96 protein-coding genes, 1 tRNA gene, 1 pseudogene and 1 riboswitch (1 of these 99 cut by a window edge) are annotated in these 115,343 nt (G+C 69.5%); of the genes and pseudogenes, 62 read left to right on the top strand and 36 right to left on the bottom strand.

The features are described 5' to 3' along the window. The first annotated feature begins 43 nt into the window (after nt 1-43). The 3 genes from P0Y31_RS09680 to selB all read left to right on the top strand — a co-directional run bounded on the left by P0Y31_RS09680 (nt 44) and on the right by selB (nt 3,251). Nucleotides 44-139, top strand: a tRNA-Sec gene (locus P0Y31_RS09680). A gap of 34 nt (nt 140-173) precedes the next feature. Continuing rightward, entirely contained in the window at nt 174-1,475 is a 1,302-nt protein-coding gene (selA, locus tag P0Y31_RS09675; RefSeq protein ID WP_275868682.1) for an L-seryl-tRNA(Sec) selenium transferase, read from the top strand. Between the two features lie 3 nt (nt 1,476-1,478). Beyond that, nucleotides 1,479-3,251, top strand: a complete 1,773-nt coding sequence (gene selB, locus P0Y31_RS09670) for a selenocysteine-specific translation elongation factor (protein WP_275868680.1) — start codon at nt 1,479-1,481, stop codon at nt 3,249-3,251. A gap of 89 nt (nt 3,252-3,340) precedes the next feature. Here selB and P0Y31_RS09665 read toward each other — a convergent pair whose 3' ends face one another. Both P0Y31_RS09665 and P0Y31_RS09660 read right to left on the bottom strand, forming a co-directional pair. Beyond that, complete coding sequence (locus P0Y31_RS09665; RefSeq protein ID WP_275868678.1) at nt 3,341-4,096, bottom strand: GntR family transcriptional regulator; 756 nt, start codon at nt 4,094-4,096, stop codon at nt 3,341-3,343. A 35-nt stretch (nt 4,097-4,131) separates the two neighbouring features. Beyond that, entirely contained in the window at nt 4,132-5,025 is an 894-nt protein-coding gene (locus tag P0Y31_RS09660) for a sulfite exporter TauE/SafE family protein (protein ID WP_275868676.1), read from the bottom strand. A gap of 225 nt (nt 5,026-5,250) precedes the next feature. Here P0Y31_RS09660 and P0Y31_RS09655 point away from each other — a divergent pair, with 225 nt between their 5' ends. Continuing rightward, nucleotides 5,251-6,195 (top strand): MEDS domain-containing protein, encoded by a 945-nt coding sequence (locus P0Y31_RS09655; protein WP_275868674.1) that lies wholly within the window; start codon nt 5,251-5,253, stop codon nt 6,193-6,195. Between the two features lie 16 nt (nt 6,196-6,211). On the opposite strand, the gene P0Y31_RS09650 is transcribed toward P0Y31_RS09655, so the two are convergent. Then, nucleotides 6,212-7,357 (bottom strand): crosslink repair DNA glycosylase YcaQ family protein, encoded by a 1,146-nt coding sequence (locus P0Y31_RS09650; RefSeq protein WP_275868672.1) that lies wholly within the window; start codon nt 7,355-7,357, stop codon nt 6,212-6,214. Nucleotides 7,358-7,604: 247 nt separating this feature from the next. On the opposite strand from P0Y31_RS09650, the gene P0Y31_RS09645 reads away from it, so the two are divergent. Next, entirely contained in the window at nt 7,605-8,573 is a 969-nt protein-coding gene (locus P0Y31_RS09645) for an LLM class flavin-dependent oxidoreductase (RefSeq protein WP_345803626.1), read from the top strand. Further along, on the top strand, nt 8,570-8,716 hold the full coding sequence (locus tag P0Y31_RS09640) for a hypothetical protein (RefSeq protein WP_275868670.1): 147 nt from the start codon (nt 8,570-8,572) through the stop codon (nt 8,714-8,716). Before P0Y31_RS09645 ends, P0Y31_RS09640 begins: the two co-directional genes overlap by 4 nt. A gap of 80 nt (nt 8,717-8,796) precedes the next feature. On the opposite strand, the gene P0Y31_RS09635 is transcribed toward P0Y31_RS09640, so the two are convergent. Both P0Y31_RS09635 and P0Y31_RS09630 read right to left on the bottom strand, forming a co-directional pair. After that, nucleotides 8,797-9,255 (bottom strand): hypothetical protein, encoded by a 459-nt coding sequence (locus P0Y31_RS09635; protein ID WP_275868668.1) that lies wholly within the window; start codon nt 9,253-9,255, stop codon nt 8,797-8,799. Nucleotides 9,256-9,308: 53 nt separating this feature from the next. Then, nucleotides 9,309-9,767: a hypothetical protein gene (locus P0Y31_RS09630; RefSeq protein ID WP_275868666.1), complete on the bottom strand. Its 459-nt coding sequence runs from the start codon at nt 9,765-9,767 to the stop codon at nt 9,309-9,311. Nucleotides 9,768-9,954: 187 nt separating this feature from the next. On the opposite strand from P0Y31_RS09630, the gene P0Y31_RS09625 reads away from it, so the two are divergent. Further along, a complete protein-coding gene (locus tag P0Y31_RS09625; RefSeq protein WP_275868665.1) occupies nt 9,955-10,569 on the top strand; it encodes a TetR/AcrR family transcriptional regulator in 615 nt (204 codons plus the stop codon). A 63-nt stretch (nt 10,570-10,632) separates the two neighbouring features. Further along, complete coding sequence (locus P0Y31_RS09620) at nt 10,633-12,996, top strand: MMPL family transporter (RefSeq protein ID WP_275868663.1); 2,364 nt, start codon at nt 10,633-10,635, stop codon at nt 12,994-12,996. A 100-nt stretch (nt 12,997-13,096) separates the two neighbouring features. On the opposite strand, the gene P0Y31_RS09615 is transcribed toward P0Y31_RS09620, so the two are convergent. Continuing rightward, nucleotides 13,097-13,702: a GNAT family N-acetyltransferase gene (locus P0Y31_RS09615; RefSeq protein WP_275868662.1), complete on the bottom strand. Its 606-nt coding sequence runs from the start codon at nt 13,700-13,702 to the stop codon at nt 13,097-13,099. 162 nt (nt 13,703-13,864) lie between these two features. Here P0Y31_RS09615 and P0Y31_RS09610 point away from each other — a divergent pair, with 162 nt between their 5' ends. From P0Y31_RS09610 to P0Y31_RS09595, 4 genes are all read left to right on the top strand, one after another. Next, complete coding sequence (locus tag P0Y31_RS09610; RefSeq protein ID WP_275868660.1) at nt 13,865-15,031, top strand: hypothetical protein; 1,167 nt, start codon at nt 13,865-13,867, stop codon at nt 15,029-15,031. 492 nt (nt 15,032-15,523) lie between these two features. Then, nucleotides 15,524-16,021, top strand: coding sequence for a transcriptional regulator NrdR (gene nrdR, locus P0Y31_RS09605; RefSeq protein WP_275868659.1), 498 nt, complete (start codon nt 15,524-15,526; stop codon nt 16,019-16,021). A gap of 188 nt (nt 16,022-16,209) precedes the next feature. Next, entirely contained in the window at nt 16,210-19,119 is a 2,910-nt protein-coding gene (locus P0Y31_RS09600) for a vitamin B12-dependent ribonucleotide reductase (RefSeq protein ID WP_275868657.1), read from the top strand. 147 nt (nt 19,120-19,266) lie between these two features. Beyond that, nucleotides 19,267-20,772, top strand: a complete 1,506-nt coding sequence (locus P0Y31_RS09595) for a DNA cytosine methyltransferase (protein WP_275868656.1) — start codon at nt 19,267-19,269, stop codon at nt 20,770-20,772. 16 nt (nt 20,773-20,788) lie between these two features. Here P0Y31_RS09595 and P0Y31_RS09590 read toward each other — a convergent pair whose 3' ends face one another. The 3 genes from P0Y31_RS09590 to P0Y31_RS09580 are packed head-to-tail and all read right to left on the bottom strand — an operon-like array spanning nt 20,789 to nt 24,319. Beyond that, nucleotides 20,789-21,466: a DUF6339 family protein gene (locus P0Y31_RS09590; RefSeq protein WP_275868654.1), complete on the bottom strand. Its 678-nt coding sequence runs from the start codon at nt 21,464-21,466 to the stop codon at nt 20,789-20,791. Beyond that, nucleotides 21,463-22,452, bottom strand: coding sequence for a hypothetical protein (locus tag P0Y31_RS09585; protein ID WP_275868653.1), 990 nt, complete (start codon nt 22,450-22,452; stop codon nt 21,463-21,465). The genes P0Y31_RS09590 and P0Y31_RS09585 overlap by 4 nt, the downstream gene beginning before the upstream one ends. 1 nt (nt 22,453) lies before the next feature. Continuing rightward, a complete protein-coding gene (locus P0Y31_RS09580; RefSeq protein ID WP_275868651.1) occupies nt 22,454-24,319 on the bottom strand; it encodes a hypothetical protein in 1,866 nt (621 codons plus the stop codon). 191 nt (nt 24,320-24,510) lie between these two features. On the opposite strand from P0Y31_RS09580, the gene P0Y31_RS09575 reads away from it, so the two are divergent. Beyond that, on the top strand, nt 24,511-25,017 hold the full coding sequence (locus P0Y31_RS09575; RefSeq protein WP_275868650.1) for a hypothetical protein: 507 nt from the start codon (nt 24,511-24,513) through the stop codon (nt 25,015-25,017). An 84-nt stretch (nt 25,018-25,101) separates the two neighbouring features. On the opposite strand, the gene P0Y31_RS09570 is transcribed toward P0Y31_RS09575, so the two are convergent. Then, entirely contained in the window at nt 25,102-26,373 is a 1,272-nt protein-coding gene (locus P0Y31_RS09570; RefSeq protein WP_275868648.1) for a DNA sulfur modification protein DndB, read from the bottom strand. 204 nt (nt 26,374-26,577) lie between these two features. Here P0Y31_RS09570 and P0Y31_RS09565 point away from each other — a divergent pair, with 204 nt between their 5' ends. The 9 genes from P0Y31_RS09565 to P0Y31_RS09525 all read left to right on the top strand — a co-directional run bounded on the left by P0Y31_RS09565 (nt 26,578) and on the right by P0Y31_RS09525 (nt 45,304). Beyond that, complete coding sequence (locus tag P0Y31_RS09565; protein ID WP_275868647.1) at nt 26,578-30,129, top strand: helicase-related protein; 3,552 nt, start codon at nt 26,578-26,580, stop codon at nt 30,127-30,129. 25 nt (nt 30,130-30,154) lie between these two features. Then, on the top strand, nt 30,155-30,343 hold the full coding sequence (locus tag P0Y31_RS09560; protein ID WP_275868645.1) for a DUF3117 domain-containing protein: 189 nt from the start codon (nt 30,155-30,157) through the stop codon (nt 30,341-30,343). A gap of 20 nt (nt 30,344-30,363) precedes the next feature. After that, on the top strand, nt 30,364-33,126 hold the full coding sequence (locus tag P0Y31_RS09555; protein ID WP_275868643.1) for a DUF1156 domain-containing protein: 2,763 nt from the start codon (nt 30,364-30,366) through the stop codon (nt 33,124-33,126). Then, the gene (locus tag P0Y31_RS09550; protein ID WP_275868642.1) at nt 33,126-34,964 is read left to right on the top strand and encodes a hypothetical protein; all 1,839 of its coding nucleotides are present in this window, start codon (nt 33,126-33,128) and stop codon (nt 34,962-34,964) included. Before P0Y31_RS09555 ends, P0Y31_RS09550 begins: the two co-directional genes overlap by 1 nt. A 13-nt stretch (nt 34,965-34,977) precedes the next feature. After that, nucleotides 34,978-38,307, top strand: coding sequence for a Swt1 family HEPN domain-containing protein (locus P0Y31_RS09545; RefSeq protein ID WP_275868640.1), 3,330 nt, complete (start codon nt 34,978-34,980; stop codon nt 38,305-38,307). Nucleotides 38,308-38,311: 4 nt separating this feature from the next. Further along, nucleotides 38,312-41,065, top strand: coding sequence for a DEAD/DEAH box helicase (locus tag P0Y31_RS09540; protein WP_275868638.1), 2,754 nt, complete (start codon nt 38,312-38,314; stop codon nt 41,063-41,065). A gap of 531 nt (nt 41,066-41,596) precedes the next feature. After that, nucleotides 41,597-42,163 (top strand): hypothetical protein, encoded by a 567-nt coding sequence (locus P0Y31_RS09535; protein WP_275868636.1) that lies wholly within the window; start codon nt 41,597-41,599, stop codon nt 42,161-42,163. 394 nt (nt 42,164-42,557) lie between these two features. Next, on the top strand, nt 42,558-42,878 hold the full coding sequence (locus P0Y31_RS09530; protein WP_275868634.1) for a hypothetical protein: 321 nt from the start codon (nt 42,558-42,560) through the stop codon (nt 42,876-42,878). 437 nt (nt 42,879-43,315) lie between these two features. Then, nucleotides 43,316-45,304: a sigma factor-like helix-turn-helix DNA-binding protein gene (locus P0Y31_RS09525; RefSeq protein ID WP_275868632.1), complete on the top strand. Its 1,989-nt coding sequence runs from the start codon at nt 43,316-43,318 to the stop codon at nt 45,302-45,304. A gap of 88 nt (nt 45,305-45,392) precedes the next feature. Here the strand turns inward: P0Y31_RS09525 and P0Y31_RS09520 are convergent, their stop codons facing one another. From P0Y31_RS09520 to P0Y31_RS09510, 3 genes and pseudogenes are all read right to left on the bottom strand, one after another. Beyond that, a complete protein-coding gene (locus P0Y31_RS09520; RefSeq protein WP_275868630.1) occupies nt 45,393-45,800 on the bottom strand; it encodes a very short patch repair endonuclease in 408 nt (135 codons plus the stop codon). 1,196 nt (nt 45,801-46,996) lie between these two features. Beyond that, nucleotides 46,997-49,234: pseudogene (locus P0Y31_RS09515) on the bottom strand (DNA topoisomerase IV subunit A); the annotation flags it as partial. 92 nt (nt 49,235-49,326) lie between these two features. Beyond that, nucleotides 49,327-49,746 carry a hypothetical protein gene (locus P0Y31_RS09510; RefSeq protein WP_275868628.1) on the bottom strand — a complete coding sequence of 140 codons (420 nt, stop codon included), beginning with the start codon at nt 49,744-49,746 and terminating at the stop codon, nt 49,327-49,329. Nucleotides 49,747-50,019: 273 nt separating this feature from the next. Between P0Y31_RS09510 and P0Y31_RS09505 the strand changes: the two genes are divergently transcribed. The 3 genes from P0Y31_RS09505 (at nt 50,020) to P0Y31_RS09495 (ending at nt 53,520) form a co-directional block, all read left to right on the top strand. Next, nucleotides 50,020-50,598: a hypothetical protein gene (locus P0Y31_RS09505; protein ID WP_275868626.1), complete on the top strand. Its 579-nt coding sequence runs from the start codon at nt 50,020-50,022 to the stop codon at nt 50,596-50,598. A gap of 5 nt (nt 50,599-50,603) precedes the next feature. Then, entirely contained in the window at nt 50,604-51,620 is a 1,017-nt protein-coding gene (locus tag P0Y31_RS09500; RefSeq protein ID WP_275868624.1) for a hypothetical protein, read from the top strand. A 1,486-nt stretch (nt 51,621-53,106) separates the two neighbouring features. Further along, the gene (locus P0Y31_RS09495; RefSeq protein WP_275868622.1) at nt 53,107-53,520 is read left to right on the top strand and encodes a hypothetical protein; all 414 of its coding nucleotides are present in this window, start codon (nt 53,107-53,109) and stop codon (nt 53,518-53,520) included. 54 nt (nt 53,521-53,574) lie between these two features. On the opposite strand, the gene P0Y31_RS09490 is transcribed toward P0Y31_RS09495, so the two are convergent. From P0Y31_RS09490 to P0Y31_RS09480, 3 genes are read right to left on the bottom strand one after another with little or no spacing between them, the layout of a single operon-like run. Next, the gene (locus P0Y31_RS09490; protein WP_275868621.1) at nt 53,575-54,639 is read right to left on the bottom strand and encodes an ADP-ribosylglycohydrolase family protein; all 1,065 of its coding nucleotides are present in this window, start codon (nt 54,637-54,639) and stop codon (nt 53,575-53,577) included. Next, nucleotides 54,636-55,475 carry a hypothetical protein gene (locus tag P0Y31_RS09485; RefSeq protein WP_275868619.1) on the bottom strand — a complete coding sequence of 280 codons (840 nt, stop codon included), beginning with the start codon at nt 55,473-55,475 and terminating at the stop codon, nt 54,636-54,638. Before P0Y31_RS09485 ends, P0Y31_RS09490 begins: the two co-directional genes overlap by 4 nt. A 1-nt stretch (nt 55,476) precedes the next feature. Then, complete coding sequence (locus P0Y31_RS09480) at nt 55,477-56,949, bottom strand: ADP-ribosylglycohydrolase family protein (RefSeq protein ID WP_275868617.1); 1,473 nt, start codon at nt 56,947-56,949, stop codon at nt 55,477-55,479. A 77-nt stretch (nt 56,950-57,026) separates the two neighbouring features. On the opposite strand from P0Y31_RS09480, the gene P0Y31_RS09475 reads away from it, so the two are divergent. Continuing rightward, nucleotides 57,027-57,737, top strand: coding sequence for an NUDIX domain-containing protein (locus tag P0Y31_RS09475; RefSeq protein ID WP_275868615.1), 711 nt, complete (start codon nt 57,027-57,029; stop codon nt 57,735-57,737). 238 nt (nt 57,738-57,975) lie between these two features. Here P0Y31_RS09475 and P0Y31_RS09470 read toward each other — a convergent pair whose 3' ends face one another. Together P0Y31_RS09470 and P0Y31_RS09465 are read right to left on the bottom strand one after the other, a co-directional pair. Next, the gene (locus tag P0Y31_RS09470; RefSeq protein WP_275868613.1) at nt 57,976-59,385 is read right to left on the bottom strand and encodes a DUF4407 domain-containing protein; all 1,410 of its coding nucleotides are present in this window, start codon (nt 59,383-59,385) and stop codon (nt 57,976-57,978) included. Further along, the gene (locus P0Y31_RS09465; protein WP_275868611.1) at nt 59,382-59,846 is read right to left on the bottom strand and encodes a hypothetical protein; all 465 of its coding nucleotides are present in this window, start codon (nt 59,844-59,846) and stop codon (nt 59,382-59,384) included. Before P0Y31_RS09465 ends, P0Y31_RS09470 begins: the two co-directional genes overlap by 4 nt. 981 nt (nt 59,847-60,827) lie before the next feature. Between P0Y31_RS09465 and P0Y31_RS09460 the strand changes: the two genes are divergently transcribed. Together P0Y31_RS09460 and P0Y31_RS09455 are read left to right on the top strand one after the other, a co-directional pair. Next, nucleotides 60,828-61,841 (top strand): thermonuclease family protein, encoded by a 1,014-nt coding sequence (locus P0Y31_RS09460; RefSeq protein ID WP_275868609.1) that lies wholly within the window; start codon nt 60,828-60,830, stop codon nt 61,839-61,841. Further along, entirely contained in the window at nt 61,817-62,629 is an 813-nt protein-coding gene (locus tag P0Y31_RS09455; RefSeq protein WP_275868607.1) for a DUF429 domain-containing protein, read from the top strand. The genes P0Y31_RS09460 and P0Y31_RS09455 overlap by 25 nt, the downstream gene beginning before the upstream one ends. Before the next feature lie 3 nt (nt 62,630-62,632). On the opposite strand, the gene P0Y31_RS09450 is transcribed toward P0Y31_RS09455, so the two are convergent. Next, nucleotides 62,633-63,538: a phosphorothioated DNA-binding restriction endonuclease gene (locus P0Y31_RS09450; RefSeq protein ID WP_275868605.1), complete on the bottom strand. Its 906-nt coding sequence runs from the start codon at nt 63,536-63,538 to the stop codon at nt 62,633-62,635. A gap of 126 nt (nt 63,539-63,664) precedes the next feature. On the opposite strand from P0Y31_RS09450, the gene P0Y31_RS09445 reads away from it, so the two are divergent. The 3 genes from P0Y31_RS09445 (at nt 63,665) to P0Y31_RS09435 (ending at nt 67,796) form a co-directional block, all read left to right on the top strand. Next, nucleotides 63,665-65,047 (top strand): NERD domain-containing protein, encoded by a 1,383-nt coding sequence (locus tag P0Y31_RS09445; RefSeq protein ID WP_275868603.1) that lies wholly within the window; start codon nt 63,665-63,667, stop codon nt 65,045-65,047. Between the two features lie 209 nt (nt 65,048-65,256). Further along, nucleotides 65,257-66,675, top strand: a complete 1,419-nt coding sequence (locus P0Y31_RS09440) for an alpha/beta hydrolase (protein ID WP_275868601.1) — start codon at nt 65,257-65,259, stop codon at nt 66,673-66,675. A gap of 170 nt (nt 66,676-66,845) precedes the next feature. Next, the gene (locus tag P0Y31_RS09435) at nt 66,846-67,796 is read left to right on the top strand and encodes a GNAT family N-acetyltransferase (protein WP_275868598.1); all 951 of its coding nucleotides are present in this window, start codon (nt 66,846-66,848) and stop codon (nt 67,794-67,796) included. A 133-nt stretch (nt 67,797-67,929) separates the two neighbouring features. Here P0Y31_RS09435 and P0Y31_RS09430 read toward each other — a convergent pair whose 3' ends face one another. Further along, nucleotides 67,930-68,856 (bottom strand): RNA polymerase sigma-70 factor, encoded by a 927-nt coding sequence (locus P0Y31_RS09430; RefSeq protein ID WP_275868596.1) that lies wholly within the window; start codon nt 68,854-68,856, stop codon nt 67,930-67,932. Next, nucleotides 68,853-69,845: an NAD(P)-dependent oxidoreductase gene (locus P0Y31_RS09425; RefSeq protein ID WP_275868594.1), complete on the bottom strand. Its 993-nt coding sequence runs from the start codon at nt 69,843-69,845 to the stop codon at nt 68,853-68,855. The genes P0Y31_RS09430 and P0Y31_RS09425 overlap by 4 nt, the downstream gene beginning before the upstream one ends. 266 nt (nt 69,846-70,111) lie before the next feature. On the opposite strand from P0Y31_RS09425, the gene P0Y31_RS09420 reads away from it, so the two are divergent. The 3 genes from P0Y31_RS09420 to P0Y31_RS09410 all read left to right on the top strand — a co-directional run bounded on the left by P0Y31_RS09420 (nt 70,112) and on the right by P0Y31_RS09410 (nt 71,119). Continuing rightward, a complete protein-coding gene (locus P0Y31_RS09420) occupies nt 70,112-70,393 on the top strand; it encodes a hypothetical protein (protein ID WP_275868592.1) in 282 nt (93 codons plus the stop codon). A 73-nt stretch (nt 70,394-70,466) separates the two neighbouring features. Beyond that, nucleotides 70,467-70,883 (top strand): VOC family protein, encoded by a 417-nt coding sequence (locus P0Y31_RS09415; protein WP_345803625.1) that lies wholly within the window; start codon nt 70,467-70,469, stop codon nt 70,881-70,883. A 53-nt stretch (nt 70,884-70,936) separates the two neighbouring features. Next, on the top strand, nt 70,937-71,119 hold the full coding sequence (locus tag P0Y31_RS09410) for a LysR family transcriptional regulator (protein ID WP_275868590.1): 183 nt from the start codon (nt 70,937-70,939) through the stop codon (nt 71,117-71,119). Nucleotides 71,120-71,268: 149 nt separating this feature from the next. Here the strand turns inward: P0Y31_RS09410 and P0Y31_RS09405 are convergent, their stop codons facing one another. After that, on the bottom strand, nt 71,269-72,099 hold the full coding sequence (locus tag P0Y31_RS09405) for an IclR family transcriptional regulator C-terminal domain-containing protein (RefSeq protein ID WP_275868588.1): 831 nt from the start codon (nt 72,097-72,099) through the stop codon (nt 71,269-71,271). 130 nt (nt 72,100-72,229) lie between these two features. On the opposite strand from P0Y31_RS09405, the gene P0Y31_RS09400 reads away from it, so the two are divergent. The 3 genes from P0Y31_RS09400 (at nt 72,230) to P0Y31_RS09390 (ending at nt 74,257) form a co-directional block, all read left to right on the top strand. Next, complete coding sequence (locus tag P0Y31_RS09400) at nt 72,230-72,634, top strand: iron-sulfur cluster assembly protein (RefSeq protein WP_275868586.1); 405 nt, start codon at nt 72,230-72,232, stop codon at nt 72,632-72,634. A gap of 3 nt (nt 72,635-72,637) precedes the next feature. After that, nucleotides 72,638-73,660, top strand: a complete 1,023-nt coding sequence (locus P0Y31_RS09395) for an amidohydrolase family protein (RefSeq protein WP_275868584.1) — start codon at nt 72,638-72,640, stop codon at nt 73,658-73,660. A gap of 177 nt (nt 73,661-73,837) precedes the next feature. Further along, nucleotides 73,838-74,257 (top strand): SRPBCC domain-containing protein, encoded by a 420-nt coding sequence (locus P0Y31_RS09390; protein WP_275868582.1) that lies wholly within the window; start codon nt 73,838-73,840, stop codon nt 74,255-74,257. 9 nt (nt 74,258-74,266) lie between these two features. Here the strand turns inward: P0Y31_RS09390 and P0Y31_RS09385 are convergent, their stop codons facing one another. From P0Y31_RS09385 to P0Y31_RS09375, 3 genes are all read right to left on the bottom strand, one after another. After that, nucleotides 74,267-76,504 carry an FG-GAP-like repeat-containing protein gene (locus tag P0Y31_RS09385; protein WP_275868580.1) on the bottom strand — a complete coding sequence of 746 codons (2,238 nt, stop codon included), beginning with the start codon at nt 76,502-76,504 and terminating at the stop codon, nt 74,267-74,269. A gap of 137 nt (nt 76,505-76,641) precedes the next feature. After that, complete coding sequence (locus P0Y31_RS09380; RefSeq protein ID WP_275868578.1) at nt 76,642-77,211, bottom strand: hypothetical protein; 570 nt, start codon at nt 77,209-77,211, stop codon at nt 76,642-76,644. A 277-nt stretch (nt 77,212-77,488) separates the two neighbouring features. After that, on the bottom strand, nt 77,489-77,917 hold the full coding sequence (locus tag P0Y31_RS09375) for a hypothetical protein (protein WP_275868576.1): 429 nt from the start codon (nt 77,915-77,917) through the stop codon (nt 77,489-77,491). Nucleotides 77,918-78,167: 250 nt separating this feature from the next. Between P0Y31_RS09375 and P0Y31_RS09370 the strand changes: the two genes are divergently transcribed. Together P0Y31_RS09370 and P0Y31_RS09365 are read left to right on the top strand one after the other, a co-directional pair. Beyond that, a complete protein-coding gene (locus P0Y31_RS09370) occupies nt 78,168-79,829 on the top strand; it encodes an NERD domain-containing protein/DEAD/DEAH box helicase (protein ID WP_275868574.1) in 1,662 nt (553 codons plus the stop codon). Between the two features lie 10 nt (nt 79,830-79,839). Then, entirely contained in the window at nt 79,840-80,484 is a 645-nt protein-coding gene (locus tag P0Y31_RS09365; protein ID WP_275868572.1) for an SDR family oxidoreductase, read from the top strand. Nucleotides 80,485-80,499: 15 nt separating this feature from the next. On the opposite strand, the gene P0Y31_RS09360 is transcribed toward P0Y31_RS09365, so the two are convergent. Next, nucleotides 80,500-81,426: a peptidase gene (locus P0Y31_RS09360; protein ID WP_275868570.1), complete on the bottom strand. Its 927-nt coding sequence runs from the start codon at nt 81,424-81,426 to the stop codon at nt 80,500-80,502. A gap of 146 nt (nt 81,427-81,572) precedes the next feature. Between P0Y31_RS09360 and P0Y31_RS09355 the strand changes: the two genes are divergently transcribed. Further along, complete coding sequence (locus P0Y31_RS09355) at nt 81,573-81,953, top strand: VOC family protein (RefSeq protein ID WP_275868568.1); 381 nt, start codon at nt 81,573-81,575, stop codon at nt 81,951-81,953. 24 nt (nt 81,954-81,977) lie between these two features. Here P0Y31_RS09355 and P0Y31_RS09350 read toward each other — a convergent pair whose 3' ends face one another. Beyond that, nucleotides 81,978-82,199, bottom strand: coding sequence for a hypothetical protein (locus P0Y31_RS09350; RefSeq protein WP_275803754.1), 222 nt, complete (start codon nt 82,197-82,199; stop codon nt 81,978-81,980). Nucleotides 82,200-82,386: 187 nt separating this feature from the next. Next, nucleotides 82,387-82,869, bottom strand: a complete 483-nt coding sequence (locus P0Y31_RS09345; RefSeq protein WP_275868567.1) for a hypothetical protein — start codon at nt 82,867-82,869, stop codon at nt 82,387-82,389. 274 nt (nt 82,870-83,143) lie between these two features. Between P0Y31_RS09345 and P0Y31_RS09340 the strand changes: the two genes are divergently transcribed. From P0Y31_RS09340 to P0Y31_RS09330, 3 genes are all read left to right on the top strand, one after another. After that, on the top strand, nt 83,144-86,461 hold the full coding sequence (locus P0Y31_RS09340) for a TM0106 family RecB-like putative nuclease (RefSeq protein ID WP_275868565.1): 3,318 nt from the start codon (nt 83,144-83,146) through the stop codon (nt 86,459-86,461). Nucleotides 86,462-86,500: 39 nt separating this feature from the next. After that, nucleotides 86,501-86,929: a hypothetical protein gene (locus P0Y31_RS09335; RefSeq protein WP_275868563.1), complete on the top strand. Its 429-nt coding sequence runs from the start codon at nt 86,501-86,503 to the stop codon at nt 86,927-86,929. Nucleotides 86,930-87,100: 171 nt separating this feature from the next. Then, nucleotides 87,101-87,778: a hypothetical protein gene (locus tag P0Y31_RS09330; RefSeq protein WP_275868561.1), complete on the top strand. Its 678-nt coding sequence runs from the start codon at nt 87,101-87,103 to the stop codon at nt 87,776-87,778. Nucleotides 87,779-87,818: 40 nt separating this feature from the next. Here the strand turns inward: P0Y31_RS09330 and glpK (P0Y31_RS09325) are convergent, their stop codons facing one another. Together glpK (P0Y31_RS09325) and P0Y31_RS09320 are read right to left on the bottom strand one after the other, a co-directional pair. After that, nucleotides 87,819-89,336: a glycerol kinase GlpK gene (gene glpK / locus P0Y31_RS09325; protein ID WP_275868559.1), complete on the bottom strand. Its 1,518-nt coding sequence runs from the start codon at nt 89,334-89,336 to the stop codon at nt 87,819-87,821. Then, entirely contained in the window at nt 89,333-90,100 is a 768-nt protein-coding gene (locus tag P0Y31_RS09320) for an IclR family transcriptional regulator (protein WP_275868557.1), read from the bottom strand. Before P0Y31_RS09320 ends, glpK (P0Y31_RS09325) begins: the two co-directional genes overlap by 4 nt. 267 nt (nt 90,101-90,367) lie before the next feature. On the opposite strand from P0Y31_RS09320, the gene P0Y31_RS09315 reads away from it, so the two are divergent. The 6 genes from P0Y31_RS09315 to P0Y31_RS09290 all read left to right on the top strand — a co-directional run bounded on the left by P0Y31_RS09315 (nt 90,368) and on the right by P0Y31_RS09290 (nt 96,356). Next, the gene (locus P0Y31_RS09315; protein WP_275868555.1) at nt 90,368-91,219 is read left to right on the top strand and encodes an MIP/aquaporin family protein; all 852 of its coding nucleotides are present in this window, start codon (nt 90,368-90,370) and stop codon (nt 91,217-91,219) included. Nucleotides 91,220-91,268: 49 nt separating this feature from the next. Next, complete coding sequence (gene glpK, locus P0Y31_RS09310) at nt 91,269-92,783, top strand: glycerol kinase GlpK (protein ID WP_275868553.1); 1,515 nt, start codon at nt 91,269-91,271, stop codon at nt 92,781-92,783. Nucleotides 92,784-92,842: 59 nt separating this feature from the next. After that, entirely contained in the window at nt 92,843-94,504 is a 1,662-nt protein-coding gene (gene glpD / locus P0Y31_RS09305; RefSeq protein ID WP_275868945.1) for a glycerol-3-phosphate dehydrogenase, read from the top strand. Between the two features lie 172 nt (nt 94,505-94,676). Beyond that, complete coding sequence (locus P0Y31_RS09300; protein ID WP_275868550.1) at nt 94,677-95,009, top strand: putative quinol monooxygenase; 333 nt, start codon at nt 94,677-94,679, stop codon at nt 95,007-95,009. 76 nt (nt 95,010-95,085) lie between these two features. Next, nucleotides 95,086-95,607 carry a hypothetical protein gene (locus tag P0Y31_RS09295; protein ID WP_275868548.1) on the top strand — a complete coding sequence of 174 codons (522 nt, stop codon included), beginning with the start codon at nt 95,086-95,088 and terminating at the stop codon, nt 95,605-95,607. Continuing rightward, nucleotides 95,604-96,356, top strand: coding sequence for a dienelactone hydrolase family protein (locus P0Y31_RS09290; protein WP_275868546.1), 753 nt, complete (start codon nt 95,604-95,606; stop codon nt 96,354-96,356). Before P0Y31_RS09295 ends, P0Y31_RS09290 begins: the two co-directional genes overlap by 4 nt. Before the next feature lie 27 nt (nt 96,357-96,383). Here P0Y31_RS09290 and P0Y31_RS09285 read toward each other — a convergent pair whose 3' ends face one another. Then, nucleotides 96,384-97,469, bottom strand: coding sequence for a DNA topoisomerase IB (locus P0Y31_RS09285; RefSeq protein WP_275868544.1), 1,086 nt, complete (start codon nt 97,467-97,469; stop codon nt 96,384-96,386). A 68-nt stretch (nt 97,470-97,537) separates the two neighbouring features. After that, complete coding sequence (locus P0Y31_RS09280) at nt 97,538-98,950, bottom strand: amidase (RefSeq protein WP_275868542.1); 1,413 nt, start codon at nt 98,948-98,950, stop codon at nt 97,538-97,540. A 793-nt stretch (nt 98,951-99,743) separates the two neighbouring features. Between P0Y31_RS09280 and P0Y31_RS09275 the strand changes: the two genes are divergently transcribed. The 6 genes from P0Y31_RS09275 to P0Y31_RS09250 all read left to right on the top strand — a co-directional run bounded on the left by P0Y31_RS09275 (nt 99,744) and on the right by P0Y31_RS09250 (nt 102,862). After that, nucleotides 99,744-100,241 carry a DUF222 domain-containing protein gene (locus tag P0Y31_RS09275; protein ID WP_275868943.1) on the top strand — a complete coding sequence of 166 codons (498 nt, stop codon included), beginning with the start codon at nt 99,744-99,746 and terminating at the stop codon, nt 100,239-100,241. Beyond that, nucleotides 100,242-100,442 carry an HNH endonuclease signature motif containing protein gene (locus tag P0Y31_RS09270; protein WP_275868539.1) on the top strand — a complete coding sequence of 67 codons (201 nt, stop codon included), beginning with the start codon at nt 100,242-100,244 and terminating at the stop codon, nt 100,440-100,442. It abuts the gene before it with no gap. A gap of 145 nt (nt 100,443-100,587) precedes the next feature. Continuing rightward, the gene (locus tag P0Y31_RS09265; protein WP_275868536.1) at nt 100,588-100,791 is read left to right on the top strand and encodes a DUF4177 domain-containing protein; all 204 of its coding nucleotides are present in this window, start codon (nt 100,588-100,590) and stop codon (nt 100,789-100,791) included. 3 nt (nt 100,792-100,794) lie between these two features. Beyond that, nucleotides 100,795-102,015 (top strand): ornithine--oxo-acid transaminase, encoded by a 1,221-nt coding sequence (gene rocD, locus P0Y31_RS09260; RefSeq protein WP_275868533.1) that lies wholly within the window; start codon nt 100,795-100,797, stop codon nt 102,013-102,015. Between the two features lie 81 nt (nt 102,016-102,096). Continuing rightward, entirely contained in the window at nt 102,097-102,462 is a 366-nt protein-coding gene (locus P0Y31_RS09255; protein ID WP_275868531.1) for a hypothetical protein, read from the top strand. Beyond that, nucleotides 102,455-102,862, top strand: coding sequence for a hypothetical protein (locus tag P0Y31_RS09250; RefSeq protein WP_275868529.1), 408 nt, complete (start codon nt 102,455-102,457; stop codon nt 102,860-102,862). Before P0Y31_RS09255 ends, P0Y31_RS09250 begins: the two co-directional genes overlap by 8 nt. 58 nt (nt 102,863-102,920) lie before the next feature. Here the strand turns inward: P0Y31_RS09250 and P0Y31_RS09245 are convergent, their stop codons facing one another. After that, on the bottom strand, nt 102,921-103,388 hold the full coding sequence (locus tag P0Y31_RS09245; RefSeq protein ID WP_275868526.1) for a nitroreductase family deazaflavin-dependent oxidoreductase: 468 nt from the start codon (nt 103,386-103,388) through the stop codon (nt 102,921-102,923). A 162-nt stretch (nt 103,389-103,550) separates the two neighbouring features. Here P0Y31_RS09245 and P0Y31_RS09240 point away from each other — a divergent pair, with 162 nt between their 5' ends. From P0Y31_RS09240 to P0Y31_RS09230, 3 genes are all read left to right on the top strand, one after another. Continuing rightward, on the top strand, nt 103,551-105,947 hold the full coding sequence (locus P0Y31_RS09240) for a phosphoketolase family protein (RefSeq protein WP_275868523.1): 2,397 nt from the start codon (nt 103,551-103,553) through the stop codon (nt 105,945-105,947). Next, the gene (locus P0Y31_RS09235; protein WP_275868521.1) at nt 105,932-107,041 is read left to right on the top strand and encodes an acetate/propionate family kinase; all 1,110 of its coding nucleotides are present in this window, start codon (nt 105,932-105,934) and stop codon (nt 107,039-107,041) included. The genes P0Y31_RS09240 and P0Y31_RS09235 overlap by 16 nt, the downstream gene beginning before the upstream one ends. A 290-nt stretch (nt 107,042-107,331) precedes the next feature. Continuing rightward, on the top strand, nt 107,332-107,478 hold the full coding sequence (locus P0Y31_RS09230; protein WP_275868519.1) for a hypothetical protein: 147 nt from the start codon (nt 107,332-107,334) through the stop codon (nt 107,476-107,478). Between the two features lie 49 nt (nt 107,479-107,527). Here the strand turns inward: P0Y31_RS09230 and P0Y31_RS09225 are convergent, their stop codons facing one another. Then, nucleotides 107,528-107,989, bottom strand: a complete 462-nt coding sequence (locus P0Y31_RS09225) for a hypothetical protein (protein ID WP_275868518.1) — start codon at nt 107,987-107,989, stop codon at nt 107,528-107,530. 226 nt (nt 107,990-108,215) lie between these two features. On the opposite strand from P0Y31_RS09225, the gene P0Y31_RS09220 reads away from it, so the two are divergent. The 3 genes from P0Y31_RS09220 (at nt 108,216) to P0Y31_RS09210 (ending at nt 111,563) form a co-directional block, all read left to right on the top strand. Further along, nucleotides 108,216-108,611, top strand: coding sequence for a tautomerase family protein (locus tag P0Y31_RS09220; RefSeq protein ID WP_275868517.1), 396 nt, complete (start codon nt 108,216-108,218; stop codon nt 108,609-108,611). Between the two features lie 801 nt (nt 108,612-109,412). Next, the gene (locus tag P0Y31_RS09215) at nt 109,413-109,970 is read left to right on the top strand and encodes a dihydrofolate reductase family protein (protein WP_275868516.1); all 558 of its coding nucleotides are present in this window, start codon (nt 109,413-109,415) and stop codon (nt 109,968-109,970) included. Between the two features lie 309 nt (nt 109,971-110,279). Beyond that, nucleotides 110,280-111,563 carry an alpha/beta hydrolase gene (locus P0Y31_RS09210; protein ID WP_275868515.1) on the top strand — a complete coding sequence of 428 codons (1,284 nt, stop codon included), beginning with the start codon at nt 110,280-110,282 and terminating at the stop codon, nt 111,561-111,563. A 4-nt stretch (nt 111,564-111,567) separates the two neighbouring features. Here the strand turns inward: P0Y31_RS09210 and P0Y31_RS09205 are convergent, their stop codons facing one another. Continuing rightward, the gene (locus tag P0Y31_RS09205; RefSeq protein ID WP_275868514.1) at nt 111,568-112,086 is read right to left on the bottom strand and encodes a hypothetical protein; all 519 of its coding nucleotides are present in this window, start codon (nt 112,084-112,086) and stop codon (nt 111,568-111,570) included. A 1,342-nt stretch (nt 112,087-113,428) separates the two neighbouring features. Continuing rightward, nucleotides 113,429-113,543: riboswitch (SAM riboswitch) on the top strand. A gap of 168 nt (nt 113,544-113,711) precedes the next feature. Here P0Y31_RS09205 and P0Y31_RS09200 point away from each other — a divergent pair. After that, a complete protein-coding gene (locus tag P0Y31_RS09200) occupies nt 113,712-115,034 on the top strand; it encodes a bifunctional o-acetylhomoserine/o-acetylserine sulfhydrylase (protein ID WP_275868513.1) in 1,323 nt (440 codons plus the stop codon). Nucleotides 115,035-115,167: 133 nt separating this feature from the next. On the opposite strand, the gene P0Y31_RS09195 is transcribed toward P0Y31_RS09200, so the two are convergent. Next, nucleotides 115,168-115,343, bottom strand: the 3' portion of a protein-coding gene (locus P0Y31_RS09195) for a histidine phosphatase family protein (protein WP_275868512.1). It continues 436 nt past the right edge of the window; the window shows 176 of its 612 coding nt (coding positions 437-612); its start codon lies off the right edge, out of view; the stop codon is at nt 115,168-115,170.

The raw sequence follows: 115,343 nt of genomic DNA, 5'->3' as shown, positions 1-115,343 counted from the left end.
CGATGAAGGTGCGGGCACGGGGGAGTCGGTTACGGTGTGCCGCGGAGGTGTCTGGGTTCCTGGTGGTCCCCCCGGTCTTCAAAACCGGTGAGGCCGAGCATCTCGGCCTGGCGGGTTCGATTCCCGTCCACCTCCGCCAACCGTCCATGCCGGTGCCCGGAGGTGAGTGGCCGATGTCGCAGTCCGACCCACGCCGGCGCATCCCGCGCACCGACGCGCTGCTGGCCCTGCCGGCCTTCGTGGAGGCGGCCCACCGCCACGGTGAGGCCGCGGTGAAGGGCGCGATCACGGCTGCCCAGGAGCAGGCCCGAGCCGGGGCGATCGCGCCGGAGGACGTCGCTGCGGCCGCCGAGGCGGCCCTGCCGGCCCGGGCCACCACCCTGCGCCCCCTGCTCAACGCCACCGGGGTCGTGGTCCACACCAACATCGGCCGGGCGCCGTTGTCCCAGGCGGCGATCGACGCCATGGCCGCGGCCGCGGGCTACGTCGACGTCGAGTTCGACGTGGCGACGGGAGCCCGGGCCCGGCGGGGCCGGGGGACGCTGGCCGCCCTCCTCGAGGCCGTCCCCGACGCGGGTGGCGCCCTCGTGGTCAACAACGGGGCAGCGGCGCTCGTGCTGGCGACCACGGCGCTCGCGGCCGGCCGTGAGGTCGTCGTCAGCCGCGGCGAGATGGTCGAGATCGGCGACGGGTTCCGGCTGCCCGACCTCATCGCCTCCACCGGGGCCCGCCTGCGCGAGGTGGGCACCACCAACCGCACGACCGTGCGCGACTACGCCGAGGCGCTCGGGCCCGACACCGGCTGCATCCTCAAGGTGCACCCCAGCAACTTCCGGGTCGAGGGGTTCACGTCCGAGGCATCGCTCGAGGAGCTGTCCGGACTCGGCGTCCCCGTCGTCATGGACATCGGCAGCGGCCTGCTCCAGCCCGACCCGCTGCTGCCCGCCGAGCCCGACGCCACGACGTCGCTGCGCCGCGGGGCCACGGTGGTCACCGCGAGCGGTGACAAGCTGCTCGGCGGTCCGCAGGCCGGGTTGGTCCTCGGGCACGCCGAGGCCGTGGAGCGGCTGCGGCGTCACCCGCTGGCTCGGGCGCTGCGGGTCGACAAGCTCACGCTCGCCGCGCTGGAGGCGACGGTGCGCGGGCCGCGGCCGCCGGTCACGGCATACCTGCATGCCGACGCGAGCGAGGTGCGCCGGCGCACCGAGGCGCTCGCCCGCGAGCTCGGCCGTGACGTCGTCGAGGCGGCCGGGGCCGTTGGGGGCGGGGGAGCGCCCGGGCTGGAGCTGCCCGGCTGCGCCGTCGAGCTGCCCGACTGGTGTGCCGAGCTGCTGCGTCGAGGCGAGCCCGGTGTGGTGGCTCGGGTCGAGCGTGGCCGCTGCCTCCTCGACCTGCGGTGCGTCCCGAGTGAGTCCGACGTGGACGTGCTCCGGGCGGTCCGTGCTGCCCTTGCTGCCGGTGGCACGAGGGGCTGAGGCGTGCACGTCCTCGCCACGGCCGGGCACGTCGACCACGGCAAGTCGGCGCTGGTGCGCGCGCTCACCGGCATCGAGCCCGACCGGTGGGAGGAGGAGCACCGGCGCGGCCTGACCATTGACCTGGGCTACGCCTGGACCACGCTGCCGTCCGGCGAGCAGGTCGCCTTCGTCGACGTGCCGGGCCACCAGCGGTTCATCGGCAACATGCTCGCCGGGCTCGGCCCGGCCCCCGCCGTCGTCTTCGTCGTCGCCGCCGACGAGGGGTGGCGGCAGCAGTCGGGCGAGCACCTGGCTGCGGTCGACGCCCTCGGCCTGCGCCACGGGCTGCTGGTGGTGACGCGCAGCGACCTCGCCGACCCTGCCGCGACGCTGGCCGACGCGCGTGAGCGGCTCGCGGCCTCCAGCCTGGGGCACTGTGAGGCGGTCGCCGTCTCCGCGCGCACCGGCGAGGGTATGCCGCAGCTGCGCGCAGCCCTCGACCGCCTCGTCGCCTCCCTGCCCGCTCCCGACCCGACCGCGCGGGTGCGGCTGTGGGTCGACCGTGCCTTCACCATCAAGGGCAGCGGCACCGTCGTCACGGGCACCCTGGGTGAGGGCACCATCCGGGTGGGCAACGAGCTCGAGGTCGACGGCCGGAATGTGCGGGTCCGCGGCCTGCAGTCCCTCGAGCGGCCGCGCGAGTCCGTCGCCCCGGTGGCGCGCGTGGCGGTGAACCTGCGCGGCGTCGGCACCGAAGAGGTCGCCCGCGGTTCGGTGCTCGTCGCGTCCGGCGCCTGGCCGACCACGGCGGTCGTCGACGTCAGGCTGGGCACCGACCCGCGTGACCTGCCGGCCAGGGCGATGCTCCACGTCGGCACGGCCGCCCACGAGGTGCGCGTGCGACCGCTGGCAGGGGATGCCGCCCGGCTGACGCTGCCGGTGGCACTGCCGCTGCGGGCCGGTGACCGCGCCATCCTGCGAGACCCCGGCGCCCAGCGGGTGGTGGCAGGGGTTCTGGTGGTCGACGCCGACCCGCCACCGCTGGCCCGGCGCGGAGCCGGCGCACGCCGGGGTGAGGAGCTGGCCGCGGCGACCGGAGAGCTCGATCTCGCCCGCGAGGTGGCCCGGCGAGGCGCGATGGCGGTGCCGGCGGCGGGGAGCCTGGGCCTGGCCGTGCCCGGAGACGGCGCCGAACTGCCGGAATCCGTTGTGCGAGAGGGTGACTGGCTCGTCGATCGGCGCACGTGGCAGGGCTGGGCGCGGGCCCTGCGGACGGCGGTGGAGGCACAGGTGCGGCGGGACCCCCTCGAGCCGACCCTGACCGTCGAGGCTGCCCGCGAGGTCGTGCAGGTCCCGGACCGCGCCCTGGTCGGACCCCTCGCGGTGGAGGCCGGCCTGCAGGTCGAGGCGGGGCGGGTGGGGATCCCCGGGGTGTCGGCCTCGCTGGGTGGGGCGGAGGAGGGGCTTCGGCGCATCGAGGAGCGGCTCTCCGCCGACCCGTTCGCGGCCCCGGAGCGTCCGGACCTCGAGGCGGCGGGCCTCGGGCCGCGGCAGGTCGCGGCGGCGGTGCGCGCCGGTCGGCTGCTGCGCCTGCCGGACGACGTGCTGCTGCTGCCCTCCGGGCCGGCACGGGCGATGCGGGTGCTGGCCGGGCTGCCCCAGCCCTTCACCCTCAGCGAGGCGCGCCAGGCGCTCGGCACGACGAGGCGGGTGGCCGTGCCGCTGCTCGAGCACCTCGACGGCCGTGGCTGGACGAGACGGGTCGACGCCTCCCACCGGGAGGTCGTGCGCTGACGCGCGACTGCGTCACTGATCCGCCGGACGGATCAGTGACGCAGTCGCCGGCAGAGATGGTTGCCGGCCCGCTGGTAGGTGGGGCCCGCCTAGAGGTCGCGCGCGCCGAGCCGGTAGCCCCGCGGCGTCCAGGAGGTCAGCAGGGCGTAGCGGTCCCCGCGGACGAGGGAGCGGCGGTACTCCAGCGGGGGCTCGTCCTCGACCTGGCCCACTCGCTCGATGGCGAAGCAGGGCGCCCCCTCGTCGACGCCGAGGAGCGCGCCGAGGCGTCCGGCCGCGACGGCGGTGATGCGCTCCCACCCGCCGGTCGGCCGGGTGCCGGCGACCCGGGCCAGCTCGTCGTACAGGCCGGCCCGGGTGAAGTCGACCTCGAGGAGCCCGCCGGCCACGGATGCGGGGAGCCACACCTCGTCGTGGGCGAGCGGCTCCCCGTCGGCGAGCCGGACCCGCTCGAGGTGGACGAGCTGCTCGTCGGCGGAGCGCTCGAGGCGCGCTGCGACCTCCGGGTCGGTGGTGAGCTCGAGGGTCAGCACCTCGCTGCGCTGCTCGAGGCCCTGGGCCTCGACCTGCCGGAAGAGCGAGTAGAGGCCGCCGAGCGGCTGCTCGATGGCCGTGGTGCGCACCCTCGGGCTGCGGCCGCGCCCGGACTCCACCAGTCCTGCCTCCCGGATCCGGCGCAGCGCCTCCCGGACGGTGTGGCGTGAGACGGAGTACTCCCGCTGCAGCTCGACCTCGCCGGGGAAGCCGAGCTCGAAGTCCCCGGCGGCCAGCCGGCGCAGGAGGTCCTGGTGCAGCTGGCGCCAGAGGGGGACGCCGCTCGCGCGGTCGAGCTGTGCAGTGTGCATCCTGCCCATCGTCCCTCCTCTGGCGCCTGTGGTCGTCAGCGGCCGGCGGGGAGCTCGGCCGGCTCCTCTGCCTCGACGCGCCGGCCGAGCCGCTGTCCGGCGAGGCCGAGACCGAGGACGAGGGCCGCAGCGCCGGCGGCGATACCGACCTTGCCGATGACGGGCAGCGGCTCCCAGAAGCTCTCGGGGAGCTCCTGGACGAGGATGAACGCCGCCATCGCGAGGACGAACCAGCCGAAGGCCTTGCGCAGCTGCTCGGGCTTGATCATGCTCGTCATCCGGCCGCCGATGAGGCTGCCCACCACCGCAGCGGCGGTGACCATGGCGGCCAGGCCCCAGTCGAGCTCGACCGAGGACAGGTAGCCGGCGAGCCCGGCGGCGGACTTCATGGCGATCACGAGCAGCGAGGTGCCCACGGCCACCGGCATGCTGAGGCCGCCGAGCAGGGTCAGGGCGGGCACGACGAGGAAGCCGCCGCCAGCGCCCACGATGCCGGTGACGAGGCCGACGACCACGCCCTCGAGGAGGACCTTGCCGACGGGCATGGTGTCTTGGACGCCGAGCTTCTCGCCGCCGCGGCGACCGCGCAGCATGGCGACGGCCGTGGCGATCATCATGAGTGCGAAGCCGCCGAGCAGGACGCCGCCGGGGATGAACTCGGCGAGCCGCCCGCCGGCATACGCGCCGGCCATGCCGGCCGCGCCGAAGAGCAGGCCCGTGCGCCACTGGACCCGGCCGGCGCGTGCGTGCGAGACGGCTGCGACGGCGCTGGTGACACCGACGACGAGCAGGGAGGTGGCGATGGCCTCCTTGGTCTCCATGCCGGCGATGTAGACGAGGATCGGGAGGGTGAGGATCGAGCCACCGCCGCCGAGGAGGCCGAGCGAGATGCCGACGAGGACGGCGAGGAGGACGACGAGGACGGTCATGGTGCTCTTCCGTGTCGGGGATACCCCAGGGGGTGTGTCGCTCCGACGGTAGCACAAAGGTCCGGACAATTGCCGAGCCCGACTCGGTGCAGGTCGCCAACGACACATTTCGCGCACATCGGACGAGGACATCTGTCGCAGTACCACCTAGACTCCGTCGAAGGCGCTGCCCGGGGGGCGCTCACAGCACGGGGAGCAGGTAGGCACGAAGGGGGCGGGTGCGCGATGACGGCGGCCACGAGCGCCTCTGCCTGGCCCGGCGACCGGCTTGCCCACGCGCTGCTGCCGTATGCCGGCGACGACGAGCTGCGCGACCGGCTCCTGCCCTTCGTGGAGGCCGGGCTCCAGGCGGGCCACCCGGTGCTCGTGGTCGCCGGGACCCGGACGAGGTCGGTGCTGCTGGACCACTTCGGTGCGGGCGTCAAGGACTTCGCGCTCTTCGTCAACGCCGACGACGTGTGGGTCGGCGGGTCGCAGACCATGGGGTGGTACCGCGACGTCCTGCGGCCCCTCCTCGAGGCCGGCCGGCCGTGCCGCGTGGTGGCCGAGCCCACCTGGATGGCCCACCCGTGGGGCGCGGTCTGGAGCCGCTACGACGCGGTGGTCAACGAGGTGTTCGCCGACCAGCCCTGCCAGATCCTGTGCCTGCACGACCGCCGCAGCGTCCCCCCGTCGCTGCTGGAGGAGGGGCTGTGCGTGCACCCGCTGGTGTGGGACGGCACGCAGGCCGTGGCCTCCCCGTCCTACGTCCCGACCGAGGAGTTCCTGCGCAAGGTCGAGCCGTCGTGGGGCCCGGCGCCCCAGCGCCGGGAGCGCCACACGGTCACGGCAGCCGCGCAGGCCCGCGCGTTGGTCTCGTCGGCCCTGTCCGGCTGGGCTCCAGAGGGGCTGCAGGACGACGTGCTACTGGCGGTCAACGAGCTGGTGTCCAACTCCGTGCGCGCCGCCGGTGCCGCCGAGATAAGCCACTGGCGCGACGGGGTGGCCATGGTGTGGGAGGTCAGCGACGACGGCCCCGGCATGCACCAGACGACCGCCGGCTACGTGCCACCGCCGGCCGAGGAGCTGGGCGGTCGCGGCCTCTGGATCGCCCGCACGCTGGCCGACGACGCCGTGGTGCGACCGCACGGCCCTGGCACGGCCATCCGGCTCTTCTTCTCCCACCGGTGAGTCCCCGGGGCCGGGCTCACCGCGCGGCGCGCAGGCCGCGGCCCTCCCGCCACAGCTTCGGGCGCCCCTCGGCCTCGGTGTAGACCAGCTCGCGTTCGAGGAAGGCTGCCAGCCGCTCGGCCGCCGACCGCACCAGGGCGCGCTGCTCGGCGGTGGTCGCCGGCGCCAGCCGGGTCTCGACGGCGACCGTGCCGTTGCCGACGGTGCCGTTGCCGACCGTGCGCTTCCACAGCCCGACGTCCGTGCCGTCGACGACCACCGGCGCCCAGAACGGGTCGACCCCGCCGGCGCTCGGGTGTCCGTCCAGGGCCGGGAAGCCGGTGGCCGGGTAGGTGAGCACCACCTCGTCGTAGACGGGCAGGAGGTATGCCGCGCGCCCGCCCGTGGTGCGGCGCGGCACCGCGGGGTCGAACCAGTGCGGGACGCCGTCGACGTCGACCTGCTCCAGGGTGTCGCCGGCCGCCGCGATGGCGGTGGTCGCGTCGGCGATGGTCAGCGTGGCCCACCGGGTGAAGTCCTTGACGGCGGCCGGGCCGTGGCCGGCGAAGAAGCGCTGGGCCAGCCGGGCCAGCGCCTCCTCGCGGTCCACCTCGGCCTGCGGGGGCACGACCTCGTCGACGAGCGCGTAGGTGTGGTGCACCCCGCGGATCGGGCCGGAGCAGACCAGTCCCCTCAGCTCGGCGAGCAGGAGCAGGTGCCCGAGCTGCTCGCCCTTGGCGGGCAGGCCGCCCCGGCGCTCGAACTCGGTCGTGACCTCCGGGCGGGTGGCGAAGTGGCGGCCGCTCAGGAGGTCGGTGAGCGCGTCGAGCGACCGCGCCACGTGGCGCGGGTCGTCGAGCCCCACCTGGGCGTGCCGGCCGGCCATGCTCCTGATGACCCGCTCCGAGGTCGCCGTCAGCACCCAGCGCAGGTCCTCGGGCAGCACGAAGTGCCAGGTCGGCCGCAGGAGGTGGGTGCGCAGGAAGGCGCCGCTGTCGTACTCCGCCCGCACCGCGGCATACGTCCCAGCCCTCGACCTCAGGGCGAGGGAGAAGAACGCGTGGTCGCGCTCCTGCGACTGCACGCAGGTGAGCAGCCGCACGACGTCGGCGGCCCGGGGCAGCGGCGCCGAGCTGAGGCGCTGGGTGGCCAGCCGCTGGCGGAGCGCCCTCGTGCGGTCCATGCCACCCATCATGTCGAAGGGCACCGACACCACGGGTGGCACGCGGAGCTGCTAACGGGCCAGGTAGCCGCCGTCGATGGGGTAGTAGGCGCCGGCAGCGAAGGACGAGCCGTCGCTGGCGAGCCAGGCCACCCTTTAGGGCGGTGTCCCTCACCGCGCCTGCTCAGGCCATGGAGGGAATGCTGTGGAGGCGAGGGGTGGTTGGACCCCAAGCGTCCCGGATGGACGACGACAGGGAGGTGAGCACGTGGGCGACTACGGACACGACCTGCTGTTCGGCAGCTTCATCACGCCGACCGCCGAGCAGCCGCAGCAGGCGGTGCTGCTCGCGCAGGCCAGCGAGCAGGCGGGGCTCGACCTCGCGACGTTCCAGGACCACCCCTACCAGCCGGCGTTCCTCGACACCTGGACCTTGATGTCGTATGCCGCGGCCCGCACCTCGCGAATCCGGCTGTCCGCCAACGTCATCAACCTTCCGCTGCGCCCGCCGGCGGTGCTCGCCCGCGCAGCCGCGAGCCTCGACCTGCTCAGTGGTGGCCGGGTCGACCTCGCCCTGGGTGCCGGTGCGTTCTGGGACGCCATCGAGGCCATGGGCGGAACGCGGCACACCCCGGGCGAGGCGGTGGAGGCGCTGGCGGAGGCGATCGAGGTCATCCGCGCAGTGTGGGACACGGGGACGCGTGGGGGAGTGCGGGTCGAGGGGCGCCACCACCGCGTGGTGGGCGCCAAGCGGGGCCCCGCGCCGGCCCACGACATCCCCATCTGGGTCGGGGCGCTCAAGCCTCGCATGCTCCGGCTGGTGGGCCGGCGCGCGGACGGCTGGCTGCCCAGCCTGTCGCGCCTCGACGGGGTGGAGGCGATCGGCACGGGCAACGCCGTGCTCGACGAGGCCGCCACCGCCGCGGGCCGCGACCCGGCGGCGGTGCGACGACTCCTCAACATCGGACCCCGAGAGGCGGACCCAGGCTTCCTGTCCGAGCTCGCCCTGGCCTACGGCGTCTCGGGGTTCATCCTGGCCGGCGACGACCCGCGGCTGGTGCGCCGGTTCGGCGAGGAGGTGGCGCCGGAGGTGCGCGAGCTGGTCGAGGCGGAGCGTCACGGCCTGCAGCCACCACCCACCGCCGACCCGGTGGCGTCGGGGTCGTGGGACGAGTCCGCGCGCCCGTCCGCGCCCGAGGTGCCGGGCACGGCATACACCGAGCGGGGCGACAGGTGAGCCGGCACCTGGTGGACGTGCTCGACGCGCGCGACATCGGTGACGCGCGGTCGGCCATCAACCGGATGTCGTTGCGGCAGAACGACTGGACGCTCGGCGGCTGCTGCCAGGCTGCTCTCGCACTTCGCCTACGAGGAGCGTGAGCTGCTCGGACCGCTGGCCCGGTACGGGATGTACGCAGGCCAGCTCCAGTCCTCAGCCAGAGGGGTTCCCGTAACCGTCGTCAGGCGTCCAGCGGCTCGGCCTCGAAGGTGCCCTTGACCGTGTCGGTCTCGTTGCCGTCGGAGTCGTAGACGGTGACCTCGAACCGGCCCGAGACCTTGTCGTCCTTCAGCTTGCCCCAGACCTCGAGCTTGGCCGAGGTGTCCTCAGCGGCATAGCCGATCCACGAGGTGGCCTTGAACTTGTCGTCTCCCTTGTCCTCCCAAGAGCCGGTGCCGACGCCGCCCGCTGGGCGGATGTCGTTGGTGATGAAAACGCCTCCGTCGATGATGCTGGCGACGCTGATGCCCTTGTCGCCGTTCTCGTCCTCGTAGTGGACCAGCCAGCTGCCGACCAGGCCGTTGCTGCTGCTGTTGGCCGACGCGGCGCTGACGCCCGCCCCGGTGACGAGAAGGCCACCGGCGGCGACGCCTGCCGCGGCGCGTACGGCCTGCCGCCGGTTGATGGTGATCTCACTCATGCGAATCTCCTTGCGCGTTCAGGTGGTTGGATCGACTGTGTGGTGCTCGACGCTCAGGCGTCGAGGGGTTCGCCGGTGAAGGTGCCCTTGCCCGAGGCGACCTCCTCGCCGTCGGAGTCGTAGGCCGTGAACTCGAAGTGGCCGGAGATCTCGTCGTCCTTCAGCTTGCCCCAGACCTCCACCTTGACCGAGGTGTCGTCGGCGGGGTTTCCGGCCCAGAAGGTGCCCTTGAACTTGTCGTCGCCCTTGTCCTCCCAGGACCCGGTGCCGACGCCGCCGGCCGGACGGATGTCGTTGCTGATCATGACGCCGCCGTCGATGAAGCTCGCGACGACGAGGCCCTCGTCGCCGTTCTCGTCCTTGACGGTGACGAGCCAGCTGCCGACCAGGCCGTTGCTGCTGCCGGTGGCCGATGCGGACCCGACGCCGGCCCCGGTGACGAGCAGCCCTCCGGCGGCCATTCCTGCTGCTGCTCGTACGGCCTGGCGCCGGTTGATCGTGAGTTCGCCCATGAGAACCTCCTGCTTCAGGTCTGGTTCCCCTGCTCCTTCCGCATGTTTCGCCCGCTGCGTGCGGGCGCACACCCCCATCCGTCCTATGCCCTCCGGGAGGGCCCATACGTCGGGTTGACGGTCCACCAGAGTCGCTGCCTGAAGGGCAAACTTGCCCAATGGGCAATCAGTGGCGCATGCTGGCCGGGTGACCGACCGCGTGACCGAGCCCAGCCTTCGCGACGCCAAGCGGGCCGCCACCGCACGGGCCCTCTCCGAGGCAGCCTTCGCGCTGGCGACCGAGCGCGGCGTCGACGGGTTCACCATCGACGACGTCGCCGCCCGGGCGGGTTACTCCCGCCGCACCTTCGCCAACCACTACTCCTGCAAGGAGGAAGCCGTCGCGGCGGTCGTCCTCGAGGCGGTGCGTGAGGGCGTCGGGCGCATGCCCGAGGTGCCCGACGACGCGCCGCTGCTCGACTGGCTGTCGGGGGTTGCTCGGCAGCAGCTCTCCGGTCCGATGCTCGAGACGATCCGCAGCGTCCAGGCGCTGGCCGAGGCCCACCCGAGCCTCGACCCGTGGTTCCTCGAGGTCCAGCGCACCATCCGCCAGGTCGCCCTCGACGTGGTGTCGCAGCGGGCGGGCGAGCGCTACGACGCGCTGTACGTGCACCTGCTCGTCGGCGCCCTCTACGGAGCGCTGTCGGCGGTGCTCGACGGTCCGTTCACCCTCCGCCTGCCGGGGGAGCGCAAGCAGGCGGGGTCGCTCGACGTCGACGCGTTCCTCGCCACCACCTTCGCGCACCTGCGCGACGGCTTCTGAGACCTCACCCCCACACCTCCACCCCCACAGCTCCACCCCCACGAGAAGAGCGGCGCACCAACGATGTCCACGTTCCTCCACCGGCTCGGCCGGCTCGGCTTCAGCAAGCCCTGGGCCTTCATCGGCGCCTGGGCCGTCATCCTCGGCGTCGTCTTCGGCACCCTTGCGGTGAACGGCGGCAAGATCTCCGACAGCGTCACCATCGAGGGCACGCCGTCCCAGCGGGTGCTCGACACCCTCGCCGAGCGGCTCCCCGCCGCGTCGGGGTCGCAGGGCAGCATTGTCTTCACGGTGCCCGAGGGGGAGCGGCTCGACACCCCGGAGCGCCAGACGGCGCTGGCCCGGGCGGCCGGTGCGGTCCACGGCGACGACCTCGTGGTCAACCCGGCGCAGCAGGCTGAGGAGGCCGCAAAGCAGGCGGTCCAGGCCGGCCCCGAGGCACAGGCCGCGCTGAAGGCGCAGCAGGAGGCGGCGCAGCAGGCCGCCCGTCAGGCTGCCGAGCAGGCGGCCGCCGGTGGTGACCAGCCGCGGCCGCTGGTCGTGGGCGGGCAGCCCGTGCCCGGCATACTCGTCTCTGCCCAGGGTGACGTCGCGCTGTTCTCGTTCCAGCTGAAGGAGCAGGTGCAGGACCTGCCCGAGGACGCCACCGCGGGGGTCGTCGAGGCGGCCGACTCCGCCGTCGAGCGGGCCGGCATCACCGCCACCCCGAGCGAGTCGCTGCAGAAGATGGAGCCGCCGGTCGGGGCCACCGAGGGCTTCGGCCTGATCATCGCCGCCCTCGTGCTGGTGCTGACGCTCGGGTCGCTGCGAGCCGCAGGGCTGCCGCTCCTCACCGCGCTGGTTGGTGTCGCCGCAGGCGTCGGGGGTGCGTTCGCGCTCTCGCACAGCTTCACGATGTCGGCCACCACGCCGGCGCTCGCGCTCATGGTCGGCCTGGCCGTGGGCATCGACTACGCGCTGTTCATCGTCAACCGGCAGCGACGGCTCATCCTCTTCCAGGGCCTCGACGCCAAGGAGGCGGCGGCCCGTGCGGTCGGCACCGCCGGCAGCGCCGTCTTCTTCGCCGGCCTGACGGTGGTCATCGCGCTCGCGTCACTCAGCATCATCGGCATCTCGATGCTCACGACGATGGCGTTCGTCGCGGCGGCCACGGTGCTCTTCGCGGTGCTCATCGCCCTGACCCTGCTGCCGGCGCTGCTCGGCCTGGTGGGGGAGAAGATCGCCTCGGCGAAGGCCCGTGCCAAGCGCGCCGAGATGATCGCCAACGAGGACCACGGCCTCGCCAACCGCGTCGTCAGGGGCATCGTGCGCCGCCCGATCGTGGTCATGCTGGCGGCCGTCGCGGTCATGGGCGTCGCCGCCGTCCCGATGGCGTCGATGACGCTCGGTATGCCGTCGGGGGCCTCCGCCAACCTCGACACCACCGCGCGCCAGAGCTACGACGCGATCACCCGCGGCTTCGGTGAGGGCTACAACGCGCCGCTGCTGGTGACGGCCGAGCCGACCACGCCGGGTGCCGCGATGAAACCGCAGGACCTCGCCGCCATGGCGGGGGCGATCGGCACCGTCGACGACGTCAAGACCGTGACGCCGATGGGCATGCTGCCGGCCGGCGACCTCGCGATCTTCAGCGTCATCCCCGAGAGCGGGCCCGACGACGAGGCGACCGTCGACCTGGTGCAGGGCCTGCGCGCCTCCGACTCGGCCGTGGCGCAGGAGTTCGGCGTCGACCTCGGCGTCACCGGCCTCACCGCGATCAACATCGACATCTCGAAGAAGCTCGGCGACGTGCTGCCGGTCTACCTCGCGATCATCGTGGGCCTGTCGCTCATCATCCTCACGCTGGTGTTCCGCTCGCTGGTCATCCCGGTCGTGGCCACGCTCGGCTTCCTGCTGAGCATCGTGGCCACCTTCGGGCTGACGACCGCGGTGTTCCAATGGGGTTGGGCCGGAAGCGTTTTCGGCATCGACAGCCCGGGGCCGGTGATCAGCATGCTGCCGATCATGGTGACGGGCATCCTCTACGGCCTGGCCATGGACTACCAGGTGTTCCTGGTGACCTCGATGCGCGAGGCGCACGTCCACGGCTGCAAGGGCGTCGACGCCGTCGTGCATGGCTTCGACCAGGCCAGCCGGGTGGTCGTCGCCGCGGCGATCATCATGACCGCGGTGTTCGCCGGCTTCATCTTCAGCCACGACGCGATGATCAAGCAGTTCGGCCTCGCGCTCGCGGCGGGCATCGTCATCGACGCGTTCCTCGTGCGGATGCTCGTCATCCCGGCCTCGATGGCGCTGCTGGGGGAGCGGGCCTGGTGGATGCCGCGCTGGATGGAGCGGGTGCTGCCCGACCTCGACGTCGAGGGCGACAGGCTCATCGCGCGCCTCGAGCAGGACGCATCGGCGCAGGAGCCGGTCGCGACCCACTGACCTGCTCTTCTCGCGGTCGACACGCTGGAAAACTGCCCTTGGAGCTCTCTCCGGGGGCCGTTTCCCAGCGTGTCGTCGCATTGCTCGGCTGGTGCGGCGGTCAGGTGAGGTCGCGGCGCATGGTGAGCCGCGGCATACCGCTCGCCACCGCGTCGGTGGTGCCGACCACGCGGAACCCGGCCTTCTCGAACATCGCCTTCGTGCCCACGAACGCCATGGTCAGGTCCATCCGGCCCTGCGGGTCGACGGGGTGGGCCTCGACGGCGGGTGCGCCGTGGGCCGCGGCATACGCCACCGCACCCTCGATGAGCGGACGGGTGACGCCCTTCTTGCGGAAGCCCGACCGCACCACGACGCAGACGATGCTCCAGACGGGCAGGTCGTCGGTGGGCGGCATGAGCTTCGACCTGTTGAGTCGGGTGATCTCGGAGCGGGGGCCGATGTTGCACCAGCCGACCGGCTCGCCCTCGAGGTAGGTGACCACGCCGGGCGGGTGCTCGCGCTCGCAGAGCCGGCGCATGGCCTGCTCGCGGGCGTCGGCGCCGGTGCCGCCCAGCTCGGCGATCTCCTTGGCCGCCAGCCGGTGCGAGAGGCACCAGCAGTGGTTGGCCCGGCGGTTGGCGTTGATGACGTCGGCGAAGTCCTCGAACCGGTCGGGCGTCACCGGGTGCGTCTGCCAGGTCGGCGTCGCTGCGGAGGATGTCATGGCACCAGCGAACCACCACGCGCCGACACCGTCAGCGCCCGACGCGCGCGGGCTCTGGATGCGTACCATGACCTCGAGGGGCCAGCTCCGCTGATGCGGGAGGACACAGTGGTCTCGATATCGCAGGCGACGGCGCCGGCACGGACCCGGCCAGCGACGAGCGTGGCTCCCTTCGTCGTGGTCGGGGGTCTGGCCGGCCTGGTGTGGGCGGCAGGGTTCCGCTCGTGGATGGTCCAGCTCGTCGGGGACGACTCGACCTTCAGCTGGATGACGTTCACCCTCCTCCTGCTTCCGGGGACGGCCGTGGGGGCACTCCTCGGCTGGGCTGCCCACGGACGCCCCGGCCGCACGACGACGGCCCGCTGGCTGGCGCTCTCACCGCTGCTGCTGTCGGCGGCCCTGCTCGACCCCAGGATCTTCGAGCAGCTCATCACCAGCGGCATCGGCGGCGGGTCGCTGATGGTGGTCGCGACCGCGCTCGCCGGCGGGTTCGTGCTCGGCCGCCGTCGCTGGTCGGTGCTGCGCGTCGTGGCTGGGGTCGTCGCCGTTCTCGGGCTGGTTCTTCTCACCCTCATCGGCACCATGGACGCGCCGATGAGCACGGCCCGAGGGGCGTGGGTGGCCCTCTTCGGCCTGACGCACGTCCTGGTGCTGTGCGTCGCTGCCACGCTGCCCTACCCGGCGCGCGAGCCCTCCTCCGCCCACCCGCGGTCGGTGGTGCTGAGCCATGTCGCGGTCGGTGCGCTCGTCGGCCTCGCCTGGGCCTGTGCCCTCCGGGGCTTCATGGCCGAGGTGGCGGGGGACGAGTCGGGAGTCGACTGGGTCGGCACCTTCGGGTTCGTGCTGCTGCCGGGGCTGGTGGCCGGCGGGCTGCTCGGGTGGGCCGCGCACCTGCGCCGCACGGGTGACCCTCGATTCCGCCGCCGGCTGGCCCTCTCGCCCTTCCTCTTCGCGGCGGTGCTGCTCTCCGACCTGTCGGACCCGCTCGCCATCCTCGAGGACGGCGTGGGCGCCGGGGCGTTCGCCGTGCCCCTCATCGGCCTGCTCGGTGGGTATGCCGTGTGCGGCCGTGGGCGGGCGGTGCCGCGAGCGCTCGCGGGTCTGGTCACCCTTGGCGCCATGTCGGTGTGGGTCTTCACGGCCACGGCCGTCGGCGGGCCGGGCTTCGCCCTCGACACCCCGCACGGCCTGTGGGCGAGCGTGCTCTACCTCGGCCTGCTCGCCGTGCTGTGCCTCGGCGTCGCGGTGCCGCTGCACGCCGCGGTGGGGGAGGCGGCGCAGGTGGAGCGACCGGCCCGCCGGAGGCACCCGGCCCTGGCCCCGGGCTGAGGACGGGCCGACGACACGCTGGGCGACGACACGCTGGGAAACGGCCGTTCGAGGGGCGCTGAGGGGCCGTTTCCCAGCGTGTCGACGCGGTGAAGGTGAGGGAGCACGGCGGCGAGGTATGCCGCGGGGGCGAGCACGCGGCATACCCACCCCTGTGCCACCCCAATGCCCCCACATGTTGGGGTGGGGGCGGGCGCCCGCACCCCAGATGTGGGGTCGCCGGCGACGTCACACGGGCCCCATCCGTCACGGCGCGGCGCGCCTCCCACGCCTCTGACCTGCGGCGATACATCGTTCGGCTGATGTTTGAGCGAGCCGCTTGCATCGGGGGTCGGGGTGGGACAAGATATCCCTACATCTAGTGGTTACACCGTTGTCATTCGTCCACATGTAGTTCACAGGCGCAGGCCGGTTACCCACAGATTGTCCCCAGACGGTCCACATGGTCGTCCCCAGGAAGCACGTCAAGAAGCGCAGCGGAAGGAGCCCCACATGCACTGCCCCTTCTGCCGCCACACGGACTCCCGGGTGATGGACTCGCGCACCACCGACGACGGCAGCTCGATCCGCCGTCGCCGCCAGTGCCCGGAGTGCGGCCGCCGCTTCACCACGATCGAGAGCGCGAGCCTCACCGTGGTCAAGCGCTCGGGTGCGTCCGAGCCGTTCAGCCGCTCCAAGGTCCTCGCCGGGGTCCGCAAGGCCTGCCAGGGCCGGCCGGTCACCGAGGACGACCTCGCCCTCCTGGCCCAGCGGGTCGAGGAGTGCATCCGCCAGCAGGGGCACGCCGAGATCGACGCCCACGAGGTGGGCCTGGCGATCCTCGGCCCGCTCCGCGAGCTCGACGAGGTGGCGTACCTGCGCTTCGCCTCCGTCTACCAGGCCTTCGACTCCCTCGAGGACTTCGAGGCCGCCATCACGCTGCTGCGTGCCGAGCGCGACGCCACCGGCGTCGAGCCCGGCGACGCGCCTGCCGCAGGCAAGCAGCCCTAGAGCTCCGGTATGCCGCCCGGCCCAGAGCAAGCGGCATACCGGGACCAACGCACGGACCAGTTCCAACAGCACGGCACCACCAGCAGGACCGCACGGGGGAGGACCACGGACAGCGTCGACTGTCAGTGGTCGGACCGATGATTGACGAAGAGCACACACCACCACGAGGGGTCAGGGAGGCCTACCAAATGACAGAAACCGCCGGAGCACGTGCAGGTGCCCGCAAGAACGGTCGTGGCAAGGGCATTGCCATCGAGCGGATCTACACGACCCCTGGTGTGCACCCCTATGACGAGGTGACCTGGGAGAAGCGCGACGTCGTCCAGCAGAACTGGAAGACCGGCGCGACGATCTTCGAGCAGCGCGGCGTCGAGTTCCCCGACTTCTGGTCGATCAACGCCTCCACCATCGTCACCACCAAGTACTTCCGTGGCGCGCTCGGCACCGAGAAGCGCGAGCAGAGCCTCAAGCAGCTCATCGACCGCGTCGTGCTGACCTACGTCAAGGCCGGCAAGGACCACGGCTACTTCGCCACGCCCGAGGACGCCGAGATCTTCGAGCACGAGCTGACCTACGCCCTGCTGCACCAGGTGTTCAGCTTCAACAGCCCGGTCTGGTTCAACGTCGGCACCTCGAGCCCGCAGCAGGTCTCCGCCTGCTTCATCCTCGCGGTCGACGACTCGATGGACTCGATCCTCAACTGGTACAAGGAGGAGGGGAAGATCTTCCAGGGCGGCTCCGGTGCCGGCCTGAACCTCTCCCGCATCCGCTCCTCCAAGGAGCTGCTGTCCTCCGGCGGCACGGCTAGCGGCCCGGTCTCCTTCATGCGCGGTGCCGACGCCTCCGCGGGCACCATCAAGTCCGGTGGCGCCACCCGCCGCGCGGCGAAGATGGTCGTCCTCGACGTCGACCACCCCGACATCGAGGAGTTCGTCGAGACCAAGGCGCGCGAGGAGGACAAGATCCGCGCGCTGCGTGACGCCGGCTTCGACATGGACCTCGGTGGCAAGGACATCACCTCGGTCCAGTACCAGAACGCCAACAACTCGGTGCGCGTCTCCGACGAGTTCATGCGCGCGGTCGAGGAGGGCACCGACTTCGGCCTGCGCTCCCGCACCACCGGTGAGGTCATCGAGGAGGTCGACGCCCGCAAGCTCTTCCGCGACATCGCGAAGGCCGCGTGGGAGTGCGCCGACCCGGGCCTGCAGTACGACGACACCATCAACGACTGGCACACCAACCCCGAGACCGGACGCATCACCGCGTCGAACCCCTGCTCGGAGTACATGTCGCTCGACAACTCCTCGTGCAACCTGGCGTCACTGAACCTGCTGAAGTTCCTCAAGGACGACGACACCTTCGACGTGGCGACGTTCCAGAAGGTCGCCGAGCTCGTCATCACGGCGATGGACATCTCCATCTGCTTCGCCGACTTCCCGACCGAGGGCATCGGCGAGACCACCCGTGACTACCGCCAGCTCGGCATCGGCTACGCCAACCTCGGCGCGCTGCTCATGGCCACCGGCCACGGCTACGACTCCGAGGGCGGCCGCAGCCTCGCCGCCGCGATCACCTCGCTGCTCACCGGCGCCGCCTACAAGCGCTCCGCCGAGCTCGCCGGCGTCGTCGGCCCGTATGCCGGTTACGCCCGGAACGCGGACGCGCACAAGCGCGTGATGCGCAAGCACCAGGCCGCCAACGATGCGATCCGCACCCTCGACGCGATGGACTCCGACATCCACCGCGCCGCCACCAAGGCGTGGGACGCCGTGGTGAAGGTGGGGGAGAAGAACGGCTACCGCAACGCCCAGGCGTCGGTGCTCGCCCCGACCGGCACCATCGGCTTCATGATGGACTGCGACACCACCGGCATCGAGCCCGACTTCTCGCTGGTGAAGTTCAAGAAGCTCGTCGGTGGCGGCTCGATGCAGATCGTCAACCTGACCATCCCGCGCGCGCTGAAGAAGCTCGGGTACCAGGAGGAGTCGATCGAGGCGATCGTCGAGTACATCGCCGACAAGGGCCACGTCATCGACGCCCCGGGCCTGAAGCCGGAGCACTACGAGGTGTTCGACACCGCGATGGGTGCGCGCGCCATCTCCCCGATGGGTCACGTGCGCATGATGGCCGCGGTGCAGCCGTTCCTGTCCGGCGCGATCAGCAAGACCGTGAACCTGCCGGAGGACGCCACGATCGAGCAGATCGAGGACGTCCACATGCAGGGCTGGAAGCTCGGCCTGAAGGCGATCGCGGTCTACCGCGACAACTGCAAGGTCGGCCAGCCGCTGTCCGACGGTGGCTCCGCCGCCAAGGACAAGGCTGCCGCGGCCTCGGCCGAGGTTGCTCCCGCCGTGGAGAAGGTCGTCGAGTACCGCCCGGTGCGCAAGCGCCTGCCGAAGCGCCGGACCTCGCAGACCACCTCGTTCGCGGTCGGCGGCGCCGAGGGCTACCTCACCGCCGGCACCTACGAGAACGGCGAGCTCGGCGAGATCTTCCTCAAGTTCGGCAAGCAGGGCTCGACCCTGGCCGGCGTGATGGACGCCTTCTCGATCGCCGTCTCGATCGGCCTGCAGTACGGCGTGCCGCTGGAGACCTTCGTCGAGAAGTTCACCAACCTGCGCTTCGAGCCGGCCGGCCTCACGGACGACCCGGACGTGCGCATGGCGCAGTCGATCATGGACTACGTCTTCCGCCGCCTGGCGCTGGACCACATGGACTTCGAGACCCGCTCGTTCATGGGGATCCACACCGCCGACGAGCGCGCCCGCCAGCTCGAGACCGGTTCGTACGCGCCGACCTCCGAGGAGTCGGACGAGGAGATCGAGGACGAGCTCGAGAGCCTGCAGCAGTCGGCTCCGGTCGCCAAGGCCGCCAAGCCGGCCGAGGCCAAGGACGACAAGTCGTCTGAGGTGAAGTTCGGCGCCGGTGCCGCGTCTGCTCGTGAGGTGTCTGGTGTGGCGAGCTCGGCCGAGCTGCTGGAGAAGTTCCAGGGCAAGGCTGCTGACGCGCCGATCTGCATGACCTGCGGCACGAAGATGCGCCCGGCTGGGTCCTGCTACGTCTGCGAGGGCTGCGGAAGCACCAGCGGCTGCAGCTGATCATCCGGCACGGTGAAGGGGAGGGCACGCTTCAGGCCCTCCCCTTCGCCGTGGACGAGTCTCAGGTCCTGTGGATTGTGGGGCAGCCCGTGTAGCGCAGTTGGCTAACCTGGCACCAGCCAACTCGGAGAAGAAGGTTGATGGACGATGCCGATCCCGGTGATTGACGTGTTCGCGGGGCCAGGAGGCCTGAACGAGGGGTTCTCTCATGTGCTTGACGGTGAAGGCAATCAGGTCTTCAAGACGGTCACGTCGATAGAGATGGATCCCAAGGCCTGCGACACGCTTAAATTGCGGGCTGCTGTCCGGACGCTGCGTGGGGGATCTCCAGAGTTGCCAAGTGCCTACGCGGCCCTGCTGCGCAACTTGGGTCCCAATGGGCACGTCACGGACTTTGAGGAGGCCTCTAGCTACTTCTCCCGCCCCGAAGAGCGTGCCGCGCTGGCCGACGTCGAGAGGGAGGTCCGGGACTTCACGCTTGGAAAGAACGCGCGGAAGGGGGCGGAGGAGATCATCGCGGCCGCCTTACCGGCGGCCGCGCGGAGTGGTGACGAGCCTTGGGTGCTCATCGGTGGGCCGCCGTGTCAGGCGTATTCACTCGCTGGTCGTTCTCGCCGCAGGAACGATGCGACCTTCGCGGATGATCACAAGCACGTGCTCTACCAGGAGTACCTGCACATCATTCGCGAGTTCAGACCCACGGTCTTTGTCATGGAGAACGTGAAGGGCATGCTGTCCTCATCGCATGCGGGCTCTCTGATCTTCGATCAGATCATGCGGGACCTGCAGACTCCTCTTCGCGGCCTCGAGTACGAAGTCCGCTCGCTGGTCGTGCCACGAGCTTTTCCCGACGCCAAGCCATCCGACTTTGTCATTCGTGCTGAACACTACGGTGTGCCTCAGAAGAGGCACAGGGTCATACTGCTGGGAGTCCTGCGTTCCGCCGGCCTTCCCCCCGCCGGAACCTTGACAGCCAGCATTCACCCAGTGACGGTATGGGATGCCATTGGTGGCCTCCCCAAAGTCACATCGTCCCTCAGCGCCAGGTCCCTCGGGCCGAACGAGCAGCGATGGACCGATGCACGTGACCGTGGACATTCCGCCGTCGAGCCACGTGAGGACGCCGAGAAGGCCTTGGCGTCGGTGGACGAACTCTTGAACCATGGCGAAGCGTCACCAGCGGCCGAGCGTCTGCAGCAGTGGCTGCTGGACAGCAAGGGTGCTGTGACGCTTCACGATCCCCGTAGCCACATGATGCTGGACATCGAGCGCTACGCATTCCTGTCGCTCAGCGCACTGATGGGCAGAGGTTCTCTCAAGGTGGGCGACCTTCGCGGAAAGCTCAAGCCGGCGCACCGAAACGTCGACCTGCCCAATACGCCCTTCACTGACCGTTTCCGAGTGCAGCTGCCGGATGACTCCAGCACGACTGTCGTCTCCCACATCGCGAAGGACGGCCACTACTACATCCACCCCGATCCGATGCAGGCTCGCAGCCTCACCGTTCGCGAAGCTGCGAGGCTGCAGACCTTCCCGGACAGTTACCTGTTCATCGGCGGACGGACTCAGCAGTATCACCAGGTTGGAAACGCGGTGCCACCACTACTGGCTGCGCAGATCGGGGAAGTGGTTGCCGACCTCCTGGAGCCATGACTGGCCGCGCTCATGATCAACCGGTCAGAAGCGCCGCAACCTCGTCCTCCGAAACAGTTTCCAAGCTGAGCGCTGATCCGCGAAGAAGTAGTCGTCGCAATGCGATCCGGCGCTCGTCCTCACTGAGATCCGGCAGCGTCCGTGCGCAAGCCCGAGCTACAGCGGGGATGAGCCCGATCTCACGCTCGAACACTCCCACGAACAAGTCTTGACGACCCAGCATGCGCTGGGTCAACTCGTAGTTGGACGATGCATCGTCAAGAGTTTCCACGCACCAGAACAGGCGCGAAAGGGCGTTGCGAGCGACCCCAACGAGATTCGGTCGGCCCAGAAAGCGCTCGGCAGTGCCGCTGCTCAACTCGCTGTGTGTTGTCACAACCAGTCCATGCGCCCACCGGCGTTGCGTGTACTCCCGGAATTCCACAACCGTCAACCACTGCCAGAACTGCATGTCCAGCAGGACTCTGCGGGGCAGGTGACCCAGAGCTTGGTGGACGACGGGTGCAAGGATCGAGTCCGTGGCGCTGGAGAGTGGACTGTCCAGCTCCTCGGTCAGAGCCTCGATCGCAGCACGGACCCTGTCGAGGTCTGCCGTCGCCTCCAAGGGGACGCTTGTCGGTGTTCTCTCGCCGGCCAAGGCCTGACAAAGGCCGTGGCGGCTGAGAGCGGGCGACAGCCGCTGCAGCTGATTCATTCCGTGTTCCCCAATCCGAACAAGTGAGCGTCCTTCACCAGACCGTTGAAGGGCTTCAATGCATCGATGCGAGCTTGGATCACGTCAGTCATCCGCTCGAGGGCGAGAAGCCCGTCGTTTTCCGTGATCTGCTCCATCAATCTCCTGGTGGCCGTCGTCGTGCTCTGCTCCCCGGGATGGAAGTACAGTGCCCAGTCGGTCAGCACCTGCCGCTCCCAATCCGCCAGGCCCGCCAAGCGCTCTTCGGGATCGTCTGCGATCACCGCAGCCGCCTCCAGGAAGCAGTGCGCCAAGATTCCAGACCACACCTGATGCACGATCTGGGCGAACACCGCATCCCGGATGCGCGCCTTCGCACCATGGGTGCCTCTGGAGGTGAGGACCGAGTGGGCATGCGGAATCGCAGTGTTCAAGAAGATCGCAGGTGCTTCCTCCATGCGGACGGCGAAGAGGTGGTCATCCGGCAGGCGATCCTGCTCCCGGAAGTCCACCCATTGGATGTCGATGGCGTTGCCGGACTCCACAGGCGGCTCGTCAAACCAGAGTGTCGCCAGGGACGCCTCGGCAACGACTGCCCCCGCTCGGTGCGCCAGCCCGGCAGTCGCCTGCCCCACGGACTCGGCGGCTCGAACAATCAGGGCGCTCAGTTCAACCTTGCCCCTGTAGGCAGAGGAATCCATCGAGAGCGTCGTTGTGACTGATTGGGCCGGCGCCGTGAGGAGCACCGACCGGGTCCGGGAGGAGACGCTGCGAGTGACGACGACGAATTGAAGCTCGTCAGCAGCCTCGGTGCCCTCGGGGATGGTCGGCAGCAGACCCGCCTCGTCAATCTTGGCTTCAAGGGTGAAACGAGCTGTCCCGCTGAACTCCGTGTACAGATCCAAGCTCTCGTCAGACCGCTCGACGATCGACGTGTCCTCTGTGCGCAACGAAACTTGGAGGGCATCGTCGGCCGTGCGGTAGGGGAGTGCCCTCAAGGTGCTCATGTCAGGCTGTCCTCTCGTGCGGTCTCGCATCGACCCTGAACCGACTCTCGCTCACCAGCGCGTGATCTGACGCATCGGGACGGGCCGTGATCTCGAAGTGGAGCTCGTCGGTTTCGGCTGGGACGACGTAACGAATGAGTTCTCCGTCCTTGACCGACTGTGGAGCGACACCGGCGCCGGAGTGAAACACCGATCGGACTGGGAGGCTGGCCTTGAACGAGCCCACCCCCTCCAAGCTGGCATCCACATCGACTGCCCAAGGCATTGCGCCCTTGGTCCGATTGACCTTTCCTTCTACTGACCATTGCTCGCCGTCGAAGCGCGCCTTGCTGAATCGGACCTCGAACTTGTGCTTAGCGCCTGTGGAGCCTGATGTCCCACCCACGCGGAACAACTTGGCGAGCAGAGGGGGGCCGGCTTCCCCTGTGGGAGGCGCCGCGTCACACATCTGCACGATGGTGGAGTCAATCTTGGCGAACAGCTCCTGCAGCCGGGCCCCGGCTCCAGGGCGGTACCTGGAAGCCAGCTTGTTGGTGCTGTGAACCCACTGGTCGTGTGCCGGCGGTTCCGCCGCACGAAGGAACTCCTCGATCGCAGCGTCTTCGTCGGTGGTCCCGTGCGCGGTACCGGCGAGCAGGACTGCACGGAAGCCGCCGTTGAGCAGTGCCGTCTGCCGCGGGCGTCGGTACTGCACAACCATCCCGGCGCCCCTCGTCAAGGCGACAGTGTTGGTTCTCTCGTCCTTGAGGGACGAGTCCTCATCGGAGGTGCGGAACAACCGCAGGCTCACGTGGCCCTCGACCTCGGCTGGCTGCTCGTTGCGGAGGCCCGGCACACGTACCGCGATCTCTCGTTGAGCGACCTCACCCTCTTTGGCGGCCACCTCACCGCCCGCGGTTGCGCTCGCCGCAATGACGAATGGGTCTGCATCGTCGGCGAAGGCCTGCTCATCAAAGGTGGGCACACCGTCCACGACACTCCTGGCCCTTACGGTGAGGGAGCGGTCCAGCAGCCGCGGCCAGAACCACTTGGACGCGGCAATCAGAACCTCCTGCGCGATCTCCGCGCTGGGTCTTGCACGCTCTGCCCCGGGCTCGGAGAAGCCCAGAATGAGGGCAGTCGTTCCCGTTCGCACAGGCTCCTCACGGCCAAGCACCAGTCTGTCGGACAGGTCGCCGACCAGGTTGCCTCGGACCGAGACCGCACGGCGCCCGGAGTGGCTGGCCTGTGGCTGACCGAACCAACCACTACCCGCCCACTGCTGACCTTCGGCGTCGTGGAAGGGCAGCTCGGCCCGGCCGAACACACGTCCGTCCCGGAGCCCGTCTTCGTCGAAGGCCGATCCAAACAGCACGGTCGACAACGAGGAGAACCTCCACAGAACGGCCTTTCCCAGTCCGTACGAACCTCCGCCGGCGGCCTTCTTGGGCGTGGTGACGAGCACGTGCTTGCACAGCGCAGTGAAGTTGCCCTCCGTGCCCTCTTCGGGGCCAGTGAGGCCGTACGTCCCCGTGTCTTCGATGGTCATCATCGTCAGATGACCAGCCTCGATGCGATCAATGGCGTCGCGCACGCGTCCATTGATCAGAGACTGGCTGCTTGCAACCCCTTCGAGGTGCTCACGCAGACGCGGCCAGTCGAGGGCGGTCAGGAAGTCATCGCGCGCCGATGCGGACAGCTCGTGGAGCGTGAAGGTGACCTCGACGGGGTCCTCGCCCTTCTGCTGGTCCGTGGCGTTCTGCACGACCTCCCGAACCAACGAGTCCAGATCCGGGTTGAAGACGTAGGAGGCCGGGTCTCCGCCGCTCAAAGCGCCAGAGGGCGGTGTGGGGTCGAAGACCCACTCAGGTTGTGGTGTGCCAGTCATGTGACTCCTCGCGGGCACCCGTGTGACGACATGTCTCGGGGGTGGTTGTTCGCGCCACGTTAGTGAACGCTTGGCCAATGTGTCCTGATATCTGCATGTTTTGTCTTCGGGGTGGCTAGAGTGCCCGAGCTTGGGTCTTGGTGGACTGCCGTCCACCCGCTTGTGGCTCGGCCCGACGATTGGAGAAGCCGATGAGGGTCCCTCCGCGTCCGCAGCTCGACGACGTCCTCCTGAGCAACAATCCGAAGCCCACGTCCAAGACCGGGTGGGCGAAGCTCTCGCAGCGCGAGTACGACTTCGTCACGTGGGACTTTGGCGTTGCCTCTTGGAGCATCGCGTGCAACCGCGACCGAGTGGGCCCGGGCAGCGTCGGCTGGATACACCGCGCGGACGGCAGCTTCGGGCACCTCGCTGGTCTCATCGTCTTCGACGACACTCCCAGCAGCGTCAGAGAACCCGGTGGCACGGTCGATCACTGCACCGGGATTCTCTGGCGCCTTCCACGCGAGTGGTGGATCGACGGAGCCCGCGTGGCACTGCATCCCGCATGGTCGGGGCGGGCGCCCTTCGGGGCCACCCGACGCTTCCGGAACGGAGAGCAGCTGAAGATCCAGGATCGCGACGTCCTGTGGGAGATGTTGCATCCCGTTGCGCGCGATTGGGTGGAGGCGGAGGTGGCTTCGCTCCAGGGTCCCTGAACCAGGTGGACGGTCGCCAGGCGCGCAGGCATTCCTGATGATGGCCGCCCCGGGCATTGGCCCGGGGCGGCCAAAGCGAACCGGCTACTTCTTCTTCGTCTTCTCGAAGATCTTGCCGGTCTTGCCCCACTCCGCGATGAGGTTCGTGAGGCCGGTCAGGTCCTGGGCCCGCGAGCTCGGTGCCTTGCTGTCCGGGTCGGGGAAGAATCCGGTGGCGAACCAGCCGTCCCCAATGGGCAGACCCATGTTCGGCGCGAGAGCCTCGAAGAGGAGGCGGGCCTTCTTGTCCCCGGCGTCGGTCACGTGGGGACTGTCCTCGTCGGAGATGTCCACGGCGAGCTGGTGGTACGCCCCGGCCAGAACACGGAGGACCGTCGTGCTGCCCAGGAGACTCTTGGCCCGAAGGTCGACGGGGTGCAGCTCGTCGTTGGCGACCTTCTCGAGCACGGGGAAGGACTCGCGGACCGCGCTGAAGAAGCGATCCGCCATCGCCTCGACGTTGGACTCCTTGAAGGTCTTCTCCCGGCGGTTCGTCATACGGCCGTCGATGCCGATGGAGACCGCCTTGATGATGTCGACCAGGTTCTTGCCGGAGATGAGGTTCTCGTTGTTGCCCGCGACGCGGTCCTTCTCCATCTCCACCCGGCCGTCGATGAGCGGATCGGACTCGGCGAGGGTCATCGCCACGCGGTTCATGAGGTTGCGGCGGTCGAAGCCCACGGTGACCGACTTGGTGATGCCCTTCGCGTTCACCGCGATGTCGTGGAAGTACTGCTTGTGCTCCGCGATGGTGACACCCTCGAGGATCTCGAGAGTGATGTACTCGTTGCGCATGCGGCGCACCTGGGCCTCGAGCGTGTCGACCTTCTCCTGGTAGACCTGAATGCCCACGGGGTCCTCAGCCTGCTTGGACTTCACCAGCTCCTCGCGTGCACGCTTCAGCTCCTCGATGATTCGGCCAGTGATCAGCTTCCAACCGAGGATGCGGTGCTGCCCGTCGAGGATCTCGAGCTCGTCAGCCGAGTTGTGGGGGAGATACAGGACGCCGAACTCGACCCCGCCGGCCTTGAACTTGGGCTCGAACTCCCTGGTGAGCGGGAAGGTCGTGTCCAGCAGGAGGGGCGGGGTCGCCCACTTGGTGTTCTCGCGCCAGTACTCGCCGAACTTGGCCGCGTGGGTCTCATTGACCCGACGGTTGCCCTCGAACGGCTGGGCCGGGTCCGGGATGGGGAGGTGCGTAGCCACCAGGTGGATGGGAAGCGAGACGATGAAGAGCGACTTCCCGTCCCGGGTGTAGCGCTGCGCGAGCAGCTGCTTGCGGTCGTCGTACCCGCTGAGGTCGAGCTGTTCAGCCATGAGGGCCCCCTGCTTGATCGTTGTTCTCGGACAAGAGGACAATCTAGATGAATAAGCGGACTGCTGTCAACTAAGGTGGCTATTTCCAGATAGGCGTCTTAGTTGAGGTTCCCCTGTAGCCGGAATCGGCCCAAGACGGCAACCGATCCAGAGTCGCTCAGCTAGGGTGCCGAACGTGGGCGAATGGGTTGAAAAGATGAAGCTGTGAGCACCTCCGAGTCGGAGTCCAATCTCGAGCGCGCGTACGCGAAGCTGGAGGACTTGGTCCCCGGAGTCGGCGTCCTTGGCATCACGGGCGACGGGCCCGTGCAGGTCGTCACCACCCGCTGGCACGGCAGCAACTTCATCACCCTGACCTACCAGCACGCCGACGGCCGCACCGACCAGACCGTGCTCGGCCGCGACCACGAGCCGCGCCTCACACTCCAGAGGACCGGACGGACCCGGGCGTTCGACGGCGAGGCTGAGGCGTGGCGCCTGGCCGCAGAGGCCTTGCGCATTCGGTATGCCGCCTTGTTCGATCCGATGCTCGCCATCACCACGAGCGACCTCCAGCCGCTGCCGCACCAGATCAAGGCTGTCTACGGCGAGCTGCTGCCGCGGACCCCCCTTCGCTTCCTCCTCGCGGACGACCCCGGCGCCGGCAAGACCATCATGTGCGGGCTCTACGTCAAGGAGCTCATCCTCCGCGGCGACCTCGCACGCTGCATGATCGTGGCCCCGGGCAGTCTCGTGGACCAGTGGGTGGACGAGCTCTACGACAAGTTCGGTCTCCGCTTCGAGATCCTCACGAAGTCGTTGGTCGACGCCAGTCTCGACGGCAACCCGTTCGACGAGCACCCGCTCCTGATCGCACGCATGGATCAGCTCTCCCGCAACGAGGAGCTCCAGGCAAGGCTCGAGCGCTCTGACTGGGACCTCGTTGTCGTCGACGAGGCGCACCGAATGTCCGCCCACTACTTCGGCACTGAGCTCAAGAAGACTCGACGCTACGAGCTCGGCGAGCTCCTCGGGCGGGTCAGTCGCCACCTGCTGCTCATGACGGCCACGCCCCATGCCGGCAAGCAGGAGGACTTCCAGCTCTTCCTGGCCCTGCTCGACGGCGACCGGTTCGAGGGCAAGTTCCGCGACGGGGTCCACTCCGTGCAGCCTCAAGATCTGATGCGCCGCATGGTCAAGGAGGAGCTCCTCACCATGGAGGGCAAACCGCTCTTCCCCGAGCGGCGCGCCTACACCGTGCCCTACGACCTCTCCGACGACGAGCAGAGCCTCTACGAGGCCGTGACGCAGTATGTGCGCGAGGAGATGAACCGCGCCGACCGCCTCAAGCAGGAGGGCGAAGGCCGCCGGGGCAACACCGTCGGCTTCGCGCTCACGGTCCTCCAGCGGCGACTGGCCTCGAGCCCCGAGGCCATCCTCAGGAGCTTGGAGCGCCGCAAGGCCAGGCTGGAGAAGCGTCGTCGCGAGATGGTCGGCGGGGGCAGCGGCGACCGCTCCTTCCGCCAGCGCGTCGACGAGCTCCTCAATCGGGACGAGCAGGACATCGACGAGGACCTCGAGGACCTCAGCAGCGAGGAGGTCGAGGCGCTCGAGGAGGACGTCGTGGATGCGGCCACTGCCGCCCGCACGGTTGCCGAGCTCGAGCACGAGATCGGGGACCTCGCGGACCTGGCCGAGATCGCACGTCAGGTCCGGCACTCCGGCACCGACCGCAAGTGGTCCGAGCTGCGCGACATCCTCACCGACAACGACCTCACGAGAGAGGCCGACGGCAGCCTGCGCAAAGTCATCATCTTCACCGAGCACCGTGACACCCTCAACTACCTTCTCGACCGCATCCGCACGCTGGTCGGTCGGGACGAGGCCGTCGTGGCCATTCACGGTGGCGTCGGCCGCGAGGAGCGCCGCGCCACTCAGGAGCGGTTCACGCAGGACCCCGATGTCCGGGTCCTGGTCGCCACCGACGCTGCGGGGGAGGGCCTCAACCTCCAGCGCGCCCACCTCATGGTCAACTACGACCTGCCCTGGAACCCGAACAAGATCGAGCAGCGCTTCGGCCGCATCCACCGCATCGGGCAGACCGAGGTGTGCCACCTGTGGAACCTCGTCGCCAACAACACACGCGAGGGCGAGGTGTTCATCCGCCTTCTGGAGAAGATCGAGGAGCAGCGCAAGGCATACGCCGGCAAGGTCTTCGATGTCCTCGGCGACGCCTTCGAGAACCAGCCGCTGCGGACCCTGCTGATCAAGGCGATCCAGTACGGCGACCGGCCGGAGGTGCGGGCCGAGCTCGACCGGGTGATCGACGAGCGGGTCGGTGAGGGCCTCGACGAGCTGCTCGCCGAGCGCGCCCTGCACCGTGAGGTGATCGCCGAGGGCGATGTCGAGCAGATGCGGCTGCGTCTCGAGGAGGCACAGGCGCGACGGCTGCAGCCGCACTTCATCGAGTCCTTCTTCCTCGAGGCGTTCGGCCGCCTCGGGGGCCGGGTCAGCCGCCGAGAGGCCGGCCGCTACGAGGTCACCCACGTCCCCCAGGCGGTCCGCGACCGCGACCGCGTCATCGGCGTCGGCGGGCCGGTGCTCGCCCGCTACGAGCGGGTCACCTTCCAGCGCGAGCGGGTCCGCGGGCAGGGTATGCCGCTGGCGCACCTCGTTGCCCCCGGGCACCCGCTTCTCGACGCCGTCGTCGACCTGACCATCGAGCGTCATCACGCCAACCTCAAGCACGGGGTGGTCCTCGTGGACGCGGCAGACCCGGGGGAGACGCCTAGGCTCCTGGTCGCGCTGACCGAGGAGATCACCAACGGCCGCCAGCCGGCTCTGACCGTGTCCAAGCGCTTCGACTTCGTCGAGCTCCAGCCCGACGAGCGGATGCGCCACGCAGGGCCGGCGCCCTACCTCGACTACGACCCCCTCGCGGACGACGCTGAGTCGCTCATCGAGCCGGTGCTCGACCAGCCCTGGCTGGAGCGCGGCGCCGAGGACGTGGCCATCGGGTGGGCCATCGAGCACTCCCTGCAGGACCACGAGGCTGCGGTCCGCGCCCGGGTGATCCCGGCAGTGCAGCGCACACGCGAGGAGGTCGTCCGTCGCCTCAGCGCGGAGATCAACTACTGGGATACCCGCCACGCCGAGCTGCTCGACCAGGAGGCGGCCGGCCGGACTCTGAAGATCAGGCCGGAGACGGCCTTCAGGCGCGCCCGCGCCCTGGAAGGCCGCCTCGAGCGGCGCCGCAACGAGCTCGACGCCGACGAGCGACTTTCGGTCCGCCCGCCCGTCGTGGCCGGCGCTGCGCTGGTCATCCCCCAAGGGCTGCTGGAACGGCTGCGCGGCCAGCGGGACCAGCCGGCGTCCTCGTACGCGCGCGAGACCCGCTTCGTCGAGCGTCGAGCTGTGGAGGCCGTCATGGCCGCCGAGCGGTCCCTCGGCCGCGTCCCGCACGAGATGGAGCACAACCATCCCGGTTACGACATCCGCTCGGTTGCCAGCGACGGGTCCGTGGTGCGCATCGAGGTGAAGGGCCGTGTCGAGGGGGCGGACGACTTCACCATCACTCACAACGAGGTCCTCACCGCCAAGAACCTCGGCGACGAGTACCGTCTCGCTCTGGTGCGGGTCAGTGACACGGGACCGGCTGACGACGAGGTCCGCTACCTCGCCAGGCCGTTCGACGACACAGGTACAAATGACTTCCGCATCACGAAGCTCGTGCTGAATTGGAGCCGCACCTGGGCCCAGGGGCGCGAGCCTCACTGATCAGGTCACGACTCAAGGAGCGGGAATGGCGACTCTTCACCCCCGGGAGGATGACGGCCCCATGGCCGTCGTCGACGACAACACGGCTGTGACCGTATTGGTCCCCTTGGCAGGCGGTGGACGGCTGAGGTTTCAGCTCGACCCCGATGAAGCATCAGAACTCATGATGCGACTTGCAGCGGCTGCCCGTTTCGGCGGCCGCAGGTACATCTGAACTAGAGAGAGCAGAGCAGAGTGGAGCAACGGCGCAAGCTGATCGAGGTGGCGCTGCCGCTGGAGGCCATCAACAGGGAGTCCGCGCGGGAGAAGTCGATCCGGCACGGTCACCCGTCTACCCTCCACCTCTGGTGGGCGCGTCGCCCGCTGGCTGCAGCCCGGGCGGTGCTCTTCGCCCAGCTCGTCGACGACCCGTCCTCGCGTCCCGAGGAGTTCCCGACGCCGGAGGCGCAGGACGCCGAGCGCCGGCGCCTCTTCGACCTCATCGAGCGACTCGTGGTCTGGGAGAACGCGGGCGACGAGAGGCTCCTCGCGGAGGCGCACGCGGAGATCCTCAAGTCCACCGACGGCAACCCGCCACCGATCCTCGACCCGTTCGCCGGCGGCGGCTCGATCCCCCTCGAGGCACAGCGGCTCGGGCTGGAGGCGCACGCCTCCGACCTCAACCCTGTTGCGGTGCTGATCAACAAGGCGCTCATCGAGATCCCGCCGAGGTATGCCGGGCAGGCACCCGTGTTCCCCGGCGCGGCCGAGGGCACCGCCCAGCACTGGCCGCGGGCCACAGGACTCGCCGAAGACGTCAGACGTTACGGGAAGTGGATGCGCGACGAGGCGGAGCGGCGGATTGGGAACCTGTACCCCATGGCAAAACTCCCGGACGGCTCGACGGCGAATGTCATCGCCTGGATCTGGGCGCGGACGGTTACCTGTCCCAACCCCGCCTGCGGAGCCGAGATCCCCCTCGCGAGCACTTGGTGGCTGTCAAAGAATAGACACCGGCCCACGTGGGTCCAGCCGGTCGTTACCGGCAAGCGCGTCGACTTCGACATCAGGGTCGACAAGGCCGGTCCTCCTGACCCGCCGAAGCAGGGCCGCGGAGCCAAGTTCACATGTCTGGTCTGTCACGACACCACCACCGACGCGTACATCAAGTCGGAGGCAATGGCAGGTCAGATGGGCGAGCGGCTGCTCGCGGTTGTCGCAGAGGGGAATCGCCAACGCGTCTACCTCCCCGCAACCGAAGAGCACATCAAGGCTGCCGATGTGGCTCGTCCTCTCGATGTGCCGGATGCTCCAATGCCAACAAACCCGCGCTGGTTCTCACCGCCCAGCTACGGTCTGCCCCACTTCGCCGACATATTCACGAGTCGGCAGCTGACGGCGCTGACCACGTTCAGCGACCTTGTCAGTGAGGCTCGCGACCGAGTCGCCGCCGACGCCAAGGAAGCCGGACGTGCATCCGCGGCCGCTGACTCCTACGCCAACGCTGTCGCCCTCTATCTGGCCTTCGCACTTTCGAAAATGGCGGACCGAGGTTCATCCATCTGCAGTTGGGTGCTCCAGCGAGAGTCCGTGCGAAACACCTTTGCTCGTCAAGCGATTCCCATGACGTGGGACTTCGCTGAAATGAACATGATGCTCCTGGGGGCTGGTTCGTATTCAGGCGCTGTTGACTGGACGGTGGAGAGCATTGAAGGGCTTGCTGACCTGTCAAAGTCACCGAAGGCGGAGGTGAGGCAGGGAAACGCGGAACGGATCACCTACCCGGGCAAGGTCGCCGTAAGCACCGATCCGCCCTACTACGACAACATTGGCTACGCCGACTTAGCTGACTTCTTCTATGTCTGGCTACGGCGATCCCTCGGGTCAGCCTTCAGCGACGTAACCGGCACGATGCTGACACCGAAGAGCGAAGAGTTGGTTGCCACCCCGTACCGCTTCGAAGGCAGCAAGAAGAGCGCTGAGGAGCATTTCGAGCGTGGATTTGTGCGTACGTTCACACGCATCCGCGAGAACCAGGCAGACGACGTACCCGTAGCGGTGTTCTACGCTTTCAAGCAAGCTGAGTCCGATGACACTGGAGTGGCCTCTACCGGCTGGGAGACCATGCTCAACGGCCTCATCGAGGCCGGCCTGATGATCACAGCCACGTGGCCCATGCGCACGGAGCGTCCAGATCGAGCGGTTGGCTTGGGAGCTAACGCGCTCGCGTCGTCGATCGTCCTCGCCTGCCGCCCACGGCCAGCGGCGGCAGAGGCGACGAATCGGCGCGGCTTCATCGCGGCGCTCAAGGGGGAGCTGCCGGAGGCGCTGCGTCACCTGCAGCAGGGGAGTGTCGCGCCGGTCGACCTCGCACAGGCGGCGATCGGCCCCGGCATGGCGGTCTTCACGCGGTACGGACAGGTGCTCGAGGCCGACGGGTCGATCATGACGGTGCGCACCGCGCTTGCATTGATCAACCAGGTGCTCGACGAGACGCTGTCAGAGCAGGAGGGCGACTTCGACGCCGATACGCGCTTCTGCGTGGCGTGGTTCAGCGAGTTCGGCTGGAACGAGGGGCAGTTCGGCCGCGCCGACGATCTCGCCCGCGCCAAGAACACCTCGGTGGCGGGGCTGCAGCGTGGTGGCGTGTTCCATGCTGCAGCCGGCAAGGCCCGCCTCGTCGCGCCGGAGGACCTTCGGGAGGGTTGGGACCCGCTGACGGACGACCGCACCAGCGTGTGGGAGGTTGCGCTCCACATCGCGAAGGCGCTGAGCGAGCAGGGCACCGGCGCCGCAGCCGCTCTGATGGCGGCGGCTGGCCAGCGGGTCGACCTCGACACCGTCAAGGAACTGGCCTACCTGCTCTACAGCGTCTGCGAGCGTCGCGGCTGGACGCAGTCCGCCATCCTGTTCAACGCGCTCGGCACCACGTGGTCGGACCTCGACGGCGCGGCGCGTCAGCAGGCCGCGAGCCGTCCGGCGACCCAGTCCGCCTTCACCTTCGACGAGGCTGAGTGATGACTGCCACCACTGCAGAGGTGCAGCAGCCAACGGTCCACCTCGACTACCGGGCGTTCATGACGTGTGCTGCCGGCGATGGTTGGCTTAGTGACGCCGAGGCGCAGCTCACAAGCTGGCTGCGAGAGAAGCGGATCGATGTCGACCTGTCCGCTGGCGCGCGATACGAGGACGACTCGCGTCACTTCTCCATCATCCGTCGCCAGAGCGGTGACTCCAACAGTCTGAAAGCGCGGCTCATCGAGTCGGATACCCCCAGGGGAACGTGGACGACTGAGCTGATCGCTCACGACAGGAGGGGCCAGGGCGACTGGCTGACGCTGTCCGTCACCAACGACAGCGGGAATTTCGTCGACGTCCCCCGCCTCGGGCGGTACCTCATGCAGACGCTGCCCCTCGCGGACGGGTCGATCGAGTTCATGGACGGCCCGCGGATCATCACCGAGTCGCGGGTCGACGACCTCATTGACGTCCTCTGTGATGAGGAGCGCCACGGGCTGGTGTTTGCGGCCGGGACCACGTCCACGGACGGCATCGCGTTCGATCCCTTTCTCGCCCAGATCGAGAGGTGGACGCGCCAGGTGTACGGCTTGGCTCAGGTCGTCGTCCTCGACCCGGCCGCGACCGCTCGCCTCAGGGTCGAGTTCGGTGCGGATCACTCAGTCCCGCCGTGGGCCATCCGGACGTTCCTTCCCGGCGTCGACCCGGCATCGGCGATCGACGCCCGGCGCCACCGCATCCTCGGCACGGGGCGACTGGCTCGGGACCCCGATGGCCGCGTGCGAACGATGCTCGGCGGAATCGCACGCGCGCACGCCACCACTCGGCTGCTGCCCCACGAAGTCGTCTCGGTCAGGCGCGCCTTTGACCGGCTCGAGAACCAAGCCATCGTCAACGCGATCGGATCAGAGGCAGAGCAGTTGTTGGTTGGCCGCGAGGTCGAACCATCCGTCGACACGTTCGAGCCGGCACCTGCCGTGGACTCCACGACCGAGTCCGTTGAGCGGTACCTCGAGCAGATCGAGCTGGTCAAGGCGGTGCTCGGCATCCGGTCCGTCGATGCGGATTCCTTACACCGCATCGCTGATCTGGCCCTGTCGCCCAAGACCGATCTCGTCGCGGTGCAGCGGGCGGCTCAGCAGATCGAGGCTCTCCAGGCTCGTGCCGAACGGTTGGAAGACGAGCTCCGCTTCGCTGAGAGTGCGCTCGAGGACGACCTGCTCGAGCGGGCAGAAATCTACGAGGACCTCCAGGATGCCAGGGCCGAGGTCCGCTGGCTGCGCAGCCGCCTCGCTGAGCAGGGGGACCACGACGCTGCCTATGGTCTGGTGCCCGATGGGCTTGGGACCGACTACCCGGACTCGATGGAGCACCTGCTCGACCGTCTCGCCGAGGGCGGCGGCGCACTGGTTTTCACGGGCGACCGAGGTGTGGCCTGCTCCGTCGATGCGTCCGACACGCTGCAACTCGCTGTCCGAACGGCTTGGGACGTCTGCCTTGCGCTCACCGACTACGTCAGGGCTCGCAACGACGATCAGTGTCAGCAGGGCGTGGACCACTACCTGCGGCACACTCCGAGCGGCTACCGGGGACTCACTCCTGGGAAGCACGCCACCACAGAGAGCGCCATGACGATGCAGCGGTACGGGCGAGAGCGCATCTTCCCGGTTCCCCTCGATGTGGACCCAAGCGGCTGCGTGACGATGACCGCCCACTTCAAGCTGGCCCAGATCGGCATGGTCAGCCCTCGCCTGTACTACTTCGACGACTACACCAACACGGGTCGGGTCTACATCGGGTACATCGGTCCCCACCTGACCAATACCCAGACGAACTGAGGAACCGCGGCAAATGGCACTGAGCAACAGGGACAGGGTCGGCAAGGCGTTCGAACTCCTGCGGGACGGTCTGCGCCCGTTCATCGACCAGACCATCGGTCGGCTGGCCCCAGGGGCGGACTGGGCGGCCATGTTGGGCGAGGTCAAGGGCAAGAAGGTCGACGCCGAGGACGTGCAGGCGCACCTGATGCTGCTGACTGAGCGCTTCCCGCAGCTGTTCAAGGACCAGCTGCCCTACGCCGCGCGCAACTACGCCAACGAGCTGCGCGACCAGCGCAACGCGTGGGCCCACCTGAAGGCGTTCTCCAACGACGACACGCACCGCATGCTCGACAACGCCGAGCGCCTGCTCACGCTCGTGGGCGCTGTGGAGCAGAGCGAGGAGGTCCGGCGCTCCAAGTCCGACCACCAGCGCAGCGTATTCGAGGCTGAGACCAAGAAGCTCGTCAAGCAGCAGGACGCCGGCGTCTCCGTCGCCGGGCAGGGCCTCAAGCCGTGGCGCGAGGTCCTGGCGCCGCACGACGACGTGGCCACCGGCAACTTCTCCGCCAGCGAGTTCGCAGCGGACCTCCACATGGTGGCCTTCGCGGGCGATGACGAGACGCTGGGCCGCGAGTACGTCGATCCGGTCGAGTTCTTCCGGCGGACCTACCTCACCGAGGGTCTGCGTGAGCTCCTCGACCGGGCGGTTCGCAGGGTCGGCGGCGACGCCAACGCCAGCCCCATCATCAACCTCCAAACCAACTTCGGTGGCGGCAAGACGCACTCGATGCTGGCGCTCTACCACCTGCTGTCCGGAACCCCGGTCAGCAGCCTGCCGCAGGACATCCAGGAGCTCGTCGCCGGCCGCGCCCTGCCGGACCACGTCAGCCGGGTGGTGCTGGTCGGCACGCATCTGTCGCCGGGCTCAGCCACGATCAAGGACGACGGCACGGAGGTTCACACGCTCTGGGGCGAGCTGGCCTGGCAGCTGGGCGGGAGGGCGGCATACGACCTCATCGCCGACGCGGACCGCTCCAAGACCAACCCCGGCGACGTGCTCCGCAAACTGATCTCGGCGCACGCGCCCTGCCTCATCCTCATCGACGAGTGGGTCGCCTACGCGCGCCAGCTCTGGGGTCGGGAAGACCTTGTCGGCGGCACCTTTGACACCCAGTTCACCTTCGCCCAGTCGCTCACCGAGGTTGTGAAGACCGTCCCGGGCGCCCTGCTGGTCATCTCCATCCCGGCCTCCCACGACCCCGAGAAGGAGCCGGGCGCCGGCGGCAGCGCCATCGAGGTCGGCGGACCCAACGGGCAAGAAGCCCTGCAGCGGCTGCAGAACGTCGTGCGCCGCGTCGCCGACCAATGGCGGCCCGCATCGTCCCAGGAGTCCTTCGAGATCGTGCGGCGGCGGCTCTTCACCGAGCCGAGCGCCGCGGCCTCCGCCGACATCGCTGCGGTGGCCCGTCAGTTCACCCAGTTCTACGCCCGCCACATCGGCGAGTTCCCCCGCGAGGTGAGCGAGCCGGCATACGAGGCCCGCATCAAGGCGGCGTACCCGCTGCACCCGGAGCTCTTCGATCGGCTCTACGAGGACTGGTCGACACTCGAACGGTTCCAGCGCACCCGCGGCGTGCTGCGCCTGATGAGCGCTGTGGTTCATGCCCTGTGGACGGCCCAGGACGCTGCACCCATGATCCTGCCCGGCACGGTGCCCCTCGACGTCGCCACGGTGGCCAGCGAGATGACGCAGTACTTGCCGGACTCGTGGAAGCCGATCATTGACACCGACATCGACGGTCAGAGCTCGACGCCGATCCGGATCGACACCGAGCGGCCGCTCCTCGGCTCGCGAGCCGTGACCCGCCGGCTCGCACGCTCCATCTTCATAGCCTCCGCCCCGACACTTCGCTCGGGCCACAAGGGCGTCGAGAGGCAGCGCATCTGGCTCGGCACAGCGGTGCCCGGAGACACCGTCGGCAACTTCGGCTCCGGCCTTGACCTCCTCTCGCAGCGGGCGACGTACCTGTATGCCGAGGGTGCGAGGTACTGGTACGACACTCAGGCATCGGTGACGCGCACCGCTGCTGACTACGCAGATGGCCTCCGGGAGAAGCCCGAGGAGGCGTGGGCGGAGATCGTGCACCGCCTGCGACCGGAGGCGAGCCACCGTGGCGGGTTCGCGGCGGTGGTGACCGCGCCCGAGACCTCCGCCGACATCCAGGACCGGGAGGAGGTCTCACTCGTCATCCTCCACCCGTCGCAGACGCACTCGCGGGGCAGCCAGGACTCCGACGCCATGCGCTTTGCCGGAGAGGCATTCGAGCGGCGTGGCAGCGCACAGCGGAGCAACCGCAACATGGTCGTTTTCCTGGCCCCGGACTCCAAGCGGATGGAGGAGCTTGCGGATTCGGTCCGGCACTACCTGGCGTGGAGCCATGTCGGCTCCCGCAGGGTGGAGCTGGACCTGTCGCCTCAGCAGGTGAGCCAGGTCGAGGGCAACATCACGCGTTTCAACGACGATGTCGCCTCGCGGGTCGCCCAGACATACCACTGGGCGCTCGTGCCCGAGCAGCCGCATCCCGCGCGCCCGGCCGTCATCACCCCGGAGAAGGCCGAGGGCGCGAACGCGCGACTAGCCGAGCGGGTCACCGAGAAGCTCACCCGCTCGGGCCTGCTGGCCGGGTCGGTGGCGGCCCGATCGGTCCGGCTCGACCTCGACCAGCGGCTGCGCGCAGTGTGGGACCGCGGACACATCTCGGTGGGCGAGCTGTGGGGCTACTACTGCAAGTACCCCTACCTGACCCGGCTGCGCGACCGTTCGGTGCTCGTCGACGGCGTGCTGTCCACATTGTCCACGCTGGCCTGGCAGCTGGAGGGCTTCGCACTGGCCGATTCCTACGACGAGGCCAACGGCCGGTATGCCGGTCTCGTCCTGCCCGGCGGCGACGCCCACTTCGGGACCGTGACCGACGCGACTCTCCTGGTGGCGCATGGTCCGGCCGAGGAGCAGACGGCGCGGGAGAAGACGGAGCCGGCGCCCGGCCCCGACCAGCCTGACAATCCCGTGCCTCCCGGCCCAGCTGTCCTGCCCGCACCGGGTCCCGGGGTGCCGCCTGCGGCTGAGAACACTCGCTTCTTCGGCGTGTTCACGCTCGACCCCGAGCGCTACGCGCGGGACCTGACGCGTGTCAGCCAGGAAGTCCTGCAACAGCTTGCCGCCGTCGATGGCTCGACGTTGGAGGTGACGCTGGAGATCCACGCATCCGCCCCTCAGGGATATGCACCGGAGAAGGTGAGGGTCGTTCTCGAGAACGCCCGGACCCTGAAGTTCCAGCAGTACTCCTTCGACGACGAGTAGAGGGGTGGACTCGCGTTACGGCGCCCAGGCGAAAGAGCTGGTCGCATGGGCATCGCAGTTCCGGGCAGAGGCAGACGCGGCGCTGCAGGCCGTTGCTGCCCTCGACGACGAGCTGACCGAGGTGGTGCAACGGCTCGGCGCTGAAACCCTGGCGCGAGACGGAGCTGAAACCCACCCGGGGCGGGTGGCGCGCTTCGACCTGGCGCCGACGAGCCCGGCAAGCGCCGAGCTTGTGGCTGCTCTCCGCCGACGTGAGCGTGTTGCCACCGCGCATCGGACAGCGATCGACCTCGCCCAGCGCGTGTCCGCGGACCTCACGGCCTTGGAGAAGCAGGGGAGCAGTGGGCGTGGACGCCTGCGGATGCGCTTAGCTGGATCCGAGAAGCGCCGTGAGGTCACGGAGTCGCTGGCGCGGCTCGATGCCTACCGCACCTGGGCGGACGACCACCGCGTCGGCGCGCAGTTCGCCGCGGTCTGTCAGGCTGCCGATCGCTACGTCGCGTCTGACCGGGAGGACTTCTGGTCGGACATCACCCGTCGGTCGCAGTGGTGCGCCGACCGGATCGCCGCCACCCGCGGGTTCGTGGGCCGAGTCCTTGCCAGTGACGACCTGCGACGTGCCAGCACTCTCGCGGTGCATCTGCCGGCAGTCGCCGAGGCGACGGACAAGGCGCGCACACGGGTCCGAGTGCGCTTCGAGGCCGTGCGCAAGGGCATGATCCGCGCGGACCTCGAGCAGATGCCCATTGCGCGGGTCAAGGACGTCACGGGTGGACGCCTGCGCCTCGGCGTGTTGGAGAAGTCGGGATACCCGACGATTCAGTCGGTGCTGGACTCCACACCGTCACAGCTCATCCACGTCGAGGGCGTGGGCGAGCAGACGGCCAAGCAGGTGTATGCCGCGGCGCAGCAGCTCGCGAAGGCCGTCGAAGACGACTTCCGGTTCCGGATCAATCTGGACCCCGGCGACCGCATGATCACCGAACTCGTCATGGGGCTGTGCGAATGGGAACGGGTTCACCGTCTCACCCTTGGCCTGGACGACGACGAGCTGAACCGTATCGCCGCGAGCCTGCCTTCGCTGCGGGGCATTCGGCCTCCCCAGGGTGGGCTCTCAGTGGTCCTCGCCAACGCCGAGGGGTCCGCCCTCGCCGACTCGGTGCTTCGAGCCGTCGTGTGGGCGTCCCAGTCCGGCCGCTGGGAACGCATCGAGAGTGCGGCGGCCGTCCTTTCGGCTCCGGCCGTCACACCTGACGAGGCTTGGAGCGATTTCGCCAAGCGCTCGGCCGACTACTACACCCTGCTGGGGACCCTGGTCGACCTCAACCTCGACGAGGAAGCCGAAGTCGGATTCCTGCCGGCCGAAATCGTTGAGAAGGTGCACGCGCAACCGTTGGACGACGCCCATCGCCGGGTGTCGCTGCGCGGCTACCAGTCCTTCGGTGCGCGCTTCGCGCTGGTGCAGAAACGAGTGATCATCGGCGATGAGATGGGGCTCGGCAAGACCATCCAGGCGCTGGCCGTCCTCGCACACCTGAAGAGTATCGACGCCCCGGGCCGACTTCTGGTCGTATGCCCGGCGAGCGTGTTGGTGAACTGGACGCGGGAAATCACGGAGCGGAGCACCTTGCGTGTCCACAAAATCCATGGGCCCGAGCGGGCATGGGCGTTCAAGAGGTGGAAGCAGTACGGCGACGTGGGCGTCACGACCTTCGAGACGCTGCGCTCGCTCAGCACGGAGACTCTCGACTTCGCGATGGTGGTGGTGGACGAGGCCCACTTCCTGAAGAATCCGGCGACGCAGCGGTCGCGCAACGTGCTGCGGCTGCTCGCCCGCTCCGACCGTGCCCTGTTCCTGACGGGCACGCCGATGGAGAACCGCGTCGATGAGTTCCGAACACTCGTCACCTTCCTGCAGCCCTGGCTCGTGGACGGCCTGACGGAACGCTCATATGTCGCGCCAGAGCGGTTCCGCCAGCTCATCGCGCCCGCGTACCTGCGCCGCAATCAGGAGGACGTCTTGGCGGAGCTCCCCGAACTCGTCGTCACCGACGAGTGGGAGGAGTTCACCGCGGAGGACTCAGCCGCCTACCGGCAAGCGGTGGCTGAAGGGAACTTCATGGCGATGCGGCGCGCGGCGTTTGCGGATCCGAGAAAGTCCGCCAAGATGGCGCGCCTGAAGGAGATCGTGGCTGAAGCGGGGGAGAACGGACATAAGACGATCGTCTTCTCCTACTTCAGGGACGTGCTCGAGGGCATCCGGGCCGAACTTGACGGCCGGGCATTCGGACCGTTGACCGGCAGCTTGGCTGCGACGAAGCGGCAGGAACTTGTGGATGCGTTCTCGAGAGCCAACAGCAACGCCGTGCTGCTGAGCCAGATCCAAGCTGGAGGTGTCGGCCTCAACATGCAGGCCGGGTCCGTCGTCGTCATCTGCGAGCCGCAGGTGAAGCCCACGCTCGAGGCACAGGCCATCGCACGGGCACACAGGATGGGACAAGTGAGGAGTGTGCAGGTGCACCGCCTGCTGACCGCAGAAAGCATTGACCAGCGGATGGTCGAGATGTTGGACAGCAAACAAGCGCTGTTCGACGAGTATGCACGACGAAGTGACATCGCGAGCGCCAGCCCCGAAGCGCTGGACATCTCAGAGGCGGCCCTGGCCAAGACGATCGTTGAGCGGGAGCAGGAGCGCCTCGCGATGAAGGCGTTGGCAGAGTTCCAAGCTGACCACGGGGCCGAAGGCGCGGGCGCATGAGGGGCAGGGTTCGGCTGCACTCAGGAGGCATTGGCGCCGGCGAGATCCGACTCAGACGAAGTGGCGCGAGCGAGCGAAAGACAGCTCCTGGCAGGGATATTCGCGACATCGCGCCGGATCCCGGACCGAGGGTCTGCACCAACTGTGGGTCGAGCGACCGGCTGGTCCAAGGGGTGCGGAAGAGGCGCTGCGCGGCTTGCTGGAGGGACGAAGAAGTGGTGCGGTTGGCCAACATCAAGCTGCGCATGCTCGGCCAGCCCCCGGTCGGCGCGAGGGCGGCCAAGGGATCGCCCGGTCACAAGGTGCGCAGACGCGGCGAGGATGCCTTGGCCGCCCTTCGAGCGCGCAGCAAGGCGAAGACCGCCAAGCCGACCACGAGGGGCGGCCGATCCTCAGCGCCTTCTGTGGCGTCCCCTCAGCAGCGAGGACGCGGGAGGGTGCTTGTGTGCCACGCGTGCAACGTGGAACTGCCGGCAGTCGGGCGGTGCCCTGACTGTGATGGTTCGACCTCAACGACAAGGAGCACTTGATATGACTACGCTGGCGGTCGGTCGGCCGTACAACACGAGCCGAAGCCACTACCCCGAGGGTGAAGGGCTTCGGCTCACGCCGTCGTACTGTGAGCTGGTGCGCTTCTGGCCAGCCCCTTCGCCGTCGGAGGTTGCCGCGCACGACGGGCCTGCTTCGTTCGCAGCAGTCGTGGCTTCAGCGGATCTGTTCCTCTTCGGTTACAAGTTCGGCTCCCTGGCTTGGAGCGACACCCCGTTCCAGGTGGGGCGTCTCGAAACGCATCTGCAGGGAGTTCCTGCGGGTGAGCCGGAGGAGCCGCTCCATCTGCGGACCGTGTTGGTCGATGCGACCACGGGGCTGGTGCAAACCATGCGCACCGACATCTTCGAGGGTGAGTTCGCGGCGGTGGTGCGGACGGCGGTGTACATGCAGCTGGAGAAGGACTTCGACGACAGCGCCGCCGGTGCCCTGCTGCAGCAGATCTACCAGCACTATCGGACGCCAGAGGAACTTGTGGCGGAATGCGCGCATGCCGTCGTGCATGTCGACCGACCGGAAATTGGGCCCGTCACCGCGTTTCACTACTAGGCACGGGTTGATCGCGCTGGCTTGGGAAGCTTGCACCGTGGGGGCTCCTCACGACTCGGCCGGCATGAGCGCGGCTCTGTCCCCGAGGGTCTCGGGACATCCAGCTTGGGAGAGGGGCGGCCCGTGCTCCAGGACATGGTGGCCAGACGTGTCGTCACCCCCTGACGCTCAGCGTCAGGGGCGTGTCGACCGGATCGGACTGTCCATCGATCTATGGCGCCATCTATGAATACAGAGTATATTCACAGTTGTATCTACAGAACAGCGATCCGGAGGTGCTATGAACGTCCAGACTTCAATCCGAGAGGCAATCTCCAGCCTTCGCGCACAGGCCGACAAGTTGGAATCTGCTTTGGCCACCCTTGAGGACGATGGCCGTTGGCCGGAGCGCAAGATGCCGTCGTTCGACCCCGACATCGACGCACCGGCCGCCAAGCCACTCGTAGACGGTGATCGCGGCCAGCGGGACTGGTGCTGCCTCATGCTCTGGGCTCAGCTTCGTGCTTTCAACGTTCGTGAGGGGAGGGGGGCCACACCTGAGGAGAGTGTGGAGTTCGCGCAGCGAGCTGGGTACCGGGATGGCCGTGCGTGGAACCAGTGGACTGGCTGGGAGAAGGACGACCAGGGAAACCGCTGGATCACTGAGGACGGCATGGGACACCTCCGGCACTACTACGCGGCAGTCGGTCGTGAGATTCCTCGAGACCTTGCATGAGTGGGGTGTTCTCAAGGAAGCCGCCAGGACGATCCATCGCGCAGTGAAGGCGTTGGAGACGGCAGGGCGCAGGCGCGGATAAGCGAGGCTCCTGCAACCGCCGCAGCGGCTGCTGGAATCAGTTGTAGCAGCGTGCGCACTTGCGAGCGCGTGCTGCCTCCTCGCGCGCCGCGGGTCTCGCCTTGGCGCCCTCACCCGTTCTCGGGTTTCTGCGACGCTCAATGCATTCACGGGTCGCATGCACGACCACCGGTCGGCGGCCGCTGCTCCGGTCCTGGTAGCGCCCGGCGCCAACCCATCCATACGACTCGACATTGCTCACGTCCGAGATGCTCTCGCAAATCGGCTCTAGTTTCATCTGCAGCGGGCTCGAGATCTCAGGTCCTAGCGAAGCAGCAACGCGAGACACTGTCGGTGAGGTGGTCTACGGTGCAGCCGTGACTGCAGAGGTGGACGAAGTGGAGACGTGGGAAGACGAGAGTCCCACCCCTCCGTTTGGGGAGCGTTTCCCGAATCTCCGCTGGATCGGCGATCTGGAACTGGGAGGGAGCGAGCTCGCACCTCGATTCGCAGCTCATGAACGACAGCTTGTGCTCTCTTGGCTGAGTCGCGAGGGCGTGCGCAAGGTCAGGGATCTCTTGGAACTGAGCTTCGCGGACCTGCTCAGTTGGCGCGGCATCGGTGTGGGCAAAGCTGCGCGGATTTTCGATGCTGTGCGCGATGTGGACGATGCAGCACTGCCCATCCTTAGTTCCTTGGCCTTCCCGGCCGGCGCTCGAGAGGCCGATCCTTCGGTCGTGGACACCTCCCACGTCACAGCGGACCTCGAGCTGCTCGTTGAGTGGGGTTTCTTCGCCCAAAGCGCCACAACAGCGGGAGGAGTCATCGAGGCCCTGCGCGGCGACAAGCTGCCGGCGGATGTGGCTGCGAGCGTCGAAGCGCTGCGCGCGCTGCCCGTGAACGCCGCCGCGCAGTCAAGTCCGGTGGAGATTCTGGCGCAGTGGATTGCGGCATTGGAGCCGCGTGATGCGGCCATCCTGCGGCACCGGCTGGTCAAGTTCGAGCCGCTGACACTCGACGAGATCGGGTCGCAGTTTCGCATCACGCGCGAGCGTGTGCGGCAGCTTGAGGGCAAGCTCATCACGCGTATCAACCAACAGCTCGTCACAGCCGATTGGACGCCAGTTCGCTGGGCCGTTCATCAGCTGCGCGTGGGCCTCGGCGCGTTCGCCCCTGAAGAGGAGGTGCCCCTGGTCGATGAGCAAGGGCTGGCCTCCTACGAGTTCGGGATTCTGCTCTGGCTGGCGGAAGTCGGGCGCGATCACAACGCGAAGGTCCTTACGCGGAGAGGCTTCCAGCTGCCCAAGGCGGCGGACCTGCCACTCCAGCACGGCCCCGTCATCGACGAGGGAGCGCTGCGCGATCAATTGGTTGACGCAGGGGTCGTGCCCCCTCACCTTGACTTTGCCGTCGCCTCCATCAAGGGGGTGCGTCGCCTTGCAGACACTCTTGTGCTGTGGCCTGGCAACCTTGTCGACAAGGCCCACGCCGTCCTCGCAGTGCGCGGGACGCCAATGACCCCCGAGGAGCTGGCCGAGACCATCGGTGGAGACTTCAGCCGCGCTGGATTCAGGGACCGGCTGTTCAACGCCGAGCACATCGGACGAGTCACCAAGACCACGGTGGGTTTGCGGGAGTGGGGAAACGCCGAGTACACCCGCGTCGCCGATCTCATGGTCAGGCGGCTTGAGGAGCGCGGTCCAACACCGATTGCGCAGTTGGCGGCTGAGCTGGCGGCCGAGTACGACGTGTCAACGGCCTCGGTCCACCTCTACGCGCCCGCGCCCATCTTCGTGCTCGAAGCGGGGGTGCTGAGGCTCCGTGGCGATGAGGAACTATTCACGCCGCGCAACGATCCCGCGTCGGTCCGAGGGCTCTACCTTGTCGGGGAAGACGTGGCGATCTGGCACCTACCGGCGGACAGCGACATCTTGCGAGGCAGTGGCCGTGCGCTGCCCTCCGAGATTGCCATCCGCTTGGGAGTCGTGCCGGGAACTCGGGTCGTTCTGGAGAACCCGCTCCGCCCCATTCCGGTGAGCTGGCTGGAGACGAGTAACACTGGACCTGCGCTTGGCTCGATCAAGGCGCTCGCCGATGCCGTGGCCGCAGAGCGTGGGGATCTGCTGCGCCTTCGCTTTGATCGCCGTAAGAGGTCGATCAGTTGCGAGAGAGTCTTGCCACTTGGACAGGGACTACAGCCCCCCGAAGCCATCGCCGCGCTGACCGGACTACCGAACGAACTCTGTTGTTCCAGGTCTGAGATCGCCCACGCCATTCACGCGTCGGAGTCGAGGACTCTCAAAGCGCTGGGCGACCGTGGTGACAGTGATGTCGCACAGCTCGTGGAGTCTCTCGGTTACTCATGACATTGGGTCCATTTACCAAGTCTGACCGAGATGAGGGATCAGGGGGCGGTCGCGTGCACCCTCCCGGGCTCCTGCTCGTCGCGCCCAGTCAGGGCGCGTCACGAACAGCACGGGTTACGGCCGTGGCGACCTGCTCTGGACTCTCGTGCTCCCAGAACCGCATGACTCGCCATCCCGCTTCTGCGAGCACCCGGTTGGTGTCTTCGTCGCGGGAGGTGTTGGCTGACAACTTCCATTGCCACCACTCAGTGTTGGACTTGGGCATGGTGCCGTGCTGCGGACAGGCATGCCAGTAGCAACCGTCGACGAAGACGGCCACGCGCGCCTTGGGGAACGCAATGTCGATCTTCCGTCTTGGTCGACCGGGCACTGGATAGTGGATGCGATACCGCAGACCTGATGCGTGCAGAAGACGCCTGATATGCATCTCGGGAGCCGTCTCGCCACGCGGGTAGGTGGACATGTGGCGGCTGAAGCGTGCATCCGTCGGGGCCACGCGGTGAGGCTGTCGGTGATCCACTCCGAGAGTCTACGTTGGCGCGGCGCCAAGCCTCAGTGAACGGCTTGTTTCGCGGCCTTGCCATGAGCCGTCAGGCGGCCGAGCGACTACTCCCCACCGGCGCTTGCGGTCCAGACAAACGCCCTTGACGGGGGTCTGCTGGGTGGGCCGTTGCGTCCGGATGTCACGTTGATGACTCTCGGTCCGGATTCCTCCAGCTCCCGTCGACGCGCCCGGGCGATGTGCTCTTCCTCCGCTTCATCGAGGTCTGTGACAGTCCACACGTCGAAGCGCTTCTGCCCTTTGACAGGGATGAGCTCGATGTATCGGATGCCGTCGGGATACCCGCCCCACTCGCGGCCGGCCGTCTTCTCATGTTTGAAGGGACGCGCGCGGAGGTCCCGGCTCCTCCCCACGTAGACGCACGGCTCACCTGAGATGAGCAGGTGGATGCGGTAGATGCCCGCCACTCGAGGGACTCTCGCCCAGTCATCGGGCCCACCGACCTTCAGCGGCCGCCCCCGCTGAAGCGCGCTGCGGGGTGCTCGGAGGAGAGGGCTGGCGGTGCGTATGTCCTCTTCCGCTCCCGGGACCCAAAGGGCCCGTGCCCGCGACAGCCGGACCGCGTCTGGTGTGGCTTCCACGGCGAAAGCGGCTGTCTTGAGGTTCCTCGCAAGGGCAACGACGATCTGTCCTGCTGCGACGTCGAACGTGTACAGGGCGCCGACTTCAGCGAACACACCCGTGTCCGATAGTGCGCCTCGTTGGCCAAGCGAGTGCGCCAAGGGGTGCGCGAGGTGGATGGCTGCCCACATCGCGTCTGCATGGAGAGACGGGCCAGCTTCGGACCCAGTTGCGACGTCGGCGGGCTGGGGCCGCTCGCTGACGAGATACCTGGGCCGTACTTGTGCGCCCTGAATTCGCTTGGGTGCAGGTCCGCCGTTGCGCGATCCGAACACATCGAGGGGTGTGGGTCGATCCTGTGGGCCACGTGGCTCGCTGCGCACGGCATTGCTCGACTCGAGGATCGCGCCGCTCGCTCTGGGAGCAGAACCTTGAGCCTGCATTGCGTGGATGCGTTCCAAAGCCTCCACAGGTCTGGTGGTTGATGACCGGACCCCCGTGGCGCGTGCCTGCGCCCGCGCCACGTCAAGGGGCATGCCAAGTGCTGGATTCTCATGGGCATCCGCTGTACCGGCCCAAGCGAGCACCAGGGTGTCCTCGCCCTTGAGGAAGCGGTGGCAGCGCACGCCACCGGTGGCGCGCCCCTTGGCCGGGTACTCGGCATACGGGGTCACCTTGAGCGAGCCGGCCTCGGTGCCCGGGAGGGCACCCGAGGAGCCGGAGGAGGTGACGACCACGGCGTCGGAGCCGGGGTCGACCGCGCCGAAGAAGGCGACCTGCTGGCCGGCGGCGACCTTGATGCCGGCGATGCCGCCACCGCCACGGCCCTGTGGTCGGACCGCGCCGGCGGGGAAGCGCAGCAGCTGGGCGTCGGTGGTGATGAAGACCAGGTCCTCCTCGCCGGTGCGCAGCTGGACGGCGCCGACGACGCTGTCGCCGTCCCTGAGCCCGATGATGTCGAAGTCGGTCCTGCCCGGGTAGTCGGCGCTGACCCGCTTGACCACGCCGGAGGCGGTGCCGAGCGCGACGCCGCCGGCCTCGGGGTCGAGGGAGACGATGGTCAGCGGCTCCTCGCCGGCGGGCAGGTCGACGTACGCCGCGAGCGGCGCCCCGCCGGAGAGGCTGGGGGAGCCGTTGGTGGGCGGCAGCGTCGGCAGCTCGAGCGCCGACAGGCGCACCATGCGACCGCGGGAGGTGACCAGGCCGACCTCGCCGCGGGCGGTGGTGCGCACCGCGCCGACGATGACGTCGTGCTTGCTCCGGCCGCCCTCGGCCGGGATGGGGTCGGCGCTGGTCGTGCGCGCCATGAGTCCGGTGGAGGACAGCAGCACCCAGCAGGGGTCGTCGGCCACCTCGAGCGGGGTGGTGGCGCTGACCGGGCTGCCGGCCGACTCCAGCAGCACGGTGCGGCGCGGCGTGCCGTGGGCCCTGGCCACGTCGGCCAGCTCGGTCGAGACCGTCTTGAGCAGCAGCTTCTCGTCGCCGAGGATCGCCTCGAGCTCCTCGATCTGGCGCTCGAGCTCGCTCTTCTCGTGCTCGAGCTCGATCTTGGAGAACTTGGTCAGGCGGCGCAGCTGCAGGTCGAGGATGTAGGTCGCCTGCGGGTCGGAGAGGTCGAAGACGTCCATCAGGCGGGCCTTGGCCACGCCGGCGTCGTCGGAGGTGCGGATGACCTGGATGACCTCGTCGATGTCGAGGATGGCGATGAGCAGGCCCTCGACCAGGTGCAGGCGGTCCTTGCGCTTGCCGAGGCGGTACTCGCTGCGCCGGCGCACCACGTCGGTGCGGAAGTCGACGTAGACGCGCAGCAGCTCCTTGAGGCCCAGGGTGCGGGGCTGGCCGTCGACGAGCGTGACGTTGTTGATGGCGAAGTTGTCCTCCATCGGCGTCAGCTTGTAGAGCTGCTCGAGGACCGCCTCGGGGTTGAAGCCGTTCTTGACCTCGATGACCAGGCGCAGGCCGTGCTTGCGGTCGGTGAGGTCCTTGACGTCCGAGATGCCCTGCAGCTTCTTGGACTGGACGTTGTCCTTGATCTTCTCGATGACCTTCTCGGGGCCGACGAGGTAGGGCAGCTCGGTGACGACGATGCCCATCTTGCGCGGGGTGATCTTCTCGATCCGGGTGGTCGCGCGGGTGCGGAACGAGCCGCGGCCGGTGAGGTAGGCGTCGCGGATGCCGTCGAGCCCCACGATCTTGCCGCCCGCGGGCAGGTCCGGGCCGGGCACGAACTTCATCAGGTCGTCGAGCGAGCAGCTCGGGTGGGCGATGAGGTGGCGGGCGGCGCCGATGACCTCGACGAGGTTGTGCGGGGCCATGTTGGTGGCCATGCCGACGGCGATGCCGCTGGCGCCGTTGACGAGCAGGTTCGGGAACGCGGCCGGCAGCACCTCGGGCTGGAGCAGCTGGTCGTCGTAGTTGGGGATGAAGTCGACGGTGTCCTCGTCGAGGCCGGTCGTCATGAGCAGGGCCGCGGGCGCGAGGCGGGCCTCGGTGTAGCGGCTGGCCGCGGGGCCGTCGTCGAGGGAGCCGAAGTTGCCGTGGCCGTCGACGAGCGGGAGCCGCATGGTGAACGGCTGCGCCATGCGCACGAGGGCGTCGTAGATCGCCGAGTCGCCGTGCGGGTGGTACTTGCCCATCACGTCGCCGACGACGCGGGAGGACTTCACGTGGCCGCGCTCGGGTCGCAGGCCCATCTCGGCCATCGAGTAGAGGATGCGCCGCTGCACCGGCTTGAGGCCGTCGCGGGCGTCGGGCAGCGCGCGGGAGTAGATGACCGAGTAGGCGTACTCCAGGAACGCCCCCTGCATCTCCTCCTCGACGGCGATGTCGATCACGCGTTCGCTCACTTCAGCACCAGCACTGCCGAAAGAGGTCACTCGATCCGATGCGGTGGGCGCCACTAGTCGCCGGCGCCCGAGCCGTAGCGGTCTCGCCAGTGGGCCAGCATCTGGTCGATCCTTGCTGCGACGCTGGCCTTGTCGGCTTCCAGGTCGATGTCGGCGAGTCGCTCGTCCTTCGGGTCGATCTCTCGCGACTCCATGTAGGGCAGCGGAACGTCGCAGACTTCGCAGAGGTCGTCGCCGTGAGGATCGATGTCGTACCCACATGCGTGCACGGGCACTGGTGGCTCCTGCCATCGGATGCCCCACCGCTCAGGCCGAGGTGCGAGCATGCAGTGCTCCACCATGGTGACGTCACAGCTGTGGAAGCCGGTGTACTGGGCCTGAGCGTCGATGTGCGACTCGGCGTCGACGAGCAGAATCCCGTGGAACCCGAACACGAGGTGGAGCTCGCCGCAGTACTCAGGCAGGTCATTCATCGCCTCTCCTAGGACACAGGACGTCGCCAAGGCAGCCAGCGTGCAAGGTCGTCGCCGAACCCGACATCGTCCCTTTGGTCGGTTCTGTCGGGTCGTGCCTCCGTTGTCGGTGGTCTCACCTAGCGTCAGCCGTGGTGGTTCGCCCGAGGGAGGGGGGTTCATGTGGCGGGGCCAACAGAGCCCAGCGGTGCGATACGCCTGTCCAGTGAGGACGAGGCTCGCACGCTCGCGGCACGACTCAACGACGGCAGCCGGCTCCGACCGGTCGTCGTGGTGAGCATTGCTGCGGGGCAGCCCTCGCCGTTCGTGGACCACGAGGAGATCGCGAGGAGCCTCCACGGTCTTGCAGACGTCTTCGTGCTGCCGACGGGAAATGTGTCCTGGGCCTTCTCGAACGCCATGCCGCCCATGACCCAGGTGTACGGCGGCGCTTCGAGGGTCTATCCCACCGACCTCGAATGGGTCACCATGCCCAGTCGCTCACCGCTGCGCTTCGCCTTCGGCGCGGGTGACTGTTCCAAAGTCACGGAACTCCTCGTCAGCGATGCCATGGCCATGGCTATGGCAGCTGGCCTCCTGACAGCACATCACTTTTCGGGCGAACGAGCTGTTGAGGGGGAGGTACTCGGCGTCGCCGGTGGACGAGCCTTCGTGAAGACTGATGCAGGCTTGGCCACGATCTGGCCCGAGCTGACCGTGCCCGGGGTGAGTGCCGAACGCCTCTTTGGCAAAGGGATGAACGTCTCCGGCTGGATTCGACAGACAAGCGTCTCGATGTCCGGGCCTCCCTGCGCCCCCTCGCAGAGTTGTTGGCCGCATATGCCCTGGGGCGGTCCGTCCTGGGCAGAGTGACCCGAGTGGATGCCGGCGGCGCTCACGTTGAGCTGGTGCCCGGCTGCCGTGTGTATGTGGATGCGCGGGATGTGAGCGCAGGCACCGACCTGCCTCTGACGTCGCTGATCTCCGTCGATGAGGTCGTGGCCGCGACGGTGACACGGACGGGCGAAGCCAAGGGCAAGGGCTGGAAGCTCACCCTGACCGATGTCGACGGAGAAGACCCTCCATATGCGGCCGCTCTCCTGCGGGGCGGTCCGCCGTGGTTGGAGCTGCGCGCCCCTGACGACGATCCCCATCCCGAGGTCGAACCGCAGCCGCGGCAGCAACCGGCGGCCGCCTCTGGTGGCGCGGCTCCAGCCGAGGCGCCCCAAACGAGGATCCCCCCAGGGGACGCGGTCGACGCCATGGTCTCTCCTGTCCAGCTCGTGTCGCAGTTGGAGGCGATGCGACTGGAGCGTGACGGCTTCTCGGAGGAACTCTCCCGCGCAACGGCACGAGTCGACCGCCTCGAAAACGACAGAAGGCGACTCCGGCAGCGTCTCCGCGAAGCGAGCAACCGGGTAGACCGTCTCGAACGGGAGGTGGGCCGTCTGCGAGAGGAAGCCACCGCGTCCGCGGGCGACGGTGCACTGTTCAGGGAGGCGGATGAGCAGCTCGAGTTCGAGGTTCAGCTGGCCTGGGCCAGACGCACCGCGCCGGGGGAGAAACGTGACTACCCCATTCGGCCCTACGTGTTGGCGGAGCAGTTCCTGTCCTCCTGGGCCGGGGTGGACGGCATTGACCGCCAGAAGGTTGTCGATGTCATCGTCGACATCGTCACGGGTCGTGTCCACGATGTCGCTGGTAGGGAAACCCATCAGCTGCGGGAGTCCGAGGCAGGTAACTCGCCGTTCGTGCGACGGGACGACGGGGCAACGTGCTGGCGGGTCGCACTGCAGACCAAGACTCCACAGGCGCGCCGACTGCATTATTGGCAGCTCAGCGACGGCACTGTCGAGCTTTCCAGCATTCGACTTCACGACGACTTCAGACCCTGACCACTCTCCTGTAGATGGAGCGTCGAGGGACAAGACCAGACAACGGGGGAACTACTTTGGGAAACCGACGGCTCGACAGCACACTCGGCTCGCGGATCGGAGCCGACGTGGCCGCCGCTTTGCGTTCCTTGGCCGCTGAGGTGAGTTATGACGCCCCGAGGGTCGCCCGCGCCGCGCCTCAAGAGACTCCCGCGAGGCAGCCCGAGCCCGAGCGGAGGAAAGGCGAGAGGCGTGGGCGACCAGGTGGTGTGGGCTCGGTGAAGACGGCTGACGGCTTGAATCAACCGGCGCAGCAGCAACCGAAGCGCCGTCGGTCGCGTCGCCGGGGGACGATCGACGTCGGGGCGCCGGTGGTGGTCGTGTCGCGTCCAGTCTCGGACGCAAAGCCAGCTCATCTGGCACTGCTGCCAGCGAAACAGCTGAAAGACCGCAGGTTCGCCGGCGAGGACTGGTTCGAACAACGGAAGCACGAGGAGTGACCGGTTAGGTGCCGGGCCAGACCAGGCGACCCTGCATGCAACACTTCGCTCATTCTTCCTCTTCACTTGTCTGACGGCCTCGAGCGTTCACAGCCCAGTCGTCGAACGGGTCGCGCGGGTGGATGTCGCCCAAGGCCTTTGCGCGACTCGCGAACGGGTCCTCCAGGTGGATACTGATTGGGCCTCGGGCGAGCACCCCGAAGGTCACGATGACGGGCGACTTCAGCCGCCGAGCTTGTGGGCGGTGAATCGCTGATCCGGTGTGCGCGCCGTCTCCACGAGGAACACCCCCGAGCGCCCATTGCCCAGCCCCCCGGGGGAAGCTCAAACACCGACACCCAGACAGTACCTGTTCGAGACAGCGCAGCGGAGCGCTGAGGCGTCTGCTGCCGCGTTGTGCGGGAGCAGCCAAACGGCAGACGTGGGGTTTGGCGCAACGAGCCACTGGATCTGACCGGGCGTAGGTGACCTTCGTCGGTCAGGTCAGACCAGCGTCCCTTCCTCTGGCACGCAAGCCTCGCAGCCGGTGGGCGCTCCGCGGAGGCCGTCATCGATTCGGACACACAGACGAACACGCCGGCATTGCCGACCGCAGTGTTCGAGTAGCGGGTCGTGACGACGCCGAGCGACTCACGCGGCCCGGCCGCTATGAGCGGTTAACCCACCAGTGTGTGAGGTGGGTGTGTTTGGGATTGGTCATGGCTGCATCCTGCATCGACGGGGCGGTCAAGGAGCATCCCCTGCCGCGCGTGTGCCGGGCCACAAGCATTATGTCGGTGACCAGTGACAACTCTTCGCTGCCCTGCAGCCAGATCGATCTTTTGGTGTGCGCATACCCTCCGCGAGTGCGGGGCCTTTCTGCATCCTGTGTGCTCTCCGAACGGTCCTTCGCGATGTCGGGCAGCACCGCGACAGCGTGTCCACACAGGAGCCCCAGGGGATCGGAGTTGAATATGCACATGGAGCCAATTAATGGGCAACTCCTGAGCCTCAAAGCTTCGCCGACCGTGGAGCGCTTCGTCAGGGAGATGGTTGTCCGAAGAAGCTTGGGAACTGACCGCCGGGCCAATTACATGAGCCTTCGACCGATTCCTGTCGGCGCCATCGCCGTTTATTGCCACGCGGCGCATATCTCAATTGCCGTGGACCCTCCGAAGGCCGAGGTCCTGCGAGCGAGCACCACGTATCAGAAGCAGATCCCTAAGACGCCTGCGACGACATACATCGTCGTCGGTGATGGTTTGCTGGCCCACAACTTCGACGACGTCTTGGAACTCGCGGTTGAGTCGGTTGACTGGCGCGCGCAGGGACCGCAGACGACGCTTGGGGGCGGGCACAACTCGAAGCATGCCCACGAGCCGGAAGTGTGTCCCAACTGTTGGAACGAGGTCACTGCTGCTGGAGCATGCTGGTGCGACTGACGCGCTGCGCCAGAGCTGGCTGATATTCGTCCAATCTGAGCGACATCATCCCGATCACCAGCCGGGATACCGGGACCACCAGTGCGGGTCCCGCGGCGGCTCCATCTCGGCACCGCCGGGGGAGTCGACCAGCTCCTGAACGGCATCACGTGCCAACGTGTCCACCACCCACGCGAGCTCGTGCCGGCTGATGAGGTCAAACGGCAGCTGCGAAGCGCCATGGCTGGCGCCGAGCAGGGCGCCCGTCACGGCGGCCACCGAGTCGCCGTCCGGCGCCTGCGCGGCGAACTCCACAGCCTCAAGGAACTGGTGCCGGTGGGGATAGGTTGACGCTACGTAGAGCCCTCCCATCAGTGCGGAGCGCGAGGTCTTGTCCGGGGCGATCTCCTTCAGGTAGCCGATGTCGCCGGCGCCGTACGACCTGCCGACCACCTCCACGTAGCTGTTCGAGACGGCGGTCGGCAGGCCGAGGTTGTGCGTCGCGTTCGCGCCCTCGTGCAGCCCGTCCAGCGCCTCGTCCGCACGAAGGCACTCCGCGGCGATGGTCACCGCGGCTGCCGTCACCCCGAGGCCAACGGGGCTGCCGTGGGTCAGCGCTGTCGCCCGCCGAGCGAGGTCCACAGCCTGGTCGTTACGGCGCTCCAGCGCCATGAGCGCCAGCGGCAGGACGCGAACCAGTCCCTGACAGCCCATGCTCTGGTTGATGGGCCGCTCAGGAGTGCCCAGCGTGCCCTTCTGCAGGGTGGTCACCGTCGTGGGCGATGACCCACGGCGTTGGCCGAGCGCGGGCACCGCGTGGAGCCACCCGTCCGGACTGCCCGCGAAGGCGGCGTTGATGTCACCGTCCGGCTCGATGCCCGAGATGCCCTGCGCCATGCCCCAGCGCAGGTAGGCGCGCCAGATCACGGCGGCCGGGTTGCAGATGCCCTTGTGCGACATGCGCATCGACGCACGGATGTAGCCCTCAACCGTGAAAGCGGCCAGCTGGGTGGAGACGCCGGCACGGATCAGCTCCTGCCGGTGGTTGCCTCGGCCGACGGACTCGCCGAGTGCCAGGCCGAGCATGAGCCCGCGCACCGAGTCGGTCCCGCGCTCGACGGCCGTCTGGTCGGGCCTCACGCGGTCTCCCCTCCGAAGTGCTGGTCCTTGGCCCACCACAGGAAGGCCGACGCGTGTTGGCAGCTCTCGAAGCCGCCACCCACCAGTTCCAGCAGCAGGTTGTTGCTCCAGACGGCCAGCCGACCGATCTGCATGCTGACCTGGTCCTGCCTCGGCATCTTCAGGCCGAAGACCGCCTCCGTAATGTCGCGCTTCCCGGTTCCGGTACCGGAGTAAGTGAGGATCGGGAGGAACTGGTTCGGTTTGACGACGCAGAGCACCCGCGTCAGCAGGGACTCGCGGAAGCCAGTCATGCCCATGCCCTTGTGTCCCACGATCAGGTGGGTGAGACGGTCCTCCAGCGGGACGTCGTCGGGGCCGTAGAGCAGGTAGTCGATCGTGGACCGCACCTGCTCGGCCGCGGCGGCTGTGCCCATCTGGTTCCAGGCTGTGTTGAAGACGGACATGTTGCCGGGGTTGGCGCCGACGTCGGAGTTGGCGAAGTCCTTGAGGTCCTGCGGCTTGCAGGTCCAGAGGCCGTCGCGAGAGAACACCTGCTGGTACTGACGCCAGTACGGTGCAACCGCCGGGTCCTCCACCGGTTTCATCGTCAGGAACTGCTGCTTCAGCTCCTCCACCCGTGCGTGGCGACCGGAGGACACCATCGCCGGCGTGGGGAACTTCAGCCATGCCCTGTCGAAGGAGCTCATCGCCTTCGGTGTCGGCGCTGCCGGCTGTCCGTGGACCCACCCGGTGCCGCACTCACCGCAGCGGACCTGCAGCCGGCCGTCGCCGAGCTTCTCGTCGACGTGGATGTCCTCGTCCGAGGCGCAGGTGGGGCAGGAGACCAGAGCCACGTCAGGCTCCTTTCGCAGAGGTGGGAAGGTCGGCGCCGAGGGCGGTCTGCCACAGGAGACCACGGCCTCGAGTGCTGGGCAGCGCCGACACGATGGCTTCGGCGGCGACGTTGGCATCGATGCCCAGCCGCACGGCATACCGCACCGCCGCGCTGGGCGTGCGCTGCTGCGCGGCGACGCAGTGCAGCAGCACCCGCTTGCCTTCGGAGCGGAAGGCCTGCACCGCAGCGGCGGCTTCGTCGAGCACGAAGGCCAGATGCGTGTTGTCGTCGGCGAGCTCGCTGTCGACCAGCCACATCTCGACGTGGTCCTCGGGGGACACGCCTGCAGCCTCGAGGTCGGCACGACCCACTCGGCAGAGGGAGACCACGGCGTCCACGCCCAGCCGAGGCGCGTCGTGGAGATCGGCGAACGTCCCGAGGAGGACCTCAGGATCGTGCGGGTGGGGGATGGCGCACTCCTGCTCGTAGCCGGCGCGCATGGTGTCCACCTCGGGCCACCCCCGTCCGAACACGTTGCCCCGGCGGGCGGTCGCGATGGCGAGACCGACGAGGTCGCGGCCCCGCAGGCCGGGCCAGCCGTGGACCCGGCGGCGCCACCGGAACGGAACCGCGGAGGCACCGTAGCGGGCGCCGAGCAGGGCGCCGGCGATCGCCGCCACGGTGTCGGTGTCATCGCCCGCCTGCACGGCTGCCGTCAGAGCCCGCTGCAGGTGCAGTGGCGACCCGTCGTGGTGGTCGGTGGACGTGATGGCTGCCCAGGCGGCCTGCAGGGCGGTCACGGTGAAGCCGTTGGGGGAGAGGTGCTGCGGCATGGCCTCGGTGGCTTCCGTGATCCAGTCGCACCACTGCGCCCGTCGCTCGGCGGGCAGGAGGTCGAGGCCCTTGAGGAGGTCGAGCCTCCCCTCGCTGACGGCCAGTCGGACCGCCTCGGACCACAGCACGCAGGAGTCGGCCGCCAGCGGGTCGGCGTGGGTGAGCGCGGCGACTGCCCTCGCAGAGGCCGCCGTCCGCTCACGGCTGTCGGGCCGGGTGAGGCCTACGATCCCGGTGCGCATCAGAGCGCCGTTACCGGCGCTGCGGGGGTGCGCCACGGCAAACGCCTCACCCGCCCGGGTGAGCCGTTCCCCCGGGGTGCCGACGCCCCTGCGGGCGGCGGACAGCACGGAGCGCGTCTGGTTGCCGATGTCGCTGGCTCCCTGCCGTGCCCACTGCTCGAACGCATCGGCCACCTGGTCGAGGGCCGGCGACGAGGTGAGGTCTGCGCCGGTGGCGGCGACCCGGGCGATGCAGACGGCCATCTGCGTGTCATCACTCCACTCGCCCGGCGCGTACGGGCCGAGGCCGCCGCCGATCATCTGCGGCTCGTCGCGTGGGGGATTGCTGAACTCGTACGGGACGCCCAGGGCGTCCCCGCATGCCTGTCCCAGGAGCACCCCCGCGGCCCGGTCGGTCTGCTGTGTCGTCATTCTCATGGCACCCTCCCTTTTGTGGTCAGTGCGACATTAATGCGGGATCTGGATAAAAGTCAATCTGACGATATGGTGTGTCAATGGCAGCTCGTCGCTACTCCAGCAAGCACCCGATCTTCAGCGTCACCGCGGACCTCGTCGTGCTCACGCTGCGAGATGACGTCTTCTCGGTACTGCTCGTGCGGCGCGGCGCCGAGCCGTATGCCGGCCAGCTAGCTCTCCCGGGAGGTTTCGTCCACGACGGTGAGGACCTGGAGGCGGCTGCCTACCGCGAGCTCGAAGAGGAGGCAGGGGTGGGCCCGGGGGATGTGGTGCTCGAGCAGCTCCGAACGTACGGGGCTCCCGACCGTGACCCTCGCGGACGTGTGGTCACTGTGGCGTGGCTGGCCATGGGGGCCGACCTGCCCGAACCGCAGGCAGGCTCGGACGCTGCCGACGCGATGTGGCTAGCGGTGGACAAGGTGCTCGGCGACCCCGAGGAGCGGCTGGCCTTCGACCACAGCGAGATCCTGCGGGACGGGGTCGAGCGGGCCCGAGCCAAGCTCGAGTACTCGGGCTTGGGGGCGGCCTTCTGTCGACCGGAGTTCACCGTCGGAGAGCTGCGCGGCGTCTACGAGGCGGTGTGGGGGCATCCGTTGGACAAGGCCAACTTCCACCGCAAGGTAACCGGCGCGGAGGGGTTCCTGCGGCCGACGGGGGAGTACACGCGGGAAGGGCGGGGGCGGCCGGCGCGCCTTTTCACGGCGCAGCCCGACACGATGCTGCACCCGCCACTCCTTCGCGAGCGGTGACCCGTAGATGGCCAGAGCCCAATCCGGGGCCGGCTACTCGAGGTGGATCAGCACGGTGGCTCGGTTTCCGCCCTCACAGGTCGTGCATAGCGTCATCCGTCATAAGCCCCTCCCATTCACATTGGATTGTCGCGAACTGAGGGTCGGGAGGTGGCGGGTTTGGCTGATGTGCGAGGCACTGCTGCCCTTCAGGCGAAGACCTTGGATCGTGGTCTCGCCAGGGAGAGAGCCGCGAGCGTCAAACCGATGCTGCAAATCGATCGTCTACCGTCGTATCAGCGGTGGCATGCGCCGGTGCTGCCGACCCCGGACGGTGATCGTCCATGGACTGGAGGTCGCGCTGGGAAGTCCAGACGAACGCCTCGAGGTCCTCCTCGATGAGCTTGCGCTGACGGGCCTTCCAATCGGCAATCGCCTGCTCGGCGAGGTCGCGCTGTGCCTCCGAGATCATGCGGGCTGCTTCGGTCTCGGCCTCCGCCTGGCTCCGCAGTCGCGACTCCAGCGAGTCGAGGGCGGTCTCGGTTTCCATCTCGCGGGTGCGCTGAGCGGCGTGCGCCTCCAGCCGCGCCCTCTCGTACTGCTCCTCGTCCGCCATAGCCATCAGCTGCTCGTAGAGGGACGGCTTGCCAAGGGCAAGCATGAGCTTGACCAGGATGGGCAGGCACTCGATCGATGTGAAGAAGAGGAACAGGGCGAGGTGCGCCAAGAGAAGGGTGGTGTCGTCCTCACCGATTCGGTGGAGCGCCTTGAGTCGGGCCAGCAGGCCATCGCCATCGTTGACCGCGGCAGCGTTGTTGGCGCTTTCGGAGTCGCGTGCTGCCTGGCTGCGTTGGACGGTAGCGGTCAGGCTCTCGAGCTCGGTCTGAGCATTCAGGCGAGCCTTCTGAAGTGAGGCATCCGCGGATGAGCGCACTTCAGCCTTCTTCGCTTCCAGGGCGGCACGAAGCTGCTCCCGCTGGTCGAGCAGGCGGTCTCTCACCGTCTCCTTCTCGGCTGAAGCCGGCCCGGCGCCCATTCGACCACTGCCGCAGGTGCCCTCGCGCTCACAGATGACGGCCTGCTCCGCCCGGGTGAGCGCCTTCTCCACGCTGCTGAGCTCCTGGCTGATCTCTTTCACTTCCGGGTGCGACAAGACCGCATCCGCCGCGCCGCCCTGCGCGATGAACTGCTTCAGCTCCGCGATGCGCGCCCGCTGCTTCGGAATGTCCCGGTATCGAGGGTCGGTGTTGATCCGCTCCTCGAAGGCAGCCTGCTCCTCGAGCTTCATGACGGTCAGCTCCGCCTCGATCTCCTTGTCGAAGATCTGCAGTGTCAGTGGAGTCGAGACGACCATCCCGATGACCAGCGCGAGCAGGAGCCGCGGTGCCGCCATCCGGATGTTCTGCATGACCGTGCTCTGGCGCGGGGTTGCCGTGATCAGCCAGCGGTCGAGGTTTCCGATCGCCACACCCCACAGCAGGCCGACCGCGATGGAGACAGGCAGCGAGGCGTGGAGGGCCATGTGCATGGCAAAGGCGCTCGACAAGGCGGCCAGCCCGGCTGTCATGAGGACGACACCGCCAAGCGACGCCTGCTTCGCCTCATCACGCGGCGCGCGCGCGAGTATGGCCATGTTCGTGCCGGCAACGGTCAGGAGGAACTTCTTCATAGGCTCTGTCTGCCTTGCTCGTGAAGTCGGTCGGCCGAGTCGAGACGCGGCCGTGGGCTGAGGATGTTGGTGATGGCGGAGAGGAGCCCGTCGGTCGGCAGCAGGTTGTGCATCAGTTTCTGCTTGACGTCCTCCGGCACGAGGGGTTTCGGCTGGCTCTGCGCGTCGACCATGAGTCGTTGCGTTGCCTGATCATGCGAGCGGAGGATCCCGTGAATCTGGCGCTCGAGCACCCAGTCGTCATCTGGCCTGAGTTGCAGGGCGGTTCTGAGGCTGACGCCCGGGCCGGGGGGCATGGTGACCTTCGAGATCTCGGGCAACGCCAGATAGAGCACCTCGGATGTCAGGCCCGTCGCTGCGCCGCCAGCGCCCATGGCACGGAGCTCCACGGGTCCAGAGGCATGCAGCTGAACCTGGCCCGATCCGGAAGGGGGAAAGCCGTGAATCCCGTTGATGGACACGGACTGAGCGTTCTCTGCATGCCAGGTGATCCGAGTGGGAACCCCGGGTGCCGCGACGTCTCCATCCAGTGCGATCGAGGAGAAACGGGGCGCAGGTAGGTTTGTTCGTCGCCGATCCTGTCCGGACAAAGCGGCCCCCGACCCGCCCCCGACCGCCGACTTGAACAGCCGTCCGCCATTGAGAGGCCAGACCCCGGGCCGGTTTGCGGCGCCGAACCCGTGGTCACGTCGTCCATGTAATTGCGGCAGCCAGTCGGTCCTGTCGTGAACACCAACCGGTCTGGCGGTGCCATCCGGGGTTGCGGAGGACCCGCCCCGGATGTCCCTGGAAAAGGACTCGAAGACCGCTCCCCAGAAGCTGGGGCGCCACCACCGCCGTCGGGGGAGATGGAGGGTGTGGCTGTACCGCCAGAACCATCGAATGTAGGCAGGAACGAGCAACAGCATCAGGCTGAGGATGGCTCCTGCAAGAAAGTCTGCGAGAAATCCGGCGACGCGGTCGCTCTCGAGGGTCCCGGCCCACGTGGTGTTGGCGTTGAGTGCGAGGGCAGCAATGATGCCCAACAGGACCAGCCAAGTGACCAGAATGGGGTCGCGTGAGGGACCGTCGAACAACGGCCGATCCGTCAATGTTTTCCCCTTCGTTGGGCTGAGCGGTGGAAATCTTCACACGCTCAAATCGGGCACTTCGGACATTGGGGCATTCGATCGACCGAACGGCGGATCGATTCTGACCAATGGTGCGACAGCGATTCGCGGGCCCGATATCTGCGGAAATGTCCGAACGGCTGACCGTTCAGAGTCCTCGAGGGTCTGACCGCGCTGAGAGACTCCATCGCGAAACGTTGAGTAGATGATGGAAGGAACTCGGTGGCAGCGCGTCCCGTTCGACGCTGGGTGGCCCTTGGGGTTGTCGCAGCAGGAATTGCAGGTCTAGGTCTCGTCGCCTCCGCGTTAGGGGCGAGTGCGGCCGAGGGGACCGTGACGAAGGTCGTCGACGGGGACACGGTTGACGTGAGCCTGGGCGGGGACGTGGTCAGGGTCCGGCTGCTCAACGTGGACGCTCCCGAGTCCGTCAACCCGAATGCTCCTGTGGAGTGCCTGGGGCCCGAGGCGGCGACCAAGCTCAAGGCGCTGCTGCCCGTGGGCACCAGCGTCGAACTGCGCTACGACGAGGAGCGCGAGGATCGCTACGGTCGCACGTTGGCAGCGGTCTTCCGAGACGGCCAGATGGTCAATGCGGAGATGGCACGGGCAGGCCTGGCCATGCCTGTGACCTTTGACTCGAACGACAAGTTCCGAGCCCAGGTTGATGCCGCCTATGCAGCCGCCCAGACAAATGAGGTGGGCATGTTCGCAAGCACGGTGACATGCACGCTCCCGGGCCAGGCCGCCGCACTCGAGCAGACGGCCGCGGGACTGCAGGATGCCGCCGCGCTCGCATCCCCCGAACAGGCCGAGGCCGCTGCTGCCCAAGCGACCGCGCTCATCGGCACGGCGTTGGCCCTGGAGGGGGTCGTGCACGCCAAGGCGAGCTTCGCCAGCCGAGCTCTGACGGCCTCGGCGCGCGCAGCCCTCCTGGCGACGACTGCCAGTGTTCGAGAGGCGGCAACGATGCGTCGCGATGCGGCAGCCACCCGCGCAGCCACGATCCGCGCTGAGCGTGCGGCCGCGGCCAAGGCCCGCGCCGAGGCAGCGGCACGAGCTAGAGCAGTGGCGAAAGCCAAGGCCGCAGCCGCAGCTAGGGCCAAGGCGGCCGCGGCTGCCAAGGCTCGTGAGGCGGCTGCGCGCGCTGCGGCACAGGCGGAGGCGGAAGCGGCAGCGCGTCGTCAAGCATCCGCCGCGAGCCCTCGTACTCGAACCAGCAGCTCGACCTCATCGTCCAGCTCGTCCAGCTCGTCAAGTTCCTCGGGTTCGTCAGACCTGTCGGGCTACACCGGATGCCGCCGCTACGCACCCGGTGGCCAGACATGGACGCCGATCCCGTGTCCGTGACCGGTTGGGGGGCTGACACCCCGATCCTTGCCGGCATCGACCTGGCGTGGGGCCAGCGGGCCCGCACCGGCGTGGCTGTCGTCACGGCCGAGGGAGCTCTACTGGCGTCCGCCTCGGTGCACACCGACGCCGAGATCCGGGACTTCCTCGCTCCGTACGCCGCCGCCCTTGCCACCGTGGCCGTCGATGCACCGCTGATCGTCACCAACCCGACCGGCCAGCGGCCGTGTGAGCGCGAGATCGGTGCGGTGTTCGGCAGGTACGGCGCTGGCGCCTATCCCGCGAACACCTCGAACCCGCACTTCAACCCGCCTCGCGCGGCGACCTTGGCAGCTGCGTTCGGCTGGAACACCGACCCTGCCCACGCGGGCAGTCCCGGAGCACCGGGCTGCATCGAGGTCTACCCGCACCCGGCCATGGTCGGCCTGTTCTCCCTGCCCTACACGCTGCCCTACAAGGGCAAGAAGGGACGCGACCTCGCCAGCCTCCAAGCGGCATACGAGGTGCTCTTGGACTCCATGGAGCGCCACCTGCCCGAGCTCGAGCTCCCGCGAAGCGAGCGGTGGGCGCAGCTGCGCACCACCGCGGCAGACCCCCAGCGCAAGGCGGAGCTCGAGCGCATCGAGGACGAGGTCGACGCCATCGTCTGCGCGCACCTGGCGTGGCTCTGGAGCAATCGTCTGGGCGCGCTGCAGGTGTATGGGGACGTCCGCTCCGGATACATCGTCGCTCCGCCACCGCCCGGGCATCCGTCGCGCCGGCGGGTCAACCCCGTCGGCCAGGCGTGACGCCTACGCAGCGGACTTGAAGACCTGCTCTTGATGCCAGGCGCGGTGGTGCTCCGCCGGGGTTGCCGCTCCCGGGCGTGGCCGCAGCTCGCGGCCGTGCAGATCGTAGACCCGCTTGCTCGCCTCGGTGCGGGCGGTGAAGCCGGGGGAGACCACGACGGTGAGGTCGGGCGACAGGCCCAGCGCGCCGCGGTCGAAGAGCTTGTGGTGCAGCGAGCACAGCGCGAGCCCGTTGTCGAGGTCGTCAGGCCCGCCCAGGTTGAACCAGCGGACATGGGCTGCCTCGAGACCTACCGGCGTTGAGCCGAGCCGTCCGTCGTAACCGCAGAAGGCGCAGCTCTCGTCCCACGCCTTGAGGATCTCCAGGACCCACCGCCGGCTCCGCTGCCGTTGGGGTGTTGCTGCGCCAACAAGCGCCCCGGCGTGCAGGACGGCTTCGGGATCGAGTCCAGCGGCGATGAGGACGTCGGGTGCCACCGTGTCCGGGAAGTGCGCCTCGACCAGAGCCCTGGCCACGGCGGCGCGGGTGGTCGCATCCCGCAACTGGGCCTCGAGCGCTGAGTCGAGGCGCCCGGTCGGCTGGGCCCGGTCGAGGTCGCCCACGACGTCATTGGGCACATCGGCGTCGAGCGCCCAGACACCGTCGGAGCGCAGCCGGGTGAACGGGTAGGCGGCCGACTGCTTGGCGCCGGTCTTGGTCTGCGGCCCGAACTCGCGAATGAGATCGGCCAGGCGCGTCTGGGCCTGCTCCCAGGTGACCGCGCTCGAGCCGGTGGCCTCGAGCTGCCCGAGAGCAAGCAGCACGAGCAGCGGCTTGTGCGGCACGCGCGTCCCGTGGTGCTGGTACTGGCGCAGCGACGTGAGGCGCTGCAGCGCCTGCTCCAGCGGGCGCATCGAGGATCGCTCCACGGGTGCAGAGTAGGGCAGCGGTCAGACCTTTGGTCAGGTTTGTCGCACTGTCGGCTTGATCGCCTGCGTGCCGACCTGGCGTCTTCCTAGCATCACGGTCGATGGTGTCGAGAGGGGTTGGCCGTCATGGCTGTCGGGGGAGGAAGCGCCGAGCGCAGGGCTGAGGAGCTCGGTGCGTCGGCGGACTCGGCTGCGGGCGCGTGGGCGGCCGGCGCCGAGGGCGAGCGGCGGGTGGCGGCCGAGCTGTCGAACCTGCGTGAGGCGTGGACCGTGCTGCACGACCGGCTGCTGCGGCCGGGACAGTCGGAGGCGAACCTCGACCACGTGGTCATCGGGCCGGGCGGCATGTTCCTGGTCGACGCGAAGAACCGTGCGGGACGGGTCATGGCGTGGGAGGGCGGGCTCTTCCAGCACACCGTGCAGGCTGGGGACCGCGTCTCGCTCAACCTCGCGGCCGAGCTGAAGAAGGTGCACGGTATGGCTGCCTACATGGCGGTCGAGAGCGGCCGGCCGGTCACCCCGGTGCTCTGCCTCGCCGGAACCCACGAGGCAGAGTTCGGCGAGCCGCAGATGGTGCAGGGAGTCTGGGTCGTCCCGGTCTCCAAGCTCGTGGACTGGCTGAACGCCCAGCCCTACGAGCTGGACCGTGAGACGGCGGGACGGGTCGTGACACGTGCCATGACCGACTTCCCCTCGACGACGACCGATCCGGCGCTGCTGGCAGCGATCGGCCAGGCGGCGCGGCCAAAGCGGGTCAACCAGGCGACGCGACGGCGGCGTCGTCCGTCCGCTCGTCGGGGCCGCGCGCGGCGCTCCTTCGCGGGCCGCCTGGTGCGCGCCATCGTCGGCCTGTTCATGATGCTGGCGAGCCTGTGGTTCCTCGTCACGGTGATGCCGGTGCTCCTGACTGCCTTGCTCACCTCGCTGGTCGACGTCGGCGATCCGAACGCGGCTCCCACCAACGTGGCTCCAACCCCAGTGGCCCCATCCGCGAAGCCGTCAGGCGCGGCGAAGGCAAAGCCGTCCCCAACTGGGAAGGCGTCGCCGACGAAGGCCCCGGTCCCGAAGGTCACGCCGAGGCCGACGCCGGTGGTGCCGGCGCTCCCGCCGACGGACTGCGCTCGCGCCACCGGCGCGGAGGTCGCCAGGGTGCTCGGTCGCACAGTCCAGCCGGTCGCGGTCAGTGCAGGATGTGCCTGGGGGACAAGGCTGGACGACCCGTCCACGGTGTTGGTGACCATCCGGATGAGTCTCAGCGGCAGTGTCTTTGACTCCAAGTTCCAGACGTCGGAGAAGCAGCGACGTGTCGTCTTCGGCACGGCATACGGACCGGGTTATCGGCCGGCGACCGCCCTCTGGGTGGCGACGGGGCAGCCCATCGGCACCGGGAGAGGACACGTCAAGGCGCCCGCCGACACCCACGTCGTCGTCTCGACTACCGAGCTCGGGCTGACGGACGACCAGGCGCGCCGCAAGGCCCTCGCCATCGCCGCTGCCCTCGACGACTGATGCGTCCCCACGCTTCGCGAGCAGACGCGTGTTGCGTCGCCATGGGCGGCGGCACGATGCGCTCTACACTCCACCGGCGGTGGGTCTACGGCAGTGGGACAGGGGAAGTGGTGGCTCGGTTGAAGGCGTGGGCCGGCGCCCTGCTCGTGGCTGCTCTCGCTTGCGGTTGCACCGATGCAGGCAAGGCCGGGCCGGCCGCGGAAGCGGATGTGACGGGCTTCTCCGGTCAGGCGATCGCCTGGCGCGGCTGCGGTGACGGGCAGTCGTTCCAGGCGGGGGAGGCCAAGCCCGGCGAGCCGCAGTGCGCCTACCTGCGCGTCCCGACCGACTACACCGACCCGCACGCCGGCGAGCAGCAGCTGGCCGTGCTGCGGGTGCCGGCCAGCAGTGGCAAGGCGTCCGGGGTGCTCTTCGTCAACCCGGGAGGGCCCGGGGAGCCGGCCACCGCCTTCGCCCGTCCCTTCGCGGGGGACCTGCCGGAGGCGGTCCGAGCCGCCTTCGACGTCGTGGTCATGGACCCGCGGGCGGTGGGGGAGTCTGGCTCGTTGAGCTGTCAGGGCGGCGACTCGACGCAGGCGATGGACGCCCTGGACCTGGCCCCGGACACCGACGGGGAACGACACGCGCTGCGAGCGGCAACGCGGCAGCTCGGGCAGTCCTGCGCGCAGCGGCAGCCCAGCCTGATCGGTCACCTGGCCACCGAGGACTTCGCCCGCGACGTCGACCTGTTCCGCTCGGCGCTGAAGGTGCCCGAGCTCAGCGTGCTCGGCTACTCCTACGGCAGCCTCCTCGGCTACCACTACGCGCGCCTGTTCCCCCAGCGGGTCGAGCGGCTCGTCCTGGACGGCGCGGTGGCTCCGGGCGTTGCGCCCGCGGAGAGCGCGCTGGCACAGGCGCGAACCGCCCAGGACGCGCTGTGGGAGGTCGCCGCCGACTGCGTCGAGGGCGGGTGCGGACTCGGAGACACCGAGGATGAGGTACTCGCCTCCATCGTCGAGCTGCAGGACCGCCTCGACGCCAACCCCATCCCCGTCGACTCCCATGACCTGTTGGCCGAGATCGACGAAGACCTCCTGACCGGCACGATGCTCCGGGCCCTCTACCACCCCGGATACGCCTACGAGTTCGACGACGTGCTGGTCGCACTCGGTGAGGGGGACCCGGCACCGTTCATCGAGGTGTTCGACGAGCTCGCCGGCGAGGGGCCGGTGCTCGACACGCTGGCCGTCAACGGGGCCGCCGCCGGCACGCAGTGCCTGGACGAGCCGCGGGTGGCCGTGAGCGACGCCGACCGGGTCAGGATCCAGGGGACGTCCGGGGCCTTCGGCAAGCTCCTGGCGGCGGACGCGGTGGCGTGCCAGGACTGGCCGGTGCCACCCCGCGACGCGCCGTCGAGCAGTCTGCCGGGACGCGTGGAGGCGCTGGTGCTCAGCAACAGTCCTGACCCCGCCACCCCGGAGGCCGCGGCCGACCGCCTCACGGCACTGATGCCCGGTGCCGTGCACCTGCGCACCGGCCTGTTCGGGCACACCGCAGCCTTCCAGGGCGACGGGTGCGTCGACTCCGCCGTCACGCGTTTTCTGGTCGATGGTGACATCCGTCCCGCCGAACGCGGCTGCAGCGATTGAGTCCCGGGCTCTTGCGTCGCATGAGGGACCCACGACCAGATCAGGATCGGCCCACCGGTCGGCATGCGCGCCCGTTGACCCGTGGTCAGCGTTGGCGACTCTGGCGGAGCGGAGGGGATCCCAGCCGCCCGAAGCGCCGTTGGGAGAGCTGGTTCAGTGGTCCGGCTGGGTTGCTGCGCATCCTGGCCGTCGCGGCCATCGGTCTCGGCTTCGGTTCGCTCCCCTTCGACTGGGCCGACGAGCGACGTGCCCTCGCGCTCGAGTCCTCCGGGCGCACCGCGACCGTCTCTGAGGTCCGCGTGCACGTGGGCCACCGCTTCGCCAGGCACGGCGGTGGCTGGGACGAGGTTGACCGGGTCCAGGTGCGGATCCCCGGCGTGGCCGACGGTGCCTGGGTCGACGTGTACGGACTGAACAACCTCGAGATGAACCCCGACGTGGAAGGCTCCCTCTGGCGCCGTGGTTGGCAGGAGCCCACCGGGGCTACCACCTACCGCCCGCCTCTGGAGGTCGTGTACCGCGTCGAACGCAACGTCGATGTCATGACGCTCGGTGACATTGCCAGGTGGACGACGTCGGACGACGTGGAGATCTCAGCCGGCATCGGCGCCAGCGGCCTTGGGCTGCTGGCGCTCACGCTGCTGCCGTCCGCCTGGCGCCGTCACCCGCCCTATCGTGTTCCTGTGACGATCACCTTGCGGGAGATCACCGAGGACAACACCGAGTCCGTCCTCGCGCTGCGCACCACTCCCGATCAGGAACGGTTCGTCTCCACGGTGGCCGACTCGCTGGCGGAAGCCGACGCGAACCCGCACGGGAACCCCTGGTTCCGAGCCGTCTACGCCGACGGGCAGCCGGTCGGGTTCGTCATGCTCAGCTGGGACGTCGAGCCCCAACCGCCCGACATCAACGGACCCTGGTTCCTCTGGAAGCTGCTCATAGACCACCGCCACCAGGGCAAGGGTTACGGCCGAGAGGTCGTGCGACAGGTCGTGGAGCTGGTGCGCGTTCAGGGTGGCACCGAGCTGCTCACCAGCTATGTGCCCGGAGACGGTGGGCCATCCGGCTTCTACACCCGGCTCGGGTTCGTTCCGACAGGAGAGCTTGACCCCGGGGGGTAGATCCTCCTGCGGCTGACCGTGCAGGAGTGACTCTGCCGAAGGGTATGCCGCGTGGTCAGCACGCGGCATACCCTCACCTCGCGCGCGGCGAACGCAGCGCTGGCTTGCCTGCGTTGCCGCGGGGCACGCTTCGTCAGCGAGCCGAGCGGAGGATGGCGGTGGCGTCGCCGACCGGGCCGAGGTGGGCGAGCTTGTCGGGGTTGACGATCGAGCGGATGCCAACGATCTGGCCATCGGCGACGTCGAGCGCCCACACGGCCAGCAGGCGCTCCTGGTCGTCGAGGAACACGGCTCCCGGGTCGCCGTTGACCTCGACCGGGCGGACCGACACCTGAGGGAACCGGGAGAGCAGCCTCAGCCAGTTCGTCAACGTGTGGGCGACCCGGCTGCGACCCCGCAGCGACCGCGCCAGCGCCGGGACCTTGCCGCCACCGTCGCCGGTGAGCTCGACGTCGTGGGCGAGCAGGGCTTCGAGCCCGGCGAGGTCGCCCTCCTGGGCTGCGGCGAAGAACCGCTGGGCCAGCTCCTGCTGCTGCTCGCGCGTCGTGCTGAACCGGGGCCGGCGCGTCTTGACGTGCTGCCGGGCACGGGACGCCAGCTGGCGGACGTTGTTCTCGGTCTTGCCGACGATGTCGGTGATCTCCGGGTAGCCGTAGCCGAACACGTCGTGCAGCAGCAGCACCGCACGCTGCTCGGGCGAGAGGCTCTCGAGCAGCACCAGCATCGCCATCGACAGCGAGTCGGCCGTCTCGGCCTGCCGAGCGGGGTCGCCCGCCTCGTCGAAGCCGTCGGTGATGATCGGCTCCGGCAACCACTCGCCGACATAGCGCTCGCGCCGAACGCGGGCAGAGCGCAGCTCGTTGATCGCCAGCCTGGTCGTGACCGTCGCGATGAAGGCCCGCGGCGACGCGATCTCCTGGCCCGCGTCGAGCGACTGGTGCACCCGCAGCAGCGACTCCTGCACCACGTCCTCGGCCTCGGTGACGCTGCCGAGCATCCGGTATGCGATGGCGAACGACGTCGGCCGCAGTTCCTCGAGCAGCTCGTCCCGGGACGTCACGTGACCTCCTGGCCTGTCGCCCGACCTGCGCGAGGCCGCGGATCGTCAGACCCGGCCTCGGTCAGCTCGCGGAAGCCCTGCCGCCAGCTCGGGTGCGCCGGGCTCCAGCCGAGCTCACGCTTGGCCTTCGCGTTGGACGCGCCCCGCAGCTCGGTCATCATCACCGCTCCGATCTCACCCGTCAGCAGCCGCCCCACGAAACGGGGCACGTGCCTCGGCTCCTTGGCCCCCAACGTACGCGCCAGCGTCGGCAACCACTCGGCAACCCGCGCCGGCTCGTCGTCGACGATGTTGTAGATCCCGCGACGGCCCCGGTCGATGGCCGCCACGGTGGCCGAGGCCGCGTCGGCGATGTGGATGAACGACCAGACGCCGCCACCGTCACCAACCACCGGGAACTGGCGCCGGCGCACCGCCTCGGTCTGCTCGCCGTCCGGCCCGAGCGAGGTGCCCGGCCCGTAGAACCCGCCGTAGCGCAGCACGATCCCCTCGGTCCAGGTCGCGGCGAGCACCGAGTCCTCGACGTGCCGGATCGCGGCGACGGTCTCCCGCATCTCCTTGGCCGGGTGGGGCCCGAACGGGTCCTCCTCGGTCTTGACCGGCCCGCCGGTGCGCTCGTAGGCAGCGAAGAAACTCTGCGCGACGAAGCGCTGCACCCCGACGGCCTGACCGGCGGAGAGCAGGTGGTCCGTGCCCTCCGTGCGCAGCCGGTTGGTCATCGCGAACGCGCGGTCGAAGTGCCTCAGGTCCATCGGCCCGATGGACGTGAGCTGGTGGACGATCACGTCGGGCTGCACCCGTCCGACGGCCTCGGCGACCTGCTCGGCATCGAGCGCATCGGCCACCACCGGCACGGCGCCGAGGCCGCGCAGCAGCTGCTGCTTCGACGCGCTGCGCGTCATGCCGTGGACCTCGTGGCCCGCCTCGACCAGACGCGGCACGAGCTGCCGCCCGATCGCGCCGGTCGCTCCTGCGACGAACACCTTCATCGTTCACTCCCTCGTCGATGGTCCTGTACCAACCAAGACAGAGCAGCCCTCCCGGCTGTGACACCGGTTGTCGGATCCGCGCGCGGACGTTGTCGGTGACCGGTCGTAGTCTTCTCCGCGACCTCCCCGCGAGCGCCACCGGACAGCGGTATGCCGCGTGCGCGCCCATGGTGCGCCACGCGGCATACCGGGTGGTTCCGAGAGGCTCACGAAGCCCGTCAGGGACACGGGGCTCTCAAGATCTACGTCGAAAGAGGGGCAGTGGGATGACGACGTGCGAGGACTGCGCCACCTGCGCGCGACGCCCCGAGCTCGCCCGCCGCCTTGGTCGCACGACGGGCAAGGTGGCCGCCCTGGCGCAGCCGTGCCAGGCATGCGGGCACCGCCTGCACCGGCACCTGCACGGCTGGGCACGAGCCAGCACGCTCGCCTCATCCCCGGGCGAGGTGGAGTTCGCCGTCGGTCCACCCCTGCGGGAGAGCCCACTGGGGCGGTTGCTCGTCGAGCTCGGTGAGTACGACGACTACTTCGCCCATCTCGACCGGTGACCGGCGCGCCCTCCGGAGGGGCGTGCGTCATTGGGCCGAGGTGCCCGCCCGGGGACGGGTCAAGACTGGGTCGGTGACCAGCTCCGGCCCCAGGAAGGACAGCCCGATGTTCGGCAGCAACCAGGTGATGAGCAGCTTCTCCAGCAACGACATCCCCGCCGCCAAGGCCTTCTACAGCGACACCCTGGGCTTCGACGTCGAGGAGCAGTTCGACGGCCTGCTCCTCAAGTTCGGAGGAGGCGGGCAGGCCATGGTCTACCCCAAGGACAACCACGAGCCGGCGACCTTCACCGTGCTCCACATCGTCGTCGACGACGTCGAGAAGGCGGTGGACGACCTCACGGCCAAGGGCGTGACCTTCGAGCAGTACACCGAGGACCCGATCAAGACCGACGCGAAGGGGATCTCGCGCGACCTGGGCGGCGCCATCGCGTGGTTCAAGGACCCCGCCGGCAACATCATCGGGGTCGCTGAGATGCCCACGGGCTGACCGAACGCGCCGGTGGCTGGCAGGAGGGAGCCCCCGGGCACTAGCGTCGCAGCGTGGCAAGGGCTGAGGGCGCACCGGCGTTCACCATGAACCAGCTGGCTGCCTTCGTGGCCGTGGCGGAGGCGGGCACCATCAGTGGGGCGGCCGAGCGCCTGCGGCGAGGTGCGCGGTCGCATCCTTCCGGCGCGCTCGGCCTGACTCCGGGACTGGACGCGCATCGAGGCGCCGACCCTTGATCTGCACGACGACGCGCCACCGAGCGAGATGCATCACGGGAGGAACCCCAGAGAGTGACGTCAGGACCGCCTAACCGTTGCCCCGATGAGCGGGGCACCGGTCAGCCTGCGCAGCAGCACAGACGGCCGGACAAAGCCGGGTGCGCCGGTCAGGCGTGGGCCAGGTCGCGGGCGGCGCGCATCAGCTCGGCGCCGACCTGCGGGGACAGCTCGTCGGTGCGCGTCGACACCACCACCGCCCAGACCGGCCCTTCCGCGGGAGGGACCGGCGACCCCGCGGCCGCCCCACCCCGCGACAGCTGCGGCACCGAGACCGTCTGCGGCACCAGCGCGGCCGCGCACGAGACCCCGTCGCGGTACTCGCCGTGCTCGACCACCGGACCGGCCGTGTCGACCGACCGCAGCCAGCCCTCGAGGGCCTCGGCGTCGGTCATGGTCTGCGCGGTGAAGGCGGGGAGCCCACCCTGCGACCGCAGGTACTCCCTGCGGGTGGCCCGCGGCATCGCGGCCAGCAGCGCCTTGCCCAGCGCAGTGGCGTGCGCGGCCACCTCGAGCCCGACCTCGAAGTCCTCGAGGTAGGGCGAGCCAGGTCCCTCGACCACCTCGGCGACGACCATGCCCGACGCGCTCAACCGGCCGAGGTACGCCGACAGTCCGGTCGCCTGCACCAGGTGCGACAGCACGTCGCGTGACTGGGGCGGCCGGCCGAGCGACTCGACCACGTCGTGGAAGCGCCGGGGCAGCTCGGTGCCCACGTCGTAGCAGCCGTCGGGCAGCCGCCGCACGTAGCCCTCGTAGGCCAGGGTGCGCACCAGGTGGTAGGTCGTCGACAGGTTGAGCCCGCTGCGCCGGGCGATCGCCTTCACCGGCAGGCCGGGGGAGGTCGTCACCACTTCGAGCACCCGCAGCGCCCGCGAGACGCTCTGCACGAGGTCCTCCGGCTCGGGGCCGCGGGCCAGCGTCACCTCGGGTTGGCTCATGGCGCGGCCTCCTCCCGACGACGCCGTCCCGATCGAGGGTAACCGCGGAGCAGGCTGCCAGAACAGGCGTTTCGCCATGGGAAATCCCGGGGGCTTATGGCAGCCCGGGCGAGCGCCGAGACTGACCCTCATGACGACAGTGCCAGCCGTCGACCCCGCCATCCGCGAGCGGCTCACCGGCGTCTACGACCCCTGCTGTCGCGAGAAGGGCATCAGCGTCGTCGACATGGGTCTGCTCCACCGGGCCCACGTCGACGACGCCGGCCGGGCGCGCGTCGAGTTGCTGCTCACCAGCGGCTGGTGTCCCTTCGCGAGCACTGTGCTCACCGAGATCAAGACCAGCGTCGAGGACATGCCGGGCATCACGCGCGCCGACGTCGAGATCGTCTGGGACGAGGCGTGGTCGACCGAGCGCCTCGCCCCCAGCGCCCGCGAGAAGCTGCGCTTCCTCCCGCCGCCGACGCGTGCCGGCGACCCCGCGGCATACGTCGAGAAGCACTGGACCACAGGCAGACCCGCAGCGAAGGAGCACTGAGCCATGATCGGTGACGCGATCGTCTTCGACGGGGTGGCCCACCCCTTCAACTTCGAGGCGGACAACGCCTACGGCACGGCCGGGCAGATGTTCTCCAACCACCTCTACGCCTTCCACGCCACCCTCACGCCCGACGACGAGACCGTCATGCCCTCCCAGGAGTGGCTGCACAAGTGGACCCCGGAGGAGATCCGGCAGATGGTCTACAACGAGTCGGACACCGACATCTGCATCGCGATGCCGCTGCCGCTCACCGACCTCTACCGCGACGGCCTCAGCTCGTGGCAGCGGTGCACCGAGCTCACCGCGCTCGACCCCGACCGCACCGTCTTCTGGGGCACCTGCAACCCCCTCGAGGGCAAGAAGGCGCTCGACGACATCACCCGTCAGGTGGAGGAGTTCGGGGCGAAGGGCTTCAAGTTCTACAACGTCCGCTACGAGGACGGCGGCCCGGTGCCGTGGCGCATGGACGATCCCAAGGTGGCCTTCCCGGTCTTCGAGCACCTTCAGAAGCTGGGCATCAACCTCGTCGGCGTGCACAAGGGCGTGCCGCTCGGCCCGCAGCCGGTCGAGTTCACCCAGACCTGGGACATGGACGGCGCCGCCGCGAACTTCCCCGACATCAACTTCGTGATCTACCACGTCGGCCTGCCGTTCATCGACGAGACCTGCTGGCAGCTCATCCGCTACCCCAACCTGCACGCGAGCCTCGCGGCCACGATCAACTTCGTCGTGCGCGCCCCGCGGATGTTCGCCGAGATTCTCGGCAAGCTGCTCTTCTGGTGCGGCGAGGACAAGATCGTCTACGGCTCCGAGGCGCCGATCTTCCACCCACAGTGGGCAATTCGGGCGTTCTGGAACTTCCAGCTGCCCCCCGACCTCGTCGAGGGCTACGGCTACCCGCAGCTCACCCCGCAGGCCAAGAAGAAGATCCTCGGCGAGAACCTCATGCGTCTCCACGGCATGGACGTCGAGGAGACCAGGGCGCGTCTTGGGAAGAGGGAGGGCGAGCCGCTGCCCGCCTGACCGCCACGCGCCCTTCCCGGGTATGCCGCGTGGGCGACCTCACCCCCGCCCGCCCGCCCACGCGGCATACCGTTCGTCGATGGGGCCCTCAGACCTGTTGCCCGAACCACCCTCCACGCGGTCGACTGTCCTCGTGGGTCCGCCCACCCGGGGCGGCCCGCCGAAACGGAGGTCTCCATGAGCAGTGAGGTCGACACCTTCACCGACGACGTCGACGCCGGCGAGCCCGAAGCGGGCGTTCACGCCGGCGTCACCATGTCAGCCCCGGTGGAACGGGTCTGGGAGCACCTGATCAGCCCCGCCGGCACCGAGGCGCTGCTGGGGCAGGGCGCCCGGCTCGGCAGCAAGGGCGAGCCCTGGCGCGCGAGCGACGGCTCCTACGGCGTGATGCGCAGCTTCCACCCGCTCGAGCAGGTGCGCGTCAGCTGGCACCCGCACGAGGACGGTCCGCTGAGCATGCTGGACGTGCAGCTGCGCGCGGACGGTGACGGCACCCGGGTCGACCTCTACCACGAGGGACGCGGCATCGCCGGTGACCCTCGAGGTGACCACCAGCACTGGCAGGAGGCGCTGGGACGGCTCGCCGGCGGCCTGTAGGGCTGAGCCTCAGCGCACCCCGACGATGCGCGTCGTGTCACCCCACGGCGCGCTGATCCGCCTGGCCGTCGTGAAGGTGCCCTTGCCGGTGCCCGGGAACAGGTAGTTGACGTTGGCCGGCGTGCGAGCGAGCAGGTCGGCCCGCCCGTCGCCGGTGAGGTCACCGACCGAGAGCACGGTGTTGAACGACCGCCAGCCGTGCGAGACGACCGTGCCCGCCTGGTAGCCCCGGGCGGTGGGGTACGTGACCCCGGTGCCGCGGTAGAGGTAGAGCGTGCCCGCCGGCGTGCGCCCGAGCAGGTCGACGCGGCCGTCGCCGGTGACGTCGCCCGGGGTGATCATCTGCGTGAACGCCTGCCAGCCGGTGCCGATCCTGCGCGGGGAGGTGAAGCCGCCCGTGCCGGTGCCGACGAGGAGCCACATCTCGCCGTTCGCCTTGCGGGCCAGCAGGTCGGGCTTGCGGTCGCCGGTCCAGTCCCCGGGGGTGACGAGGTCGGTGTAGGCAGCCCACCCGCGGGCGAGGAGGACCCGGCTCTGGAGTCGGCTCGTGCCGGTGCCCTTGTAGAGGTAGACGTCACCGGCCGGGGTGATGGCGAGCACGTCGGCACGACGGTCGCCGGTGAGGTCGCCCGGTGAGACGACCTGGCGGTAGATGTTCCAGCCCGGCCCGATGCGCACGGGGGCGGCGATGCCGCCGAGCCGGCCCGGGTAGTAGTAGAGGTCGCCGATCCCGGTGCGCCCCAGCACGTCGCCGCGACCGTCGGGGTCGAGCCCGGCCACGGCGGTCGGCGTCGTGGTGGTCGTGGTGACCTTCGTGTACGACAGGCCTGACAGCGCTCGCCAGTCGTTGGCTGCGACCTTCCCGGTCACCGCGAGGGCCGCTGCGCGCTGGAACTTCTGGACCCCCGCGAGGGTCGCGGGCCCGAAGGCTCCGTCGGCGGTGCCGACCGAGAACCCGCGCCGGTTGAGCTCGAGCTGCAGGTCGCGCACGGCCCAGCCGGTCGAGCCGCTCGCCAGCGTGAGCGTGCCGTATGCCGCGTAGAGCCTGCTCGTGGTGACCGGTGCCGGACCGGAGGTGGTCGAGTACTTCGCGTAGAGCGCGGCCTTGCTGCGCAGGGTCGCCATCTGCGGGTAGAGGTAGCGGCCCGGGCACAAGGTGTACGACGTGTTCTGGTGGGCGTTGACGGTGGGCAGGGTGGCGGTGACGCCCTTGGCGAACTTCGCGCCGGTCCCTCCCTGTGAGGTCAGCCGCGTGCTGGCGCTGGGGTCCACGCCGTACTGCGACAGCTTCCAGCCGGCGACCTTGGCGAGGGCGTCGACCATCACGGCGGGCGCGCTGGCCGTCTCGTAGTTGCCGAGCGCGGCAACGCCCATGGTGTCGGTGTTGAAGCCCATGGCGTGGGCCCCCCGCACCGCGCGGGTGATCGAGCCGGCCCGGCCCTCGTAGATGCGCCCGTACTTGTCGACGAGGAAGTTGTAGGCGATGTCGGACCAGCCCAGGCCCCGGGTGTCGTAGGCGTAGATGCCCCGCACCTGGGCCGCGGCCGTCGCGGCCGTGTAGTCGTTGGAGCCGGCGGTGTGGTGGATGACGACCGCCTTGACCGTCGTGTTGTAGGTCGTGGCGCCGCGCAGCGACTCGTCGGCACCCCACTGGGCCCGGGTGATGATGGCGGGGGTCAGCGCCGTGGCCGACGCGGAGGAGGCCGGGGCACGGTTGACCAGGTCGTCGTCGGCTGCGGAGCGGCCGGGGTCGATCGTGGTGACCTTGAGGTCGGGCAGCGTCCTGCCGCCGGGGGTCTCGACACGCACCTGGATGCCGGTGGCGCCGTCGGTGACGAGGGGGCTGGTGCCGACCCGTGCCGCCGCCGACTCGTCCGACCCGGCCTCAGGGCCGTCGTCGGAGGCGCTGAGCGTCTCCCAGCCCGACCAGCCGGTGTCCTCCTTGACCCGCACCCGCACCGTCACGTCGGCCGCCGTGAGCCCGCTGCCGCGCGCCCAGGAGACGCCGGCGACCGTGAACCGCGGGCGGGACTGCCCGGCGGTCAGGGCCGACACGGCGTGCCCGGGCCGCGCGGCCCTGCGGTCGGTGGCCGACGCCGCGGAGGTGTCGACGCCGACGACCGCGGTCGAGGTCACGCGCGGAGCCACCGGGTGCGGCTTGTCGGTCGTGGCGAAGGAGACCGTGGGGAGGGCGATGAAGGCGGGGGTGAGGGCCAGGGCGAGCGTGGAGGACAGGAGTCGGCGCACGAGAGGGTCCAGAGGGGGAGTCGGGGCTGGTGAGACGTCAGTGAGGGTGACATCCGCCCCGGCCATTTGTCGCATTTCTCACGAATCCCTGACCGTTCGGCCGAGGCGGCCCCGGCGTGTCGGGGCTGGATGGGTTGTCAGCCCTCGGGCACCTCGCGCACGACGATGCTGTGGATGGGCGAACCGGGCAGGTCTCGCTCGTGCCGCGCCGCGAACGCCACCTCCAGCGCGTGGCCTGCCTCGCGGTAGCTGAACGTGATGCTCGTGCCGTAGCCACCAGACTGGTTCGCGGGTCCGTACATCGAAATCAGGTCGTCGGCCGTGGTGCGCCAGGTGAGCCCGAGTGGCAGGCGGCCTTGGTAGGCGCGGTAGCTGGTCTCCGACACCGGCAGCCCGAGCGCGGTCTCGTCGTTGAAGAGTGTCACCGCAGTGACGACCCCCGAGCCGTCAGCCGTCAGTGCGAACCCCTGCGACTGCACGTGGGCGTCGGTGTGCTCCCAGGACGTGCCGAGATCCCGCGCGTACCGCTGAAGCGCGGGGTCGTCCCACAGGTTCCGTCCGATGGCCCACTGCCAGATCTCGCCCTCGGCCCGCGGCGCAGGCGACGTGCTCGTCGTCGGGCCCGTCGTGCTCGTCGTGCTCGTGCGGTTCGTCGGCGGCCAGGGGTCAGGAGTCTCGCACGCGCCGACCAGGCTTCCCGCCAGCACGGTTGCTCCGATGATCCAGGTGGCGCGAAGCCAAGGGTGGGCAGAGGTCCTCGACGTGCAGCTCATCAACGGTCATCCCCTTCACCGCTCCCCGCTCTCTGCGGGAGCACGACCGGCGATCCCGGGGAAGGCCCCTGCGGCTTCCCGGCGTCGACAGTCTCGAACCCGGGCCTCAAAGCGCGCTAGAGGCCAACGTCACCGACCGCCGGTCTACTGACCTCGCGTCGGGCAGCGAGTTGCCCAACCCGCCACCCGGGCCCGAGGAGGCCCGGAGCCGTCAATCCAGCGCCCAGGTCAGTAGCGCTTGGCCAAGGGGCGACAGGGCGAGGGCAGTTGTGGCAAGGGACACCACCAGGGCGGCAATCAGAACCGCCCGCTGAAAGGCCGTGGCGAGCCGCCGTTCGCGCACTAGCCAGGCCCCAGCGACGAAGACACACACAGGGCCGAAGACGGGCGCGAAGGCGACGGTGAGCAGGCCCAAGGCCAGGATCCAGGGCAGTACTCCTCCGGGCCCCACCTGCGGCCACAGGTCATCTCCATGCGCCCCCATCGCGACCTCGTCCAGAGGATGGTGATGCATGCCGGTCATGTAGTACGGCAGGAGGAGCGTGAACACCCACGCCAACAGGAGGGCGACAGAGGCGGAGAGAAGCATGGCGTACCGGCGCGTCCTGACCTGCCGGGGAGCTACCGGCTCAACCCCCATCCCGCCACGGTAGCGGCGCATCCACCGCCGGTGGGCAGGAATCCTGCGTGCGCATCCGACGCTCGCCCCCTCGGCGTCGCGCGTCGCGCGTCGCGCGTCGCGCGGTCACCCGGTGGATCGAACGGGCGGACGACGTGCCGGTTCGGGGACCCCGGCACCTGCGTGACCCGGTTTGGCCCTTCGACAGCCTGCTCACGTGGCAGCATCACCGAGGAACTGGGACGACACGCTGTCAGACGGGAGGCAGGCCATGGGTGCTCGAGCGCTGCCGGAGGCACCGACCTTCACGACCGCTTCGGAGCGTGAGGTCTGGGAGCGGCTCGTCGGGCAGCTGCGCCCCGAGGACGTCGTGCTGGCCAACGTGCGCCTGACCGATGAGCGCAAGGACCACGAGATCGACCTCGTCGCCCTCCTGCCCGGCGCCGGGGTGGTGGTCGTCGAGGTCAAGGGCGGCAGCGTCTGGGTGCAGGACGGCCAGTGGGTGCAGACCCGTGGCTCGAGTACCAAGAAGATCGACCCCGTCGACCAGGCCCGCAGCAACCTCTACGCGCTGAGGGAGTACGTCGAGAAGGACCCGCGCTGGAAGAACAGCTCCCGCAAGCGGATCCGTTGGGGCCACACGGTCGTCGTTCCCTACTCGGACATCCACGAGGACTTCTGCATGCCCGACTGCCCGCGGTGGGCGGTGCACGGCAACGCCGACCAGGACGACCTCGCCGGCCGCATCTGGGACATCCCGACGCAGCAGGAGGGCGGCCACCGGGTCCCGGACGAGGACGACGTCGACCTCATCATCGAGATCCTCCGAGGCCGCCACCTGCCCGCCTACGACCCCGCCTCCGTCGCCGACGACCGCGAGCGCGAGGCCGACCGGCTCACCGCCGAGCAGGCGACCCTGCTCAAGGTGACGCGGCTCCTCAACCGGGTCGAGGTGCGCGGCGGAGCGGGCAGCGGCAAGACGGTGCTGGCCCTGACGCAGGCCAAGGAGCTCAGCCGCGGTTCGAGCGAGCGCCCGGCACAGCGCGTCGCCCTCGTCTGCTACTCGATCGGCCTCGCGGAGTACTTCAAGCGTGAGATCGCCCTCGCGCCGCGCAGGCACCGGCCGGCGTTCGTCGGCACCTTCCACGAGCTCGGCCGGTCGTGGGGCGCGCCGGACGGGAGCCGGGAGGACAGCGACTTCTGGGAGCACCACCTGCCGGAGCGGATGGCCGAGCTGGCCGCAGCGCTGCCGCCGAACGAGCGGTTCGACTCGATCATCGTCGACGAGGCGCAGGACTTCGCCGACCTGTGGTGGCGGCCCCTGCTGCGCTCGCTGAAGGACGAGGAGGCGGGCGGCCTGTTCCTCTACAGCGACGAGAACCAGCGCATCTTCGCCCGGTTCGGCCAGCCTCCCGTGCCCCTGGTCCCGCTCGTGCTCGACCACAACCTGCGCAACAGCCGCCAGATCGCGCAGTCCTTCGGTCCTCTGGCGCCGATGCGCATGACGCTGCGCGGCGGCGACGGCGTCGAAGTCCGGTTCGTCGCCACCAGCGCGGACGACGCGGTCAGTGCCGCCGACGACGAGGTCGACAAGCTCCTCACCGACGGCTGGCAGCCCCAGCACGTCGCGCTCGTCACCACGGGCAGGCGGCACCCCATCCAGGTCGAGCGGGCCGACGGCACCGACCAGCGCGAGTACTGGCGCTCCTTCTGGGAGAACGACGACGTGTTCTACGGCCACGTACTCGGCTGCAAGGGGCTCCAGCGCCGCGCGGTGGTGCTCTGCGTCAACCAGGCCGAGGTCACCGACCGCTCGCGCGAGCGTCTGTACGTCGGTATGTCCCGCGCCACCGACGTGCTCGTGGTCGTCGGCGACCCGGAGGTCGTCCGCGGGATGGGCGGCGACCAGGTCGCCGCCCGCCTCGGCCTCTAGGGTGGCAGCCATGGCGAACGTCACGGTCATCGGCGGCCACGGCAAGGTGGCCCTCCGGCTCATCCCGCTCCTCATCGACGCGGGCCACGACGTGACCGCCTGGATCCGCAGCCCACAGCACGTCGCGGAGGTGGCGGCGACCGGTGCGCGCGTCATGGAGGCCGACGTCGAGCAGCTCAACACCGACGAGATGGTGCAGCGGCTGCGCGGCCAGGAGGCCGTGATCTGGTCGGCGGGGGCCGGTGGCGGCAACCCCGGCAGGACGTATGCCGTCGACCGCGACGCCGCCATCCGCTCCATGGACGCGGCGCAGGAGGCCCGCGTCCGGCGCTACGTGATGGTGTCCTACTTCTACGACCGCCCCGACCACGGGGTGCCGCAGGACAACCCCTTCTTCGCGTATGCCGAGGCCAAGGCCGCCGCCGACGCCCACCTCCGGGGCAGCGGCCTGCGGTGGACGATCCTGGGGCCGAGCAGTCTCACCGACGAGCCGGGGACCGGCCGCATCGAGACCGGCGAGGGCGTCCGGGGCTCGTCGGTGAGCCGCGACGACGTCGCGGCGGTCGCGGCATACGTCTTGGACCACCCGAGCACGGTCGGCCGCGTCATCGACTTCAACAGCGGCGACGTCGCGATCGCGCAGGCTCTCGGCTAGGAGGGGGAGCGGGCCTCAGCCGCAGGGACCGGAGCCGAGCAGGCGCAGCCCCTCGCGGTCGCCAGGCCCCCAGTCGAGGATCCCCGCGTCGTTCTTGGCGTGCATCAGCTCCGCGCGGGACTGCACGTGGGTGAGCCCGACGACGTGGGCCAGCTCGTGCATGACGATGGCGCGTGCCTGGGCCCAGCCCCGCGACGAGCGCTGGAGGAGCTTGGACATGCTCGGTCCGTCGAGGTAGACGATCCCGCTGACCCACCGCTTGCTCGTGGAGATCGCGCTCCGGTCGGGGACCGGGCCGCCGATGCCGGCGATGTTGCCCTCGAGCTCCGGCACGACGGTGGGGTTGGTCCACGCGACGAGCACGGGGGAGGGGCGGTTGCCGTAGCGGCCGACATCGCGGCTCGGGCGGTTCTTCGAGGGCGGCTCGGTCGTGGTGCCCTCGATGCTGAAGACGAGTCCCGAGGCGGCGCTGACCCGGGCGACGGCCTCCCGAAGCAGCCCCTCGGCGCCGGTCGGGGCATCCGCGGTGTTGACCACGATGTGGATGACCTTGCAGGGGTCGAAGGTGACCGGCTCGCTGCGGAAGCCGGAGCGGGTGTCCATGAAGGCGTAGTCCGTGGAGTTCGACGCCTTGGTCGGCGCCACCCCGAGCGGCACGTCGCTGGTGACGGTGCGCACCTCCGGGGGCCGGCCCGTGATGATCGGGCCCGCCATCTCCCACCACTCGTCGTAGAACAGCGCCCCGCTGCCCAGGAGCACCCCCGCCACCCCCATGGCGAGACCACGCTGGGGCCCGGACGCGCGGGCGGGACGGCGGCGTGCGGCGCCTCCCTGCAGGGCGAGCACGTCGAGCCGGTCGAGCTCGGCGAGCTGGCGGCGCATCCACCGCCGACGTCGCGCCGGCCCGAACGTCGCCGCATCCCAGAGTCCCCCCACACGCACGCCGACATGCTGCCGACGGGGCGACGGCCGCATCGCCCGAAAGGGCCAACACGGGCCGAACGGAGGAGGCGGCCGCCGGAGGCGGGCACTCGGCATACGCCGCGGTGGGGTGGCGCACGACCCGCGCGGCGTCGGACACTCGCAGCGTGAGCGCGCAGTTCAACCACACGATCGTGCACAGCCACGACAAGCAGGCGTCGGCACAGTTCCTGGCCGACATCCTCGGCCTGGAGCCGCCGACGGCCTACGGGCCCTTCGTCGCGGTGCGGCTGGGCAACGGGGTCACGCTCGACTTCGCCGACGAGTTCGGCACCCCGCACCGCCAGCACTACGCCTTCCTCGTCTCCGAGGAGGAGTTCGACCAGGTGCTCGGGCGCCTCACCGAGCGGGGCATCACCTACTGGGCCGACCCGTTCCACAGCCGCCAGGGACAGGTCAACACCGAGGACGGTGGCAGGGGGCTCTACTGGAAGGACCCCAGCGGCCACGACCTCGAGGTCATCACCGTCCCCAACGGCGGGTGGTGACCGGGCGCCCGTTGCGCGGGCGGGCTACTCCTCGTAGCCCTCGGCGCCGGCGTGGGGGTAGTCCTCGCTCTCGTTGACGGAGATCTTCTGCTCGAGGAGGTCCGCCTCGTTGGCCTCCACCTCGGCCGTGTGGGGCGGCTCCTCGTCGGGAAGGTCCTCACCCGGGGTCGGCTCGGGCTCGCTGTCCAGACCCCTCTGCTGCTCCTCGAGGTCGGCGAGGGGGATGTCATCACGCGACGCGGTCATGCTGTCCTCCTTCTGTGCGCGGCCCGCGGGCCCCCGGTGGGCCCGCACGTCCTTCCCAGTGTGGCCCAGGGGTGGGCGGTTCTCGACAGGTGCGAAAGGCCCGGGACCCCTTCCGTTCACCACAAGACCCACACCGGTGACCGTCAGGGCAGCAGGGGGAACAGGAGGTCTGTCGCCCGGGCTGACGCTACGGGCAGGGACAGTTCAGGGCGCAGAGCATGTAACCGATCGGGTCGCCCTGATGCGTGGTTCCGCACCGCCTGATGCACCGGGTGCACCCCGACGTCGCCGCGTACTCCGGCTTCTTGGTCTCGGGGTCGCCGCCTCCCTCACCGTACGCGTCCAAGAAAGTCAGCCGCGCTGCGGTGCGCCTCATGCCCTTCAGCAAGGAGAACGCCCAGGCGTTCTCGTCGGTGGGCGTCGCGAACTCCAGCCTGACCACGGCGTGTGAGTGCTCACGGCAGGGGAGGACCCCGAGGGGTTCCGCGCTTGCGATGGCGTTGAGCGGCACCTTCGCCCACGACTCGCAGTCACCCATGGAGAAGAGGAAATAGCCCCCGCCGTCCTCGGCTTTCTTCACCATCCCTGCAACGGTGAATGGTGGCTCGAGGTCGTCCGCCTCCAGGCGGCGCTGGAACTCGTCTCGTGAGAATGCCCTGTCAGACGCCATGGTCCACTGCCCATCTCTCGTCGCTCACGGGGTCCGTCCGCGATCGTGGCCGTCCCTGCGGCCCCCAAGACGCCCGACGCCAACGGCCCACCTTGGACAACTCTTGAGGCTACGCCGGGAGAACGCGCTGAGGATCAGCAAGATGGCGTAGTCGACCGCAACCGGCGGTGTCACTGGTGTTCGACACGTGAGCAGCGCCGTCCCGCGGTGGAGCCACCGATCCCGACGCACTGCTCAAGGAGGGGCTGTCCGACCCCGGTGGCATGATCGCCGCATGCAGCGAGTCGACGGTCGCCTGGTGCTGAGCCCCACAGACCTCACCAAGCACGTCGCGTGCCCGCACATCACCACCCTCGACCGGCAGGCCCTCGACACGCCGGCCGCCGAGCTGGGCGCCACGGCCGCCGACGACGCCCTCAACCTGGTGTTCGAGAAGGGGCTGGCCCACGAGGCCGACTACCTCCAGGTGCTGCGAGACAGCGGGCTCCACATCGTCGAGATCGACGGCTTCGGGTCCGACCGCGAGGCGGCCGAGGCCGCGACGCTCGACGCGATGCGAGGCGGCGCCGACGTGGTCTACCAGGCGACGCTCTTCGACGGGCAGTGGGTCGGGCACGCCGACTTCCTGCTGCGCACCGACCGCCCCAGCCGGCTCGGCGGCTGGTCCTACGACATCGCCGACACCAAGCTCGCCCGCCGCCTCAAGGTGCCGGCCCTGCTCCAGATGGCGACGTATGCCGCGCGGCTGGAGACGCTGCAGGGCGTCGCCCCCCAGCGCCTCGTCGTGGTGACCGGCGACAAGGCGGAGCACCCGTGGCGGCTCGTCGACGTCGCCGCCTACGCCCGCCGGCGCCGGGAAGCGCTGCTGGCCGCGATCGAGCGGGGCACGCCGACCGAGCCGGTGCCGAGCCACCAGTGCTCGCAGTGCCGCTGGCAGAAGCGGTGCGCAAAGGAGTGGGAGCTCGCCGACGACCTCGTCCAGGTGGCCGGACTGCGCGGTGACCAGCGCGAAGCGCTGCGCGCCAACGGCATCCGCACCCTGGCCGAGCTCGCCGTGGCACCACTCGAGCAGGTCCGCGCCGCCGTGGGGAGCGGCACGGCCGGACGGCTGCTCCAGCAGGCGCGGCTGCAGGCGCACGAGCGTGAGACCGGCGTGCCACGATTCGAGCTGCTGCCGCCGGAGCCGGCCCGTGGGCTGCAGCGGCTCCCCGAGCCCAGCCCGGGTGACGTCTACCTCGACTTCGAGGGCGACCCGTGGGCCGACGAGGGCCGCGGGCGCGAGTACCTCGCCGGGCTCTGGGACCGTTCGGGGACCTTCACGGGCTTCTGGGCGCACTCCACCGAGGAGGAGAAGGTGCTCACCGAGCGCCTGCTCGACGAGCTCATGCGGCGGTGGAGGGCCGACCCGGGCATGCACGTCTACCACTACGCGGCCTACGAGCGCACCGCGCTCGAGCGGCTCACCGGCCGGCACGGGACGCGCGAGACCGAGCTCGACCAGCTGCTGCGCGGCGAGCGCCTGGTCGACCTCTACGCCGTCGTCCGCCAGGGCCTGCGGATCAGCAAGCCGTCGTACTCGATCAAGAAGCTCGAGGACTTCTACTGGGGCCACGTGCGCAGGGGCGACGGGTTCGAGGTGGCCGACGCGATGACCTCGGTCGTGGAGTACGAGCGCTGGCTCGTCGACGGTGACGACACGATCCTCGAGCGGATCCGCAGCTACAACGAGGACGACGTGCGCTCCACGCACGACCTGCACGGCTGGCTCGAGCAGCGACGGGACGAGCTCGGGCGGCAGGGCCACGAGCTCGGCCGGCCGGTGCCGCCCGAACTGCGCGAGGTGGGCGAGGAGGAGCTCGCCGAGACCGCCCTCGCCGATCAGCTGCTCGAGGCCGGTCACCACCTGCTGGCGGGCTGCGTCGGCTGGCACCGGCGCGAGGCCCGTCCCGGCTGGTGGGACTACTTCCGCTACGAGGGGCTCGACACCCGCGAGCTCATCGAGGACGCGACCGCGGTCGGCGGGCTGGGCGCGCCGCTGTTCGCCCGAGACGTCGCCAACGCCCGGGGCACGGTGACCTCGAAGGTCTGGCGCTACCCCTTCGAGCCGCAGGACTGCAAGCTGCCGGTCGACAAGTACGTCCACGACGTCGACACCCACACGTCGGTGGGGAAGGTCTGTGCCGTCGACGGCGTGAAGGGCTGGGTGGAGCTGTCCATGCGCGCCTCCGTCGACCCGCCGCTGCCGCGGGGGCTCAAGCCGCCCGGCCCGGTGGTCGACGCGGTGCTGCGCAGGTCCATCGCTGCCACCGCAGAGAGCCTGCTGGCGGGGGAGCGCGGCATGGCGGCACGCCTGCTCGACCGGGTGGTGCCTCCGGCTGAGGTGCTGCGGCCGCGCCCGGGGGAGGCGCCCGCAGACGCGGTGGTGCGCGTGGGCAGGTCGCTGCGGGGCGAGGTGCTGGCCGTGCAGGGCCCGCCCGGCACCGGCAAGACGTATGCCGCCGCGCAGCTGGTCCGCGCGCTGCTCGATGCCGGGCTGCGGGTGGGCGTGACGGCGCTGTCCCATGCCGTGATCCGCCACGTCCTCGACAAGGTCGAGCGTCCGGCGATGCAGAAGGTGTCCGAGCTGCCGGAGGAGCTGCCGGCCGGTCACGTGCGCCTGACGACGGTCAACGAGGAGGCCCGCGCTGCGCTGCAGGACGGTGAGGTCCAGCTGCTCGGTGGCACCGCCTGGCTCTGGGCCCGCGAGGAGATGCGCGAGTCGGTCGACGTGCTCGTCATCGACGAGGCAGGGCAGTTCTCGCTGGCCAACGCCGTCGCCGTGGCGCCTGCTGCGAAGTCGCTTGTCCTGCTTGGCGATCCACAACAGTTGACGCAGCCGAGCCAGGCGACGCACCCCTACGGCGCCGGCGTCTCGGCGCTCGAGCACCTCATCGGCGAGCACGACACGGTGCCCTCCGACCGCGGGATCTTCCTCGGCACGACCTGGCGCATGCACCCCGAGGTGACCGCCTTCGTCTCCGAGCTCTCCTACGAGGGCCGCCTCCACGCGCAGCGGGGGCGTGAGCGCCAGGCGGTCGGTGGGCAGGGGCCGCTCTCGGGATCCGGGCTGCGCTGGGCGCCCGTCGAGCACGTGGGCTGCTCCTCCGCCAGCGACGAGGAGGCCGCCGTGGTCGCCGGCCTCGCCAAGGACCTGCTGTCGCGGTCGTGGACCGACGTCGAAGGTGTCACCCATCCGATGACGGAGGACGACATCCTCGTGGTGGCCCCGTTCAACGCGCATGTGGCGAGGCTGCAGGCCGCCCTGCCCGACGGCATACGGGTCGGCACGGTCGACCGGTTCCAGGGGCGTGAGGCGCCGGTGGTCATCTACTCGATGGCGAGCTCCAGCGCAGCCGATGCCCCGCGCGGCGTGGGCTTCCTCTACGACCTGCACCGGTTCAACGTCGCGATCTCGCGGGCGAAGGCCCTGGGCATCGCCGTCGCCAACCCGGCGCTGCTCGACGCGCAGGTGCACACGCCCGAGCAGCTCCGAGCCGTCAACGCCCTGTGCCGCTACGTCGACGAGGCCGTCGAGGTCGGGGGCTGGGGATAACTCCGCTGCCGAATACCCTTTTCGGGCAACGATGCCCGCATGACCTTCAAGGACCTGCCACCTGACATCCGGAACCTCCCGCTGACCGACTCGCGGCTTGCCGGCGACGTCATCGACCTCATCATCGGTGACGATGCGCGGTCCCGGGGCAGCATCGGGCTCATGCTCTGCGACGGCCAGGACCGCGGCGTCCAGCCCGTCGTGCTGGCCGACGTGCCAGCCGACGCCGAGTGCACCGTCCTGCGCCAGCTCCTCGACCTCTTCCTGCCGGCCGTCGCCGAGGAGGGCGGCTCAGTGCTCGTCGGCCGCGGCCGTCGCGGCGGGGGTGCACCGAACGACCTCGACCGAGAGTGGCACCAGCAGGCCATCGACTGCTGCGCTGCCTCCGGGGTCCGGCTGCTCGGCTTCCACCTCGCCACCAGCGAGGGCGTCTTCGCGCTGCCCGGACCCCTGACTGCTGCCTGCTGAGATCGCTCCGGCGTCCCGCCAGGGGTGGCACGCCGCGGTCGGCCAGTGACCGGCGGGGGAGTGCTCCCCATTGCCGGTGCGGCCCCTGCGCCACGACGCTTTCCCCGCCCGCAGAAGAGGACAAACCGGGCCATCGGCGGTCAGCCGGGCTCAGCAGACGAGGGGAAAGCCATGAACAGCAACAGGATTCGCCGCATCGGGATCGGCCTGCTCGCAGCGACCGCGGTGGCAGTGCCGTCCGCGGTCGCGGTCGCGTCCGAGCCGCACTACGTGACGGTGAAGCCGGCCGCGCGGCCGGGCAGCGTGAACCCGAAGGTGAAGATCCACCACGGGAACCCACGGCCGGACAAGCTCGGCTCCGCGTCGGTCACGCAGTGCTCGGGCGGCCCGGCCGCAGGCACCGAGCGGCTGGCCAACTACATCGAGTACTGGTGGCCGCGTGGCGAGAGCGCCGGCATCTACAACTGCCGCACCGTCTCCGGCAGCAGCAGCTACAGCCTGCACGCCGGCGGCCGCGCCTACGACCACCGCCTGTCCGTCCACAACGAGAAGGACAAGGCGGCCGGCGACTCCCTCGTCGCGGCGTTCCTGCGCGCCGACACCAAGGGCAACAAGTACGCCCTGGCCAAGCGGTTCGGGGTCCAGGAGATCATCTGGAACTGCAAGATCTGGACGGCGGAGCGGGCGAGCGAGGGCCTGCGGCCCTACGGCGCCTGCCCGACGAGCAACGACACCATCGCGCACCGCGACCACGTCCACATCGGCCAGAACCTGCGCGGCGCCAACCGGAAGACCACGGCCTTCACCGGCTGGAGCTGGTGCGAGCCGCGCGACGGCATGTGCAGCTGAGTCCTGCCACAGGGCGCCTCACGAGGCGTCCCACCATCGGTCAGCTCGCGGTCGACGGTGGGGCGCCCCAGGCGATGGAGAGCTCGACGGCGCGGTCCCAGCGCTCGAAGTGGTGCTGCCGCACCGCCGGCTCCATCCGCGGGTGCCACTCGGCGGCCTTGTGCCACTGACGCTTGAGAACTTGGCGGTCCGGCCAGTAGCCCGCCACCAGCCCGGCCGCGTAGGCCGCCCCGAGGGCAACGGTCTCGGCCATCATCGGCCGCACGACCGGCACGTCGACGAAGTCGGCAACGGCCTGCATGAGCAGGTTGTTGGCGGTCATGCCACCGTCGACCGCCAGGCTGCTCAGCGGCACGTCGACGTCGAGGTTCATGGCGCGCGCGACCTCGCTGATCTGCAGGGCGGTCGCCTCGAGCACCGCCCGCGCGATGTGCCCCTTGGTGATGTAGGACGTGAGCCCTGCGACGATGCCTTGGGCCTTGGTCTCCCAGCGGGGCGCGTACAGGCCGGAGAACGCCGGGACGACGAAGCAGCCGCCGTTGTCCTCGACCGTCATCGCCAGCGTCTCGATCTCCGCAGGGGAGCGGATGAGGCCCAGGCTCTCGCGGCACCACTCGACCAGGGCGCCGGCGATCGCGACCGACCCCTCGAGGGCGTAGACGGCCGGCTCGCCGTCGGCCTTGTGCGCGACCGTGGTGATGAGTCCGTGCCGGGAGCGGGCGATGTCGGTGCCGGTGTTGAGGAGCAGGAAGCTGCCGGTGCCGAAGGTGCACTTGGCCTCGCCCGGCTCGAACGCCGTCTGCCCGAAGAGGGACGCCTGCTGGTCGCCGATGACCGCCGTCACCGGGATGCCGGGCACGGGGCTGCGGGTGTGCGCGAGGTGGGCCATCGACGGGCGGATCTGCGGCAGCATCACCGCGGGGACGCCCATGCAGTCGAGCAGCTGCTGGTCCCACTCCAGGGTGCGCAGGTCCATGAGCATCGTGCGGCTGGCATTGGTCACGTCGGTGACGTGCAGGCCGCCCCCGACGCCACCGGTGAGGTTCCACAGCAGCCAGGTGTCCATGGTGCCGAACAGCAGGTCGCCGCGCTCGGCCCGCTCGCGCAGGCCCGGCGCGCTGTCGAGGACCCACCGGAGCTTGGGGCCGGAGAAGTAGGTCGCCGCAGGAAGACCGGTGCGCTCGAAGATCGTCTCCGCACCGAGGTCCGCACAGACCTCCTGGACGAGCGGGGCCGTCCGGGTGTCCTGCCACACGATCGCCGGGGACACCGGTTCCCCCGTGCGGCGGTCCCACACCACGGTGGTCTCCCGCTGGTTCGTCACGCCCAGGGCCACCACCTGCTGGGGGGAGGCGCCGGCGTTGTCGAGCGCCTCGGGGATGAGGCGCTGGACGATGTCCCAGATCTCCGCGGCGTCGTGCTCGACCCAGCCCGGGCGGGGGAAGTGCTGGTGGTGCTGCCGCTGGGCGAGCGAGACGAGCCGCCCCTGGCGGTCGAACAGCAGGCACCGGGTCGATGTCGTCCCCTGGTCGAGGGCGGCGACGTAGCGGTCGGTCACGAGCGGCCGTGCCCGAACTCGCGGGAGATCGCCCGGGCGGCCCACAGCACGTCGTCGGCGAGGGCGGCGCGCGGGTGCCCGCGCCCGTCGCAGAGGGAGTCGACCGGGCCGGTGACGCCGACAGCTGCCACGACATAGCCGCCGCGGTCGCGGATGGGGGCGGCGATGCCCGCCTGGCCCCGCTCCGACTCCTCGACGGCGACGGCGTAGCCGGCGTCGCGGACGTCGGCGAGCTGGCGGATGAGGGCGGGACGATCCGTGAGGGTGCGGCTGGTCAGGGCCTCGAGCGGCCCGTCCAGCACGCTGCGCGCCGCCCCGGGATCGAAGGCGATGAGCACCTTGCCGAGTGCCGTCGCATGCAGCGCGATCGTCGCCCCCGTGTCCAGGGTCTGGTGGCCGGCCGCGACCCGGAACACGTGGTGGGCGATCACCCCCGCGCCGCCGCGGAACATGGCCACCCGCGCGGACTCGCCGGTGCGGGCCGCCAGCGCGTCGGTCCAGTTGATCGCCCGTGAGCGCAGCTCGTTGACGTCGAGCTGCGTGGACCCCAGCTGGAGCAGGTCGCGCCCGACGCGGTAGAGACCCGTCACCTCGTCCTTGTCCACGAACTCGACCTCGCACAGCGTCCGCAGCAGGCCGTGGGCGGTCGGCTTGGCGAGCCCGAGGGCCCCGGAGATCTGGGCCAGGCCGAGCGGCTCGCTCTCGGCGGCGAGCAGGCGCACGATCGCTGCGGCACGCTCCACCGACTGCACAGACCCGGGCATGGCCCCACCGTCCCACGGCGTTCGACATTGTCAAACGTGGAGGCGTTCGACGATGTCGAACGCCGGTCGTTGTCCGGGTGCAGGGGAGCGGCCTACGGTCGCCGAGAGCCCCTCCGGATGCACGATCGCCGATCACGGGCGAGGCTCGAACCAGCCACAGGTGTGGCCGGCAGGGCCAACGCAGCACCAGCACTTCACACAACAGAGCACTTCACACAGCAGCGCACTTCGCACACAGCAGAGCCACTCGTACAAAGGAGTACTGACATGGCAGCGCTCGGAAGACGAACGCTCGTCGGCGAGCTCATCGCCGAGTTCATCGGGACCCTCATCCTCATCATCCTCGGCACGGCGGTGGTGGCCCAGGTCGTCACCAGCGAGGGTGCCTTCGGTGACCACGACTCCATCGCCTGGGCCTGGGGGCTCGGCGTGGTGTTCGGCGTCTACACCGCAGCACGCATCAGCGGCGCCCACCTCAACCCCGCAGTGACCATCGCCCTCGCCGTCTTCCGTGACTTCGAGTGGCGCAAGGTGCTGCCCTACTCGCTGGCGCAGGTCGCCGGCGCCTTCACCGCGGCCCTCATCGTCCGGCTCGTCTACGCCGAGGCCATCAACCTCGTCGACCCGGACCACACCATTGCCACCCAGGGCATCTTCTCGACGCTTCCGGGCAACGGGACCCTGGACATCAGCCAGGGGACCGCGCTCCTCGACCAGGTCGTCGGCACCGCGATCCTGCTGTTCCTGATCCTCGCGGTCACCGACACCCGCAACAGCGCGCCCGTCGCCTGGATGGCACCGTTCATCGTCGGCCTCATCGTGGTCGCCATCGGCATGGCCTGGGGCACCAACGCCGGCTACGCCATCAACCCTGCCCGTGACTTCGGGCCACGCCTGGCGTCCTTCCTCACGGGCTACGAGACCGCGTTCGAGGACCAGAACGGCGCCTTGTACTTCTGGGTGCCGATCGTCGGCCCGATCGTGGGCGGCCTGCTCGGCTCGGCGGCATACGTCTTCCTCATCGAGAAGTTCCTCCCGCCGGTGGAGGAGGAGCAAGAGGTCGGCGAGGTCCCCACCGGGGGGCCCAACCCGCACGCGAAGGAGTCGTCGGTCAGCTGACCAACCCCATCACAAGCACGTCCCGAACACCCAGAGCAAGGAGCACGTCATGGCAGATTTCGTCGGCGCCGTCGACCAGGGCACCACCAGCACGCGGTTCATGATCTTCGACCACGGTGGCAACGAGGTGGCCCGCCACCAGCTCGAGCACGAGCAGGTCATGCCCAACCCGGGCTGGGTCGAGCACAACCCCGTGGAGATCTGGGACCGCACCAGTTCGGTGCTGCAGACCGTCATGAACAGCAAGGAGCTCGGCCCCTCCGACCTCGCAGCCCTCGGCATCACCAACCAGCGCGAGACCACGGTGGTGTGGAACAAGCGAACCGGCCGGCCGTACTACAACGCGATCGTGTGGCAGGACACCCGCACCGACAAGATCGCCGCGGCGCTCGACCGTGACGAGCGCGGAGACCTCATCCGGCGCAAGGCCGGCCTGCCCCCGGCAACCTACTTCTCCGGTGGCAAGATCCAGTGGATCCTCGAGAACGTCGACGGTGTTCGCGAGGCGGCCGAGAAGGGCGAGGCCATCTTCGGCAACACGGACAGCTGGCTGCTGTGGAACCTCACCGGCGGCACCCGCGGGGGGGTGCACGTCACCGACGTCACCAACGCCAGCCGCACCATGCTCATGGATCTCGAGACCCTCGACTGGGACGACGAGCTGCTGAAGATCTTCGGCATCCCGCGGCAGATGATGCCCGAGATCCGGCCCTCCTCCGACCCCCGCCTCTACGGCGAGACGCTCGAGAACGGCCCCCTCGGCGGTACGGTGCCGCTCGCCGCAGCGCTCGGCGACCAGCAGGCGGCCATGGTCGGGCAGGTCTGCCTGGCGGCCGGGGAGGCGAAGAACACCTACGGCACGGGGAACTTCCTGCTGCTCAACACCGGTGAGGAACTGGTCCGTTCCGAGAACGGCCTGCTCACCACCGTCTGCTACCAGTTCGGTGACGCCAAGCCCATCTACGCGCTCGAGGGATCGATCGCGGTGACCGGGTCCGCCGTGCAGTGGCTGCGCGACCAGCTCGGCATCATCTCGGGCGCGTCGCAGAGCGAGTCGCTGGCCCGGCAGGTCAAGGACAACGGCGGCATGTACTTCGTGCCCGCCTTCTCTGGTCTGTTCGCGCCCTACTGGCGCTCGGACGCGCGCGGCGCCATCGTCGGCCTGTCGCGCTTCAACACCAACGCGCACCTGGCGAGGGCCACGCTCGAGGCGATCTGCTACCAGAGCCGCGACGTGGCCGACGCCATGGAGAAGGACTCCGGGGTCAAGCTCGAGGTGCTCAAGGTCGACGGTGGCGTCACCGCCAACGACCTGTGCATGCAGATCCAGGCCGACGTCCTCGGCGTGCCGGTCAGCCGCCCCGTGGTCGCGGAGACGACCGCGCTCGGCGCCGCGTACGCCGCCGGACTCGCCACCGGGTTCTGGGAGGACCCGGAGGACCTGCGAGAGAACTGGAACGAGAGCAAGCGCTGGACGCCGGAGTGGAACGACGACCAGCGCGAGGAGGGCTACCGCGGCTGGCGCAAGGCTGTGGAGCGCACGCTCGACTGGGTGGAGGTCTGACCATGCCCGCAGAGGTGGCCCGACTCGACCGGCAGAGCCGGGAGCAGGCGCTGGAGGGCATGGCCGCCGAGGAGCTCGACGTCCTGGTCATCGGTGGCGGTGTCACCGGTGCCGGGGCGGCCCTCGACGCCGTCACCCGCGGCCTGCGGGTCGGGCTGGTCGAGGCACGGGACTACGCGGCGGGCACGTCGAGCCGCTCGAGCAAGCTGATCCACGGCGGGTTGCGCTACCTCGAGCAGCTCAACTTCACGCTCGTCCGCGAGGCCCTGCACGAGCGGTCGCTCATCCTCAACCGCCTGGCCCCGCACCTGGCGCGTCCCGTGCCGTTCATCTACCCCCTGCAGCACCGGGTCTGGGAGCGGCCGTACGTCGGCAGCGGCATCCTCCTCTACGACACCATGGGCGGCCGGCACGGTGTGCCGGGCCACCGCCACATGACGAGGAGGCAGGCGCTGCGGGCGTTTCCGTCGCTGCGCAAGGACGCGCTGGTCGGAGCCGTGCAGTACTACGACGGCCAGGTCGACGACGCGCGGCACACCATGATGATCGCGCGCACGGCGGCCCGGTACGGCGCCCTGTGTGCGACCAGCGCCCGAGTCGTCGGGTTCCTCCGGGAGGGCGACCGGGTGGTGGGCGCCGAGGTGGAGGACCTCGAGACGGGCCACACGCACAAGGTCAGGGCGAAGTCGACGATCAACGCGGCCGGCGTGTGGACCGACGAGATCCAGGAGATGGTCGGCGGGCGGGGGCAGTTCAACGTGCGTGCCTCCAAGGGCGTGCACATCCTCGTGCCCCGCGACCGGATCCACGCCAGCACGGGGATCATCAGCCGCACCGAGAAGAGCGTGCTGTTCATCATCCCGTGGGACACGCACTGGATCATCGGCACCACCGACACCGACTGGCACCTCGACCTCGCGCACCCGGCGGCCAGCCGGAGCGACATCGAGTACCTGCTCGACCACGCCAACCGGCTGCTGGCCACGCCGCTGACGCACGACGACATCACCGGCGTCTACGCGGGCCTGCGGCCGCTGCTCGCCGGGGAGTCGGAGGCGACCAGCCAGCTCTCCCGCGAGCACGCCGTCGTCAGCCCGGTGGCCGGCCTCGTCATGGTCGCCGGCGGCAAGTACACGACGTACCGGGTCATGGCCAAGGATGCGGTCGACGTCGTGGCGCACGCGCTGCCGTGGAAGGTGCCCAAGTCGTGCACCGACTCGGTGCCGATCGTCGGGGCCGACGGCTTCCACGCCGCGTGGAACCAGCGGCAGGCGAGGGCCGACCGGGCCGGCATCCACGTCGCGTGGGTGGAGCACCTCCTGCGCCGCTACGGGACGCTGACCGACGAGCTCCTCGAGCTCATCGCAGAGAACCGCGACCTCGGCGAGCCCATCGAGGGCGCTCCGGAGTACCTGCGGGTCGAGGCGTACTACGCGGCGCTGGCCGAGGGGGCGCTCCACCTCGACGACGTCCTCACGCGGCGGACCCGGATCTCGATCGAGACGTTCGACCGTGGCCAGTCCTCGGCACGGCACGTCGCCGAGCTGGTCGCCCCGGTCCTCGGCTGGGACGCGGCGAGGGTCGACGACGAGGTCGAGCACTACCTGGCCCGGGTCGAGGCCGAGCTGCAGTCGCAGAAGGAGCCGGACGACCAGACGGCCGACGCTGCCCGGCTCGGGGCGCCGGAGGTGCGCGGGCTGGGATCCCGCCGCGCCTCCTGACACGGACGGACGTGGGTATGCCGGGCGCACGCCGGCATACCCACGCCGCACCGTCCGTGCGGACCCGGCCGAACCGTCCGTGCGCGCCGCCGCAGCTGCCGGCCCTCCGCCGTGCGTGGCGGTGGCGGTGGCAGCATGGGGCAACCGTGACCACCCGCGAAGGAGTGCCTCGTTGATCTTCATCACCGCCAAGTTCCCCGTCCTGCCCGAGCACGCCGAGGCCTGGCCCGAGCTCAGCCGTGAGTTCACCGAGGCGACCCGGGGGGAGGAGGGCTGCCTGTGGTTCGACTGGTCGCGCAGCCTGGACGACCCGAACGTGTACGTGCTGGTCGAGGCCTTCCGTGACGACGCCGCGGGTGCCGCCCACGTGCAGTCAGCGCACTTCCAGAAGGCGACGGCGCAGCTGCCGGCATACCTCGCCGAGACCCCGCACATCGTCAACGTCACCGCCCCGGGTACCGAGTGGTCGCGTCTGGGCGAGATGGCGGTGCCGGAACGGGCCTGAGCGCACGGACGGCGGCCCGGCCCAAAACGCGGCATAAAGACCCAGTGGCCCCTGCCGACCATGGATACTCGGGCACGTGAACGTCCGCTCGCTGTCGCCTGAGAGTGGCGGGACCCTGCTGCCCTTCCGGGGGCACCGCGACGTCGGCGACGAGGCGGGCCGGCGCACCGGCCCCGACCCGGTCGAGCCGAGCGACTCGCCGACGGTCGTCCACCTCACCCGCCGCCGCCTGGGTGCGCAGGCGACCGCAGGGAGGCAGCGCCCCCACTGGGTGCGGGTCGCCGTCGCGCTCGCCTCGGCCGCACTGGTGGCGGGAGGGGCGGCGGCCGCCGCCCTCACCGGGGTGCTCCCGCTGTCGACCGAGCGGCCGCAGCCACGACCCGCCGTGTCCGCACCGCCGACCTCGGCGGCGGGCCGGGGCACCAACGTGCCCGCCGCCTACGGCCTGTGCCAGGCCTTCGACCGGGCCGCCGAGCGGGGCGACGACGTGGCCACGGCTCTCGCGTTCCGCAACCTCGCGCACGCCGCCGGTGGGGCCACCCAGGTGTCGGGTTACTGCGCTCCCTTCGACGACCTCGACCGGGGCCGGGCGCGGTGACGGCCACCCCGGCCCTGCAGGGCTGGGTCGAGGGCGAGCACACCGCGGACGGCCGCAGCCACCCGATCTACCGGCGTGGTGAGGGTCCGGGTGTCATCGTCATCCACGAGCTGCCGGGACTGACCCCGGACGTGGTCGCGTTCGCCGACGAGGTGGTGGACGCGGGCTTCACGGTCGCGCTGCCGAGCCTGTTCGGCACCCCCGGTGCGCCGGGCACGGTGGGGGAGGTGCTGCGTGTGATCCCACGGGTCTGCGTCAGCAGCGAGTTCACCAAGCTCGCGGTGGGCGAGACGGCACCTGTGGCCGGCTGGCTGCGCAGCCTGGCCCGCCACCTGCACCAGGAAACTGGTGGCCCGGGCGTGGGCGTCGTGGGCATGTGCTTCACCGGTGGCTTCGCGCTCGCGGCCATGGTCGACCCGTCGGTGGCCGCCCCGGTGGTCGCGCAGCCGTCGACGCCGTTTCCCGTCGGACGGCGTCGGAGGGGCGACCTCAACCTGAGCCCGACAGACCTGGCCTCCGTGAAAACCCGTGTGGCGCAAGGCTGCCCGGTCCTCGGGGTCCGCTACGACGGTGACCGGGCCACCGGCACCCGCTTCGACACCCTCCAGCGCGAGCTCGGTGACGGGTTCCTCCGGGTCGACCTGTGCCCGGGCGGCCGGATGGACCACGCGACGCTGACCGTGCACCGCAGCCAGGTGGCCGTCGACCGGGTCCTCGCGTTCCTCGGCCAGCGGCTGAAGCCGGCCTGACCGCGGCAGTGGGCACGCGGCATACCCTCAGCCCCGAGCGCCGGTGACCGCGCTCCGAGGCGAGGTCTTCCGCGCCCGGCTGCGCACCGCCCGCGCCGCAGCCTCCGACCCGTCGGCCGCGAGCATCTCCAGCACGGCCTTCTCCAGCTCGGCCTGGCGCACGTCGGGGGTCTCGTGCACCTTGCGCGCGACGTGCGCGATCGTGGTGCCGTCCTCGTAGAGGTCGATGACGCGGGGGTCGATGTAGGAGTTCTTGGCGATGGTGGGGGTGTTGCCGAGGTAGTCCGAGACCTCCTGCACCGCGGCCTTGATGGCTCGCTGGCGGGAGCGCTTGGTGTCGCCGGGCTCCTCCGACATCGCCAGGGCGGTCGCCGCGATGACCGTGGCGTGCCAGGTGCGGAAGTCCTTGGCGGTCAGGTCGCCGGCGAGGAGCTCGCGCAGGTAGGTGTTGACCAGGGCGGCGTCGAGGCTGCTCCAACGACGTGAGTTCTGGTATGCCAGAAGGCGATCGCCGCCACCGCGCCGTTTGCGCATCCGCTCCAGCGCGGCCATGACGTCGGCGTCGTCGATCTCGACGCAGTGCTCGATGCCCGACTTGCCGGTGAAGCAGAAGACGAGCTTGCCGCCCCGGGCGCGCACGTGGCGCTTCTCCAGCGTCGTGAGCCCGAACGAGCCGTTCGCGTCGGCGTAGCTGTCGCTGCCGATGCGGAAGTAGCCGAGGTCGAGCAGTCGCACCGCCGCCGCACTCGCCCGCTCCAGCGGCATGCCGTCGAGGCCGAGGTGCTCGAGCACCTGCCGGCGGGCGTCGGGCAGCTTGCGCGCCGCCTCGCTCACCCGGTCGAACTTCATCTTGTCGCGCTTGATCCGCCAGTCGGGGTGGTAGAGGTACTGCCGTCGACCCGCGTCGTCGGTGCCGACCGCCTGGATGTGGCCGCTGGGGAAGGGGCAGATCCACACGTCCTTCCAGGCCGGCGGGATGGCCAGGGCACGGATGCGCTCGACGTCCTCCTCCGGCAGTCGCTGCCCGTCGCTGTCGAGGTAGACGAAACCCTTGCCCGCGCGTCGGCGGGTCCAGCCCCTCGAGTTGGGGGAGACGGTGCGCAGCCTGGCCATGACCGGACACTAACGCGCAGGTCAGCGGCCTGCGCGGCGACAACAGCAGCGGTATGCCGCGGGCTCGCCTACGCGGTGATGGGCCAGCGCGGGCGCGCGCCCTCCGGCCGGTTCCGCTCGTACCACCGCAGCACCCGCAGGACGCCGACGTCGTCGAAGCGCCGTCCGGCGACCTGCAGCCCGATGGCCCGGCCGTCCTCGGTGAAGCCGCAGTTGACCGTGCCGGCGGGCTGTCCCGAGAGGTTGTAGGGCGCCGTGAACCCGATGTGCACCATCCCCGCGTCCTCGTTGCCGAACGGCATCGGCCACTCGGCTGGGAAGGCCGGGCCCGGCGCCACGGGGGAGAGCACCCCGTCGAACCCCAGGGTGGCCGCGACGGTGCGCTGCTGGATGGTCATGGTGCTGCGGTAGCACTCCATGACGCGCGCGCCCGAGACGTCGGCGCCGCCGTGCACCCACTGCACGATGAACGGCAGCACCCTGCGCCTGCGCTCGTCAGGCAGCGCGGAGTAGTCGACCCAGGAACGGACCCGCCAGAACAGGTCGAGGTCAGCGAGCAGCGCGTCGTCCATGAAGGGTGCGAGCGGCTCGACGACCGCACCGGCCTCCTCGAAGAGGGCTGCTGCTCGCTCGATGGCGGCGACCACCTCGGGCTCGGCCGGTGTGCCGCACCCGGCGTCGAGGTGCAGGGCCAGGCGCAGGCCGCGCACGTCGAGCTCGAGGTCCGTCTCGTCGAGGGCCAGGCGCTGCGGCGGCAGGCTGGTGAAGTCGCGCGGGTCCGGCCCGCTGAGGACGCCGAGCAGCCGGGCCGCGTCGTCGACCGTGCGCGTGATCGGCCCGGCTGCCCGCCCGAGGAAGGGGGTGTCGAGGGGCACCCGGCCGGCGCTCGGCTTGAGGGTGGCGAGCCCGAGCCAGGTGCCGGGCAGGCGGATGGAGCCGCCGATGTCGGTGCCGACGTGCAGTGGGCCGTAACCGGCGGCCGCGGCGGCGCCGGCTCCCGAGGACGAGCCGCCGGAGGTCCACCGGGGGTCCCACGGGCTGCGGGTGATGCCGTGCAGGCTGGACACGCCGGAGGAGAGCATGCCCCAGTCGGGCATCACGGTGGAGCCGAGGATGACGCCGCCAGCCTCCAGGATCCGGTCGACCGCGGGCGAGTTCGCCTCCGGCACAGTCGGCTCGACCCCGGCGCAGCCGAGCGGCATCGGGACGCCGGCGCGGGCGAGGTTCTCCTTCACGGTCGTGGGGACGCCGTCGATCGCGCCTCGGGGTGCACCTGTCCGCCAACGGTCCTCGGCGGCGCGCGCCGCCTCCAGCGCGCCTTCGGGGTCGGGACTCCACAGGGCGTTGAGCTCGGGCTCGCGTCGGTCGATGACGTGCTGCACGGCCGACAGCACCTCGACAGGGGAGAAGTCGCCCCGTGCGTACCCGGCCACGAGCTCGGCCGCGCTGAGCCGGGCCAGTGCGACGTCGTCGGCGCCCACGGTCAACTCCTCCTCTCGCAGTCGGGTCCAACCACGAGTATCGGACGAGTCGGCGGGGCAGGCAGGCGAGTCCGGAGACTGTCTCTCGATGCGGTCGTCCACAGGGGTGGCGCCTGTCGTCACGTTGTCCACAGGCGGTGGGTGCCCGGGTTGCCCCGGAGTTGCGAGTATGCCGTCGAATCACGCTGTGCTGCAACAGATTCCGTTGCCCTCTGATCAGTTGGGTTGTCGGTGGTCTCTCCTAGGGTTGTCTGCATGTTCACTCCTGCTACTTCGTCGGCGTTCGGCTCGCGGCCGGTGCTGTCCGCGGCCCGGGCCGCGGGCGCCGCGCTGGCCGGGGCGCAGGCCGGTGGGCAGGCCGGGCAGCTGTGGGCGCTGTCGGACGCCGAGGTCGCCGAGGCCCTGGGCCACCTCGAGCGGGTCCGGGCCTCCGCGGAGGCACAGCAGGTCTCCGTGGTCGCCGAGGCCCGCACCCGCGGGCTGGGCAGCGAGCAGGGCTGGTCCGGGGTCGACTGGTCCACCCAGGCGGCGCCCGGCATGTCGGCCGGGCACGCCGGCACCCTGCAGGTCGTCGCCGACGCGTGCCGCGACCCCCGGCTGGCCGACCTGGCGGCCGGCCTCGAGTCCGGTGCGATCAGCCTTCCGAAGGCCGCGCAGCTGGCCCGGTTCCACCAGGCCGCCGCGCCGGTGGCCGACCCCGAGCAGCTGGCCGCCGACACCGCCACCCTCCTCCAGGCCGTCCCGGCGCTGACCGAGAAGCAGCTGGCCATCGCGATCCCGGCACGCGGCCGCGCTGCTGCGGCCCGAGCGCGACGCCGAGCACCTCGAGGAACGCCGCCGGGCCGCACGCTCACTGTTCAAGTCCCCCGGCCCGGCCGGGATGACCAGCTACCGGCTGCTCCTGGACCCCGAGGGGGCGGCCATCCTCGACGCCGCCATCGACCCGCTCGCCCGGCCCCGGCCCGCCAAGGACGACCCCGACCTGCGCACCCCGGCCGCCCGCCGCGCCGACGCCCTGCTGGCCGTCATCGGCCGCGGCGTCTCCTCACCCGGGAAGGCCCCCAAGACCAGCAAAGCCGCCCTCGTGGTCACCCTGAGCCTGGAGCAGCTCACCGGCGCCGCCCGCGGAGCCGGGCTCACCCTCGGCCAGGAGCTCCTCACCGCCGGCACCGTGCGCCGCCTGGCCTGCGACGCCGACCTGATCCCCGCCGTGCTCGGCACCCGCAGCGAGCTGCTCGACGTCGGCCGCCGCAAACGCCTGGTCCCCCCGGCCATCCGGCTGGCCGCCTAGGTGCGCGACGGCGGCTGCACCTACCCCGGCTGCACCGTGCCGGCCCAGTGGTGCGACGCCCACCACGGCGTCCCCTGGTGGGCAGGGGGCGACACGGCGCTGGCGAACACCGCCCTGCTCTGCGGGCGGCACCACACCCTGGTCCACGACCGCGACCTGACCTGCACCATCACCGCCACCCACGTCACCTGGCACCTCTGACGACCCCGCCCCACACCCCGCCGACGCCGGCGGGGCCTCCGGCATGTCAGGGGCGTGGCTGTCTTCGGCGCGGCGCGCGGCGGGTCGCTGGCCGACAGTCCTAAAGGCCCGGGCGGCGTGCGCCGACGGCGGTTACTGTCGGCTCATGCGATACGAGTACAAGGTCGTGCAGCTTCGCGAAGGCCTCATCGGGGGGAAGATGTCCGCCGACAAGCTCGAGAAGGTGCTCAACGAGTGGGCGTCCCAGGGCTGGCGGGTCAAGGCCATGACCTCGGCCGAGGTCAAGGGCCGGGTGGGGCCCGGTGGCACGGAGGGTGTGCTCGTCACGTTCGAGCGTCCGGTGGGCTGAGCCGTGAGGCACTCGTCGGCTGAGCACATCGAGCTCACCGAACGCTACGCCGCGCACAACTACCACCCGCTGCCCGTGGTCCTCGAGAAGGGCGAGGGCTGCTGGGTCACCGACGTGGAGGGCCAGCGCTACCTCGACTGCCTGGCCGGCTACTCGGCCCTCAACTTCGGGCACTGCCACCCGCGGCTGGTCGCCCGGGCGGCCGAGCAGCTCCAGAAGCTCACCCTGACCAGCCGGGCGTTCTACAACGACCAGTTCGGGCCCTTCGCGCGCGACCTCGCGTCACTGTGCGGCAAGGACATGGTGCTCCCGATGAACACCGGGGCCGAGGCCGTCGAGACCGCGATCAAGGTCAGCCGCAGGTGGGGCTACCAGGTCAAGGGTGTCCCCGCCGACCAGGCCAGCATCATCACCATGGACGGCAACTTCCACGGCCGGACCACCACGATCATCAGCTTCTCGACCGACCACGTGGCGACCGCCGACTACGGCCCGTTCACGCCCGGGTTCCCCCGCGTGAAGTACGGCGACATCGACGCCATCGCCAACGCGGTCGACGAGACCACGGTCGCCGTGCTCTTCGAGCCGGTGCAGGGTGAGGGTGGCGTCATCATCCCGCCGGACGGCTTCCTCCGGGACCTGCGGACCCTGTGCCGTGAGCGCGACATCCTCATGGTCGCCGACGAGGTGCAGTCGGGCCTCGGTCGCGCCGGCACGACGTTCGCGTGCGACCACGAGGACGTCGCCCCCGACATCTACATCCTCGGCAAGGCGCTCGGCGGCGGCCTCTACCCGGTCTCGGCGATCGCGGCCGACGCCGAGGTGCTCGGCGTCATCACGCCGGGCAGCCACGGCTCGACCTTCGGCGGCAACCCGCTGGCAGCAGCCGTGGGCAGCGAGGTGGTCGCCATGCTGCAGACGGGGGAGTACCAGCAGCGCGCGTCGGTGCTGGGGCAGCGGCTGGAGGCCGGCCTGCGCGAGCTCGTGGGCCAGGGCGTGGTCGGCATCCGGGTGCGCGGCTTGTGGGCCGGGGTCGACGTCGACCCCGCGCTGCTCAGCGGGCGCGAGCTCTGCGAGGGCCTGCTCGAGCGCGGGGTGCTGGCCAAGGACACCCACGGGTCGACGATCCGGCTCGCACCCCCGCTGGTCGCGACTGAGGAGGAGATCGACATCCTGCTCGAGGCGCTGCGCGACACCCTCGACGAGGCCCAGCCCTCGGCCTGAATCCGCCGGCCGCCTGGGCCTGCGACCGGGTCTGCTGCCCGGCCACCGCTGCGCAGACCGGTGCCGGATAGCCTTGCCCGCGTGCTGTTCCCCCTGACCGTCGCCATCTACGCCGTCTCGGCAGTCCTCGCCGTGATGGCCGGCTGGTACGCATGGCGTGACCGGCTCATCGACGACCGGCTGCTGCTCGTCGCGGGCCTGCTCGAGCTCGGCCTGCTGGTCCAGGCCGCGGTGGTTCTCGTGACCGTGGGCGACGTGGGCGGGGGCGGCGCCGAGAAGGCGACGTACGCGGCATACGGGCTGACGCTGCCCTTCATCCCGCCGGCCGTCGCGTTGCTCGCGATCAAGGAGAAGACCCGCTGGGCGATGGGCGTCATCGCCGCGGGCGCCTTCGCGGTCGCGATCATGACCGGCCGCCTGCAGCAGATCTGGGACCTCCATGGCTGAGGCCGGCACGAGCACGCGGTCGGGTCCCGGGGTCGTGCTGGTGGCGGTGTATGCCGTGCTGGCCCTGGCCGCGACCGGTCGCTCGGTGCTGCAGATCAGCGAGTACTTCTCGCGAGCACCCGTGGCCTACCTGCTCTCGGCGCTGGCGGCCGTGGTCTACATCGTGGCCACCGTGGCACTGGCCCGTGGGAGCCGCACCTCCTGGCGGGTCGCCCTGGCGGCGATCCTCATCGAGCTGGTCGGGGTGCTCGTCGTCGGGCTGGCGTCCTACGTCGTGCCCGAGGCGTTCCCCGACAAGACGGTGTGGTCGCACTTCGGGTCCGGCTACGGCTACGTGCCGCTGGTGCTGCCGGTCCTCGGTCTGTGGTGGCTCAACCGGACGCGGCAGCCGACCCGCTGAGCTGCTCGAGGAGCTGCACGGTGACCTCGTCGCCGGCCTCCTTGCCCACCGGCCGCGCTCATCGCCGGTGGGAGGGGCTCTGCGCCTCGTCCTCCGGGTGGGGCTCGAGCAGCAGCACGGGGATCACCCGGTCGGTCTTCTCCTGGTACTCCGCGTACGGCGGGTAGGCCTCGACGCAGCGCTGCCACCACTCCTCACGCTCGGCGCCGTGGATCTCCCGGGCCCGGGCGGTCCACGTCCTCGTGTCGTCCTGGAGGTCGATCACCGGGTTCTTGCGGAGGTTGGCGTACCACTTCGGGTGCTCCGGCGCGCCGCCCTGGCTGGCCACGGCGGCATACACGCCCTCGTGCTCGACGCGCATGAGCGGCACCTTCCGCACCTTGCCCGACACTCCCAACATCGTCAGCAGCACGACGGGGCGGTTCATGATGTGCACCGCGCGGGTGGTGCCCTCCGCCTCGATCGTCTCGACCTGCTTGCGGACCCAGCCGCGCGGGCTCGGGACGTACTCACCTTCGATGGCCATGCCCCCATCCAAACAGGCGAGCCGCAGGAACGTCACCGTCCCGGACAAATGCGGACGGGTCGGAAGTCCTGTGGCCCCGCGCGGTGACCCCTGACAGGGTGGGCGTGCACGGCATACGGCGTCGCGCGACCGCGCGGTGCCGGGGGTGGGTGAGGAGCGGTGATGCGCAAAGTCACGGCAGGCGAGCACGGGGTGGCACTCGACGAGAAGGCGCTGGAGGGGGTCGACGCGTACTTCCGGGCGACCAACTACCTGTCCGTCGGGCAGATCTACCTGCTCGACAACCCGCTGCTGAAGGAGCCGCTCGCGACCGAGCACATCAAGCCGCGGCTGCTGGGGCACTGGGGCACCACGCCCGGCCTGAACCTCATCTACGCGCACTGCAACCGGGTCATCCGGGAGCGCGACCTCGACATGATCTACATCATCGGCCCGGGGCACGGCGGCCCGGCGATCGCGTCGAACGCCTGGCTCGAGGGCAGCTACAGCGACGCCTACCCCTCGATCCGCCAGGACGTGCGCGGGATGCAGCGGCTGTTCCGCCAGTTCTCGTTCCCCGGTGGCATCCCGAGCCACGTGGCGCCCGAGCTGCCCGGCTCGATCCACGAGGGCGGCGAGCTCGGGTACTCGCTGGCCCACGCGTTCGGCGCCGCCTTCGACAACCCCGACCTCGTCGTGACCTGCGTGGTCGGTGACGGCGAGGCCGAGACCGGTGCGCTCGCGACGTCGTGGCAGTCGACGCGGTTCCTCGACGCGGCACGCGACGGTGCGGTGCTGCCGATCCTGCACCTCAACGGCTACAAGATCGCGAACCCCACGGTGCTTTCTCGCATCGGTGACGACGCCCTAGCGAAGCTGCTCGAGGGGTGTGGGTGGAAGCCCTACCTCGTCGAGGGCGACGACCCGACCCGGGTGCACCACGACATGGCGGCGACCCTCGACACGGTGCTCGACGAGATCCGCGCCATCCAGCAGCAGGCCCGCTCGGAGGACGGCTCGACGCCGACGCCGGGCGACCCCGAGGTGCTGTGGCCGATGATCGTCCTGAAGACGCCCAAGGGCTGGACCGGGCCGGACAAGGTCGACGGCGTGCAGGTGCAGGGCACCTGGCGCTCGCACCAGGTGCCGCTGGCGTCGGTGCGCGGGAACGCCGAGCACATGGAGGTGCTCGAGGGCTGGCTGCGCAGCTACCGGCCCGAGGAGCTGTTCGACGCCGACGGCCGGCCGGTGCAGCTGCTGCAGGACTGGGCGCCGAAGGGGGAGCGCCGGATGGGCGCCAACCCGCACGCCAACGGTGGCCGGCTGACGGTCGACCTCGACCTGCCGGACTTCCGCGACTTCGGGGTGGAGGTGCCCCGACCGGGTGGCAGCGAGGCCGAAGCGACGCGGGTGCTCGGCGGGTTCCTCGCCGAGGTGATGCGCCGCAACATGAGCAACTTCCGGCTGTTCGGCCCGGACGAGACCGCCTCGAACCGGCTCTCGGCCGTCTTCGAGGTGACCAACAAGACGTGGAACGCCGATGTGCTGCCGACCGACGAGCACCTCGCCCCGGACGGGCGGGTCATGGAGGTGCTGTCCGAGCACCTGTGCCAGGGGTGGCTCGAGGGCTACCTGCTGACCGGGCGGCACGGCCTGTTCAGCTGCTACGAGGCGTTCATCCACATCATCGACTCGATGTTCAACCAGCACGCCAAGTGGCTGAAGACCACGCAGGGGATCGAGTGGCGGGCCTCGATCCCGTCGCTGAACTACCTGCTCACCTCGCACGTCTGGCGGCAGGACCACAACGGCTTCTCGCACCAGGACCCGGGGTTCATCGACCACGTGGTCAACAAGAAGGCAGAGGTCATCCGGGTCTACCTGCCGCCGGACGGCAACTGCCTCCTGTCGGTGGCCGACCACTGCCTGCGCAGCCGCGACTACGTCAACGTCGTCGTGGCCGGCAAGCAGATGCAGCCCAACTGGCTCACGGTCGAAGACGCGGCAGCCCACTGCACCCGCGGCATCGGCGTCTGGGACTGGGCGAGCAACGACGAGGGGTCCCCCGAGGTCGTGCTGGCGTGCGCCGGGGACGTGCCGACGCTGGAGACGCTGGCGGCGGCAGACCTGTTGCGTCAGTACCTGCCGGACCTGCGCGTGCGGGTCGTGAACGTGGTCGACCTCATGAAGCTCCAGTCGGCGAGCGAGCACCCGCACGGGCTGCCGGACGCCGAGTTCGACGCGATCTTCACCTCCGACAAGCCGATCATCTTCGCCTACCACGGCTATCCCTGGCTGATCCACCGCCTGACCTACCGGCGCACCAACCACGACAACCTGCACGTGCGCGGCTACAAGGAGGAGGGCACCACCACAACGCCGTTCGACATGGTGGTGATGAACGACATGGACCGCTTCAAGCTCGTCATGGACGTCATCGACCGTGTGCCGGGCCTCGCGACGAGGGCTGCGGTGGTGAGGCAGCAGATGGCGGACAAGCGCTCGAGCCACCACCGCTACGTGCGCGAGCACGGGGAGGACATGCCGGAGGTGCGCGACTGGACGTGGCCCGCGTCATGACGGTCGGCCGGGTGCTGGTCGTCAACGCCGGGTCGTCGAGCCTGAAGCTGAGCGTCCTCGACGAGTCGGACTCCATCGTCGAGAAGCACGAGATCGACCACTGGGACGACGGCGACGCCTCGGTGCTGCACTCGGTGGCGGGGGACTGGGCCTTCGACGCGATCGGCCACCGGGTGGTCCACGGCGCTGAGATGACCGACCCCGTGGTGGTGGACGATGCCGTGCGGTCGCAGATCGAGGCGCTCACCTCGCTGGCGCCGCTGCACCAGCCGCGGGCGCTGGCCGGGATCGACGCCGCCCGCAAGGCGTTCGGCGACGTGCCCTCGGTGGCGTGCTTCGACACGGCCTTCCACGGCACCCTGCCCGCGGCCGCTTCGACGTATGCCGTGCCGGCGGCGTGGCGGGAGCGGTGGCCGTTGCGCCGGTTCGGCTTCCACGGGCTGTCGCACGCGTATGCCGCGCAGCGCACCGCGGACCTGCTGGAGCGGCCGCTCTCCTCACTGAGGATCGTGACGTGCCACCTCGGGGCGGGTGCGTCGCTGTGCGCGGTGGCGGGCGGTCGCAGTGTCGACACGACGATGGGGTTCACGCCGCTCGAGGGACTGGTGATGGCGACGCGGTCGGGGACGGTGGACCCCGGCATGGTGCTGTGGCTGCTGCGCGAGGGCGGGCTGTCGGCAGACGAGGTGAACGAGGCGCTGGAGCACGAGTCGGGGGTGAAGGCCCTGGCCGGCAGCTCGGATCAGGCGGAGGTGCTCTCGAGGGCCGAGGCGGGTGACGATGAGGCCTCCGCGGCCCTCGACGTCTACGTGCACCGCCTGGTGCGTGAGATGGGTGCGATGGTCGCGTCGCTCGGTGGCGTCGACGCCATCACCTTCACCGGTGGGGTGGGGGAGAACGCGGCCTCGATCCGGGCCCGGGCCGTCGCCGGGTTGGGCTTCACAGGCGCGCGGATCTCGTTGTCAGACAACGAGGCCCCCGAGCTCGACGCGCTGGTTCACGCTCCTGAGAGCTCGGTGGCGGTGGCAGTCGTGGAGGCCCGCGAGGACGTCGAGATCGCTCGTCTGGTGCGGCAGGTCGTGGGTCGTCCCTGAACGAGCCGGCTGCGGGGTGCCGATGGTGATGGTGACGGCGTCGACCTGCCCGCCGTTTGCGGGGACACCCGGTCCTTCCGGTTGCCCGGCATCATGCTCCCCGCTACCGAACGTGCCTCTTCACCGCCGGACGTGCTGAAGGAGCCACTGCACCCACCGAGGACGAACAGAGCCACCAGCGCCAGGCGCGGATCGCGGCTTCGCTGTGCAGCTTCCGCCACCTCCGGTGGGCGTACCATCCCTCCGTGAGGTGGACGTGGCGAGGGGTGGTTGTCCTCCCGTATGCCGCCATGTTCGTCCTCAACCTGCTCTGGTTGCGCGATCCGGACCCGCCCGGTCCCCGTTGGCAGTCGGTGCTCATCTTGATCGCCATGATCGTGCTGGGCGTGGTGACCGTTCGCCGCTGGCGACGTGAGGACACGACTGCCATTTCGTGACGTCACGGGCCGCGTCCTCTGCGATGCCTGGTCGATGGGCGCCGCGATCTCAGCGTGCGTCTCGCTCGAGCTGGTCCCTCTCACGCTCGGAGCGCAGCTCCTTCTCCCAGTTCTGCTCAGGGCGCCAGATCATCATCCACAGCGCGAGTGGGACGAGGACGATCGCCAGGAACAACATGAACGGCGGGAGGACCACGTAGCGCGGCTTGGTCGAGTCGAACGCGTCCCTGCCCAGCCACACCATGAGGGCGCCACCTGCCATCACGAGCAGCCACGCGCCAACACCGAAGCTGCGCAGCGGTCTGGGGCCGATGCTGAGGCTGCCGACGATGATGGTCGCCGAGGCCGTGAACACCCCCATTCCGAGCCACAGCAGCCCACTTTCGCCGTCACCCCTGTGGCTCCAGGCGCTGACCAGCATTCCGAGCGCACCCAGCGCCCCGATTCCAACGACCAGTCGGTGCTTGACGACGCCCGAGAAGATCACATCGGTGCGACCGTGACGACCCATGACGTGGATGGTGCCACTCGACCATCGTTCCTGGGACCAACCCACCGTTCCCGGTCACGGCACGTCCCTCTCCTGTTCGCGGCAACGGAGCGTTTCAGAACCTCTGAGCAGCCGATCTCATCCCACTGGAACGCGGCACCGCCGCGGTGCCACCTGCCGCAAGGTGGCACAGGTGCCCAGACCGCGATGGCACCCGCGGGTGTCCGAGGCTGCTATTCGTTGGGGCATGCCCAGTTCGCTGATCGAAGTTCGCCGGCCCTACACCCCGGACGAGGAGGTTGCCATCATCGACGCCGTCCATGCGAGCCTGGTCGCGGCCTTCAAGATCCCCAACGAGGACCGCTACATCCGGCTCATCTCCTATGAGCCACACCGCATGGTCAACGGCCTCGAGGCCGGGCGGTCTGACCACTACACGCGCGTCACCATCGACTGCTTCACGGGTCGTTCCATAGAGGCAAAGCGCGAGCTCTACCGCGAGATCGTGGAACGTCTGGAGCTGGTTGGAATCCCGCGCGACGGTGTGTCGATCCTGCTGCGAGAGAGCGATCCAGAGAACTGGGGTCTCAACGGTGGGCAGGCAGCCAGTGACTACGACCTCGGCTTCAATGTCAACGTCTGAGATCAACACCATCGCGATCGTGAGGCTTGCGGCGTGCCCACCCGCACCACGCCCACCCGCACCGCGGCAGGACGTCCACTTCTCGGCGGTTTGGCGCCTTCTCCATGCGGTGTGACGCTTCGTCGGCCCGACGTCTCGTCAAGCCCTGGACTGGTCAGCCCGGAGTCGTAGGTCTCTTGGGTCCTGCACCGCAAGATGGCGGCCCGATCGAGGATCGCGGCATGACCGAGCATCGCGGCATGACCGAGCATGGTCAGCGGAACAGGTCCCGGCCCTCTCGACCGGTCGGGTCGGCGCTGAGCAAGTCCTCGTGGAGCATGTTCGCCGCGCCAGACTCGGCAAGGGCTGCGAAGTCTTCCTCGCCGGCAGAAGAAAGAGGGTGTTGAACGTCGCCTCGTAGCTCGCTGCCGCCATGGCAAGCACGACGTCTTCGGGGCTCGCGCCGCTGTCGATGGCTCGCGCGGCGGCTGGGTAGTTCCTGACGTTCTCGGCGTTGAGCGACCGGATGTGGGTCCAGAGCTGCCGAACCATGCGCCCACGGTCATCGTCACCACTCATTGCGGCAACGTAGCGGGGCCAGGAGTGCTCGTGCCATTAACGGGTGGGCGGGGCCTGAGGGATACCATCTGAGCGCGGCCTCAGGCCGCTGCTCGATGCACTGGGAGTGCAGGGCTCGGTCACTCCGGGGGATGACGGTGTGGCCAGAGCTAGTGGCCGGGCAACGATGAGTTCCGGGTCGTTCGGAGGTCGAAGCCTGCAGGACCGCTGGCAGACTGACGCGCTCGTACCCGGGGGAGACGCATGGCAAAGCTCATCTACTCGATGATCACCTCGCTCGACGGCTACGCCGAGGCGGCGGAGGGTGACCTCGGCTTCGGGGCCGAGGACCCGGAGGTGCACACCTTCATCGGCGACCTCTTCCGTCCCGTCGGCACGTACCTCTACGGCCGACGCATGTACGAGACGATGGTCTACTGGGAGACCGCGCACACACTGCCCGACGTGCCGCCGCACATCCTGCAGTACGCGCGCGACTGGCAGGCAGCGGAGAAGATCGTGTACTCGACGACGCTGGCGTCGGTGTCGAGCGAGAAGACCAAGATCGTGCGGGCGTTCGACCCGGACGCGGTGCGCGAGCTCAAAGCCGAGGCTGATCATGACCTCACCGTCGACGGCCCGAACCTCGCGGCCCAGGCGATCGCGGCCGGCCTGGTGGACGAGTACCACCTGTTCATCACCACGAGCGTGGTCGGCGGCGGCAAGCGGTTCTTCCCCGGCGGAGTGCGCCTCGATCTCGAGCTGGTCGAGGAGCGTGCCTTCAGCAGCGGGCTGATCTACGCGCGCTACCGGACCCGCTGAGCCGCACCGGTTGGTGACGCTGTCGGGGGCCGAGCCGGGACCGCGGAGACTGGCCGCTTGGGCTGTGGCAGGGCGATCTCCTTCGTCCCTGCTGCAGGCATACCCCGGCGATGCGTTCCGGATGGCACCGCGTGGGCCCGGTCGGGCTATTCCGGGTCCGCGCCGCCGGGCGCATGCTCGATGGGGGGCGTGGACCCGACCAAGGGGAGATGGTCTGTCATGACCCAGCGAAGTGCGGCTGAGACCTCGGACGCCGCCCGGGTTGCTGCCGCTGGGCCAGGGTCACGGCGCAGGCATCTGGGTGGAGTCGTGGTCGGGTCGCTGGCTGCGGGTTTCGTAGCGGCGGTCGTCCTTCCGTTCCTGCCCGTCGGCGCGGTGGACGTGGACTTCTCCACCGCGATGGTGCTGTTCGGCTTTGCGATCGGGTGGGCGCTGTTGGCGGTGCTGTCCACTCGATTCACCGAGCAGCCACAACGCTGGGCCGTAGCGCCCGCAGTCTTCATGGCGGTGGCTGGGGTGATGGTGCTCGTGGCCCCCGACTCCGTGGTGGACGCGCTGGGATGGGTCTGGCCGCCCGCTCTCCTGGTCGTGGTGGTCTGGGTATGGGCCCGCGCCAGGCGCGACATGCACAGCCGGGCCAGGGTGTGGCTGCTGAACCCGGTGTTGGTCGTCCTGGTGCTCCTCGTCTTGGGCGGGGCGTACGAGAGGATCAGCCAGTCCACCGCACCGGCGGTGGCCATGCGCGGGCAGCTCGTCGACGTGGGACCGTACCGACTTCACCTGGAGTGCACTGGCTCTGGCGGTCCGAGCGTGATTCTCGAGCCCGGTGCGGGCGGCTCGGCGGCGTCGATGGGGTTGATCGCTCCCGCGGTGGCCCGTGACAGCCGGGTCTGCGTGTACGACCGAGCGGGGCGTGGTTGGAGCGATCCTGCTGCGAGTCCGCCCGATGGTGCGCAGATCGCCACAGATCTCCATGCGCTGCTGACCCGCGCACATGTTCCGGGTCCTTACGTGCTGGCCGGGCATTCCTTCGGCGGACTGTACGCGCGGACATATGCCGCGAAGTATCCCGACGACGTCGCCGGACTCGTCCTGGTCGACTCCACCGCCTCCAACGACCAGCCCGTGTCCCAACCCAAGCCGGGTTCGTACAGCGTTGTGAAGCACGCGTCTTCGTTGTTCGCGACGACCTCTCGGCTCGGGATTGGTCGGATTCTCGCCGACACAAGCTTCTCGGATCTACCGCCGCAGTACCGGGACGATGCCCGTGCCACCGCCGCCACCGCGAAGGAAATGGCCGGAGTCCTCGATGAGTACGGCGTCGCAAGTCGATCCGCGGCTGAGGCGGGAAGCCTGCGCAGCCTCGATGCGAAGCCATTGATCGTCCTGACGGCCGAACGCGGGAACTCCAAGGGGTGGATGGCTGACCAGAGCCAGACAGTCACGCTGTCCACCAACAGCCTCCATCGCGTCGTCCCAGGGGCGACCCACGCTGGCTTTGTGGAGGACCCAGTCCACGCCGCAGCCGTCACCCGAGCGATCCACGACGTCGTCATCGCCCTGCGTACCGGGGCACCGCTTACGCTCCCCTGAATCCTCAGCTGGTGTACAGGCGCGCCTTGGCTTCACGGACCTCGAGCGTGGTGACGGGCTCGTTCTGCAGGTCTGCGACGGTGTCGATGTCGATCCAGGCGCCGCCGTTCACGCGGAACTGGCCGGTCAGTCGTGAGTCGACGCGGACCTGCGCGCCCTCGATCGGCTGGGTGTAGGTGTGCTTGACGCTGCCGTCGGGGTAGCCGCCGCCAGCTTCCTTCACGGTGCCGGAGGAGGAGCCGTCGCCGTAGTGGAAGTTGTAGGACTGTGAGTCGATCTTGAACTCCACCGACCAGGACAGGAGCTGGACGGGCTTGCTGACCTCGCCGGGTTGCAGGCCGCTGTCACTCGGCCAGGTCGCCTCGTAGTAGGTCGGGAGGTTGACCAGGGTGACGTTGCCCTTGGGCTCGATGCGAACCGTGGGCTTGGAGAAGGGAAGTCGCCGGAACGCCTCTTGAATCTGCCCCATCGTGGGGATGGGCGGGGGCGCAGCAGCGGCAGGGGCGGCCTCGGTCCCGCACATGTCGCGAACGAACTGCCATGGGGCATCCGCGTCGTCGGCGTACTGTCGCCACAGATAGTAGAGGGGTTGATCGGACGGCGGATTCCGGTACTGGCAGGCGATCAATGCGTACCGACAGTTCGTGACGTCATCGCTGCCATCAACCCCGGTGAGGCGGTCATACCCGCAAGCGAGAGTGAGCCTGTAGTTGAAGGCACTCTTGCCACTCGATGCGGAGTCCACCGCAGGCTCGTCCGGGGCCTTCGGGGCGCTACTCTTCACCTTCCCCTGCTTGCCATAGGCTCCGACGAACTTGTCCGTCACTACCGGCGCAGGATCCCCAGACGCCGCTGGGATCGAGACTGCATGTGCCAAAGTCACGCAAGCCAATAGGGTTAGGAACCTTCTCCGCGGTCGGGGACTCATTGGATGATCTCCGAATCAGCCACCATCCATGTTCCGTTGACCCAGGTGACCTTGTGTCGGAAGTTGATGCGTGTGCCCTGAGACGTTGAGATCACCTGCCCACTCCTATTGACGACGCGGTGAGCCTTCTCTTCTACGAGCACCTCTATCCAAGCGCCTGTTTCCGAGTAGGAACGAACCTGCACCAAGTCCACGACGACTGATGGCTTCTCTTGGCGTTCACCGCGGCTCCGGTATCCCTCGACCACATCAGTTACCCCCTTGCACGCGGTGCAACTAGGGAGCGAAAGCGATTTGAGTCGCGTGGCATCAGCGGACACTGTGGCCCGATCCATCTCAAGGGTGTAGAACTCGGCGAAGGCTTTGGCGCCTTCCTCAGTGTGCTGACGCGCGGCGGCGGGGATGCTGACGGCGACAGTGGGCGAGGGCGGAGACGTCGTGGCCGAGCTGGACACCGTCGCGCTCGTTGTCGCGCTGCTCGACGGTCCCGAAGAGGCAGGCCCCGTTTGCGCGCCGGCACCGTCACTGCAACCCGCCAGCGCAAGCGCCGCGGCAACCCCAACACCGAAGACTGTGGCTCTCGCGTATCCGGCCAAAACTCTCCCCATCTCGACCCTTGGAGGCACTGCCCTTCACAGCACTGTGGAGCCGAGTCTACGGATCTGTCGCATTTGGACCATTTGGTCTTTCCACAGCCGAGTCCTCGCCGACTCGCTCCCACCTGGGCCAACGAGTGGGGGCGGCTTCGGGTCACGTCCGAGCCGACGTCAAGTGCAGAGGGGGCCGGTCCGCTGTGGGGCCGGCCCCTCTGCATCCCCTGTGAGGTGTCCCCACGTGGAGTCTGCGCCCCCTGGAGCCCTCGCGCCACCGGATTCCGCCGTCCGGCATGAGAGACAGGCGTGCACCGCTTCAGACAGTTATGCCTATCATCACGGCAGGTCATGAGTGTCAGCGCCAAGCCCCGGCTCGCTGGCCGGCAACCCTCCAACCGCGGTGGGGTGCCCCGGGTGAAGACCTGGCGATCGGCGTGACGTCGATCGCAAGCGCGGGAGACCTCATCACGTGTCCCGCACCGTCACCGACGGTGCTCATCACCGCCGTCGGTGACGCCCCCAAGGGCTCCGGCACGTTCGACGACCGCACGCCCGACGGGCGTCTCGGGCCCAAAGCCCCGACTCGTGCACACGGCATACCGAACTTGATGTGAGAGGACACCACTGATGAGCGACACCCCGAACTGGTCCTTCGAGACCCGGCAGATCCACGTCGGCCAGGAGCCGGACTCGGCCACCGGCGCCCGCGCGCTGCCGATCTACCAGACCACGTCCTACGTCTTCAAGGACACCGACCACGCTGCGAACCTCTTTGCGCTCAAGGAGTTCGGCAACATCTACACCCGCATCATGAACCCGACGCAGGACGCGGTGGAGCAGCGCATCGCCTCGCTCGAGGGCGGTGTCGGCGCGCTCCTCGTGGCCTCGGGCCAGGCCGCCGAGACCCTCGCGATCCTCAACATCGCCGAAGCCGGCGACCACGTCGTCGCCAGCCCAAGCCTCTACGGCGGCACCTTCAACCTGCTCAAGCACACGCTGCCGAAGTTCGGGCTGCAGGTGACCTTCGTCGACGACCCCAACGACGTCGAGTCCTGGAAGGCAGCGGTGCGGCCCAACACCAAGCTGTTCTTCGCCGAGACCATCTCGAACCCCAAGTCCGAGGTGCTCGACATCCAGGCCGTGGCCGAGGTCGCCCACGACAACGGCGTCCCCCTCGTCGTCGACAACACGATCGCCACGCCCTACCTCATCCGCCCGCTCGAGTGGGGCGCCGACGTGGTCGTGCACTCCGCTACGAAATACCTTGGGGGACATGGCACCTCGATCGCAGGGGTCATCGTCGACGGTGGCACCTTCGACTACGGCAGGGATCCCGAGAAGTTCCCCAACTACAACACCCCCGAGGAGAGCTACCACGGGCTGGTGTTCGCGCGGGACCTCGGGGTCGGCAGCGCGCTCGGGGCCAACCTCGCCTTCATCCTCAAGGCACGGGTGCAGCTGCTGCGCGACCTCGGTGCGGCCATCTCCCCGTTCAACGCCTTCCTCATCGCGCAGGGCATCGAGACGCTCAGCCTTCGCCTCGACCGACACCTCGAGAACACGCACCAGGTCGCGAGGTTCCTCCAGGCCAACGACCAGGTCGAGCGTGTCGTGTGGGCCTCACTGCCCGAGCACGAGAGCTACGCCAAGGCAAAGACCTACGCCCCCAAGGGTGCCGGCGCCGTGCTCGCCTTCGAGATCAAGGGTGGCCTGGAGGCGGGTAAGCGCTTCGTCGAGGCCCTCACGCTGCACAGCCACGTGGCCAACATCGGCGACGTCCGATCGCTGGCGATCCACCCGGCGTCCACGACCCACTCACAGGGACCTGACGAGGACCGCCTCGCCGCCGGCGTGACGCCCGGCCTCGTTCGCCTCGCCGTGGGCATCGAGCACATCGACGACATCATCGCCGACCTCGAGCAGGGCTTCACCGCCGCCAAGAACGCCTGACGGGGGATCAGGGGACGAGCAGGGGGACAAGCAGGGGTATGCCGTGGGGCTGGGACCGAGCGCGCGTCGCCACCCAGCCCCACGGGTCTGTCCCGGGCATGCCGCGAGTACCCGGACGAGACGAGAATCCTTGCTAGAGAAGGAGGGGCAGGGGCTTTCCGGCCCAGCTCGTGCACACCCAGCCCGACGAGTCCACCTCCACCTCGACGGCCTCACCGTTGCCGAGCGGGTGGCGGTCGACGAACGAGGCCGTCACGTTGCGGCACAGGTGGCTCAGCCCGAGCTCGATGATGCCGCCGTGCGACACCA

Origin of the sequence: Knoellia sp. 3-2P3, assembly GCF_029223115.1 — a bacterium.
In the GTDB taxonomy this organism is placed as follows: Bacteria; Actinomycetota; Actinomycetes; order Actinomycetales; family Dermatophilaceae; genus Pedococcus_A.
Note: the sequence above shows the minus strand (reverse complement) of the source record. Positions and strands in the feature narration are given on the sequence as shown.

Excerpts from the sequence above, each read along its gene's own strand:
- P0Y31_RS09570 (WP_275868648.1), bottom strand. The coding sequence starts at position 26,373 with ATGGCTGAACAGCTCGACCTCAGCGGGTACGACGACCGCAAGCAGCTG.
- P0Y31_RS09285 (WP_275868544.1), bottom strand. The coding sequence starts at position 97,469 with ATGGCCAGGCTGCGCACCGTCTCCCCCAACTCGAGGGGCTGGACCCGC.
- P0Y31_RS09550 (WP_275868642.1), top strand. The coding sequence starts at position 33,126 with ATGACTGCCACCACTGCAGAGGTGCAGCAGCCAACGGTCCACCTCGAC.
- P0Y31_RS09370 (WP_275868574.1), top strand. The coding sequence starts at position 78,168 with ATGGGTGCTCGAGCGCTGCCGGAGGCACCGACCTTCACGACCGCTTCG.
- P0Y31_RS09230 (WP_275868519.1), top strand. The coding sequence starts at position 107,332 with ATGTTCGTCCTCAACCTGCTCTGGTTGCGCGATCCGGACCCGCCCGGT.
- P0Y31_RS09630 (WP_275868666.1), bottom strand. The coding sequence starts at position 9,767 with ATGGGCGAACTCACGATCAACCGGCGCCAGGCCGTACGAGCAGCAGCA.
- P0Y31_RS09205 (WP_275868514.1), bottom strand. The coding sequence starts at position 112,086 with ATGTGCGGGACCGAGGCCGCCCCTGCCGCTGCTGCGCCCCCGCCCATC.
- P0Y31_RS09340 (WP_275868565.1), top strand. The coding sequence starts at position 83,144 with ATGCAGCGAGTCGACGGTCGCCTGGTGCTGAGCCCCACAGACCTCACC.
- P0Y31_RS09560 (WP_275868645.1), top strand. The coding sequence starts at position 30,155 with ATGGCGACTCTTCACCCCCGGGAGGATGACGGCCCCATGGCCGTCGTC.
- P0Y31_RS09600 (WP_275868657.1), top strand. The coding sequence starts at position 16,210 with ATGACAGAAACCGCCGGAGCACGTGCAGGTGCCCGCAAGAACGGTCGT.
- P0Y31_RS09420 (WP_275868592.1), top strand. The coding sequence starts at position 70,112 with ATGACGACGTGCGAGGACTGCGCCACCTGCGCGCGACGCCCCGAGCTC.
- P0Y31_RS09470 (WP_275868613.1), bottom strand. The coding sequence starts at position 59,385 with ATGAAGAAGTTCCTCCTGACCGTTGCCGGCACGAACATGGCCATACTC.
- P0Y31_RS09330 (WP_275868561.1), top strand. The coding sequence starts at position 87,101 with ATGAACAGCAACAGGATTCGCCGCATCGGGATCGGCCTGCTCGCAGCG.
- P0Y31_RS09425 (WP_275868594.1), bottom strand. The coding sequence starts at position 69,845 with ATGAAGGTGTTCGTCGCAGGAGCGACCGGCGCGATCGGGCGGCAGCTC.
- nrdR (WP_275868659.1), top strand. The coding sequence starts at position 15,524 with ATGCACTGCCCCTTCTGCCGCCACACGGACTCCCGGGTGATGGACTCG.
- P0Y31_RS09475 (WP_275868615.1), top strand. The coding sequence starts at position 57,027 with ATGGCAGCTCGTCGCTACTCCAGCAAGCACCCGATCTTCAGCGTCACC.
- P0Y31_RS09530 (WP_275868634.1), top strand. The coding sequence starts at position 42,558 with ATGCCGTCGTTCGACCCCGACATCGACGCACCGGCCGCCAAGCCACTC.
- P0Y31_RS09220 (WP_275868517.1), top strand. The coding sequence starts at position 108,216 with ATGCCCAGTTCGCTGATCGAAGTTCGCCGGCCCTACACCCCGGACGAG.
- P0Y31_RS09575 (WP_275868650.1), top strand. The coding sequence starts at position 24,511 with ATGAGGGTCCCTCCGCGTCCGCAGCTCGACGACGTCCTCCTGAGCAAC.
- P0Y31_RS09445 (WP_275868603.1), top strand. The coding sequence starts at position 63,665 with ATGGCTGTCGGGGGAGGAAGCGCCGAGCGCAGGGCTGAGGAGCTCGGT.
- P0Y31_RS09480 (WP_275868617.1), bottom strand. The coding sequence starts at position 56,949 with ATGAGAATGACGACACAGCAGACCGACCGGGCCGCGGGGGTGCTCCTG.
- P0Y31_RS09620 (WP_275868663.1), top strand. The coding sequence starts at position 10,633 with ATGTCCACGTTCCTCCACCGGCTCGGCCGGCTCGGCTTCAGCAAGCCC.
- P0Y31_RS09650 (WP_275868672.1), bottom strand. The coding sequence starts at position 7,357 with ATGGACCGCACGAGGGCGCTCCGCCAGCGGCTGGCCACCCAGCGCCTC.
- glpK (WP_275868553.1), top strand. The coding sequence starts at position 91,269 with ATGGCAGATTTCGTCGGCGCCGTCGACCAGGGCACCACCAGCACGCGG.
- P0Y31_RS09245 (WP_275868526.1), bottom strand. The coding sequence starts at position 103,388 with ATGGCCATCGAAGGTGAGTACGTCCCGAGCCCGCGCGGCTGGGTCCGC.
- P0Y31_RS09365 (WP_275868572.1), top strand. The coding sequence starts at position 79,840 with ATGGCGAACGTCACGGTCATCGGCGGCCACGGCAAGGTGGCCCTCCGG.
- P0Y31_RS09580 (WP_275868651.1), bottom strand. The coding sequence starts at position 24,319 with ATGACTGGCACACCACAACCTGAGTGGGTCTTCGACCCCACACCGCCC.
- P0Y31_RS09200 (WP_275868513.1), top strand. The coding sequence starts at position 113,712 with ATGAGCGACACCCCGAACTGGTCCTTCGAGACCCGGCAGATCCACGTC.
- P0Y31_RS09660 (WP_275868676.1), bottom strand. The coding sequence starts at position 5,025 with ATGACCGTCCTCGTCGTCCTCCTCGCCGTCCTCGTCGGCATCTCGCTC.
- P0Y31_RS09615 (WP_275868662.1), bottom strand. The coding sequence starts at position 13,702 with ATGACATCCTCCGCAGCGACGCCGACCTGGCAGACGCACCCGGTGACG.
- P0Y31_RS09390 (WP_275868582.1), top strand. The coding sequence starts at position 73,838 with ATGAGCAGTGAGGTCGACACCTTCACCGACGACGTCGACGCCGGCGAG.
- P0Y31_RS09320 (WP_275868557.1), bottom strand. The coding sequence starts at position 90,100 with ATGCCCGGGTCTGTGCAGTCGGTGGAGCGTGCCGCAGCGATCGTGCGC.
- P0Y31_RS09655 (WP_275868674.1), top strand. The coding sequence starts at position 5,251 with ATGACGGCGGCCACGAGCGCCTCTGCCTGGCCCGGCGACCGGCTTGCC.
- P0Y31_RS09455 (WP_275868607.1), top strand. The coding sequence starts at position 61,817 with ATGGACGCCGATCCCGTGTCCGTGACCGGTTGGGGGGCTGACACCCCG.
- P0Y31_RS09345 (WP_275868567.1), bottom strand. The coding sequence starts at position 82,869 with ATGGCGTCTGACAGGGCATTCTCACGAGACGAGTTCCAGCGCCGCCTG.
- P0Y31_RS09395 (WP_275868584.1), top strand. The coding sequence starts at position 72,638 with ATGATCGGTGACGCGATCGTCTTCGACGGGGTGGCCCACCCCTTCAAC.
- P0Y31_RS09250 (WP_275868529.1), top strand. The coding sequence starts at position 102,455 with ATGGCTGAGGCCGGCACGAGCACGCGGTCGGGTCCCGGGGTCGTGCTG.
- glpD (WP_275868945.1), top strand. The coding sequence starts at position 92,843 with ATGGCCGCCGAGGAGCTCGACGTCCTGGTCATCGGTGGCGGTGTCACC.
- P0Y31_RS09335 (WP_275868563.1), top strand. The coding sequence starts at position 86,501 with ATGACCTTCAAGGACCTGCCACCTGACATCCGGAACCTCCCGCTGACC.
- P0Y31_RS09635 (WP_275868668.1), bottom strand. The coding sequence starts at position 9,255 with ATGAGTGAGATCACCATCAACCGGCGGCAGGCCGTACGCGCCGCGGCA.
- P0Y31_RS09595 (WP_275868656.1), top strand. The coding sequence starts at position 19,267 with ATGCCGATCCCGGTGATTGACGTGTTCGCGGGGCCAGGAGGCCTGAAC.
- P0Y31_RS09315 (WP_275868555.1), top strand. The coding sequence starts at position 90,368 with ATGGCAGCGCTCGGAAGACGAACGCTCGTCGGCGAGCTCATCGCCGAG.
- P0Y31_RS09665 (WP_275868678.1), bottom strand. The coding sequence starts at position 4,096 with ATGCACACTGCACAGCTCGACCGCGCGAGCGGCGTCCCCCTCTGGCGC.
- P0Y31_RS09590 (WP_275868654.1), bottom strand. The coding sequence starts at position 21,466 with ATGAATCAGCTGCAGCGGCTGTCGCCCGCTCTCAGCCGCCACGGCCTT.
- P0Y31_RS09215 (WP_275868516.1), top strand. The coding sequence starts at position 109,413 with ATGGCAAAGCTCATCTACTCGATGATCACCTCGCTCGACGGCTACGCC.
- P0Y31_RS09510 (WP_275868628.1), bottom strand. The coding sequence starts at position 49,746 with ATGAATGACCTGCCTGAGTACTGCGGCGAGCTCCACCTCGTGTTCGGG.
- P0Y31_RS09350 (WP_275803754.1), bottom strand. The coding sequence starts at position 82,199 with ATGACCGCGTCGCGTGATGACATCCCCCTCGCCGACCTCGAGGAGCAG.
- selA (WP_275868682.1), top strand. The coding sequence starts at position 174 with ATGTCGCAGTCCGACCCACGCCGGCGCATCCCGCGCACCGACGCGCTG.
- P0Y31_RS09585 (WP_275868653.1), bottom strand. The coding sequence starts at position 22,452 with ATGAGCACCTTGAGGGCACTCCCCTACCGCACGGCCGACGATGCCCTC.
- P0Y31_RS09405 (WP_275868588.1), bottom strand. The coding sequence starts at position 72,099 with ATGAGCCAACCCGAGGTGACGCTGGCCCGCGGCCCCGAGCCGGAGGAC.
- P0Y31_RS09375 (WP_275868576.1), bottom strand. The coding sequence starts at position 77,917 with ATGGGGGTTGAGCCGGTAGCTCCCCGGCAGGTCAGGACGCGCCGGTAC.
- P0Y31_RS09225 (WP_275868518.1), bottom strand. The coding sequence starts at position 107,989 with ATGGGTCGTCACGGTCGCACCGATGTGATCTTCTCGGGCGTCGTCAAG.
- P0Y31_RS09545 (WP_275868640.1), top strand. The coding sequence starts at position 34,978 with ATGGCACTGAGCAACAGGGACAGGGTCGGCAAGGCGTTCGAACTCCTG.
- P0Y31_RS09265 (WP_275868536.1), top strand. The coding sequence starts at position 100,588 with ATGCGATACGAGTACAAGGTCGTGCAGCTTCGCGAAGGCCTCATCGGG.
- P0Y31_RS09535 (WP_275868636.1), top strand. The coding sequence starts at position 41,597 with ATGACTACGCTGGCGGTCGGTCGGCCGTACAACACGAGCCGAAGCCAC.
- P0Y31_RS09400 (WP_275868586.1), top strand. The coding sequence starts at position 72,230 with ATGACGACAGTGCCAGCCGTCGACCCCGCCATCCGCGAGCGGCTCACC.
- P0Y31_RS09240 (WP_275868523.1), top strand. The coding sequence starts at position 103,551 with ATGCGCAAAGTCACGGCAGGCGAGCACGGGGTGGCACTCGACGAGAAG.